Here is a 114,366-nt window from a genome sequence, read left to right as displayed (position 1 = left end):
GGCTACGAATGGTCGGCCAGCCGCTATGCCGGCGTGAGCCTGGCACCGCGCACGCTGGCAATGGGCGGTTTCACGGCCTTTGCCATTGGCAACGCCATCGGTCTTTCAATGTTGTCGGGCGGTTCGGTTCGCTATCGCCTCTATGCCCGTCATGGTGTGGGAGCGGCTGAAGTCGCCCGCATGACACTGTTCGCCAGCCTCTCGCTGGGCTGCGCCCTGCCGCCGCTGGCCGCCCTGGCGACGCTCAGCGACCTGCCGGCCGCGTCCACCGCCCTGGGGCTCTCCGAGACGCTGCTGGGCGTGATAGCAACCGCCGTGCTTATGCTGTTTTCGGTGCTGGCTATCGGCATCTACCGTCGGCGGCTGCCGGAACAGCCTTACCCGGACAACCTGCTGGTCATGATCGGGCGCCGCACCTTGCGCTTGCCCGGGAGCCGCCTGACGCTCCTGCAATTGGTCATCACCGCCCTGGACGTAGCCGCCGCCGCGACCGTGCTCTATCTGTTGCTGCCGGAAACGCCGCCCTTCGGTGCGTTCCTTCTGGTTTACCTGCTGGCCCTGGCCGCCGGCGTGCTCAGCCATGTGCCGGGCGGCGTCGGGGTGTTCGAGGCGATTTTGCTGGCGGCGTTTTCCGACACACTTGGTGCTGCGCCCCTGGCGGCCGCCCTGCTGCTTTATCGCTTGATCTACGTGGTCCTGCCATTGCTGGTGGCCTGCGTGCTGTTACTGATCAACGAAGGTCAGCGCCTGTTCCAGACACGCCAGACATTGCGCGCGGCCTCAGGCCTGGCGGCTCCGATCCTGGCGGTGCTGGTATTTCTGTCCGGTGTTGTCCTGCTGTTCTCCGGGGCCACCCCGGAAATCGATACCCGCCTGGAACATATCGGTTTTCTGATCCCCCATCGGCTGGTCGACGCTTCGCACTTTGGCGCCAGCCTGGTCGGCGTTCTTTGTCTGTTGCTGGCCCAGGGGCTGCGCCGCCGGCTGTCGGCGGCGTGGATGCTGACCACCATTCTGTTGCTGGTCGGCGCCCTGCTCTCACTGCTCAAAGGCTTCGACTGGGAAGAAGCCAGCCTGATGGTGCTGACGGCAAGCCTGCTCGGGGTATTCCGCCGCTCGTTCTATCGCCCCAGCCGCCTGACCGAAGTTCCGTTCTCGCCGCTGTACCTGGTGGCCAGCCTGTGCGTGCTCGGTGCGTCGATCTGGTTGCTGCTGTTCGCCTACCAGGACGTTCCGTACAGCCACCAGCTCTGGTGGCAGTTCACTCTGGACGCCGATGCCCCTCGCGGCCTGCGTTCGCTGCTCGGGGCTGCCGTACTGCTGGTGGTGGTGTCGCTGACCTGGCTGCTGCGCACCGCGCGTCCGGTCATTCACCTGCCGACGTCCGACGAACTGGAGCGCGCCAGCAAGATCCTCATGGCATCGGCCCAACCGGATGGCGGTCTGGCCCTGACCGGTGACAAGGCGCTGCTGTTCCACCCCAATGACGAAGCGTTCCTGATGTACGCCCGCCGTGGCCGCAGCCTGGTGGCGTTATATGACCCGATCGGCCCGGGCCAGCAACGGGCGGAAATGATCTGGCAGTTCCGCGACCTGTGCGACATCCACCACGCCCGCCCCGTGTTCTACCAAGTGCGCGCGGAGAACCTGCCCTACTACATGGACATCGGCCTGACCGCGATCAAGCTCGGCGAAGAAGCCCGGGTCGATCTCAAGCGGTTTGATCTCGAGGCCAAGGGCAAGGAGATGAAGGACCTGCGCTACACCTGGAACCGAGGCACCCGTGACGGCCTGTCGCTGGAAATCTTTGAGCCGGGCCACGCGCCGATGGAGGAGCTCAAGGTGATTTCCGATGCCTGGCTGACCGGCAAGAACGTCCGCGAGAAAGGTTTTTCGCTGGGTCGCTTCAGCGATGACTACCTCAAGTATTTCCGCATCGCGGTGATTCGTTTCGAAGGACGCCCGGTCGCGTTCGCCAACTTGCTCGAGACCTACGGCCACGACCTGGCCAGCCTCGACCTGATGCGCGCCCATCCGGACGCCCCGAAGCTGACCATGGAGTTCATGATGGTCGGCCTGATCCAGCATTATAAAAATCATGGATACGCGCGTTTCAGCCTGGGCATGGTGCCGTTGTCGGGGTTGCAACCCCGTCGCGGCGCACCATTGACCCAGCGCCTGGGCTCGATGGTATTCCGCCGTGGTGAGCAGCTGTACAACTTCCAAGGCTTGCGCCGCTTCAAAGACAAGTTCCAGCCTGATTGGGAACCCCGTTATATGGCCGTGCCCGCCGGACTCGATCCGCTGGTTGCGCTGGCCGACACTGCTGCCCTGATCGCGGGCGGCTTGACCGGATTGGTGAAACGCTGATGATTCAACGCTCCTTGCGGTATGTATTGGGCACGCTGGTGATAGTGGCCCTGATTCTCGGTGGCGGTTACTGGTACCTGAAACGCCCGGCACCGGAACCGACCCTCGAATTGCTGAACCCGGCCGATGGTGCGGCGATGACCCGTGTCATCCCCGGCACTACGCCTCGCGCCCAGGTGCTGGTGGCGGTCAACGAAGACCAGAAACTCAGCGACAAGCAGTTGCTGACCCTGAGCCGCAGTGGCTCGGCGCAAATCGTCCAGGTGATCCTGCCCAAGGACTGCCTGTTGCAAAGCCGCGCCCTGCAATCGGGCCTGAGAGAACTCAAAGGCCCGGCGACCCTGGTCAGCGGTATCGGCCCGGGTGCCGTGCTGGCCTGGCGCTGGCTGTCCGAGCAGAAGAATGACAAGGCCCAGGCGGTCTCGGTCGACCTGGCCCTGGAAAAGGGCGGCTGCACTCACCTGCTGCCAAAAAGCGCCGCCCACGGTCACTGGCTGGTCGCGTGGAACGACAACCCGGACGACACCAGTGCCGGCTTCGTGCGTGATCAACCGAACGCTGAAACCAGCATCAGCGACTACGACATCAACCTGCCGCAAGTGCTGAACAACGAACTGCGCAAGATCCTCGTCGGTGGCGACAAAGCTGCTGGCGGCCTGCAGATCCCGGTGGTCGAAGTGCCAGCCGGTCAGGCCAGGGACACCGTGACCCTGTTCCTGTCCGGTGACGGCGGCTGGCGCGACCTCGACCGCGATGTAGCGGGCGAAATGGCCAAGATCGGCTACCCGGTGGTCGGCATCGACACCCTGCGCTACTACTGGCAGCACAAGAGCCCGGAGCAAAGCGCGCTGGACCTGGCTGAACTGATGCAACACTACCGGCAAAAATGGGGCACCAAGCGCTTCATCCTGACCGGTTACTCGTTCGGCGCCGATGTCCTGCCGGCGATCTACAACCGCCTGGCCGAGTCCGAGCAGCAACGCGTCGACGCGATCATCCTGCTGGCCTTCGCCCGTACCGGCAGCTTCGAGATCGAAGTCGAAGGCTGGCTCGGCAACGCTGGCAAGGAAGCCGCCACCGGACCGGAAATGGCCAAGCTGCCAGCCGCCAAAGTGGTGTGCATCTACGGTGAAGAAGAAACCGACGAGAGCGGCTGCACCGACAAGACTGCGGTGGGCGAAGCCATCAAGCTGCCAGGCGGCCACCACTTCGACGAGAACTACCCGGCGCTGGCCAAGCGTTTGGTGGATGTGATCGAGAAGCGTCAGCCTAAGGAAACGGCTGCTACAGAGTGATCTGAGCCAGCCGAAAAAAGCCCTCGTTACCTCACGGTAGCGGGGGCTTTTACATTCCGACAGACACCACACATCCCCTGTGGGAGCGGGCTTGCTCGCGAAGGCGGTGTATCAAATTGCATTTATGTCGACTGACACGCCCCTTTCGCGAGCAAGCCCGCTCCCACACTGGATCTTCGTAGTCTTCCAGTTTATTGCTCAGGCACAAAAAAGCCCCCAATGCCGCAAGGCAACGGGGGCTTTTTGTGGGTCGCTTACATCTCCACCTGCGTCCCCAGCTCAATCACCCGGTTCAGCGGCAGATTGAAGAAGCGCAGGTTGCCGTTGGCGTTCTGCAACATGAACGCAAACAGCGCCTCGCGCCAGCGCGACATGCCTTCGAGCTTGGAGGCGATGACCGTTTCGCGGCTGAGGAAGTACGTGGTACGCATCGGGCTGAAGCTCAGTTCATCGAGATGACACAGCTTCAATGCCTGGGGCACGTCCGGCTCATCGATAAAGCCGAAATGCAGGATCACCCGGAAGAACCCCTCGCCGTAGGCATCGACCTCGAACCGTCGTGATGGCGGCACCCGCGGGATGTCTTCGTAGACCACCGTCAGCAGCACCACTTGCTCGTGCAACACCTGGTTATGCAGCAGGTTGTGCAACAGCGCGTGGGGCACAGCGTCCGGTCGCGCGGTCAGGAACACCGCCGTGCCCTGCACACGATGCGGCGGTTGCACGGCAATGCTGCTGATAAAGATCGGCAGCGGCAGCCCACCTTCATCGATACGCTCCACTAGCAGTTGCTTGCCGCGCTTCCAAGTGGTCATCAGCACAAACAAGGCGAAACCGGCGATCACCGGGAATGCACCGCCCTGAATGATTTTCGGCACGTTGGCGGCGAAGTACACACCATCTACCAACAGGAAACCCAACAGCATCGGGACCACAAGCACCGGTGGCCATTTCCACAGCAGCAGGATCACCGCGGACACCAGAATGCTGGTCATCAGCATGGTCCCGGTCACCGCCACACCATAGGCCGAGGCCAGGGCTCCGGAGGATTCGAAACCCAACACCAACAGCACCACACCGACCATCAGCGCCCAGTTCACCGCGGCGATGTAGATCTGGCCCTGTTCAGCGCTGGAGGTGTGCCGGATGTGCATGCGCGGAATGTAACCGAGCTGGATCGCCTGACGGGTCAGGGAGAACGCACCGGAAATCACCGCTTGCGAGGCAATCACCGTGGCCAGGGTCGACAGGCCGACCAGCGGGATCAATGCCCAGCTCGGTGCCAGCAGGTAGAACGGGTTACGGGCAGCTTCCGGGTCGCCCAGCAGCAAGGCGCCCTGGCCAAAATAATTGAGCACCAGCGCCGGCAGTACAAGGATGAACCAGGCACGTGCAATCGGCTTGCGACCGAAGTGGCCCATGTCCGCGTACAGCGCTTCGGCACCGGTCAATGCCAGCACCACGGCGCCGAGAATCGTCACGCCCATGCCCGGATGGACCATGAAGAAACGTACGCCCCACACCGGGTTCATCGCTTCGAGGACTTCCGGATGCTGGCTGATGCCATAGACGCCCAGTGCGCCCAGCACGAGGAACCAGGTGACCATGATCGGCCCGAACAGAATGCCGATCCGCGCGGTACCGTGACTCTGAATCAGAAACAGCGCGACCAGCACCACCAGCGACAGAGGCACGACCCAATGATCGATGCCCTCGAATGCCAGGCCCAGGCCTTCAATCGCCGACAGCACGGAGATCGCCGGGGTGATCATGCTGTCGCCATAGAACAGCGCCGCACCAATCAGCCCGCAGACCACCAGCAACGTGCGCAATCTGGCATGCCCTGCCGCCGCCCGCCTGGCCAGCGCGGTCAAGGCCATGATCCCGCCTTCGCCCTGGTTGTCGGCGCGCAGTACAAACATCATGTACTTGATCGACACGACCCAGATCAGCGACCAGAAAATGAGTGCCAGAATCCCCAGCACCCCGTCATGGTTGACCGGCACGCCATAGCCTCCGGAAAACACTTCTTTAAGGGTGTACAACGGACTGGTGCCGATATCGCCATAAACCACCCCGACTGCCGCGACCAGCATACCGATCGGCTTCACCGCCGTATGCTCGGCGCCCGCAGCCTGACTACTTGCCTGACCCATCCACCACTCCTACTACCCAGACTCGGGCTTCTTTGAAAGAAGCACTATGCTTTGTCGTGCAGCATGCGCTGTTTTACTTCACGTTACAGACGTTTTGTTGACTGTAAAAAAACAGTAAAGCGTAACGGCGCGAAGCATAGCGCAGCACTCGTCGTATTTCCCTGCATAAAGCTGGTCAAGTGCGCTTACCATCGCTAGAATTGCGCACTTTTTGATCAGAGGCGCCAAATGAGCGCCCGTTCGTCGTCTTGCCGCACTCGGCACGAGGCGTCACAAAATACCGAGGTTAGACATGTCCACCACTCCTGCGTCGGCCAATCCAAAGGTTGGCTTCGTATCCCTGGGCTGCCCCAAAGCACTGGTCGACTCCGAGCGCATCCTTACCCAGCTGCGCATGGAAGGCTATGACGTCGTGTCCACCTACCAGGACGCCGACGTCGTGGTGGTCAACACCTGCGGCTTCATCGATTCGGCCAAGGCCGAGTCCCTGGAAGTGATCGGCGAAGCCATCAAGGAAAACGGCAAGGTCATCGTGACCGGCTGCATGGGCGTCGAAGAAGGCAACATCCGCGACGTGCACCCGAGCGTGCTGGCCGTGACCGGTCCGCAGCAGTACGAGCAAGTGGTCAATGCCGTGCACGAAGTCGTGCCACCCCGCCAGGACCACAACCCGCTGATCGACCTGGTGCCGCCACAAGGCATCAAGCTGACCCCGCGCCACTACGCCTACCTGAAAATTTCCGAAGGCTGCAACCACAGCTGCAGCTTCTGCATCATCCCGTCGATGCGCGGCAAACTGGTCAGCCGTCCGGTGGGCGACGTGCTCGACGAGGCCCAGCGCCTGGTCAAGTCCGGCGTCAAAGAGCTGTTGGTGATCTCCCAGGACACCAGCGCCTATGGCGTCGACGTGAAATACCGCACCGGTTTCTGGAACGGCGCGCCGGTGAAAACCCGCATGACCGAACTCTGCGAAGCCCTGAGCACCCTTGGCGTCTGGGTTCGCCTGCACTACGTTTACCCGTATCCGCACGTTGACGAGCTGATCCCGCTGATGGCTGCCGGCAAGATCCTGCCGTACCTGGACATCCCGTTCCAGCACGCCAGCCCGAAAGTGCTGAAGTCGATGAAACGCCCGGCCTTCGAAGACAAGACCCTGGCGCGGATCAAGAACTGGCGCGAAATCTGCCCGGACCTGATCATCCGTTCGACCTTCATCGTCGGCTTCCCTGGCGAAACCGAAGAAGACTTCCAGTACCTGCTGAACTGGCTGACCGAAGCACAACTCGACCGCGTCGGCTGCTTCCAGTACTCGCCGGTAGAAGGTGCACCGGCCAATGACCTGGACCTGGAAGTCGTCCCGGACGACGTCAAGCAGGATCGTTGGGAGCGCTTCATGGCGCACCAGCAGGCCATCAGTTCGGCGCGCCTGCAAATGCGCATCGGCCGCGAGATCGAAGTGCTGGTCGATGAAGTTGACGAGCAAGGCGCGGTAGGCCGCTGCTTCTTCGACGCCCCGGAAATCGACGGCAACGTATTCATCGACAACGGCAGCAACCTCAAGCCGGGCGACAAGGTCTGGTGCAAAGTGACCGACGCCGACGAATACGACCTGTGGGCTGAACAGATCTAAACGCAAAAAATACGCAAAGCCCCGCTCTCTTGACGAGATGCGGGGCTTTTTTACGGCTATCGTTTGAGATTGAACGGATTCACACCAATCACGCATCAGGGGGGCAGACAGGCATGCGTCAGCATTCGGTCATCCAAACGCCGAAGTTCAGCGACTACGAAGAATTGACCCGGGTCTGGGAGGCCTCGGTACGCGCCACTCACGACTTTCTGCCCGACAGTTACATCGAACTGCTGAAAAACCTGGTGTTGACTCGCTACCTCGACGCGGTGATGTTGATCTGCACCAAGGATTCGAGCCAACGTATCACCGGGTTTGCCGGCGTCGCGGCCGGCAAGATCGAAATGCTCTTCATCGACCCTGACCATCGCGGCCAAGGCCTGGGCAAAAAATTGTTGCGCTATGCCCTGGAACACCTGAACGCCGACGAACTGGACGTCAACGAACAGAACCCGCAAGCCCTCGGCTTCTACTTCAAGCAGGGTTTCGAGGTCATCGGCCGCTCTGAAGTCGATGGCATGGGGCAGCCGTATCCGTTGCTGCACATGCGTTTGCGCCAAAACCAAAAGCTTTCACAACAGGGCTGACACAACACGTACAACTGTAGGAGCTGGCTTGCCAGCGAAGGATGAGAGAGCGCCGCGTTCTTTCAGGATAAACACGGTGCTCTTGAATCCATCGCTGGCAAGCCAGCTCCTACAAAAAGCACTGCGCGTAAATGGAATCGGGATTAACCGGCACCAGGCAGGTACAATGCCCACCCCCTTTTTGTTACGGCCCTGACATGACTGACCCGATTCGTCTCTCCAAACGCCTCATCGAACTCGTCGGCTGTTCCCGTCGGGAGGCTGAGCTGTTCATCGAGGGCGGCTGGGTCACCGTCGACGGTGAGGTCATCGACGAGCCGCAATTCAAGGTCGGCACCCAGAAAGTCGAACTTGATCCTGAAGCCAAGGCCACTGCGCCGGAACCGGTGACCCTGCTGCTCAATGTGCCTGCCGGCATGGACGCAGACACCGCCATGGCCACCCTCGGCGCCGAGACCCTGAGCGAAGAACACCGCTACGGCAAGCGCCCGTTGCGCGGGCACTTCCTGCGACTGACCGCCAGCACCGACCTGCAGGCCAACGCCAGCGGTCTGCTGGTGTTCACCCAGGACTGGAAAATCCTGCGCAAACTCACCGCCGACTCCAGCAAGATCGAGCAAGAGTATGTGGTCGAGGTTGAAGGCGAAATGGTGGCTCACGGCCTCAACCGCCTGAATCACGGCCTGACCCACAAGGGCAAGGAGTTGCCGGCAGTCAAGGCCAGCTGGCAGAACGAAAACCGGCTGCGCTTCGCCATGAAGAACCCGCAACCGGGCATCATCGCCCAGCTGTGCCAGGCCGTCGGCCTGAAGGTCGTCGCCATCCGCCGCATCCGCATCGGCGGCGTGTCCATCGGCAAAGTGCCCGTGGGGCAATGGCGCTACTTGTCCGGCAAAGAGAAGTTCTAAGGCTTGCGCCGCCGCCACATCTTTCGGCGCTGCTGCTTTCGGCGGCGCCCATAGCTGAATTATCAGGACTGCACACATGATTCATAACGACGTACTGCGCAGCGTGCGCTACATGCTCGACATCAGCGACAAGAAAGTCATCGAGATCATCAAGCTCGGCGGCCTGGACGTGGCCCTGCCTGACCTGGTGACCTACCTCGACAAGAAAGAGGAAGACGAGGAAGGTTTCGTACGCTGCCCGGACGAAGTCATGGCACATTTCCTCGACGGCCTGGTGATCTTCAAGCGTGGCAAGGACGAAAGCCGTCCGCCGCAGCCGATCGAAGTGCCCGTGACCAACAACATCATCCTGAAAAAGCTGCGGGTGGCGTTCGAGCTCAAAGAAGACGACATGCACGCGATCCTCAAGGCCGCCGAGTTCCCGGTGTCCAAGCCTGAGCTGAGCGCGCTGTTCCGCAAGTTCGGCCACACCAACTATCGCCCGTGCGGCGACCAGTTGCTGCGTAACTTCCTCAAGGGCCTGACCCTGCGCGTTCGCCCGCAATAAGCTCAAGACACATCTGTTTTCTGTAGGAGCTGGCTTGCCAGCGATGGTCGCAAACGATAACGCGTGCTGACTGGATGAACGCGGCGCTCTCTCATCCTTCGCTGGCAAGCCAGCTCCTACAAGGCGGAATGCCACCCTATTCCGCGCAAAAATAGTGGCTCCGCTTCTGGCGGCTGACAACTAGGGTGTTAAGACCTCAGTTTTCAGGATTCGCCATGCACCCCTACTTTTCCCTGCAAGGCCGCACCGCCCTGGTGACCGGCGGCACCCGTGGTATCGGCAAGATGATCGCCAAGGCCTACGTCGAGGCGGGCGCCACCGTGTACGTCTGTGCCCGTGACGCCGAAGCCTGCCAGCAAACCGCCGACGAACTCGGTGCGCTTGGACGCTGCCATGCCATGGCTGCCAACCTCGCCACCGAAGAGGGCGTCCTGCAACTGGCCACACGCCTGGGCGAGCAGATCAGCCATCTGGACATTCTGGTGAACAATGCCGGCACCACCTGGGGCGCATCGCTGGAGAGCTACCCGATCAAGGGTTGGGAAAAAGTCATGCAGCTCAACGTGACGTCGGTATTCAACTGCATCCAGCAATTCCTGCCCCTGCTGCGCAAGGCCGGCTCGGCGCAGAATCCCGCGCGGATCATCAACATTGGCTCAGTGGCTGGGATTTCATCCTTCGGCGAACAGGCATATGCCTACGGGCCGAGCAAGGCTGCGTTGCATCAACTGTCGAGGATTCTGGCGCGCGAACTGGTGAGCCAGCACATCAACGTCAATGTGATCGCCCCGGGGCGCTTTCCGAGCAAGATGACCCAGCACATCGGCAATGATGAACAGGCGCTGGCGCAGGATACTGCACTGATCCCGATGAAGCGGTGGGGCCGCGAGGAAGAGATGGCCGCGCTGGCGATCAGCCTGGCGAGTACTGCCGGGGCTTATATGACCGGGAATATCATTCCGCTGGATGGCGGGTTCAGCCTGTAGATCGGCGGTGTGGCTTTCGCGAGCAAGCCCGCTCCCACATTGGTCCTGAGTTGTTCACAAAAATGTGGCAGCGGGCTTGCTCGCGAAAGGGCCGGCACAGCCACCACTGAACACAGGTCGATCGGGTTATCATGCCCACCCTCTTCCCGCTTCGACCTCAAACCATGACCTACAGCGTTTCCCCCATCGGCTTCGTGCGCTCCTGCTTCAAGGAGAAGTTCGCCATTCCGCGCCAGCCGCAGCTGGCCCCGGCCGCCCGTGGGGTGCTGGAACTGGTGGCACCGTTCGATCAAGGGGACGCGGTACAGGGCCTGGAGCAGGTCAGCCACGTGTGGCTGCTGTTCCTGTTCCACCAGGCCCTGGAGGAAAAGCCACGCTTGAAGGTCCGCCCTCCTCGCCTCGGTGGCAATAAATCCATGGGCGTGTTTGCCACCCGCGCCACCCATCGCCCCAATGGCATCGGACAGTCAGTGGTGAAACTGGACAAGGTCGAAGCCAACCGTTTGTGGATATCGGGCATCGATCTGCTGGATGGCACGCCGATTCTCGATATCAAACCCTACGTGCCCTACGCCGACATCATCGCTACAGCCACCAACAGCATCGCCAGCGCCGCGCCGCAGCTGATTCCCGTGCAGTGGACGGACAGCGCCCTGGAACAGGCTCACGGGCACGCTCAGCGCCTTGAAGAACCCTTGGTGGAATTGATCGAGCAATGTTTGGCGCAGGATCCACGCCCGGCTTATCAAACACCTGCACCCGAGCGGGAATACGGTGCGCAGTTCTGGGATCTGGATGTGCGTTGGCACTACCCGAAAACAAACGTGATCCGGGTCCTGGAAGTTATCCCGGTTAAATAAACCCGGAAACGAAAAAGCCCGCATGACCTTCTCAGGCCATGCGGGCTTTTCTTTGCAATACACATCTACTGTAGGAGCTGGCTTGCCAGCGATGGACTCGAACTCACCGCGTTACACCAGGAAACACGCGTTATCGTTAACGACCATCGCTAGCAAGCTAGCTCCTACAAGGTGACCTGCGGTCACTTCTCGACGAAGGCACGCTCGATCAGGTAATCACCCGGCTCGCGCATCCGCGGCGAAACCTTCAGGCCGAAGCTGTTCAGCACTTCGCTGGTCTCGTCGAGCATGCTCGGGCTGCCGCACAACATGGCGCGGTCGTCCTGCGGGTTGATCGGTGGCAGACCGATGTCGCTGAACAGCTTGCCGCTGCGCATCAGGTCGGTCAGGCGACCTTCGTTCTCGAACGGCTCGCGGGTCACGGTCGGGTAGTAGATCAACTTGTCACGCAGCGCTTCGCCGAAGAATTCGTTCTGCGGCAGGTGCTCGGTAATGAATTCGCGGTAAGCGACTTCGTTGACGTAACGCACGCCGTGGCACAGGATCACTTTTTCGAAACGCTCGTAGGTTTCCGGATCCTGGATGACGCTCATGAACGGCGCCAGACCGGTACCGGTGCTGAGCAGGTACAAATGTTTGCCAGGCTTCAAGTCATCCAGCACCAGCGTGCCGGTAGGCTTCTTGCTGATGATGATCTCGTCGCCTTCCTTCAGATGCTGCAACTGCGAAGTCAGCGGACCATCAGGCACCTTGATGCTGAAGAACTCGAGATGCTCTTCCCAGTTCGGGCTGGCAATCGAGTAAGCGCGCATAAGCGGGCGGCCGTTGGGCTGTTGCAGGCCGATCATCACGAACTGACCGTTCTCGAAGCGCAGACCCGGATCACGGGTGCACTTGAAGCTGAACAGAGTGTCGTTCCAGTGGTGAACACTGAGGACACGCTCGTGGTTCATGTTGCTCATGTACGTGGGACTCCTGGAGATTGGTCTGCGCATGCGCTGCTAAAGATGCGGTGCGCAATTGCATCGCATTCTAATAGCAGTAACAATATCTGTTAAATGGATTATTAAGATAAGGGTTATCGGTTATATCGATATGCGATTTACTCTCCGTCAACTTCAAGTATTCGTCGCCGTCGCCCAGCAGGAAAGCGTATCCCGTGCTGCGGGCCTGCTCAACCTCTCGCAATCGGCGGCGAGCACCTCGATCACCGAACTGGAGCGCCAGTGCAGCTGCCAGCTGTTCGACCGCGCCGGCAAGCGCCTGAGCCTCAATGCGCTCGGCAAACAGCTGCTGCCCCAGGCGGTGGCCTTGCTGGACCAGGCCAAGGAAATCGAAGACCTGCTCAACGGCAAGTCCGGCTTCGGCTCGCTGGCCGTGGGCGCGACCCTGACCATCGGCAATTACCTGGCCACCCTGCTGATCGGCAGCTTCATGCAGCGCCATCCGGAAAGCCAGGTGAAGCTGCACGTGCAGAACACTGCCAACATAGTGCAACAAGTGGCCCACTACGAAATTGATCTGGGTCTGATCGAAGGTGACTGCAGTCACCCGGACATCGAAGTACAAAGCTGGGTCGAGGACGAACTGGTGGTGTTTTGCGCCCCTCAGCATCCGCTGGCCAAGCGCGGCACGGCCACCATGGAGGAGTTGAGTCACGAAGCGTGGATCTTGCGCGAACAAGGCTCCGGCACACGGTTGACCTTCGATCAAGCCATGCGCCATCACCGCACTTCCTTGAATATCCGCCTGGAGCTTGAGCACACCGAAGCGATCAAGCGCGCGGTGGAGTCAGGTCTGGGGATTGGTTGCATTTCCAGGCTGGCTTTGCGCGACGCATTCCGCCGCGGCAGCCTGGTGCCTGTCGAGACGCCGGATCTGGATCTGGCGCGACAGTTTTATTTCATCTGGCATAAACAGAAATATCAGACCTCGGCGATGCGCGAGTTCCTCGACCTGTGCCGCGCTTTCACCGCCGGGGTTCAGCGCAGCGACGAGATCGTGCTGCCAACGATCGCCTAGAGCAGAATCACCGCCCACACCAGGGCAATCATGCTCAATGCCACGAACTGGGCGGCACTGCCCATGTCCTTGGCATTCTTGGACAGCGGATGCCGCTCAAGGGAAATGCGGTCGATGGCTGCTTCCACTGCCGAGTTGAGCAACTCGACGATCAATGCCAACAGGCATACCGCGATCAACAATGCCCGTTCGACCCGGCTGACATTCAGGAAGAACGACAAGGGAATCAGGATGACGTTGAGCAAGACCAGTTGCCGAAAGGCGGCTTCACCGGTGAAGGCTGCGCGCAGGCCGTCCAGCGAATAACCGGAAGCATTGAGGATTCGTTTCAGGCCGGTCTGGCCTTTGAAAGGTGACATAGGGTGGGCAACTGACAAAAAGGAAGTGGGAAAGCTAGTTCAACCAAAGTCAAAAAAGCGTGAAGTTGCCAGCCTTTAATGGCTGGAAATTGACTCAAGTTGTTGCAAGAGCAGCGCGGCCTGGGTCCGGGTCCGTACATTCAGTTTACGGAAAATCGCGGTTACATGCGCCTTGATCGTCGCCTCGGAAACACTCAGCTCGTAGGCGATCTGCTTGTTCAGCAAGCCTTCGCAGACCATGGTCAGCACCCGGAATTGCTGCGGCGTCAGGCTGGCAAGACCTTCGCTGGCCGCTTTCGCCTCATCGGAAACGCTGACCGCTTCGAACGCCTGCGGTGGCCAGAACACGTCGCCATCGAGGACCGCCCGCACGGCTTTCTGGATCACACTCAAGTCGCTGGATTTGGGAATGAAGCCACTGGCGCCGAACTCACGGGACTTGACCATGATGGTTGGCTCCTCCTGAGCCGAGACCATGACCACCGGAATCTGCGGGTACTGACCGCGCAGTAGGACCAGCCCGGAAAAACCGTAGGCTCCCGGCATGTTCAGGTCCAGCAGTACCAGATCCCAGTCGGACTTCTCTGTCAGGCGGACTTCCAGTTCGGCGATGCTCGCCACTTCCACCAGGCGGACATCCGGGCCAAGGCCAAGGGTCAGCGCCTGATGCAAGGCGCTACGAAAAAGTGGGTGGTCATCGGCAATCAGGATTTCGTATGTGGCCATTTTTCAAATGATCCTGTTTTTCGTGGGACGCCCGATGCATTCGGGCCTCGCCAAAGCAACTCAAGGCACAGCCACGGAGCTGCACTTACAAGGCACGCTCAACGCAAAAAACCGCGTTGCAAACTTTGGCCGCACCCCAATCGGCGCCAAGCATGCCCAGCGAAGCCGGGGTGGTCAAGCCGCATGGCCGGTACACTTTATTGCAATATCCGCGACAATCAGTCCAGCAATGGCGTGACCGGCTGGACATAGGGCATCAACTCGGCGTGCGCCGGGGTCGAAACGTTCATGTCCAACTGATGTTTGGCGTCGAGGTAGTGCTGGCTGAACACATCGAAGTAGGCATCCAGCACCGAGGCCGCGGCTACATCGCCTGCAAGGTCGAGGCACAGCGCCGCCACTTCCGCCGTGCACAGATGCTCGCTGCGGGTCGAGCGGCGCAACCGGTAGCGGGAGAGTTTTTCCGGCAGCAGGCTGAGGATCGGCAATCGATCGAAATAGGGGCTCTTGCGAAAGATCTTCCGCGCCTCGGTCCAGGTCGCATCCAGCAGAATGAACAACGGGCGCTTCGTGCCATCGACATCCACGCTGTTTGTCACACGCTCAGGCGCGACGTACTCCCCCGGAAACACCAGGTAAGGCTGCCATTGCGGGTCGGACAACAGCGCCAGCAACTTCGGATCGACCTCCGTACGGGACCAGATGAAGGCATGGTTGTCCGGGACCACGTCGGCGATCAGCCAACCCGTGTTGCTCGGCTTGAACACTTCCTTGTTGGTCATGATCAGGCACACGCCGGAGCGGGTAGCGACCTGCGGACGCCATGCGCACAGGCAGTGACTCTCGATCACCCGGCAATCACGGCAACGCGGTGCGCGCCAGCCGCGGGCCTGAATCGGCTTGATGCCCTCCTCCTCGCGCTGATCGCGCAGGCGGGCTACGGCATTCAAGGCAAAGCGCGCGCGGGTATGACTCATAGCGGGCAACGCCCGCAGAGAAGGGAAATCGACACGAAAAACACTCGACAGGGTAAAAAGTGCCAGCAGTTTACCAGACCGCCCGGTGCAAGCCTGTACCGTCCAGCCTGCCTCCCCTATAATTCGCCGCCACTGAACGCACAGTCACGTGACGGGTCCAACCCCCATCACTGAACCAGGAGAGTTTCATGCTGCGCCTTATCGTTCCTACCGCGGCCATTTTGCTGGCGTCGTCCTTCAACGCCCAGGCTGCGTCCCTGAAAGACACGGAACTGAACAAAATGCTGCAAAACGTCGCCACCCAGAGCAGCGTCGGCACTCCACGAGCGATCAACGAAGACATACTCGATCAAGGCTACACCGTTGAAGGCAAGCAGCTGATCAACCATCTGAGCGTGCAGAGCAGCCACGCCGACAAGATGCGTGCAGACCCCAAAGCGGTGTACTTCCAGTTGGGAGCTTCTGTCTGCAGAAATGAAGGGTTTCGCAAGCTGATGGCCAAGGGCGCGATCATGCGTTACGACTTCACCGAGGTGAAGACCAACCGTCCAGTCGGCTCTGCAAGCTTCCAGGAATCGGATTGCCTGCAACCAGCGAAGAAGAAAAAGTAATCACCGGGAATTGGCGCGCCGCTGTTCATCTTCGGCGCGCAATTCCGCCAGCAGCGCCTGCAAGTAATGCGAACGGCGTTCGCCGCCACGCAAACGCCGGCAGCACTCCTCTTCGAGACTCAAATGATTGGTCTCGGCTGATGACTTCAGCAATCGATACAGTTGCGTATCGATCTCCAGAACGACTCTGGTCATGGTTTCCCGCCTCCCTGCACTTCACTCTTGTTTGAGCGATAAATCCTTGAACCGCTTGTACCGTGCGCCATGCCATTGACGCAAAGCTGTCGTGTGACACCTGTAACTTAGTAAATCAGAGTGCGGCACAGGCGACGTACGTTCGGACGAGCGGTGAAACCACCTTGCATATCGTCAATAAGCGGTTGCCAGGAAAGACTTTGTGGCGCAATGATCAAGACAGCGCAAATCACTGTAAAGGTCTAGATTTCAGATTATCCACGTTCATTTTTCAGGGCTGGAAAGGGGCTGCCCATCGCTTGCCGTATTGTGCGAATGTTTCTTTCATCCAAGGGAAAAACAGAGCCTGTTTGGATGACCCGGTGTTTTTCGGGTCAAGTAGATCGCCCAGGCATGGGCCGGGGCAGACAGCGACACATGAAGTGTCGTGGCACCGACGCACGTTGTCGGGCCGAGGGTTCTGTGCAGAAGGAGAAGTTGAATGCCTTACCAACCGAATGACCTCCTGAGCCGTCATTTCGAAGAAAGCGGCCACGACCTCATCAGCAAGGTCGAAGAACAGCTCAAGCTGATTTCACCCAACAGCCCGAACACCCCGATCTACCGCGACATGATCCTGACCGTGCTACGCATGGCCCAGGAAGACCACAACCGCTGGAATGCCAAAATCACCCTGCAAGCCCTGCGCGAACTGGAACAGGCTTTCCGCGTGCTCGAACAATTCAAGGGGCGGCGCAAGGTAACTGTCTTCGGCTCGGCCCGTACCCCCATGGAACATCCGCTCTACAGCATGGCCCGGGAACTCGGTGCCGCGCTGGCGCGCTCGGAGATGATGGTGATCACTGGCGCCGGTGGCGGCATCATGGCCGCCGCCCATGAGGGCGCCGGACTGGCAAACAGCCTGGGGTTCAACATCACCCTGCCCTTCGAACAGCATGCCAACCCCACCGTCGACGGCACGACCAGCCTGCTGCCCTTCCACTTCTTCTTCACCCGCAAGCTGTTCTTCGTCAAGGAAGCCGATGCCCTGGTGCTGTGCCCGGGTGGCTTCGGTACCCTGGATGAAGCGCTGGAGGTGCTGACACTGATCCAGACCGGCAAAAGCCCATTGGTGCCAGTGGTGCTGCTCGACACGCCGGGCGGAAAATTCTGGCAAGGCGCACTGGACTTCATTCACCAGCAACTGGAGGAAAACCACTACATCCTGCCCACTGACATGAAGCTGGTGAAACTGGTCTACAACGTCGAAGAAGCGGTAGAGCACATCAATCAGTTCTACGGCAACTTCCACTCCAGTCGCTGGCTCAAGCACCAGTTCCTGATTCGCATGAATCACGCACTCAGCGACAGCGCACTCGAACACATACAGGTGGCTTTCGGCGACCTGTGTCTGAACGACCATTTCCATCAGCACGTTTACAGTAGTGAAGAACATGACGAAGCCGAATTCAGCCATCTGGCGCGGCTGGTCTTCAACTTCAACGCCCGCAATCATGGCCGCCTGCGCGAGCTTGTGGACTACATCAACCTGCCGGAAAACTGGACACAATCAAAAGCCCAGATACAGCAGCGCACACGGGAGCCGTCAAAAGTTACGTGAGGCATAAAAAACGGCCCGCTATCGAAATAGCGGGCCGTTTCAGTTCAATCATCCATCCCTCGACCGCTGAACAGGCGGTTGATCATTTCCATGGAGTATCCCCGATACGCCAGGAACCGGCCTTGCCTGGCCCGCTCCCGGACGTCTGCCGGCAATTGCCCGGAGAACTTGCGTCGCCAGGTATCGGCCAGTTGCTCCTGCCAATCGATACCGCTCTCACGCAGGGCGAGTTCAATATCGGTGCGCTGCAGGCCGCGCTGGCTCAATTCTTCGCGAATGCGTAAAGGGCCATAACCGGAACGGGCGCGGTAGGAAACGAAACTTTCGAGATAACGGGTTTCGGACAACAACCCCTCTTCCGTCAACCGGTCGAGTGCTGTTTCGATCATTTCAGGGAGGGCGCCGCGCTGACGCAGTTTACGCGTCAGCTCGACACGACCGTGCTCGCGTCGTGCGAGCAGGTCCATTGCGGTTCGCCGCACCGCGACGAGTGTATCGAGTACGGCGGTCATCGCTTCGATCAGATATCAGCGTCAGCCAGGTCGTCTTCGGTCTCTTTGACCGCAGAAGCTTTGGCGTCCGCAACCGATGCAGGCGACAGCAGCTTGTCACGCAATTGCTTCTCCAGCTTTGCCGCGACTTCCGGGTTATCCGCCAGGAACTTGGCCGAGTTGGCCTTGCCCTGACCGATCTTGGTGCCTTCATAGGCATACCAGGCACCGGACTTCTCGACGAAACCGTGCAGAACACCCAGGTCGATCATCTCACCGTTGAGGTAGATGCCCTTGCCGTAAAGAATCTGGAACTCGGCCTGACGGAACGGCGAAGCCACCTTGTTCTTCACAACCTTGACTCGGGTTTCGCTACCGACGACTTCATCACCCTCTTTCACCGCGCCAGTACGACGGATGTCCAGACGAACCGATGCGTAGAACTTCAGTGCGTTACCACCGGTGGTGGTTTCCGGGCTACCAAACATCACGCCGATTTTCATACGGATCTGGTTGATGAAGATCACCAGGCAGTTGGCGTTCTTGATGTTACCGGTGATTTTACGCAGAGCCTGGGACATGAGACGGGCTTGCAGGCCCACGTGCATGTCACCCATTTCGCCTTCGATTTCAGCCTTTGGCACCAGGGCGGCCACGGAGTCGACGATGATCACGTCAACTGCGTTGGAGCGCACCAGCATGTCGGTGATTTCCAGGGCCTGCTCGCCGGTGTCCGGCTGGGAAACCAGCAGGTCGTCGACGTTGACGCCCAGCTTGCCGGCGTACTCAGGGTCGAGGGCGTGTTCAGCGTCGACGAATGCGCAGGTCGCGCCGGCTTTTTGAGCCTGGGCGATCACGGACAGGGTCAACGTGGTTTTACCGGAAGATTCAGGACCGTAGATTTCAACAATACGGCCTTTTGGCAGGCCGCCGATGCCGAGAGCGATGTCCAGCCCCAGAGAGCCAGTGGAGATGGCCGGGATCGCCTGACGGTCCTGATCGCCCATACGCATTACGGCACCCTTGCCGAATTGACGTTCGATCTGACCCAGGGCCGCAGCCAAGGCTTTCTTCTTGTTGTCGTCCATTAAAGTCCTCACGTAATCAATAAGGCCTGACGGCCAACACCTGTATAAGTAGCCAGTATTATTCCACAGCGTTTGAGGATCGCCTACCCCTGATTTGAGATTTCTGCCGCGGCATACCGCAGCAGCCCCTCTAGCGCGGCCTTCACCGTTTGTCGGCGCACCTCGTCGCGGTCACCGGGGAAGTGTTGCCGCTCGCTGAACACTCGCTCGCCAACGCCCCAGGCCAGCCATACCGTGCCCACAGGCTTGCTCGGCGAACCACCGTCCGGCCCGGCCACGCCACTGACCGCCACGGAAAAAAATGCGCGACTTTTCTCCTGCGCGCCCCTGGCCATCGCTTCGACCACCTCGCGACTGACCGCCCCCACCGTGGTGAACAACTCCACCGGGACACCCAGTTGCAGGTTCTTCTGCAGATTGGAGTAAGTGACATAACCGGCCTCGAACCACGCCGAGCTACCCGGAATACGGGTGATCGCCTCGGCGATCCCGCCTCCGGTACAGGACTCGGCCGTGGAAACATGGGCATTGAGAATCTGCAATTGCCTGCCAAGGTCAGCGGCGAGCTGGGTGATTACTTTCACGGTCATCTCCTGATGGGGCGGGATGGGTTAACCGTACACGAGCAGACCGCACTTGCAAGCTACAGGACCGATCAAAATGTAAAGAAGCAGAGGCTCTGGAAAAGGCCTGTCGGGGGAATCAATCTTCCACGTCACCGGGCGCAACAGGAGCGATACCGATGCGCTTGGCTGCCCAACGCTCATATAGCCCTAAAACTACGTCTGTCCCGGCCATCGCCGTTAAGCAGCCCCCCGCACAAGCAGCCCAAATGGAAACATTGGCGGCGTGCAGCAGCATGATGACCGAGGCGCCGCAAATCATGCTGGAGCCAGACCGCAGGATCAGGCGCCACACAAGGGGCCAGCCACGAACGCCGTCTTTATCGGCACGCCACATTTCACCGGTAACGCCACCGAGTATTGGCAGGATGATGAGCAGCCACAGAGGCATGTCCAGCAACGCATATTGCTCAGCGGTCATTTCATGCCTCCTTGAGTGAATGGTCACTCCGTGTTTTTTATAGATAGGCAATCAGATTATGCATCAACGCATAGTCAGTCAATGCATTTACGCATTGAAAAACAATCCAATGATTTGAGCACGCAAAAAAAAACCCGCTCGGGAAGCGGGTTTTATCTGAACGTACGGGCATTAACGGGCGTACATGCCCCACCAGAAGACATGTCCGAGGATAACAATCGGCTCCCCCTGAATTTCCTGAAAGGTGTAGTCTTCGTCCGGATGTTCATCGCGGTTGAAGCTGCGCAGGCGAATCCCGGTCGGCAGGCGATACAGCTGCTTCACCCGCAATTGGCCGTTGTGATTGATTGCATAAAGGTCGCCGTCAACGATATCGCCAATGCCGCACTTGCCGGCATTGACCCCGACCGTGGCACCGTCGCGCAGTACCGGCAACATGCTGTTGCCCCGCACCGTCACGCATTTGGCCTGGTCGAACTGCACGCCGTTATGACGCAGGCTTCGTTTGCCGAAGCGCAGGCTAGAGCGCTCGCTTTCCTCGATGACGAATCTTCCCGATCCTGCAGCCAATTCAACCTCGCGAAGAAAGGGGACCGACACCTCGTCGTCATCGACAGGGGTATCATCGTCCCACAGACTTATATCCTTGAGCTCCGAATGCACAGGAGAGCGCCCGGCATTAGCGGCAGGCACGACGTCCGCGCGGCCACGCAACTGGTCAGTGCTCACCGAGAAATACCCGGCGATCTTCGAAATATGCTTATCCGAAGGATCGACGATTTTCCCGCCGAGAATGCGCGAGAGTGTGGATTGAGGCACGCCGGTACGACGGTGAAGCTCCGTAGGGGAGATCCCGTGCTGATCGAGCAATGCTCTTAATACGGTAGATACGTTGCGTTTTTGCATAATGCGCATAGTGCTTGTTCTTTTCGAAGAAGACAAATGCCGATTTGCATAATCGATGCATAACATGTTTTTTGCATCGTAAAAGATGTCACCGGGCCGTGGCGCCTGCGTCGGGTAGACCGCCCATGGTAACCTTGCGCCCATCGCGGAAAAGCCCGGCCTTTGCCCCGCTTTTGCCCCACCTCTTTCAACGAGCTTCCTGACAATCCGATGAATAAAGCCGTCTCCGACCTGTCCTCCCACACCCCGATGATGCAGCAGTACTGGCGCCTGAAAAACCAGCACCCGGACCAGCTGATGTTTTACCGCATGGGCGACTTCTACGAGATCTTCTATGAAGACGCGAAGAAGGCCGCCAAGTTGCTGGACATCACCCTGACCGCCCGCGGGCAGTCGGCCGGGCAGGCGATTCCGATGTGCGGGATTCCTTACCATGCCGCCGAAGGTTACCTGGCAAAACTGGTGAAACTCGGCGAATCGGTGGTGATCTGCGAGCAGGTCGGCGACCCGGCCACCAGCAAAGGGCCAGTGGAGCGCCAGGTCGTGCGCATCATCACGCCGGGGACGGTGAGTGACGAGGCGCTGCTCGACGAGCGTCGGGACAACCTGATCGCCGCCGTTCTGGGTGATGAGCGCCTGTTCGGCCTGGCGGTGCTGGACATCACCAGTGGCAACTTCAGCGTGCTGGAAATCAAGGGTTGGGAAAACCTGCTGGCAGAACTGGAGCGGGTCAACCCGGTGGAACTGCTGATCCCGGATGACTGGCCCAAGGACTTGCCGGCAGAAAAACGCCGCGGTGTGCGTCGCCGCGCGCCGTGGGATTTCGAGCGCGATTCGGCGCTGAAAAGCCTGTGCCAGCAATTCTCGACCCAGGATCTCAAGGGCTTTGGCTGCGAAAACCTGACCCTGGCGATCGGCGCCGCCGGCTGCCTGCTGGCCTACGCCAAGGAAACCCAGCGCACCGCCCTGCCCCATTTACGCAGCCTGCGCCATGAGCGCCTGGACGACACCGTGGTGCTCGATGGCGCCAGCCGTCGCAACCTGGAACTCGACACCAACCTGGCCGGGGGCCGCGACAATACTCTGCAATCGGTGGTGGACCGTTGCCAGACCGCCATGGGCAGCCGTCTGCTGACCCGCTGGCTGAATCGCCCGTTACGCGATTTGACAGTGCTGCTGGCGCGCCAGACCTCGATCACTTGCCTGCTCGACGGTTACCGCTTCGAAAGACTGCAACCGCAGCTCAAGGAAATCGGTGACATCGAGCGGATTCTTGCGCGGATCGGCCTGCGCAATGCCCGCCCGCGGGACCTCGCCCGCTTGCGTGACGCCCTCGGCGCACTGCCCGAACTGCAAGTGGCAATGACGGAGCTCGAAGCGCCGCACCTCCAGCAACTCGCCACCATCACCAGCACCTACCCGGAACTGGCGGCCCTGCTGGAAAAAGCCATCATCGACAACCCGCCTGCAGTCATTCGTGACGGCGGCGTGCTGAAAACCGGCTACGACAGCGAACTCGACGAATTGCAGTCGCTCAGCGAAAACGCCGGACAGTTCCTGATCGACCTCGAGGCCCGGGAAAAAGCCCGCACCGGCCTGTCGCACCTGAAGGTCGGTTACAACCGCATCCACGGCTACTTCATCGAACTGCCAAGCAAGCAGGCGGAATCGGCACCTGCCGACTATATCCGTCGCCAGACGCTCAAAGGCGCCGAGCGTTTCATTACCCCGGAACTCAAGGCGTTCGAAGACAAGGCATTGTCAGCCAAAAGCCGCGCCCTGGCCCGCGAGAAGATGCTTTACGAAGCGCTGCTCGAAGACCTGATCGCCCAGTTGCCACCGTTGCAGGACACCGCTGGCGCCCTGGCTGAACTGGACGTCTTGAGCAACCTGGCCGAGCGTGCACTGAACCTTGACCTGAACTGCCCGCGCTTCGTCAGCGAACCGTGCATGCGCATCAGCCAGGGTCGTCACCCGGTGGTCGAGCAAGTGCTGACCACGCCGTTCGTGGCCAACGACCTGAGCCTGGACGACAACACACGCATGCTGGTGATCACCGGCCCGAACATGGGCGGTAAATCCACCTACATGCGCCAGACCGCGTTGATTGTGCTCCTGGCGCACATCGGCAGCTTCGTGCCAGCGGCCAGTTGCGAATTGTCCCTGGTCGACCGCATCTTCACCCGGATCGGCTCCAGCGATGACCTGGCCGGCGGGCGTTCGACCTTCATGGTGGAGATGAGCGAAACCGCGAACATTCTGCACAACGCCACTGAACGCAGCCTGGTACTGATGGACGAAGTCGGGCGCGGCACCAGCACCTTCGACGGCCTGTCCCTGGCATGGGCGGCGGCCGAACGCCTGGCGCACCTGCGTGCCTACACGCTGTTCGCCACCCACTACTTTGAACTGACCGTCCTGCCGGAAGCCCAGCCGCTGGTGGCCAACGTGCATCTCAATGCCACCGAGCACAATGAACGCATCGTGTTCCTGCACCATGTGCTGCCCGGGCCGGCCAGTCAGAGTTATGGCCTGGCCGTTGCGCAACTGGCGGGTGTGCCGAGTGAGGTCATCACCCGTGCTCGCGAGCATTTGAGCCGCCTGGAAGACACCGCCCTGCCCCATGAAGTGCCTGCACCAACCAAAGGCAAACCGGCTGCGCCGCTGCAGAGCGATCTGTTTGCCAGCCTGCCGCACCCGGTGCTGGAAGAACTGGCCAAGCTCGATCTGGACGACATGACACCACGTCGTGCACTCGAAATGCTCTATACACTAAAGACACGGATCTAACGCAGCGGCTTGCAAGCTGTTAGAATCTCGCGCGGTTTGGGATGCTGCTGGCTAATAGCCTGGCCAGCAGACTATCGCTCCCGAACCTGGCGACCCCTACGAGAAGGGGCGCAGCAAGCCGCGCCTGAGGAGAAAATTAGAAATGACCTTCGTCGTCACCGACAACTGCATCAAGTGCAAGTACACCGACTGCGTAGAAGTCTGTCCGGTGGACTGCTTTTACGAAGGCCCGAATTTCCTGGTGATCCACCCGGATGAGTGCATCGATTGCGCGCTGTGCGAACCTGAATGCCCTGCCGTGGCTATCTTCTCCGAAGATGAAGTTCCGGCCGGCATGGAAAACTTCATCGAGCTGAACGCTGAATTGGCTGATATCTGGCCGAACATTACCGAACGCAAAGATCCGCTGCCCGATTCCGCAGAATGGGATGGCAAGCCAGGCAAGATTGAACAACTGGAACGCTGATTACCCCCGCGCTCCCGAAAAAGGCCCCACAAGGGCCTTTTTGCTTTTTCTGCAGACAAAAAAAGGGGCGGTTTGACCCGCCCGCATTTTTTCCTCATCCCCTGTGTTCCTTTTCATCATCCTGATGAATCGCTTCCTGCGATGTCCTTCTCCCCCCATCCTTGAAGGGCGTGTCAGTCCGTCGACACAGCCTGAATATTAGAGCTTCCTCCTCCGGGATCAATCGCCCCCTGGTGCGAAACCTGGCTGCCACACATCACCAACAACAAAAAATAACCATAAAAATCATAAAGATAGATGTTAGAAGCGCTCAGCATAGACGAATGCCAGGGTGTAAAAATAACGAACACTTACGCAAGAGTACGCCAAGGCTTACAGCACGAAAGCACAATCCCGAGCGGATTCCGTCCCCGGTCCAGGCAAAAAAAAACCCCGAGTCGGCCGGGGTTTTTTATGCCATCGCAGTGAGTGCCTTACTGGAACAGCGATTCACTCGACAGACCATTTTTTTCCAGGATCTCGCGCAGCCGCTTCAAGCCTTCCACCTGAATCTGCCTGACCCGCTCCCGGGTCAGGCCAATTTCCAGGCCTACGTCTTCAAGGGTGCTGCTTTCATGACCGCGCAGACCGAAGCGGCGTACAACCACCTCGCGTTGCTTGTCGGTCAGTTCCGAGAGCCATTGATCGATGCTCTGGGACAGGTCGTCGTCCTGCAACAGCTCGCATGGATCGGTCGGACGGTCGTCAGTCAGGGTGTCCAGCAGGGTTTTATCCGAATCCGGACCCAGCGAGACGTCGACCGAAGAAACCCGTTCGTTAAGGCCGAGCATGCGCTTGACCTCTCCAACCGGTTTTTCCAGCAGGTTGGCGATTTCTTCGGGAGAGGGTTCATGGTCGAGTTTTTGCGTCAGCTCCCGCGCGGCCCGCAGGTACACATTCAGCTCCTTGACCACATGGATCGGCAACCGGATGGTCCGGGTCTGATTCATGATTGCGCGTTCGATGGTCTGGCGAATCCACCAGGTCGCGTAGGTCGAGAAGCGGAAGCCGCGTTCCGGATCGAACTTCTCCACCGCCCGGATCAAGCCGAGGTTGCCCTCTTCGATCAGGTCCAGCAGCGACAGCCCACGATTGACATAGCGTCGGGCGATTTTCACCACCAGCCGCAAGTTACTTTCAATCATGCGCTTGCGCCCGGCCGGATCGCCACTTTGCGACAGGCGCGCAAAATGAACTTCTTCTTCGGGTGACAGCAGGGGAGAGAAACCAATTTCATTGAGATACAGCTGCGTGGCATCAAGTGCCCGCGTGTAGTCAATGTACTTGTGTTGTTTCAACGATGCGGAGTGTTTGGATTTGGCACGAACGGAAGGTGGAGCCGCCCCTTCATCATTCGACATCGAATCCGTATCGATGCCGCTCTCCATCAGGAGAACCTCATCGTCGATGTCAAACTCCGGCACTTCTTTACTGAGAGCCATTGTTATAGTCCTTTGGTGAGTTCGACCTCAAGCTCAAGCGGCGCCTTTATCCCTGGCAACGCTGGAGCCTGTCCCCTCTACGCGACGGAACAGGCTGGTAAGCGATCAACGACGTGGCAGGAACTGCAGCGGATCTACAGGTTTACCTTGGCGGCGAATCTCAAAATGCAGTTTCACCCGGTCTGTACCCGTTGACCCCATTTCGGCAATTGTCTGCCCAACCTTGACCTGCTGCCCCTCCCGAACCAAAAGCCTGCGGTTATGTCCGTAGGCACTGACGTAGGTTTCACTGTGTTTGATGATTACTAATTCGCCGTAGCCCCTTAAGCCACTCCCGGCATAAACCACCGTCCCATCAGACGCAGCTAAAACAGGCTGTCCCAAATCTCCGGCGATATCAATTCCTTTATTCAAACTACCGTTTGAAGAGAATTTCCCAATCAGAATGCCATTAGATGGCCATCCCCAGCCGGTCGGGGCTGGCCCGGGAGGGGGCAGTGGAGCAGGTGCAGGCTTGTTCGCGACGGACGGCACAACTGTCGTTGTGCTGGTGGTCGAACCGTTTACCGGACGACGGATGACCGTGGTTTTACTCGACGACGAAGGTGTTGAACTGGACGAACTGACCACCGCCGTCGACGTTGAATCGCTTCGACCATCAAAGCGAATCGTCTGACCCGGATGGATGGTGTAAGGCGCTGCAATGTTGTTGCGTGCCGCAAGAGCCTTGTAGTCCCAGCCGTAACGGAAGGCGATGGAGAACAGGGTGTCCTTGGGCCGAACGACGTATTGTCCGGTGGTCACGGCCGGGCGCTGGGCCGCGGCATTGTTGCGGTCCAGCACACGAACATCGCTGGATTTGTTGCTGGAACAACCGACCAGCAAGGTGCTCAAGACAAGGCCAGTCACCAGGCGCTGAAAGCTCGTTTTACTCATACGCTGCGCAATGACTGTGAGACTCACCCGCCGCTCCCTCTGTGGTGGCTGAAAATGTGAAATACCGGAGTCCGGCATGAACTGTCGCAAGTATAACGGGCCGTGCACGCTTTACCTTTAATGTGGCGAATCGCTGTCGCGCACACGTTTGCTGCCTGACGATGAATCCCGTTCAACCAAACGATGCCGCTGTAAGACAAAGGCAATCGAAGAGAATTCAGCGCGCCAAAACAAATGCTCAGGCCAGTGGCCCATGGAGCAATGGCACGAAGCGCACAGCCCCCAGAACATGCCTGGAAAAACCCTGTTCCTCGCGAATGATCAGCATCAACTGCTGGACTTCACCGGACCCGACCGGGATCACCATTCGCCCTCCCGGTGCCAACTGATCAAGCAGTGCCTGGGGCACATCGGTCGCCACTGCCGTGACGATAATCCCGTTGTATGGCGCCAGTGCCGGCCAGCCTTCCCAGCCATCGCCCCAGCGGAACACCACGTTGCGCAGGTTCAGTTCGACCAGGCGTTCCTTTGCCCGATCCTGCAGAACCTTGATGCGCTCGACCGAGAACACACGCTCGACCAGTTGCGACAGTACCGCCGTCTGATAACCCGACCCGGTACCGATCTCCAGCACCTTGTCGAGGGGACCGGCCTCCAGCAGCAGCTCGCTCATGCGCGCCACCATATAAGGCTGGGAGATGGTCTGGTTATTGCCAATCGGCAGCGCCGTGTCTTCATAGGCACGGTGCGCCAGCGCTTCGTCGACGAACAGGTGACGCGGGGTCCGGCGAATGACCTCCAGCACCCTGGCGTTGGAAATGCCCTCCTCGTACAGGCGCTGGATGAGCCGCTCGCGGGTTCGCTGTGAGGTCATGCCGATGCCGCGACGCAGCATATCGTCTTGTTCGCGCCCCATCAGCGCAGCCCCTCCAGCCAGCCGTCCAGACTTCTGAAGGCATCATTGAACGTGCGATCCAGTTGCAGTGGCGTGATCGAAACATAACCCTGCATCACCGCATGGAAATCGGTACCCGGGCCACCGTCTTCGGCATCCCCGGCCGCCGCGATCCAATAACCGGACTTGCCCCGCGGATCGACCACTTTCATCGGTGCCGCGGCTCGGGCGCGATGGCCCAGGCGGGTCAACTGGATACCGCGGATACGGTCCAGCGGCAAATTGGGAATGTTCACGTTCAGTACCGTGCGCGGTGGCAGATCCAGGTCAGCATGGGCTTCGACCAGTTTGCGCGCGAAATAGGCAGCTGTGGGAAGGTTCTCTATCTGGCGTGAGACCAGTGAAAAGGCAAACGAAGGGTGTTTCAGGAAACGCCCCTCAAGGGCCGCCGCCACCGTACCGGAATACAGGACATCGTCCCCCAGGTTCGCACCCAGATTGATACCGGAAACCACCATGTCCGCTTCGCGCTCCAGCAGGCCGTTGAGGCCCAGGTGCACGCAATCGGTTGGCGTGCCGTTGACGCTGATAAAGCCGTTGGCCAGGGTTTGCGGGTGCAACGGACGGTCGAGCGTCAGCGAACTGCTGGCGCCGCTTTTGTCCTGGTCCGGGGCGATAACCACGCATTCGGTGTAATCCGCCAGCGCAGCATAAAGCGCGGCGAGACCGGGTGCGGTTACCCCATCATCGTTAGAAATCAGAATACGCATGGGCTGTCCGTCTGCCCCACCGGCACCAGATCAACAAGCTCGCGCACCAATACAGTGGCGAAGCATCCGGCCGGCAGGACGAATTCCAGTTGCAGAATGTCAGGCTCGGGATAATGCCACGTCAACCCGCCAATGGGCAGCCGCAGGATGCGACGTTCGTGGCTCATACCGGCGTTGATCAACCAGTCACGCAAATCCGCTTCGCGTGCGGCGATAGCCTGCTCCAATTCATGGACAGCGCCCGTGGCCGGCGAGTCACCTTCACCCCACTGCGGACCGGTCGGGTGCAGATCGAGAATCGCCAGGCGCGGGTCGCTGCACTCGGCTTCGCCTGCCGGGAAAAAGCTGCGGCTGTCGGTGAACGCCAGCAGATCGCCCACCTGGGCACGCTGCCAGCTGCCATCGGCGACACGTGCGGCCAGCACCTGATTGAACAGAAAACTGCGCGCCGTGGAGAGCAGCCGCGAGCGCACGTTGCGCTGCTCCGGCAAGGCCTTGCGCGCGGCCCAGGCGCGGGCATCGACAACGTTGCCGCCGTCATGGCCGAAGCGCTGAGCGCCGAAATAATTGGGGATGCCTTGTTTGGCGATCAGTTGCAGGCGCTCTTCAATCGCCGACTTGTCGCCGGCGAATTGCGTCAGGCGCAACGTGAAGCCGTTGGCCGAGTGCGCACCGCGTTGCAGTTTGCGCTTGTGGCGGGCGGTCTTGAGGATCTTCAGCGTATCGTTTTCCGCGGCCGACAGATCAGGGTCGGCCTTGCCCGGCAATTGCACGCTGAACCACTGGCGGGTCAACGCCTGACGGTCCTTGAGCCCTGCATAGCTGACAGTGCGCAATGGCACGCCAGCCGCCTTGGCAATCCGCCGCGCCGCCTCTTCCGTGTTCAGACCGCGTTTTTCCACCCAGATCCACAGGTGTTCGCCTTCGCCACTCAGGGGGATGTCGAGGACTTCGTCGACCTGGAAATCTTCCGCGATCGCTTTCAGTACCGCTGTGCCAAGGGGTTCACCGTAAGCCCTCGGGCCGAGCAATTGCTGTTCGTTCATGCGCGCAGCAACAAGGCAACGGAGTGCACGGCAATGCCCTCTTCGCGACCGACAAAGCCGAGCTTTTCGGTGGTGGTAGCTTTCACGTTCACTTGATCCAACTCTACTTGAAGATCCGCGGCAATCAGCGCGCGCATCGATTCTATATGCGGGGCCATTTTCGGCGCCTGGGCGACAATGGTGTTATCGACGTTGCCGACTTTCCAGCCTTTGGCATGGACCAGTGCGACGACATGACGCAACAGCGCACGGCTGTCGGCGCCCTTGAACTGCGGGTCGGTATCCGGGAAATGCTTGCCGATGTCTCCCAGCGCCGCGGCGCCGAGCAAGGCATCGCTCAAGGCGTGCAAGAGGACGTCACCGTCAGAGTGAGCGAGCAACCCGAAACTGTGTGCAATGCGCACACCGCCCAGAGTGATGAAATCGCCCTCAGCGAAACGGTGCACATCATAGCCGTGGCCAATACGCATAAAAAAACGCCCCGATTTTTGTCAGGGCGTGATTCTACCTGCTATTGGGCAGCTAGTGTCCTGTCTCACAAGTACGTTCCTCTTTTGACGAGTGGCTGTTGCCATCAGGCAAGGCGTCGCGACGAGTCATAGCTCGCTATGGCGAGGAGCGGCAACGCAGCATGATGGCAACAGACGCCGTCAAAAAGGAACAGTACTTGTGAGACTGGGCACTAAAGCATGCGCGTGATGCCGCAAGTGATCGTCGATGAAACTGGCGATAAAGAAATAGCTGTGGTCGTAGCCCGGTTGCAGGCGCAACGTCAGCGGATGATCGGCCAATTTTGCCGCCTGTTGCAGGGCCTCAGGCTTGAGCTGGGTGGCCAGAAAATCATCACGATCTCCCTGATCGACCAACAGCGGCAGCTTTTCGTCGGCCTCAGCGATCAGTGCACAGGCATCCCACTCGCGCCACTTCGAACGGTCTTCCCCCAGGTAACGGGAAAAGGCCTTCTGCCCCCATGGACAATCCATGGGATTGTTGATCGGCGAGAACGCCGACACCGACAGATAACGCCCCGGATTGCGCAACGCGCAAACCAGCGCACCATGGCCGCCCATGGAGTGGCCGCTGATGCCGCGCTTGTCCGACGCCGGGAAATGGGCTTCAACCAATGCTGGCAATTCCTGCACGACATAGTCATGCATCCGATAGTGGCGCGACCACGGTTCCTGGGTGGCATTCAGATAAAACCCGGCGCCGAGGCCGAAGTCCCAGGCACCGTCCGGATCACCCGGTACATCGGCGCCGCGAGGGCTGGTGTCCGGTGCGACGATGATCAGCCCCAACTCGGCGGCCATGCGCATGGCGCCAGCCTTTTGCATGAAGTTCTCGTCGGTGCAGGTCAGGCCGGACAACCAGTACAACACCGGCAGCTTGCCGCCCTGCTCCGCTTGCGGCGGCAGATACACGGCAAACACCATGTCGCAGCCGAGTACTTCTGAGCGATGGCGATAGCGTTTGTGCCAACCACCGAAGCTTTTCTGGCAGGAGATATTTTCCAAACTCATAGCAAACTCCTCAGTAGCAGCCCAAACCTCAAACGCCAAGCTGATGCGATCTGCTTGCCGCTTGAAGCTTGACGCTTGCAGCTGCTTCTCAGAAATGAATGACGCTACGGATGCTTTTGCCTTCATGCATCAGGTCAAACGCCTTGTTGATATCTTCCAGGCCCATGGTGTGGGTGATGAAGGTATCCAGCGGAATTTCACCGGTCTCGGCCATTTCCACATAGCTCGGCAACTCGGTACGGCCGCGCACGCCGCCGAACGCCGAACCGCGCCAGACGCGGCCGGTGACCAACTGGAACGGACGAGTTGAAATCTCCTGGCCGGCACCGGCCACACCGATGATCACCGACTCGCCCCAACCCTTGTGGCAGCACTCAAGCGCGGCACGCATCAACTGCACGTTGCCGATGCACTCGAAGGAGAAGTCGACGCCGCCATCGGTCATGTCGACGATGACCTCCTGGATCGGACGATCGAAGTCTTTCGGGTTCACGCAATCGGTTGCACCCAGCTGTTTGGCAATTTCGAATTTGGCCGGGTTGATGTCGATGGCAATGATGCGGGCAGCCTTGGCTTTGACCGCGCCGATGACAGCCGACAAACCGATGCCGCCGAGGCCGAAAATGGCCACGGTGTCACCTGGTTTCACCTTGGCGGTGTTGAGCACTGCACCGATACCGGTAGTGACACCGCAACCCAGCAGGCAGACTTTTTCCAGTGGTGCTTCCTTGGCGATCTTGGCGACGGAAATTTCCGGCAGGACGGTGTACTCGGAAAACGTAGACGTCCCCATGTAGTGGAAAATCGTTTCGCCCTTGTAGGAAAACCGCGATGTGCCGTCCGGCATCAAGCCTTTGCCCTGGGTTGCGCGAATCGCCTGGCAGAGGTTGGTTTTGCCCGACAGGCAGAATTTGCACTTTCGGCATTCCGGGGTGTACAGCGGGATCACATGGTCGCCGACGGCAACGGATGTCACGCCCTCGCCGATGGCTTCCACGATCGCCCCGCCTTCATGGCCGAGGATCGACGGGAAGATGCCTTCCGGATCGGCGCCGGACAAGGTGTAGGCATCGGTGTGGCAGACACCGGAGGCCACCACGCGCAGCAATACTTCGCCGGCCTTGGGCATGGCGACATCGACTTCAACGATTTCGAGGGGCTTTTTGGCCTCGAAGGCAACGGCGGCGCGCGACTTGATCATGATGACTCTCCAGTGAAGAAAACGAGACAGGGAGTGTAATACAGCGCCTTACAGTGAATAATCCGGACAAAAGCAAAACATTATTGCTGTACAGGGATAATCATCCATGTCCGAAAACCGCTGGGAAGGAATCGACGAATTTGTCGCCGTGGCCGAATGCAGCCAGTTCACCGCTGCCGCGGAACGCCTCGGGGTTTCTTCCTCTCACATCAGTCGACAAATTGTACGCCTCGAAGAACGCCTGCAAACCCGTTTGCTCTACCGCAGCACCCGCCGGGTCACGCTGACCGAGGCAGGGCAAACCTTCCTGCAACACTGCCAGCGCTTGCAGGATGGACGCGAAGAAGCGTTGCGCGCGGTCGGCGACTTGACCAGCGAGCCCAAAGGCATGCTGCGCATGACGTGCGCCGTGGCTTACGGCGAACGCTTCATCGTGCCACTGGTGACGCGTTTCATGGGGCTGTATCCGCAACTGCGGATTGATATCGAACTGACCAATCGGCAACTCGACCTGGTACATGAGGGCCTCGACCTGGCGATCCGCCTGGGGCGTTTGCAGGATTCACGACTGGTCGCCACCCGCCTCGCGCCACGGCGGATGCATCTCTGTGCATCGCCCTCCTACCTCGAACGCTACGGGCGTCCGCACAGCCTTTCGGAACTGAGCCGCCACAACTGCCTCATCGGCAGCTCGGACCTCTGGCAACTGGAACAGAACGGGCGGGAATTTTCGCAAAGGGTGCAGGGAAACTGGCGCTGCAACAGTGGGCAAGCAGTGCTGGATGCCGCGCTACAGGGCGTAGGGCTGTGTCAGCTGCCGGATTACTACGTGCTGGAGCATCTGAAAAGCGGTGCTTTGATTTCATTGCTGGAGGCGCATCAACCACCGAACACGGCGGTGTGGGCGCTTTATCCACAGCAACGGCATTTGTCGCCGAAGGTGCGCAAGTTGGTGGATTATTTGAAGGAAGGGTTGGCCGTACGGCCGGAGTACCGGTGCTAGTGTTTTGTTGGTGTGTCAGCGAGATGTCAGCTGCCTGGACCATCGCTTTCGTCGGAACGCCGCCCGGAGCAAGCCCGCTCCCACAGGGGATTAAGGTTGTTCACAAGAATTGCGGGCAACGCCGATCAAATGTGGGAGCGGGCTTGCTCGCGAAAGACGCGACGCGGTCCAGAAGCTGCCCCCAAACCTTCTAGCGGCGGTTAGCCCAACGCTGCCTCAACCATTCCAGATCCTCCGGCCGAGTGACCTTGAGGTTGTCAGCTCGACCTTCAATCAGCCGTGGCGCAAGCCCTGCCCACTCCATGGCCGACGCTTCGTCGGTGATCACCGCGTCAGCCACCAGACTGTCCGCCAATGCCCGATGCAACGCCCCAAGGCGGAACATCTGCGGTGTGTAGGCCTGCCAGATCACGCTGCGATCAACGGTTTCGAGCACACGACCGTGCTGGTCGACGCGCTTGAGCGTATCCCGTGCCGGGACCGCCAGCAGTCCGCCGACAGGATCGTCAGCCAGTTCCGCCAGCAGCTTGTCCAGGTCGTCACGACTGAGGTTCGGCCGTGCGGCATCGTGAACCAAAACCCAATCCTCATCATCAGCGCCCTGTGCGTGCAGATGCAGCAACGCATTGAGCACCGACCCTGAACGTTCGGAACCGCCCTCGACCCGGGCAATCCGCGGATCACTGGCACACGCCAGGTTCGGCCAATAAGGATCGTCAACAGCAAGACTGACCACCAAACCTTTCAGGCCTGGATGACCAAGGAAACAGCCGAGGCTGTGTTCGAGAATAGTGCGCCCGCCCAGTTGCAAGTATTGCTTGGGACGGTCCGCGGCCATACGGGCACCGACGCCCGCGGCAGGAATCACGGCCCAGAAGGCCGGTAACGACTTGATCATTGGGCCAACTGGTAAAGGGTTTCACCGTCCTTGACCATGCCCAACTCATGGCGAGCCCGTTCTTCAACGGTCTCCATGCCCTTTTTCAACTCACTGACTTCGGCGTCCATCACCCGGTTGCGCTCCAGCAATGTCTGGTTCTCGGCCTGCTGATCCGCGATCTGCTGAGTCAGGTCGGCCACTTGCGCCAGGCTGCCATTACCCACCCACAGGCGGTATTGCAGGCCAGCCAGCAGCAGGAGCAAGACGAGGAACAACCAATTGGGACTGCGCATCGAATATCAGGTATCCAGTGAAAAAAGACAGCCATACCAAAACATGAAGCTACTGATAGCACGAAGCCTGGAAGAACCAGGCTTGTGCTTATAAGGCATCAGATTAGTGGCAAAAACGTCGCTGTAGCGATTTTTTTCGACACAATCCGCTGACTTTTTACCTTATCAACCGCGGAATTCGCCGCGACCGTTGTACTTGGCTTTGCCGTTCAACTGCTCTTCGATACGCAGCAGTTGGTTGTACTTGGAAACGCGGTCGGAACGGCACAGGGAACCGGTCTTGATCTGGCCAGCCGAGGTGCCCACGGCCAGGTCGGCAATGGTCGAATCTTCGGTTTCGCCGGAGCGGTGCGAGATCACGGCAGTGTAACCGGCAGCCTTGGCCATCTGGATGGCTTCCAGGGTTTCGGTCAGGGTGCCGATCTGGTTGAACTTGATCAGGATCGAGTTGGCGATCTTTTTATCGATGCCTTCTTTCAGGATCTTGGTGTTGGTTACGAACAGGTCGTCGCCTACCAGTTGGGTCTTCTCGCCGATTTTGTCGGTGAGGATTTTCCAGCCAGCCCAGTCGGACTCGTCCAGGCCATCTTCGATGGAGATGATCGGGTAACGCTCGGTCAGGCCTTTGAGGTAGTCAGCGAAACCTTCGGCGGTGAACACCTGGCCTTCGCCGGACAGGTTGTACTTGCCGTCTTCGTAGAATTCGCTGGCCGCGCAGTCCAGGGCCAGGGTCACGTCGGTGCCCAGCTTGTAACCGGCGTTGGCCACGGCTTCGGAGATCACTTTCAAAGCGTCTTCGTTGGAAGCCAGGTTTGGCGCGAAACCACCTTCGTCACCGACGGCAGTGCTCAGGCCACGGGCCTTCAGCACGGCTTTGAGGTGGTGGAAAATCTCGGTGCCCATGCGCAGGCCTTCCGAGAAGGACTTGGCGCCAACCGGCTGAACCATGAATTCCTGGATGTCGACGTTGTTGTCGGCGTGCTCGCCGCCGTTGATGATGTTCATCATCGGAACCGGCATCGAGTAGACACCCGGGGTACCGTTCAGGTTGGCGATGTGAGCGTACAGCGGCAGGTCCTGGTCCTGTGCTGCCGCCTTGGCCGCGGCCAGGGAAACGGCGAGGATCGCGTTGGCGCCCAGGGAACCTTTGTTTTCAGTACCGTCGAGCTTGATCATTGCCAGATCGAGCGCTTTCTGGTCGCTTGGGTCCATGCCTTTCAACAGGTCGCGGATCGGACCGTTGATGTTGGCTACGGCCTTCAGAACGCCCTTGCCCAGGTAACGGCTCTTGTCGCCATCACGCAGCTCGAGCGCTTCACGCGAGCCAGTGGAAGCACCGGACGGCGCGCAGGCACTGCCGATGATGCCGTTGTCGAGAAGCACGTCCGCTTCCACGGTGGGATTGCCACGGGAGTCGAGAACTTCACGACCTTTGATGTCGACGATTTTAGCCATTGTTGTAAACACTCCAAAGTTGACGAAAACGCTTTGTACCGCTCGATTTATAACTTGTGGGTCATATTACTTTTTGTAGGAGCTGGCTTGCCAGCGAAGGCGCCCTTGAAATCGCTGAAAGATTCCAGGCCTTTTCGCTGGCAAGCCAGCTCCTACAGGGAGAATTGAGGATTACGCGGTTTCTACCGTCGGAAAACTCTTCACCAGCTCGTCCAAAGCCTTGAGCTGGGCCAGGAATGGCTCCAGTTTGTCCAGACGCAAGGCGCAAGGACCGTCGCATTTGGCGTTGTCCGGATCCGGGTGGGCTTCCAGGAACAGGCCGGCCAGCGACTGGCTCATGCCGGCCTTCGCCAGGTCGGTGACCTGGGCGCGACGGCCGCCGGCGGAATCGGAGCGACCGCCGGGCATTTGCAGCGCGTGGGTCACGTCGAAGAATACCGGATATTCGAACTGCTTCATGATGCCGAAGCCGAGCATGTCGACGACCAGGTTGTTGTAGCCGAAGCTCGAACCACGCTCGCAGAGGATCAACTGATCGTTACCTGCTTCCACGCACTTGTTCAGGATGTGTTTCATTTCCTGGGGGGCGAGGAACTGGGCTTTCTTGATGTTGATCACCGCACCGGTCTTGGCCATCGCGACCACGAGGTCGGTCTGGCGCGACAGGAATGCTGGTAACTGGATGATGTCACAGACTTCAGCGACGACCGCGGCCTGGTCAGGCTCGTGGACGTCGGTGATGATCGGCACGCCGAAGGCTTGCTTGATGTCCTGGAAGATGCGCATGCCCTCTTCCAGGCCAGGACCACGATAGGAGGTCACAGAAGACCGGTTGGCCTTGTCGAAACTGGCCTTGAACACGTAAGGGATGCCGAGCTTCTCGGTGACCTTCACATACTCTTCGCAAACCTGCATGGCCATGTCACGGCTTTCCAGCACGTTCATGCCGCCGAACAGCACCATGGGTTTGTCGTTGGCAATCTCGATGTCGCCGACGCGGATGATCTTCTGTGCCATCGGGGTTACGCCTTCTTCTGGTGTTGAGCCAACGCTGCCTTGACGAAACCGCTGAACAGCGGGTGACCGTCGCGTGGCGTCGAGGTGAACTCAGGGTGGAACTGGCAAGCGACGAACCATGGATGATCCGGAGCTTCAACCACTTCAACCAGTGCGCCATCACCGGAACGACCGGAGATTTTCAAACCGGCTTCCATGATTTGCGGCAGCAGGTTGTTGTTCACTTCGTAGCGATGACGATGACGCTCGACAATCACGTCCTTGCCGTAGCAACCGTGAACCAGCGAGCCCGGCTCAAGCAGGCAATCCTGTGCGCCAAGGCGCATGGTGCCGCCCAGGTCGGAGGCTTCGGTACGGGTTTCGACAGCGCCGGTGGCATCTTCCCACTCGGTGATCAGACCCACGACCGGGTGACCGCTCGCACGATCGAACTCGGTGGAGTTGGCGTCTTTCCAGCCCATCACGTTACGGGCGAACTCGATAACGGCCACTTGCATGCCCAGGCAGATACCCAGGTACGGAACCTTGTTTTCGCGAGCGTATTGAACGGCGGTGATCTTGCCTTCAACGCCACGCAGACCGAAGCCGCCCGGTACCAGGATGGCATCGACGCCTTCGAGCAGAGCGGTGCCCTGGTTCTCGATGTCTTCGGAATCGATGTAGCGCAGGTTGACCTTGGTACGGTTGCTGATGCCGGCGTGACTCATCGCTTCGATCAGCGACTTGTAGGCGTCCAGCAGTTCCATGTACTTGCCGACCATGGCGATGGTGACTTCGTGCTCAGGGTTGAGCTTGGCGTCGACCACGGCTTCCCACTCGGACAGATCGGCACCGCCGCATTGCAGGCCGAAGCGCTCGACGACGAAATCGTCCAGGCCCTGGGAATGCAGGATGCCCGGGATCTTGTAGATGGTGTCAGCGTCTTCCAGGCCGATCACCGCACGCTCTTCAACGTTGGTGAACTGCGCGATCTTGCGGCGCGACGAGATGTCGATCGGGTGATCCGAGCGGCACACCAGCACGTCAGGCTGCAGGCCGATGGAACGCAGTTCCTTCACCGAGTGCTGGGTTGGCTTGGTTTTGGTCTCGCCGGCAGTGGCGATGTACGGCACCAGAGTCAGGTGCATCAGCATCGCGCGCTTGGCGCCGACTTCGAAACGCAGTTGACGGATCGCTTCGAGGAACGGTTGCGACTCGATGTCACCCACGGTGCCACCGATCTCGACCATTGCCACGTCGGCATCGCCAGCACCCTTGATGATGCGGCGCTTGATTTCGTCGGTGATGTGCGGGATCACCTGGATGGTTGCACCCAGGTAGTCACCACGGCGCTCTTTGCGCAGAACGTGCTCGTAGACACGGCCGGTGGTGAAGTTGTTGTTCTGGGTCATGGTCGTGCGGATGAACCGCTCGTAGTGGCCCAGGTCCAGGTCGGTCTCGGCGCCGTCGTGGGTGACGAACACTTCACCGTGCTGGAACGGGCTCATGGTGCCCGGGTCGACGTTGATGTACGGGTCCAGCTTCAGCATGGTGACCTTAAGTCCCCGCGCCTCCAGGATGGCCGCCAATGATGCCGATGCAATGCCTTTCCCCAATGAAGAAACAACACCGCCCGTGACGAATATGTAGCGCGTCATGAAAAACCCTAGAAGTCTGCGTTAAAGCGGTCCGAGCCGCCGGGGAAAGCGAAGGAAGGCCGAAGCCCCCGATCACCTGCATTAATCACAGTGCACCTTTCAAAAAAACCGCCGCGTTGGGACAGACCGGAAAATGAATCACCGGTTCGTTGCTCGCTACACATTTTTTGGAATCGCCCAGCAAAGACTGCTTGGTAATCGGCAACTCCTGCAATTCAGGCGAATCCACAGAAGTTGTATCAAGAAGGGAGCGTAGTCTACCGGAAAGCCCCTTTCAGCTCAAACCTTGATCTTCGTTCAGTGGGTGCCAATGCAAATGCCAGTCGCCGATCACACCACCATCAAGCCCCTTGAGGTTCGCTACCGCGAGCAATTGCCCCTGTTTGTAGAGCAGCGGCAATCTGCCGCGCACGAAGGACGGTACACCCCTTTCATTGAGCAAACGTTTCAGGTCCCGATGGCCGCGACCCGGCAAAGCCATGATCTCTCCCCCTACACGATAGCGGATCTGTAACGGGCCATCGGGGATTTGCCCGGTGAGCGAAACCACGCCGTTGTCCGCAATTGCCAGTGGTGACGCCGGGGCCTGCCACGCGCAGGCGGCGGGCAGAGGACGCAACCAGCGGCCGGACAACCACCAGACCCGCCCGCCCGCCCGATGCAGTTCGCCCTCGGCCAGCCGCCACACCGGGCAGGCATCGCCGGTGGCGTCGCGCAAATCCTCCCAACCCGACCAATGGTCGGTGTCCGGCAGGCGAGTCAGCGGTTCGAGCCAATGACTGAGCGCATTGCGCTGACGCGCGGCGGAGAGTTTCTCCAGTGAAGCCAGTTCCAGCGACGGCAGCCCCAGCCAATCGAATTCATTGGCGGTGCGCGCCTGGTTCAAGTCAATCTGTGCCAGCTCATCAAGCAGCCCTTGGGCTTCACTCAAATGCGCAGCACTGCGAGCCATGGTCGCCATCGCCTGTGGCCAGCGCGTGGTCAACACCGGGAACACCTGATGACGCAGGAAATTGCGCGAGAATTGTCGATCCTGATTGGAAGGGTCCTCAATCCAGCCCAATTGATGCGCCGCCGCATAGGCTTCCAGTTCGGCGCGGGTCGCATCGAGCAAAGGCCGCAGCAGGTGCCCTTTACCCAGTGGGCGCTGCCGTGGCATGCCCGACAGACCTCTCACTCCGGCTCCACGCAGCAAGCGGAACAGCAAGGTTTCCGCCTGATCGTCACGGTGTTGGGCTGTCAGCAGCACTTCACCAGGCCGAATCACTTCGCTGAACGCGTGATAACGCGCGTCCCGGGCCGCTCGCTCCAGACTGGCGCCGGGCTGCACCTGTACACGAACAATCTGCAACGGGACGCCCAGCGCAGCGCACACCGAACTACAATGCTCCGGCCACGCATCGGCCACAGCTTGAAGGCCGTGATGAACATGGATGGCGCTCAGCGCCGGCAGGGATTCGGTTTTTGCAAGGTGTACAAGGAGGTGCAGCAGGACGGTGGAGTCCAGGCCTCCCGAGTAGGCGATGTGCCAGGTCGCAGCATTGCGCCAAGGTTTCAGGTTCAGTAAAAGCTTGGCAGGCAAATTCATATCGATCACTTCACGCAAATCAAATGTGGGAGCGGGCTTGCTCGCGAAAGCGGTTCAACATTCAACACATAGGTCGACTGTTATACCGCTTTCGCGAGCAAGCCCGCTCCCACATTCAAGCCGAGGTCAGATCAGAGACCGTAGCTCATCAGACGCTCGTAGCGACGGGCCAGCAGCGCGTCGTTGTCGAACTTCTTCAGCATCGCCAGTTGCGAGCTCAGCTCGGCGCGGATCGATGCGGCTGCAGCGGCCGGGTCACGGTGCGCGCCACCCAATGGCTCGCCAATCACCTTGTCGACGATACCCAGGCCTTTGAGGCGCTCGGCGGTGATGCCCATCGCTTCTGCGGCATCCGGTGCTTTCTCGGCGGTTTTCCACAGAATCGAAGCGCAACCTTCCGGCGAAATCACCGCGTAGGTCGAGTATTGCAGCATGTTCAACTGGTCGCAGACACCGATCGCCAGTGCACCACCGGAACCACCCTCACCGATCACGGTGGCGATGATTGGGGTTTTCAGGCGCGCCATCACCCGCAGGTTCCAGGCAATCGCTTCGCTCTGGTTGCGCTCTTCAGCGTCGATGCCAGGGTAAGCGCCCGGGGTATCGATGAAGGTCAGGATCGGCATTTTGAAACGTTCGGCCATTTCCATCAGGCGGCAAGCCTTGCGGTAGCCTTCCGGACGCGGCATGCCGAAGTTGCGGCGAACCTTCTCGCGCACTTCACGGCCTTTCTGGTGACCGATAACCATCACCGGCTTGTCATCCAGACGGGCAATACCGCCAACGATCGCAGCGTCGTCGGAGAAGTGACGGTCACCGTGCAGTTCGTCGAATTCGGTGAAGATGTGTTCGATGTAGTCCAGGGTATACGGACGTTTCGGGTGACGCGCCAGACGTGCGATCTGCCAGCTGGTCAGCTTGCCGAAGATGTCTTCGGTCAGCGTTTTGCTCTTGTCCTGCAGGCGGGAGATCTCATCGCCGATATTCAGCGAATTGTCATTACCGACCAAGCGCAACTCTTCGATCTTGGCTTGCAGGTCGGCGATCGGCTGTTCGAAATCTAGAAAATTCGGGTTCATAGGCGTCCGTCTTGGGTCGAGTCCCAAGTGATCTTGGGCCGGCCGGTTGTCTATTCGCGCCCTACCTTAAGGGACAGGCGCGCTGAGGTCGAGATTAAAAATTCAGGTCAAGGTCAGGGCAATCTGATAGCACTGACCGTCAACGGTATTGGAGGAAGACGTTGTCTCGCCCGAACTGGTCACGCAGGGCTTGAATCAACGCATCCGCCGGATCGATCCGCCAGCCTTCGCCGAACTGCAACAACGCCTTCGCATCAGGGCTGGTGTAGTCCATGGTGATCGGGCATGCACCGCGGTGACGCTTCAACAGTTCGCCCAACCAGCGTAGCTGATCGCCCTTGAGGTCCCTGGCATGCAGCTTCAGGCGCAAGCTTTCGGCCAGATTGGTGCGCGCATCTTCCATGCTCATCACCCGCTTGACCCGCAACTTCAGGCCACCGGAGAAGTCGTCGTTGCTGACCTCACCTTCGACCACCACCATCGCGTCGGTCTGCAACAGTGATTGCGCAGCATGGAACGCTTCGGAAAACAGCGAGGCCTCGATCCGCCCGGAGCGGTCGTCGAGGGTGATGAACCCCATCTTGTCGCCCTTTTTGTTCTTCATCACCCGCAAGGCGATGATCATCCCGGCGACTGTCTGGGTATCACGTGCAGGTTTCAGATCGATGATGCGTTGACGGGCGAAGCGACGGATTTCACCTTCGTATTCGTCGATCGGGTGACCGGTCAGGTACAGGCCGAGGGTATCTTTCTCCCCTTTCAGGCGTTCCTTGAGGGTCAGTTCCTTGGCCTTGCGGTGATTGGCATAGACGTCGGCGTCTTCTTCGACAAACAGGCCGCCAAACAGGTCGGAGTGACCACTGTCCTGGGTGCGCGCGGTCTGTTCGGCCGCCTTGATCGCTTCTTCCATGGCCGTCAGCAGCACCGCGCGATTGCGGTCGATGTTGGCCTGGTAGGCTTTCTGCTCATCGTGGAAATACGGCCCGAGGCGATCCAGGGCACCGCTGCGGATCAATCCGTCGAGGGTGCGCTTGTTGATGCGTTTGAGGTCGACCCGCGCGCAGAAATCGAACAGATCCTTGAACGGACCGGCCAGACGCGCTTCGGTAATCGCCTCGACCGGCCCCTCACCCACGCCCTTGATTGCACCCAGGCCGTAGATGATCCGGCCTTCGTCGTTCACCGTGAACTTGAATTCGGAAGTGTTCACGTCCGGCGCGTCGAGACGCAGCTTCATGGTCCGCACTTCTTCGATCAAGGTCACGACCTTGTCGGTGTTGTGCATATCCGCCGACAGTACCGCGGCCATGAACGGCGCCGGGTAGTGGGCCTTCAGCCACGCGGTCTGGTACGACACCAGGCCATAGGCAGCGGAGTGGGATTTGTTGAAGCCGTAACCGGCGAATTTTTCTACCAGGTCGAAAATGTTACCGGCAAGGTCCGCGTCGATATTGTTGGTGGCGCAACCTTCAATGAAGCCACCGCGCTGCTTGGCCATTTCCTCGGGCTTTTTCTTGCCCATGGCTCGACGCAGCATGTCTGCACCACCGAGGGTGTAACCGGCCATGACCTGGGCAATCTGCATCACCTGTTCCTGATACAGGATGATGCCGTAAGTCGGTGCCAGTACTGGCTTGAGGCCTTCGTACTGGTAATCCGAGTGCGGGTACGCGAGTTCCGCGCGACCGTGCTTACGGTTGATGAAGTCGTCCACCATGCCCGATTGCAGCGGGCCCGGACGGAACAGCGCCACCAGTGCGATCAAGTCTTCCAGGCAGTCGGGCTTGAGCTTTTTGATCAGCTCTTTCATGCCCCGGGATTCAAGCTGGAACACGGCCGTGGTTTCGGCCTTTTGCAGCAAGGTGTAGGTCGGCTTGTCGTCCAGCGGGATGAACGCGATGTCCAGCGGCGGCTCGTTGACCTTGGCGCGGTCGCGGTTGATGGTTTTCAGCGCCCAGTCGATGATCGTCAGGGTCCGCAGGCCGAGGAAGTCGAACTTCACCAGGCCGGCCGCCTCGACGTCGTCCTTGTCGAACTGGGTTACCAGACCGTCGCCGGCCTCGTCGCAATAAATCGGCGAGAAGTCGGTCAGCTTGGTTGGCGCGATAACCACACCACCGGCGTGCTTGCCGACGTTACGTACAACGCCTTCGAGCTTGCGGGCCATTTCCCAGATTTCCGCGGCTTCTTCATCGACCTTGATGAAGTCGCGCAGGATCTCTTCCTGCTCGTAGGCCTTTTCCAGGGTCATGCCGACTTCGAACGGAATCATCTTCGACAGACGGTCCGCCAGGCCATAGGACTTGCCCTGCACCCGCGCCACGTCGCGGACCACAGCCTTGGCGGCCATGGAACCGAAGGTGATGATCTGGCTTACCGCGTTGCGGCCGTACTTCTCGGCCACATAGTCGATCACCCGGTCACGACCGTCCATGCAGAAGTCGACGTCGAAGTCGGGCATCGATACCCGTTCCGGGTTGAGGAAACGTTCGAACAGCAGGTCGTATTCCAGCGGGTCAAGGTCGGTGATCTTCTGCACATAGGCCACCAGCGATCCCGCACCCGATCCACGGCCAGGACCTACCGGCACGCCGTTGTTCTTGGCCCACTGGATAAAGTCCATCACGATCAGGAAGTAACCGGGGAAGCCCATCTGGATGATGATATCCAGCTCGAAATTCAGCCGGTCGACATAGACCTGACGCTTGGCCTCGTAGTCTTCGGTGGTGTCTTTGGGCAGCAGTACCGACAGCCGCTCCTCCAGACCTTCGAACGAGACCTTGCGGAAGTATTCGTCGATGGTCATGCCATCGGGGATCGGGAAGTTGGGCAGGAAGTGCGTACCCAGCTTCACTTCGATGTTGCAGCGCTTGGCGATCTCGACGGTGTTTTCCAGCGCCTCGGGAATGTCGCTGAACAGCTCGGCCATTTCCCCGGCGCTTTTGAGGTACTGCTGATCGCTGTAATTCTTCGAACGCCGCGGATCGTCGAGGGCACGGCCCTCACCGATGCAAACGCGGGTTTCGTGGGCGGCGAAGTCTTCCTGCTTGATGAAGCGCACGTCATTGGTCGCCACCAGCGGCGCGCCGAGCTTCTCGGCCAGGGCCACGGCGCCGTGCAGTTGCTCTTCATCGTTGGGGCGGTTGGTGCGCTGGATTTCCAGGTAGAAACGATCCGGAAACACTTCCATCCATTCGCGGGCCAGGGTTTCGGCCTCGGCGGGGTTGCCGCTGAGCATGGCCTGGCCAATCTCGCCTTCCTTGGCCGCCGACAACATGATCAAGCCAGCGTTGGCTTCGGCGACCCATTCGCGCTCGATGATGATCGCGCCATTGCGCTGACCATCGATAAAGCCGCGGGAAATCAGCTCGGTGAGGTTGCGATAACCTTCGGCGTTCATCACCAGCAGGCTGATCCGGCTCAGCGGGTTGTCCGGATCCTTGTTCGACAGCCACAGGTCGGCACCGCAGATCGGCTTGATCCCGGCACCCATGGCGTTTTTATAGAATTTGACCAGGGAACACATGTTGTTCTGGTCGGTGACCGCTACGGCAGGCATGTTCATGCCGACCAGGGTCTTGACCAGCGGCTTGATCCGCACCAGACCGTCGACCAGGGAGTATTCAGTGTGCAGGCGTAGGTGAACGAATGAAGCCGGCATAGTGATCCTGTCTGTGAACTTGAAAACAACAAGGCCCGGATTGTACCGGGCCCTGCTAAAAAAAATCAGCCTCGCGACTAACTCTCGATGAGACCTTCCCGCGCCTCATACGCCAGCCGCACCGGGGCAAACGAACGCCGGTGAATCGGGGTCGGGCCAAGACGGGTGAGCGCTTCCAGATGAACGGGTGTCGGGTAGCCTTTATGCCCGCCGATGCCGTAACCCGGATAAATCAGTTCGAACGCGGCCATTTCCCGATCACGGCTGACTTTGGCCAGAATCGAAGCCGCCGCGATGGCCGGCACCTTGCTGTCGCCCTTGACCACCGCCTCGGAACGCATCGGCAGCTTAGGGCAACGGTTGCCGTCGATCATCGCCAGTTTCGGTTGAATGTGCAGCCCCGCGACCGCACGCTGCATGGCCAACATGGTGGCGTGCAGGATATTCAGTTCGTCGATTTCTTCGACTTCGGCACGAGCGATGCACCAGCTCAGGGCTTTTTCGCAGATTTCGTCGTAGAGCTTTTCGCGGCGGGCCTCAGTGAGTTTCTTCGAGTCGTTCAGGCCGAGGATCGGGCGGTTCGGATCAAGAATCACCGCCGCCGTCACTACTGCACCACAGAGTGGGCCGCGACCGACTTCATCGACTCCGGCAACCAGTTCTTCGACTTCCGCCACCAAGGTGAAATCCAGCCCCATCTGCATGTTCGTTTTACTCATTTCACTTGGCCGATCAGGTTCAGCACTGCATCAGCAGCCTGGTTGGAGGCATCCAGACGCAGGGTCCGGTGAATCTCATCGAAACCGCGGGTCTGCTCTTCCCCACCCTCGATCAATGGTGACAACGTCTTGGCCAGCGCTTCGACCGTGGCATCGTCCTGCAACAACTCGGGCACCAACAGACGCTGGGCCAACAAATTCGGCAACGAAATGTAAGGGCTTTTCACCATGCGCTTGAGAATCCAGAACGTCAGCGGCGCCAGGCGATAGGCGACCACCATCGGCCGCTTGTACAGCAATGCTTCAAGCGTTGCTGTGCCGGAAGCAATCAACACCGCATCGCACGCTGCCAGGGCGAGATGAGACTGTCCATCGAGCAGGGTCAGCGGCAAATCTCGACCGGCCAAAAGCTCTTCGAGCTGTGCCCGACGCTGTGGGCTGGCGCATGGCATGACAAACCGCACCCCCGGGCGCAACGCCCGCAGGCGCTGCGCGGTATCGAGAAACAACGCACCGAGCCGGCCAACTTCACCACCCCGGCTGCCGGGCATCAACGCCACCAGCGGCCCGTCGGGCAAACCGAGTTCGGCCCGTGCAGCAGCGCGATCGGCTTCGAGTGGAATGGCATCGGCCAGGGTATGGCCGACGAACCGCACCGGCACGCCTTTCTCTTCGTAGAATCTGGCTTCGAACGGGAACAGCGTGAGCATCAGGTCGCAGCCTTCGCGAATCTTCAGCACGCGTTTCTGCCGCCAGGCCCAGACCGACGGGCTGACGTAGTGCACGGTCTTGATCCCGGCCTGGCGCAGCTTGAGTTCGATATTGAGGTTGAAGTCGGGTGCATCGATACCGATGAACACGTCCGGCTTCGCGGCGATCAGGTCGGCGACCAGCTTTTTGCGCCGCGCCAGCAACTCGCGCAGGCGACCCAGGACTTCCACCAGCCCCATCACCGACAGACGCTCCATCGGGAAGTACGTGGTCAGGCCCTCGGCCTGCATCAGCGGACCGCCAACACCGATGAATTCGACGGCTGGGTGACGAGCCTTGAGCGCGCGCATGAGGCCTGCACCCAGAATGTCACCGGAAGCCTCACCCGCTACCAGCGCAATACACAGATTGGCCATGATTAGCGGGTAATGCCGCGAGTCGAAGACTGGATGGAGTCACGGAACACCGCCACTTCCGGATACTGGGCCGACGGCTCTGCCAGCTCGGCGAGCGCCTGCTCCACGGTCAGGCCCTGGCGGTACACCACCTTGTAGGCACGACGCAGTGCGTGGATTGCATCTTCGCTGAAACCCCGACGGCGCATGCCCTCGAAGTTCATGCTGCGGGCTTCGGCCGGGTTGCCGAACACCGTGACATACGCAGGAACATCCTTGCCGATCGCCGTCCCCATGCCTGAGAAGCTGTGGGCGCCAATGTGGCAATACTGATGAACCAGGGTGAAGCCGGAGAGGATCGCCCAGTCTTCCACGTGCACATGGCCCGCCAATGCGGTGTTGTTCACCAGGATGCAGTGGTTGCCGATTACGCTGTCGTGGCCGATGTGGGCATACGCCATGATCAGGTTGTGGTCGCCCAGGGTCGTTTCCGAACGGTCCTGGATGGTGCCACGGTGAATCGTCACGCCTTCACGGATGACGTTGTGATCACCAATCACCAGGCGGGTTTCCTCGCCCTTGTACTTCAGGTCAGGTGTGTCTTCACCCACCGAGGAAAACTGGTAGATGCGATTGTGCTTACCGATTCGGGTCGGGCCCTTGAGGATTACGTGTGGCCCGATGACTGTCCCCTCGCCGATTTCCACACCTGCGCCGACGATCGACCACGGGCCGACCTCGACGCCCTCAGCCAGAACGGCTGTCGGATCGATGATTGCACGAGGGTCAATCAAACTCATAGCTTGCGTTCCGCACAGATGATTTCAGCGGAGCAGACAGGCTTGCCATCGACCGAAGCCTGGCATTCGAACTTCCAGATCTGACGCTTGCAGCTGATGAACTTGGCTTCAAGGATCAGTTGATCGCCTGGCAGAACCGGCTGGCGGAAGCGCAGCTTGTCGGAGCCGACGAAGTAATAAAGAGTGCCGTCGGCCGGTTTCACGTCGAGCATTTTGAAACCAAGGATCCCGGCAGCCTGAGCCATGGCCTCGATGATCAATACGCCCGGCATGATTGGATGCGCAGGGAAGTGACCATTGAAGAACGGCTCGTTGATGCTGACATTCTTGTAGGCGCGAATGCGCTTGCCTTCAACATCCAGCTCCACTACCCGGTCCACCAGCAGGAACGGGTAACGGTGAGGCAGGTATTCGCGAATCTCGTTGATGTCCATCATTTCGGGGGGAAGCCTATGTAAAGATTGGGAGCGCGCGACTGACGCACGTTCCGCTAGCAAATCAAGGAGGCAGTCTAGCGGCTGTGCACACTTGATATGGAAATGGTATCAGCCATCTGATGAAGCATTACCGTCAGGGGTCACTTCCCCTACTTGCTTTTCCAGCTGACGCAGACGCCGCGCGATGTCATCTAGCTGACGAATGCGTGCCGCGCTTTTGCGCCACTCGGCTGCCGGCTGCATGGCCGTACCGGAAGAATAGGCGCCTGGCTCGGTAATCGAGTGGGTCACCATGGTCATCCCGGTGAGGAAAACGTTGTCGCAAATTTCAATATGGCCCACCAGGCCTACACCACCGGCGAGCATGCAATGCTTGCCGATTTTGGTGCTGCCGGAGATCCCGACGCACGCCGCCATGGCGGTGTGATCACCGACCTGAACGTTGTGGGCAATCTGAATCTGGTTATCGAGTTTCACGCCATTGCCAATGATGGTATCGGCCAACGCGCCGCGGTCTATAGCGGTGTTCACGCCAATTTCCACATCATCGCCGATCAGCACACCACCAATCTGGGCAATTTTCTGCCAGATGCCTTTTTCATTGGCAAAACCGAAGCCTTCGCCGCCGAGCACTGCACCGGACTGAATGACAACCCGCTTGCCGACGCGAACGTCGTGATACAAGGTCACACGCGGCGCGAGCCAGCCACCCTCACCCACCACGCTGCGAGCGCCGATGAAGCAATGCGCGCCGACAGTCGTACCGGCTGCAACCTGCGCACCACTTTCGATCACCACAAACGCACCGATACTCGCCGCAGGATCGACCACTGCATCCGCGGCGATCACCGCCGTTGGATGTATGCCGGCGGCGGCCTTGGGCTTTGGATCGAACAGGTGGGAAACACGTGCGTAGGCCGCGTAAGGATCCGGCACCACCAGCACATCCCCGGAATGACCTTCGGCGTCAGCGGCTTTCAGCAACAGGGCTGCCGCCTGACTGCCTGCCAGGTATTTACGGTATTGGGGGTTTGCAAGAAAGCTCAACTGAGCTGGGCCAGCCTCCTGCAAGGTGGCTAGCCCAGTAATTGCTTTCTCGGGGTCGCCACGTAGCGTGGCGCCGAGGAACTCGGCCAGCTGGCCGAGCTTAATGGTCACGGTCATGGATTACTTCAGCTGATTCATGCGCTCGATAACCTGGCGAGTGATGTCGTACTGAGGCTTGACATCAATCACTGCGCCACGCTCGAAGACCAGGTCATAAGCACCTTTCTTGATGACTTCTTCCACAGCGCTGTCCAGTTTCGGCTTGAGCTGCTTCAGCATTTCACGGTCGGCAACGGCTTTGGCTTCGTTCAGTTCCTTGGACTGGAACTGGAAGTCACGGGCCTTTTGCTTGAATTCAAGCTCCAGACGCTCGCGCTCGCCTTGCTGCATTTTGTCGCCACCGGCCATCAGGCGGTCCTGAATACCCTTGGCGCTGCTTTCCAGCGTCTTGAGCTTGGTCAGCTGAGGGCCGAACTTCTTCTCGGCATCCACGGCGTACTTCTTGGCCGCGTCAGACTCCAACAGAGCCATCTGATAGTTCAGAACGGCAATTTTCATGTCGGCAAATGCCGGACCAGCGACCAGTACGCTGGCCAGGAGAACCAATTGAGTCAACTTACGCACGATGCACTCCTACAAAATTCATTGTCGTTATCTTGGGTCAGACGCTTAGAACGTCTGGCCGAGGGAAAATTGGAACACTTGAGTCTCAGCGTTATCCGGTTTCTTGACCGGCATGGCCAACGCGAAGCTCAGAGGACCCAGCGCAGTTACCCACGTCACACCTACCCCCACGGAACTGGCCAGGTTGCTGAGGCTGACATCGTTACACTGCGTATTGGACTTCGACGCAGGGTTGGTGTTGGTCGTCTGCTGGCACTTGGAGTCGAATACGTTACCCACATCCCAGAAAACCGAGGTACGCAGGGATCGCTGATCCTTGACGAACGGCATCGGGAACAGAACCTCTGCACCACCTTGAATCAGGACGTTACCACCGAACGGCAGTGGATCCTGATCCGGGTCAGCAAGAGTGCCCGGGTTGCCAGTACTGCCTGCGCCACGGCTCGGAGTACTGCGCGGCCCCAATGTACTGTCCTTGAAGCCACGAACCGAGTTGAAACCACCAGCATAGTAGTTTTCATAGAATGGCAAGCCGTCGGTCGAACCATAACCGTCGCCATAACCCAATTCAGTGTGCAGGCGCATGGTGTAGTTTTCAGACAGTGGCTGGAACAACTGGCCACGGTAATCGAGTTTGAAGAACGACAGGTCGCTACCCGGTACGGTGGCTTCCGCCGTCAAGCTTTGAGAATGGCCACGGGTCGCCAATACGCCTTTGTTCAGGGTGGATTCGGACCAGCCGGCCGAAGCCTTGAAGTTCAGGTACTGATCGCCTTCACGGTTAACGAAGTCGAAAATCTCGTCGACGGTGTATTGACCGGTCTTGATCTTGTCCTGTTGCGCAGTCAGGCCGAAGGTCAGGCGTGAAGTCTCGCTGATCGGGTAACCGACGCTCACGCCAGCACCCATGCTGTCAACGGCATAGCTCGCCACATCGACGTCGAGGTCGTTGTAGTCGGTGGTGCGGTAGAAGGCGTTGTAACCCAGGCTCACGCCATCGGCGGTCCAGTAGGGGTCGACAAAACCGAAGTTGTAACGCGTCTGGTATTGGCTTTTGGTCAAGCCGATGCTGACCTTGTTACCGGTACCCAGGAAGTTGTTCTGGGTGATCGAACCACCGAGGATCAGGCCGGCGCTCTGGGCGAAACCGACGCTGGCGGTGATCGAACCGGAGGCTTGTTCTTCAACGCTGTAGTTGACATCGACCTGGTCATCGACACCCGGCACCGCCGGTGTCTCGACGTTGACTTCCTTGAAGAAGCCCAGACGCTCCAGACGGGTCTTGGATTGGTCGATCAGGTAGGTCGAAGCCCAGCCGCCTTCCATCTGACGCATCTCACGGCGCAGCACTTCGTCCTCGGACTTGGTGTTGCCACGGAAGTTGATGCGGTTCACGTAAGCACGCTTGCCCGGATCGACCGCGAACAGGATGTCTACGGTGTGATCTTCATCGTGCGGTTGAGGCACGCCGTTGACGTTGGCGAAGGTATAACCTTCGTTACCCAGACGACGGGTGATCAGTTCGGAGGTGGTGGTCATCAGCTTGCGCGAGAACACCTGGCCTTTTTGCACCAGCAGCAGGGACTTGACCTGGTCTTCAGGGACTTTCAGGTCGCCGCTGAGCTTGACGTCACGAACGGTGTATTTCTCGCCCTCGTTGACGTTGACGGTGATGTAGACGTGTTTCTTGTCCGGCGTAATGGAAACCTGGGTCGAAGCGATATCCATGTTGATATAGCCACGGTCCAGGTAGTAGGAACGCAGGCGCTCCAGGTCACCGGAGAGTTTTTCACGGGCGTACTTGTCGTCGTTCTTGAAGAACGACAACCAGTTGGTGGTCTTGAGTTCGAACAGGTCGATCAGGTCTTCATCGGGGAAAACCGTGTTGCCCACCACGTTGATGTGCTGGATGGCTGCAACGGTACCTTCGTTGATATTGACCTTCAGGCCAACCCGGTTACGCGGCTGCGGCACCACTTCGGTATCGACGGTGGCCGAGTAGCGACCCTGGGCGACGTACTGGCGCTGCAGTTCGTTACGTACACCTTCAAGGGTGGCACGCTGGAAGATCTCGCCTTCGGCCAGACCGGATTGCTTGAGGCCTTTCATCAGGTCTTCGGTAGAGATCGCCTTGTTGCCTTCGATCTCGATACTGGCGACAGACGGACGTTCGACTACAGTGATGACCAGGACGTTGCCATCGCGGCCCAGCTGGATATCTTGAAAGAAACCGGTTTTGAACAACGCACGAGTGGATTCCACCAGGCGTCGATCATCCGCCTGTTCACCGACGTTCAACGGCAAAGCACCAAAGACGCTACCCGCGGAGACCCGCTGGAGGCCATTGACGCGAATATCAGAGATAGTGAAGGACTCGGCGTGAACTTCGGCGATCATCAATACGGTGAGAACCGCAGTTAGCAGCAGACGTTTCATGAAGTCCTTTCTTATTCCAACTGGCAATAAACAAACTGCCGCAAAATGCGGCAGATTCGCAATTCAGCGACGTTACAGACGACCCAGATCATTGACCAGAGCAAGCAACATCACTCCGATCACCAAACTGATACCGATCTGTATCCCCCAACCTTGCACCCGATCCGACAAGGGGCGACCACGCGCCCACTCGATCAGATAAAACAACAAATGCCCCCCATCCAGCACAGGAATGGGCAGCAAATTCAGAACCCCCAGGCTAATACTCAGATAAGCAAGGAAATTCAGGAAATCAGCAACACCCGACTGGGCCGAAGCGCCCGCCACTTTAGCAATGGTTATCGGTCCACTCAAGTTTTTTACCGAGAGCTCACCGAACAACATTTTCTTCAGTGAATCGAGGGTCAGCACGCTCATGGTCCAGGTGCGTCGGGCACCCTCGCCAATCGCTGCCAATGGCCCATAACTGACCTCGCGGATCATTTCCGGTGGCCAATCGACAGCCTTCACCCCTGCCCCCAGGTAACCGCTGGGTGACTTGCTCTCGCCGCGAGCGGCCAGCGTCACCGGGACGTCGATTTGAGCACCGTCACGCTCGACCCGCAGCATGATTTTGGTATCAGGATGCATACGCACGGTATCGACGACCTGCTGCCAGTCATCCAGCGTATGACCATCGAGCGCCAGTAACCGGTCGCCGGTCTTCAGGCCGGCAGCCTGAGCTGGCCCCTTTGGATCGATTTCGGCCAGCACAGGCGGCAACGCCGGACGCCACGGGCGAATCCCCAACGAACGGATAGGGTCAGGCTCGTTAGCCCCTTTGAGCCATTTGTCCAGCGCAAGTTCTCGAGGAGAATCGGTCGTGGAGCCTTGTTCGCGAACCATTACCTGCAACGAGCCGCTTTCGCCCAGACGACGAACCAGTTGCAGATTCACCTCCGCCCAGCCGGAAGTCGCTTCGCCATCAATGGCCACGATCTCCTCACCCGGGTTCAAACCCGCCTTGGCCGCAATACTGCCAGACTCCACAGCCCCGATGACCGGACGCACCTGCTCGCTGCCGAGCATTGCCAATCCCCAGAAAAAAAACAGTGCCAGCAGGAAGTTGGCAATCGGCCCCGCCGCTACGATGGCAATGCGCTGACGAACGGATTTGCGATTGAAGGCTTGATCAAGCTTATCGAGCGGCACTTCACCTTCGCGCTCGTCGAGCATTTTCACGTAGCCACCCAACGGGATGGCAGCAACGACAAATTCGGTGCCTTGCCTGTCGTGCCAGCGCAGCAACGGCATGCCGAAGCCAACGGAGAAGCGCAGTACCTTGACCCCACAGCGACGTGCGACCCAAAAATGGCCGAACTCGTGGAAGGTAACCAGCACACCCAGTGCGACCAGGGTGCCGACAATCATATAGAGCGCGCTCATCTACTTTCTCCGCAAACCTGTCCGCTGCTGCCTGGGTCAACTATCCGCAGCATTTACCGCCCGTGCCGGCTCAACCATTGTCCGGCCAGCAATCGCGCCTTTGCGTCTGCCGTGAACACTGCATCGAGATCGTCCACTGCCACTACGGGCTCAAGATTCAGTACTTCCTCGATGATACTCGCGATTTCCGGATATCGAACCCGCTCGTCGAGAAATGCCGCCACTGCCACTTCATTCGCCGCATTAAGCATCGCCGGTGCGCTGTTACCCGCCTCGGCCGCCTGACGGGCCAGGCGCAGGCAAGGGAAACGCTCTTCATCGGGCGCCTCGAAGTCCAGCCGTGCAATGGCAAACAGATCCAGAGGCGCCACACCCGAGTCGATCCGCTCCGGCCAGGCCAGGGCATTGGCGATGGGCGTGCGCATGTCCGGATTACCCAGCTGCGCGAGGACAGAACCATCGACATAGTCGACCAACGAATGGATCACACTTTGCGGGTGAATCACCACCTCGACCTGCGCCGGCCTGGCATCGAACAGCCAGCAGGCTTCGATCAACTCAAGCCCCTTGTTCATCATGCTGGCCGAGTCAACGGAGATTTTTCGCCCCATGGACCAGTTCGGATGCGCGCACGCCTGATCAGGTGAAACATGCGCCAGTTCAGCCATTGGCGTCTGCCGGAACGGACCTCCGGAAGCCGTGAGCAAGATCCGACGCACACCGACCGCCTCAAGGCCACGGGCATAATCGAGCGGCATGCACTGGAAAATCGCGTTGTGCTCGCTATCGATCGGCAGCAACACCGACCCACTTTTGCGCACCGCCTGCATGAACAGTGCGCCGGACATGACCAACGCTTCCTTGTTGGCCAGGAGGATCTTTTTGCCAGCCTCGACTGCCGCCAGTGTCGGGCGCAACCCCGCTGCACCGACGATGGCCGCCATGACCGTATCGACTTCCGGATCGGAAGCGACCTGACACAAACCCTCCTCACCCACCAGAACACGGGTCGAAAGACCCGCCGCGCGCAAATCATCCTGCAAGGTGCGGGCAGCAGCGACCTCAGGCACGACAGCGAACCGCGGGACATGGCGCACGCAGAGCGCCAGCAACTCACTCAAGCGAGTGAAGCCACTCAATGCAAAGACCTGATAACGATCAGGATGGCGAGCGATGACGTCGAGCGTACTCAAGCCAATCGAGCCGGTCGCACCCAGAACGGTAATCTGTTGCGGGCGGCTCATGGTGCCGCCATCCACAACAGTACGGCGAACACCGGAATCGCTGCCGTCAGGCTGTCGATACGATCCAGCACGCCACCGTGACCCGGAAGCAGGCTGCTGCTGTCCTTGATCCCGGACTGGCGCTTGAACATGCTTTCAGTGAGATCGCCCACCACCGAAATGAACACGATCAGCGCGGCACCGATCAGCCCTTTGAACAGTTCGGCCACCGTCCAGTCGCGCACCAGGCCAACGAATGTGGTAATGACCAGACTCAGCGCCAGCCCACCGTACACGCCTTCCCAGCTTTTGCCCGGACTGACCTGCGGTGCGAGCTTGCGCTTGCCGAAAGCACGACCGGAGAAGTAGGCACCAATATCGGCACCCCAGACCAACACCATCACCGCCAGGATCAGCAAGTTACCCAGCGGGTATTGCTTGATCTGCACCAGACCTTGCCACGCAGGCAGGAGAATCAACAGGCCGATCACCAGCCTGGTCGCCGCGTTGGACCAATGCTCGCTCGAACGCGGATAGGTCAGCACCAGATACGTCGCCACCGCCCACCACAATACCGAAGCACCCAACACCCAAGGCGCGAGGCCGGGCAGGATGTACATGAGGAACAGCATCAAAGCGACCACGGCGGCATAGCCAACGCGGAACGCTTGACCGGCGAAACCCGCCAGTCGAGCCCATTCCCAGGCACCAAGGGTTACGACCAGCCCGATGAACAGTGCAAAACCGGAACCTTCAAGCAGGAAAAACCCGCACAGGGCAATCGGCAGCAGGATCAGCGCGGTGATGATTCGTTGTTTAAGCATTAAACCCGGGCTCCAGCCTCGACCTGCTCGCTCGTTTTACCGAAGCGGCGCTGGCGGGAAGCGAAATCAGCCAGCGCATTGCGCATGGCATCGTGTTTGAAGTCCGGCCAGAACAGGTCGGAGAAATACAACTCGGCATAGGCCAGCTGCCAGAGCAGGAAGTTGCTGATGCGGTGCTCGCCACCGGTACGGATACACAGGTCCGGCAGCGGCAGGTCACCCGTGACCAGGCAGGTCTGCAGCAGATCAGGCGTGATGTCTTCCGGACGCAAGTGTCCGGCCTGAACCTCTCGCGCCAGTCGTTGCGCAGCTTGTGCGATATCCCACTGACCGCCGTAATTGGCGGCGATCTGCAGGATAAAACGATTGGCGCCAACGGTCATGGCTTCAGCTTCGCGCATGGCAGCCTGCAGCTCGGGATGAAAGCGCGAGCGGTCACCAATGATGCGCAGGCTGATGTTGTTGTCGTTGAGGCGCTTGGCCTCACGACGTAGCGCCTTGAAGAACAGATCCATCAAGGCGCTGACCTCATCGGCCGGACGCTGCCAGTTCTCGCTGGAAAAGGCGAACAGGGTCAGCACTTCGACCTTGGCCTCGGCGCAGACTTCAATGACCGCACGTACCGCATCCACACCCGCTTTATGCCCGGCGACACCCGGCATAAAGCGCTTTTTCGCCCAGCGATTGTTACCATCCATGATGATCGCGACATGGCGCGGCACCGCGGACGGTGCAGTCTGCTTAGTCTTTTCCATGAAAACGCGACCCTTATACGGCCATCAGGTCTTTTTCTTTCTCTGCCAGCTTCGCGTCGATTTCAGCCACGAACTTCTTGGTCAGATCGTCGATCTCGCCAGTGGCGCGACGCTCTTCGTCTTCACTGATCTCTTTTTCCTTGACCAGATCTTTCAACGAGCTGTTGGCATCGCGACGGATGTTGCGCACGGCAACACGAGCGTCTTCTGCCACGTCACGGGCCTGCTTGGTGAAACCACGGCGGGTTTCTTCGGTCAGGGCCGGCATGCTGATCAACAGCAGCTCGCCGAGGTTGGTCGGGTTCAAGTTCAGACCCGCACTGCCGATAGCCTTGTCGACTGCGCCGAGCATGTTGCGCTCGAAGGCAACGACTTGCAGGGTACGGGCGTCCTTGACGGTGATGTTGGCCACTTGCTTGATCGGGGTGTCAGCGCCGTAGTACGGCACCATCACGCCTTCCAGGATGCTCGGGTGCGCCTGGCCGGTACGAATGCGGCCGAAGTTGTGCGACAGGGACTCCACAGACTTCTGCATGCGCTCTTTAGCGTCTTTCTTGATTTCGTTGATCATTGTTCGCCTTCCTCGATCAGGGTTCCTTCAGCGCCGCCATGCACGATGTTCAGCAGGGCGCCGGGCTTGTTCATGTTAAATACGCGTAGCGGCATTTTATGGTCGCGGCACAGGCAAATGGCCGTCAGATCCATCACACCCAGCTTGCGATCCAGCACTTCATCGTAGGTCAGATGATCGAACTTCTCGGCATGCGGGTCTTTGAACGGGTCAGCGGTGTAGACGCCATCGACCTTGGTCGCCTTGAGCACGACATCGGCATCGATTTCGATTGCACGCAGGCAGGCAGCCGAATCCGTCGTAAAGAACGGGTTGCCGGTACCGGCCGCGAAAATCACCACGTCCTTGGAGTTCAAGTGGCGCATGGCCTTGCGGCGATCATAGTGATCGGTCACGCCAACCATGGAAATAGCGGACATCACGATGGCCGAGATGTTGGCGCGCTCAAGGGCGTCGCGCATGGCCAGGGCATTCATCACAGTGGCCAGCATGCCCATGTGGTCGCCCGTGACCCGGTCCATGCCAGCCTTGCTCAGCGCTTCACCGCGGAACAGGTTGCCACCACCGATAACCAGACCGACCTGAACACCGATGCCGACCAGCTGGCCAACTTCCAATGCCATGCGATCCAGAACTTTCGGGTCGATCCCGAACTCCTCCGAGCCCATCAGGGCCTCGCCGCTAAGCTTGAGTAGAATGCGTTTATAGCGAGCCTGATAACCACTGCCCTGCTGAGCCATTGCGAATCTCTCCTGCGGCGTATTTTAAAAATTCTTTGCGAGCTGTTTACAGCTGGCTGTTCAATCTAGCTTGGCGCTGCTTCAGCGCCATCGGAACATGGCTTTGTAAGCCAGTTCCAAAAGGAAACCAATTAAAAATTGGTGCCCCATCTGAAAAGAGGCTGCGCGCGTGAGCGGGCAGCCTCTTCTGGGCGACAGTTAAAAACCGTCTTATTGCTTGGCGGCAGCCAGCTGGGCAGCAACTTCTTCTGCGAAGTTGTCCACTGGCTTCTCGATGCCTTCGCCGACTTTGAAGTAGGTGAAGGAAACGATTTCAGCGCCGGCTTTCTTGGCCAGGGCACCCACGGTGAGTTCCGGGTTCATCACGAAAGCTTGCTCAACCAGGCTGGCTTCAGCCAGGAACTTGGTGATACGGCCGGCAATCATCTTCTCGACGATTTCAGCAGGCTTGCCTTTCATCTTGTCTTCGTTCAGCTGCAGGAATACAGCTTTCTCGCGCTCGATGGCTTCGGCAGAAACCTGCGATGGCAGCAGGAACTCAGGGTTGCTGGCTGCTACGTGCATGGCGATTTCTTTGGCCAGTTGGACGTCGCCGCCCTTCAGGACAACAGCAACGCCGATCTTGTTACCGTGCAGGTAGGTACCAACGACGTCACCTTCAACGCGAACCAGGCGACGGATGTTGACGTTTTCGCCAACTTTGGCCACCAGGGCTTCACGAGCCGATTCACGAGAAGCGATCAGCGGAGCTGCGTCAGTCAGCTTCTCGGCGAAGGCTTGCTCAACGCTTTCAGCTACGAAGTTTTTGAAGTCGTCTTGCAGGGCCAGGAAGTCGGTCTGCGAGTTCACTTCCAGCAGTACGGCGGACTTGTCGTCGGCCTTGATGGCGATTGCGCCTTCAGCGGCAACGTTGCCGGCTTTCTTGGCAGCCTTGATGGCGCCCGAAGCACGCATGTCATCAATGGCTTTCTCGATGTCGCCGCCAGCCTTGGTCAAGGCCTTTTTGCAGTCCATCATGCCTTCGCCGGTACGCTCGCGCAGTTCTTTGACCAACGCTGCAGTAATCTCTGCCATTTCAAAATCCTCTTGGATAGGTTTTCAACCATTCCACCCGATCGAACGGGCGATCAATTCTTCCCGAACCACCCTTGTTAGCTGCCGCACGTTACAGATAGAGCAGTGGGCGCCGACAAATGGTTTTCGAGGTGGCAAAAAGGGGGCCAAGCCCCCTTTTTGCTTACTGAGTCAACGCCAAGGCGTCAATTACTCAGCTGCTGCTACCGGAGCTTCGTCAACGAATACTTCGGTGCCGCCGGCAACGTTGTTGCGACCGCGGATTACAGCGTCAGCCATCGAACCCATGTACAGCTGGATAGCGCGGATTGCGTCATCGTTGCCTGGGATGATGTAGTCAACGCCTTCCGGGCTGCTGTTGGTATCGACTACGCCGATAACCGGGATGCCCAGCTTGTTGGCTTCGGTGATCGCGATGCGCTCGTGATCAACGTCGATAACGAACAGAGCGTCTGGCAGACCGCCCATGTCCTTGATACCACCCAGGGAACGATCCAGCTTTTCCAGGTCACGAGTGCGCATCAGCGCTTCTTTCTTGGTCAGCTTGGCGAAAGTACCGTCTTCGGCTTGAACTTCAAGGTCACGCAGACGCTTGATGGAAGCACGGATGGTTTTGAAGTTGGTCAGCATGCCGCCCAACCAGCGGTGATCGACGTACGGCGAACCGCAACGTGCTGCTTCTTCAGCAACGATCTTGCCAGCGGAACGCTTGGTGCCGACGAACAGAATCTTGTTTTTGCCCTGGGCCAGACGCTCTACGAAAGTCAGAGCTTCGTTGAACATTGGCAGGGTTTTTTCAAGGTTGATGATGTGGATCTTGTTACGCGCGCCGAAAATGTACTTGCCCATTTTCGGGTTCCAGTAACGGGTCTGGTGACCGAAGTGCACACCGGCCTTCAGCATATCGCGCATGTTGACTTGGGACATGATAGTTCCTTAATAAGTCGGGTTTGGCCTCCACGTATCCCAATGACCAACCAGCAGCATCAGCTGAAGGCACCCAGGTCATCGTGTCGACACGTGTGTGGATTTAGGCTTTTCGGGACATCCCCGGAAAGCGGCGCATTTTATACCACAAGGCAGGGCAAAACGGAACCCGGATTCTGAAATCCTGGCGGGCACTTTGCTCCACCCCTTGGAATCCGCCAAGAATGCACCATTCTATAAAGAGAAGCGATGCACACAGGCGCAGATTTGCGCTGATCGTCTGGTAGAATCGCATTTTTCAGGGCTGCGAAGATCGATCGCGCAATGCCCTTTTCGTTTGGAAAGCGCCATCGAGCGCAGAGAGAGCCTGTATGACCGTCACCCTCAAAACCCCCGAGGATATCGCCAAGATGCGTATCGCCGGCAAACTGGCCGCCGATGTGCTGGAAATGATTGCCGAATATGTCAAGCCGGGCGTTACCACCGATCAACTGAACCAGATCTGTCACGACTATATCGTCAATGAGCAGAAAGCCATCCCTGCCCCGCTCAACTACAAGGGCTATCCAAAGTCGATCTGCACGTCGATCAACCATGTGGTCTGCCACGGCATCCCGAACGACAAGCCGTTGAAGGATGGCGACACCCTGAACATCGACGTCACCGTCATCAAGGACGGCTACCACGGCGATACCAGCCGCATGTTCCATGTCGGCAACGTGCCGGTCTGGGCCGAGCGCCTGTCCCAGGTGACCCAGGAATGCATGTACAAGGCGATTGAAATCGTCAAGCCTGGCTGCCGCCTGGGCGACATCGGCGAAATCATCCAGAAGCACGCTGAAAAGAACGGTTTCTCGGTGGTTCGCGAATTCTGCGGTCACGGCATCGGCAAGGTGTTCCACGAAGAGCCGCAGATCCTGCACTACGGCCGCGCTGGCACCGGCATGGAACTCAAGGCCGGCATGACCTTCACCATCGAGCCGATGATCAACCAGGGCAAGGCCGACACCAAGGTACTGGGCGACGGCTGGACCGCGATCACCAAGGACCGCAAGCTCTCGGCACAGTGGGAACACACCCTGCTGGTGACCGAAACCGGTTACGAGATCTTCACCCTGCGCAGCGATGACACCATCCCTCGCGTTTCGGCCTGATCCCGTTACCGTACATCGCCTATAGAAAGGAAAGCCAATCGATGCCGCAGGTGGATCCCGAACTCTTCGATCGCGGCCAGTTCCAAGCTGAACTGGCCCTGAAGGCAAGCCCGATCGCGGCCTTCAAGAAGGCGATCCGCCAGGCCCGCGAGGTGCTCGACGAGCGTTTTCGCAGCGGCCGGGACATTCGCCGGCTGATTGAGGATCGCGCCTGGTTTGTCGATAACATCCTGCAAAAGGCGTGGAACCAGTTCAGCTTGAGTTCCGAAGCCGGCATTGCACTGGTCGCGGTCGGTGGCTACGGCCGCGGCGAATTGCACCCTTATTCCGATATCGACTTGCTGATCCTGCTGGACAGCGCCGACCACGAAGTTTTCCGCGATTCCATAGAGCGTTTTCTGACGCTGTTGTGGGACATCGGCCTGGAGGTCGGCCAGAGCGTTCGCTCGGTCGACGAGTGCGCCGTCGAGGCCCGCGCCGACCTGACGGTCGTCACCAACCTGATGGAAAGCCGCACCATCGCCGGCCCCGAGCATTTGCGCCAGCGCATGCTGGACGTCACCAGCACCGCGCACATGTGGCCGAGCAAGGACTTCTTCCTGGCCAAGCGTGCCGAACAAAAGGCCCGCCACCACAAGTACAACGACACCGAATACAACCTGGAACCCAACGTCAAAGGCTCTCCCGGCGGCTTGCGGGATATCCAGACGATTCTCTGGGTGGCCCGTCGCGAGTACGGCACCCTGAACCTGCGGGCACTGGCTGGTGAAGGATTCCTGGTCGAGAGTGAAAACGCCCTGCTCGCCTCTTCCCAGGAGTTCCTGTGGAAGGTTCGTTATGCCCTGCACATGCTCGCCGGTCGTGCCGAAGACCGCCTGCTGTTCGATCACCAGCGCACCATTGCCGGGCTGCTGGGCTTCAAGGGCGACGACGCCAAGCAAGCCGTCGAAAACTTCATGCAGCAGTATTACCGGGTGGTGATGAGCATCGCCCAGCTCAGCGACCTGATCATCCAGCACTTCGAGGAAGTCATCCTCGCACCGGAAGACGAAGCGCCACCACAACCGATCAACTCGCGCTTCCAGTTGCATGACGGCTACATCGAAGCACGCAACGACAACGTCTTCCGCCGCACGCCGTTCGCCATGCTCGAAATATTCGTGCTGATGGCCCAGCAGCCGGAAATCAAGGGCGTGCGCGCCGACACCATTCGTCTGCTGCGGGAAAACCGCCACCTGATCGACGACGACTTCCGCAACGATATTCGCAACACCAGCCTGTTCATCGAGCTGTTCAAGTGCAAGATCGGCATCCACCGCAATCTGCGGCGGATGAACCGTTACGGCATCCTTGGGCGTTACCTGCCCGAATTCGGCTTTATCGTCGGACAAATGCAACATGACCTGTTCCACATCTATACGGTCGATGCCCACACCCTGAACCTGATCAAGCACCTGCGTAAGTTGCAGTACACCAAGGTGTCGGAAAAATTCCCGCTGGCCAGCAAGCTCATGGGCAAGCTGCCCAAGCCAGAGCTGATTTACATGGCCGGCCTGTACCACGACATCGGCAAGGGCCGGCATGGCGATCACTCGGACATCGGCGCCGTGGATGCCGAGGCCTTTTGCCAGCGCCATCAACTGCCCACATGGGACAGCCGCCTGATCGTGTGGCTGGTGCAAAACCACCTTGTGATGTCGACAACTGCCCAGCGCAAGGACCTGTCCGACCCGCAGGTGATCCACGATTTCGCACAGATCGTCGGCGACGAAACCCGCCTCGACTACCTGTATGTGCTGACCGTCGCCGACATCAACGCCACCAACCCGACGCTGTGGAACTCCTGGCGCGCCAGCCTGCTGCGCCAGCTCTACACCGAGACCAAGCGCGCGCTGCGTCGTGGCCTGGAGAACCCGGTGGATCGCGAAGAGCAGATCCGCCAGACCCAAAGCGCGGCCCTGGATATCCTGGTGCGCGGCGGCACCGACCCGGACGATGTCGAGCAACTGTGGGCGCAATTGGGTGACGACTATTTCCTGCGTCACACCGCCGGCGATGTGGCCTGGCACAGCGACGCGATCCTCCAGCAACCGGCCGACGGCGGGCCACTGGTACTGATCAAGGAAACCACCCAGCGCGAGTTCGAAGGCGGAACACAGATCTTCATCTACGCCCCCGACCAGCACGACTTCTTTGCCGTGACCGTGGCTGCGATGGACCAGCTCAACCTGAACATTCACGACGCCCGGGTCATCACCTCCAGCAGCCAGTTCACCCTCGACACCTATATCGTGCTCGACACCGACGGCGACTCGATTGGCGATAACCCGGCACGGATCAAGCAAATCCGCGACGGCCTGACCGAAGCCCTGCGCAACCCGGACGACTACCCGACCATCATCCAGCGCCGGGTGCCCCGTCAGCTCAAGCATTTCGCCTTTGCGCCACAAGTGACGATCCACAACGACGCCCAGCGCCAGGTGACGGTGCTGGAACTCACGGCGCCTGACCGCCCGGGCCTGCTGGCGCGGATTGGGACGATTTTCCTGGAGTTCGATCTGTCACTGCAAAATGCCAAGATCGCCACCCTCGGCGAGCGCGTGGAAGACGTGTTCTTCATCACCGACGCCAACAATCTGCCGTTGTCCGACCCGCTGCTGTGTAGCCGCCTGCAGGATGCGATCGTCGAACAACTGAGCGTCAACCAGGAACCGGATATCAAACTGTCGCGCATCAGCATCTGAATCAACAACGGCCCGCCCTTATGTAGGGGCGAGCCTGCTCGCGATGAACTCAAATACACCGCGTTATCCTGGCAAGAACGCGTTATCGTTGACGACCATCGCGAGCAAGCTCGCTCCTACAGGGACCAGCGCCGCTCCAACACCGAACGAGATTTATCGATGAACAACGCTCTGACCCAGCTGCAGCCCTACCCGTTCGAGAAACTCCGCGCCCTGCTCGGCAGTGTCACGCCCAATCCGGACAAACGCCCTATCGCCCTGTCCATCGGCGAGCCGAAACACCGTTCGCCAAGCTTCGTCGCCGAAGCCCTGGCCAGCAACCTGGATCAGATGGCGGTGTACCCGACCACCCTCGGCATTCCGGCCCTGCGTGAAGCCATCGCGGCATGGTGCGAGCGGCGCTTCGATGTCCCCAAAGGCTGGATCGACCCGGCGCGCAACGTGCTGCCGGTCAACGGCACCCGCGAAGCGCTGTTCGCCTTTACCCAGACCGTGGTCAACCGTGGCGATGACGCTCTGGTGGTCAGCCCGAACCCGTTCTACCAGATCTACGAAGGCGCGGCGTTCCTCGCCGGCGCCAAGCCGCACTATCTGCCGTGCCTGGACGAAAACGGTTTCAACCCGGATTTCGATGCCGTGTCGCCGGACATCTGGAAACGCTGCCAGATCCTGTTCCTGTGCTCGCCAGGCAACCCAACCGGTGCATTGATTCCGGTGGAAACCCTGAAAAAGCTGATCGCACTGGCCGACGAGTACGACTTCGTGATCGCCGCCGATGAGTGCTATAGCGAACTCTACTTCGACGAGCAAACCCCGCCACCAGGCCTGCTCAGCGCCTGCGCGGAGCTGGGCCGCAAGGACTTCAAGCGCTGCGTGGTGTTCCACAGCCTGTCCAAGCGTTCGAACCTGCCAGGCCTGCGTTCGGGTTTTGTCGCCGGTGACGCCGACATCCTCAAGGGCTTCCTGCTCTATCGCACCTACCACGGCTGCGCGATGCCGGTTCAGACGCAACTGGCCAGTGTTGCCGCGTGGAACGACGAAGTGCATGTGCGCGCCAACCGTGCGTTGTACCGAGAGAAGTTCGATGCAGTACTGGAGATCCTCAGCCCGGTGCTGGACGTGCAGCGTCCGGATGGCAGCTTCTACCTGTGGCCGAATGTGGCCGGTGACGACGCAGCGTTCTGCCGCGATCTGTTCGAACAGGAGCATGTGACCGTGGTGCCGGGCTCTTACCTCTCGCGTGATGTCGATGGCGTCAATCCGGGGGCCGGGCGTGTGCGGATGGCATTGGTTGCGCCGTTGGCGGAGTGCGTTGAAGCCGCCGAGCGGATTCGCGATTTCATCCAGCGCCGCAAATAACCCCCCGTCCGGTGACGGCCAGGTTTACTTCACCTGGCCCAGCTTGGCCTCACTCAAATCAAGCTCACCCAGCACTTCACGCAACACGTCATCACCTATCTGGTGCTGACGACTGAGGCTATACAACTCCAGGCGCTGCGCCCGCAGCGCCTTCAAGCGCAAACGCCGCTCCAGCAAGTCCATCTTAAAGGCCAGGGCCTGGGCTTCAGCGGAATCGTTGAACACCTCCAGCTGATGCCTGTACTCCGACATGATCCGCGCCTTGAGTTCGGCGGCCAGCGCGGATTGGGCGGCGTCCTGTGGGTTGGCCTCTTCTGCCTCGAGCGCATGAATGGCCGCTTCGGCGGTCTTGCGCCAGGCGTCGCGCACTTCATTGCGGCGTTTGTCGTCCGGGCTTTTCTCGATACCACGCAGCAGCAACGGCAAGGCAATGCACGCGGCAATCAACGACAACAAAATCACCCCGGCGGCAATGAATATCAGCAGGTCGCGTTCGGGAAAGGCGCTGCCCCCCATGAGCATCGGTACCGACATCACACCGGCCAAGGTCACGGCGCCACGCACGCCTGCGACAGTCAGCAGCCAGCATGAACGCGCGCTCGGCACCCGTGTTATTTCATCCTTGCCGCGCCAGCGCCGCACAAAAATGGACAGACGCCAGATGCTTTGTACCCAGACAAACCGCAACACCAGCAGCACCAGAAAAATCGCCAGAACGTCGAAGCAGCGATAGAGCAGTGTCGGCCACAACGAAGGTTCGTGACTGGCCACAGCCTTGATGATATCCGGCAACTGCAGGCCCAACAGCAGAAAAATCAAGCCATTAAAGGCAAACTCCAGCAATGACCAGACGCTGCGATTGAGCAAGCGGGTGTTGGTCTGGCGCGGCAGCAGATCGAGCCAGCTCTGCATCATCCCCGCCGCCACCGCCGACAGGATGCCCGACACTTCCATGCGCTCGGCCAGCACGTAGGCCGCAAACGGCAGCAGCAACATGAACACCACGTGCGTCGCCGGATCATCCCAGCCGCGCGCGATCATCCACGCCCGCAGGCGGCCGACCAGCCAGCTCAAGGCCACCCCGACGGCCAGACCACCGACGGCGACCAGCATGAATGTCAGGCTGGCATTGGCCAGCGAGAACACACCGGTCACCGCTGCCACCAGCGCAAACTTGAACGTCACCAGGCCCGAGGCATCGTTCATCAGCGCCTCACCCTGCAAGATGTGCATCAAGGGTGTGGGCAGTCTGTTGCGGGAGATGGCCGACACCGCCACCGCATCTGTCGGCGACAGCACGGCCGCCAGGGCAAACGCCACCGGCAACGGCACACCGGGCAGCAGCCAGTGAATGAAATACCCGGCGCCGACCACGGTAAACAGCACCAGCCCCACCGCCAGGGTCAGGATCGGTCCGCGCAGACGCCAGAATTCGCGCTTGGGCATGCGCCAGCCGTCGGAGAACAACAGCGGCGGCAGGAACAGGAACAGGAACAGTTCGGGGTCCAGCACCACATGCAGCCCGAGCGTTGGCCAGGCAAGCAAGGCCCCCGCGGCAATTTGCACCAAAGGCAATGGCAGCGGAATCACCCGTCCAATCAGGCGCGAAACGCCGACCAGCATCAACAGGATCAGGACGGTGTAAGCGGTTTGCATAAAGCGTGGTTCCCGGACAGTCGACAGCATTGAAGTGCCATATTAGACGCTTAGACTGTCTGCTGACCCTTGCACCAATGTCGCACGCCTGAACATCCAGAAACACCACAATCCCTGTAGGAGCGAGCTTGCTCGCGATGAACCCGAGAGCAACGCGGGGTGACAGGTACTTAGCGATATCGTTAACGACCATCGCGAGCGAGCTCGCTCCTACAAAGGTTTAATGGCATGACACAAATACAAACCCGACCACAGCCGCCGCGAAACCGTCCGGCCATGGCATAATCCGTCACCTTTTATTTACGGCACCTGCAAAGGGGGCAATTCCTTGACCGTTTCAAGCAAAACGTTGCACCTTTTCGGCATCAAAGCCTGCGACACCATGAAAAAGGCGCGCACCTGGCTCGATGAACACGCTGTCAGTTATGACTTTCATGATTACAAAGCGGTCGGTATCGACCGTGAACACCTGACCCAATGGTGCAACGAGCACGGCTGGGAAGTGGTGTTGAACCGTGCAGGCACGACCTTTCGCAAGCTCGACGACGAACGCAAAGCCGATCTCGACCAGACGAAAGCCATCGAACTGATGCTCGCACAACCCTCGATGATCAAGCGCCCGGTGCTTGATCTCGGTGAACGAACCCTGATTGGCTTCAAGCCAGATATCTACGCGGCCGCGCTCAAGTAAGCAGCCCGTTTCAATTTGCTAGAGGTATCAACATGTCCACTACCCTGTTCAGCCTGGCCTTTGGTGTCGGCACTCAAAACCGTCAAGGCGCATGGCTGGAAGTGTTCTACGCCCAGCCGCTGCTCAACCCGTCCGCCGAACTGGTCGCTGCCATTGCGCCGATCCTCGGTTACAGCGAAGGCAACCAGGCCATCACCTTCACCACCGCGCAGGCCGCGCAACTGGCTGAAGCCGTGAAAGGCATCGACGCGGTACAAGGCAAGCTGCTGACCCGCCTGGCCGAGAGCCACAAGCCGCTGGTTGCCACCTTGCTGGCTGAAGACGCCCAGTTGTCGTCCACCCCTGAGGCCTACCTCAAGCTGCACCTGCTGAGCCATCGCCTGGTCAAGCCACATGGCCTGAACCTGGCCGGGATCTTCCCGCTGCTGCCGAACGTGGCCTGGACCAGCCAGGGCGCGGTCGACCTGAGCGAACTGGCCGAGCTGCAACTCGAAGCCCGCCTGCGCGGCGAGCTGCTGGAAGTGTTCTCGGTGGACAAGTTCCCGAAAATGACCGACTACGTGGTTCCGGCCGGCGTGCGTATCGCTGACGCCGCGCGTCTGCGCCTGGGCGCTTACGTGGGTGAAGGCACCACCGTGATGCACGAAGGTTTCATCAACTTCAACGCTGGCACCGAAGGCCCTGGCATGATCGAAGGCCGCGTATCCGCCGGCGTATTCGTCGGCAAGGGTTCGGACCTGGGCGGCGGCTGCTCGACCATGGGCACCCTGTCGGGTGGCGGCAACATCGTGATCAAGGTCGGCGAAGGCTGCCTGATCGGCGCCAACGCCGGTATCGGTATCCCGTTGGGCGACCGCAACACCGTCGAGTCGGGCCTGTACGTGACCGCCGGCACCAAAGTGGCGCTGCTGGACGAAAACAATCAGCTGGTCAAAGTGGTCAAGGCCCGTGAACTGGCCGGCCAGCCAGACCTGCTGTTCCGTCGCAATTCGGAGACCGGCGCCGTGGAATGCAAAACCCACAAATCGGCCATCGAACTGAACGAAGCGCTGCACGCTCACAACTAAGCCACACGACCACCCGCACCTCTGTAGGAGCGAGCTTGCTCGCGATGGACGTCAACGATAACGCGCGGCATCAGACAGCCCGTGTCGTCCAGGCGTCCATCGCGAGCAAGCTCGCTCCTACAGGGGTCAGGCGTACAGGCGAACAACATGATGATTCTCTCTCCCTGGCGTGCCGATTTTCCGGCCATCGCCGCCCTGCAACGGCAAGGCCAGACCTATCTGGACAACGCCGCCACCACGCAAAAACCCCAAGCCCTGCTGGATGCCCTGGCGCATTACTACGCCAACGGCGCGGCCAACGTGCATCGGGCGCAGCACTTGCCCGGCGCTCACGCCACCCAGGCCTTCGAGGACAGCCGCCGCAAAGTCGCGCAATGGCTCAATACGGGCGATTGCGGTCAGATCATCTTTACCCACGGTGCGACGTCCGCGCTGAATCTCCTGGCCTACGGCCTGGAACATCTTTTCAATCCGGGCGACGAGATTGTCGTCAGCGCCCTGGAGCATCACGCCAACCTCTTGCCCTGGCAGCAACTGGCGCACCGCCGCGACCTGAAACTGGTGATCCTGCCGCTGGATGTCGACGGTGTGATCGACCTTGAAGCCGCTGCTGGCCTGATCGGCTCGCGCACACGGCTGTTGGCGGTCAGTCAACTGTCCAACGTGATTGGCGCGTGGCAGCCGCTGCCGCAATTGCTGGCGCTGGCCAAGGCGCACAACGCACTGACCGTGATCGACGGCGCCCAGGGCGTGGTCCATGGCCGCCACGACGTACAAGCGCTGGGCTGCGATTTTTATGTGTTCTCCAGCCACAAGCTCTACGGCCCCGATGGCCTGGGCGTGCTGTTCGGGCGTCATACAGCGCTGCAACAGCTGCGCCCCTGGCAGTTCGGCGGCGAAATGGTGCTGGATGCCAATTATCACGACGCTCGTTTTCGCCCGGCACCGCTGGGTTTCGAGGCCGGGACGCCACCGATCGCCAGTGTGATCGGCCTCGGAGCGACCCTGGATTACCTCGCCGGGCTCGATCAGGACGCCGTGTCCGCCCATGAAGCGGCGCTGCATGCCTGCCTGCTCAAGGGCCTTGAGGCGCGCAATGGCATTCGCCTGTTGGCCAGGCCGCAAGTGGCACTGGCCAGTTTTACCGTCGAGGGTGTGCATAACTCCGATCTCGCGCATTTGCTGACCGAACAAGGGATCGCGGTGCGCGCCGGCCATCACTGCGCGATGCCGCTGCTCAAACGCTTCGAACTGGCCGGGGCGATTCGGGTGTCGTTAGCGCTGTACAACGATTCCGAAGACATTGAGCGGTTCTTTGAAGCCCTGGATCAGACACTGGAGTTGCTGCGATGAACCTGCCTGCCGATGCCGTGACGGCACTCGACACCTTTCAGAAAGCCGCCGGCTGGGAACAACGCGCACGCCTGCTGATGCAATGGGGCGAGCGTCTGCCAGCGTTGAGTGACGCGCAGATGTGCGACGCCAACCGGGTGCACGGCTGTGAAAGCCAGGTGTGGCTGGTGGGCGAATTGCGTGATGGCCATTGGCAATTCAGCGCCAACAGCGATGCACGCCTGATTCGCGGGTTGGTGGCGTTGCTGCTGGCGCGGGTCAACGGGCTGTCGGCGGCTGAGTTGCAGCAGGTGGATCTGGCGGACTGGTTCAATCAGTTGGGGTTGGGGCGCCAGTTGTCCGAATCCCGCAGCAATGGCTTGAATGCGGTGCTTCAGCGGATGAATGAGCTGGCAGGTTGATCGCCTTCGCGAGCAAGCCCGCTCCCACATTTGATCTTCAGTGAATACAGTTTTTGTGTACGACCGAAATCCAATGTGGGAGCGGGCTTGCTCGCGAAGGGGCCATCAACAGCAACACTCAAACCTGAGGCTTGACCCGATCCGCTGGCCGCCGCACGCCGGCCACGATCTTGTCCACCGCCTTGGTTGCCGCGACCATGCCGAAGGTCGCCGTCACCATCATCACTGCGCCAAACCCGCCCGCGCAGTCGAGTTTCACGCCATCGCCGACAAAACTCTTCTGCAGGCAAATGCTGCCGTCCGGTTTCGGGTAGCGCAGTTGCTCGGTGGAAAACACGCACGGCACGCTGTAGTGGCGGGTCACGGTGCGGGAGAAGCCGTAATCACGGCGTAGCGTGGAGCGCACTTTCGACGCCAGCGGGTCGTTGAACGTGCGGTTCAGGTCGCAGACCTGGATCAACGTCGGGTCGATCTGCCCGCCCGCGCCGCCAGTGGTGATGATCTGGATCTTGCGACGTTTGCACCAGGCGATCAGCGCAGCCTTGGCGTTGACGCTATCGATGCAGTCGATCACGCAGTCGATGTTCGGCGTGATGTACTCGGCCATGGTGTCGCGGGTAACGAAGTCAGGCACCGCGTGCACCGTACAGTCCGGGTTGATCCCACGCAGACGCTCGGCCATCACCTCGACCTTGGGCTTGCCCACCGTGCTGTCCAGCGCATGCAGTTGACGGTTGGCGTTGCTGACGCAGACGTCGTCCAGGTCGAACAGCGAAATCTCGCCCACGCCACAGCGCGCCATGGCTTCCGCCGCCCAGGAACCGACACCACCGACGCCAACGATCGCCACATGGGCCGCACGCAGGCGCTCAAGGCCTTCGATGCCATACAAACGGGCGATGCCTGCAAACCGCGGATCTTCTGTACTCATGACCATTACCCCAAAAACCGGCGCGCAGTATAGGGCTTCGCAGCACTAAGTTTTAAGCTTCAAGCTACAAGTGTAAGAACTTATGTGAAAGTTAACTGCCCAACGTCAGGCATTTCCCTGTCCGATATACGTTCAGTGAACTGCCGGTGTAGGATGCGCGCCCCTTTACGGCCGCCGACCGTCCCCTCGTTCCACAGCCTTTGGAACCCGAAATAACCATGTCATCGCGTAAATTTGGACTCAACCTGGTCGTGGTGCTCGCCATCGCAGCCTTGTTTACCGGCTTCTGGGCGCTGATCAATCGCCCGGTCACCGCCCCCAACTGGCCGGAGCAGATCTCCGGTTTCTCCTACTCACCGTTCCAGCAAGGACAATTCCCACAGAAGGAACAGTATCCGACCGACGATGAGATGCGTCGCGACCTGGAAATCATGAGCAAGCTGACGGACAACATCCGCATCTACTCGGTCGATGGCACCCTGCAAGACATCCCGAAACTGGCGGAAGAATTCGGCTTGCGGGTGACCCTGGGGATCTGGATCAGCCCGGACCAGGAACGCAACGAACGGGAAATTACCCGTGCCATCGAAATCGCCAACTCCTCACGCAGCGTGGTTCGTGTGGTGGTCGGCAACGAAGCGATCTTCCGCAAGGAAATTACCGCCAAGGAACTCAGCGTCATGCTGGATCGCGTGCGCGCCGCCGTGAAAGTGCCAGTGACGACGTCCGAGCAGTGGCACGTCTGGGAAGAACACCCGGAACTGGCCAAACACGTCGACCTGATCGCCGCGCACATCCTGCCTTACTGGGAATTCATCCCGATGGACAAGGCCGGACAGTTCGTCCTCGACCGCGCCCGCGATCTGAAAAAGATGTTCCCGAAAAAGCCGCTGCTGCTGTCCGAAGTGGGCTGGCCGAGCAACGGCCGCATGCGCGGTGGCGCCGATGCCTCACCGGCGGACCAGGCGATTTACCTGCGAACCCTGGTCAACAAGCTCAACCGCCAGGGCTTCAACTACTTCGTGATCGAAGCGTTCGACCAGCCGTGGAAAGCCAGTGACGAAGGTTCCGTCGGCGCCTACTGGGGTGTGTTCAACGCCGCACGCCAGCAGAAGTTCAACTTCGAAGGCCCGGTAGTGGCGATTCCGCAGTGGCGCGTATTGGCCATTGGTTCGGTGGTATTGGCGCTGTTGTCGCTGACCCTGCTGATGATCGACGGCTCGGCCCTGCGTCAGCGTGGCCGTACCTTCCTGACCTTCATCGCGTTCCTGTGCGGTTCGGTGCTGGTGTGGATCGGTTACGACTACAGCCAGCAATACAGCACCTGGTTCAGCTTGACGGTGGGCTTCTTGCTCGCCCTCGGTGCGCTCGGGGTGTTTATCGTGCTGCTGACCGAAGCCCACGAACTGGCTGAAGCCGTGTGGGTGCACAAGCGTCGTCGTGAATTCCTGCCGGTGGTGGGCGATTCCAGCTATCGCCCGAAAGTGTCGATTCACGTTCCCTGCTACAACGAGCCGCCGGAGATGGTCAAACAGACCCTCAACGCCCTGGCCAACCTCGACTATCCGGACTTCGAAGTCCTGATCATCGACAACAACACCAAGGACCCGGCGGTGTGGGAACCGGTGCGTGACTACTGCGCAACCCTCGGCCCGCGTTTCAAGTTCTTCCACGTGGCACCGCTGGCCGGCTTCAAGGGCGGCGCGCTGAACTACCTGATTCCGCACACCGCCAAGGATGCCGAAGTCATTGCCGTGATCGACTCGGACTACTGCGTCGACCGCAACTGGCTCAAGCACATGGTGCCGCACTTCGCCGACCCGAAAATCGCCGTGGTGCAGTCGCCGCAGGATTACCGCGACCAGAACGAAAGCACCTTCAAGAAGCTCTGCTACGCAGAATACAAAGGCTTCTTCCATATCGGCATGGTCACCCGCAACGACCGCGACGCGATCATCCAGCACGGCACCATGACCATGACCCGCCGCTCGGTGCTCGAGGAACTGGGCTGGGCCGACTGGTGCATCTGTGAAGACGCCGAACTGGGACTGCGGGTATTCGAGAAAGGCCTGTCGGCGGCGTATTACCACTCCAGCTACGGCAAGGGCCTGATGCCCGATACCTTTATCGACTTCAAGAAACAGCGTTTCCGCTGGGCCTACGGAGCGATTCAGATCATCAAGCGCCATACCGCCGCCCTGCTGCGCGGCAAGGACACCGAGCTGACCCGTGGCCAGCGTTATCACTTCCTCGCGGGCTGGTTGCCGTGGGTGGCGGACGGCATGAACATCTTCTTCACCGTCGGCGCACTGTTGTGGTCGGCGGCCATGATCATCGTGCCGCACCGGGTCGATCCACCGCTGCTGATTTTCGCGATCCCGCCGTTGGCACTGTTTGTGTTCAAGGTCGCCAAAATCATCTTCCTCTACCGTCGTGCGGTCGGGGTCAACCTGAAGGATGCCTTCTGCGCGGCACTGGCCGGTCTGGCGTTGTCCCATACCATCGCCAAAGCGGTGCTGTACGGTTTCTTCACCAGCAGCATTCCGTTCTTCCGCACGCCGAAAAACGCCGATAACCACGGTTTCTGGGTAGCGATTTCGGAAGCTCGGGAAGAGATGTTCATCATGCTGCTGTTGTGGGGCGCGGCGCTGGGGATCTTCCTGGTGCAGGGCCTGCCGAGCAACGACATGCGCTTCTGGGTCACCATGTTGCTGGTACAGTCGCTGCCGTACGTCGCGGCACTGATCATGGCGTTCCTGTCGTCGCTGCCGAAACCGATCGCCGAACCTGAAACGGCACCTGTCGTCTAAATCTCTGCGGATGCACTAAACGGCGGCCAATGGTCGCCGTTTTGCTTTAAGATAACCGCCATTTTGCGGGGCTTGGCGTGATGTACGGTCTTATTGACGGTCAATCTCCTGTGGGAGCGGGCTTGCTCGCGAATGCGTTGTAACAATCAACATTTATGTTTGCTGACACACCGCATTCGCGAGCAAGCCCGCTCCCACAGTTAGTCCGCGCCCACATTCATGATTTCCGGAGTTTTCCATGACGGCCCACGCCGACCTTTCGCCGACCCTTCAACTCGCCATCGACCTGATCCGCCGTCCGTCCGTGACGCCGATCGACGCCGATTGCCAGAAGCAGATGATGCAACGCCTGGGCGATGCCGGTTTCACTCTGGAACCGATGCGCATCGAAGATGTGGATAACTTCTGGGCCACCCACGGCCAGGACGACGGTCCGGTGCTGTGCTTCGCCGGCCACACCGACGTGGTTCCGACCGGCCCGGTGTCGGCCTGGCAGATCGAACCGTTCAACGCGCTGATCGACGAACACGGCATGCTCTGCGGCCGTGGCGCCGCCGACATGAAAGGCAGCCTCGCCGCCATGACCGTCGCCTCCGAGCGTTTTGTCGCCGACTACCCAAATCACAAGGGCAAAGTCGCGTTCCTGATCACCAGCGACGAAGAAGGCCCGGCGCATCACGGCACCAAGGCAGTGGTCGAACGCCTCGCCGCGCGCAAGGAACGCCTGGACTGGTGCATCGTCGGCGAACCGTCGAGCACCACCCTGGTGGGTGACGTGGTCAAGAACGGCCGTCGCGGCTCCCTCGGCGCCAAGCTGACCGTGCGCGGCGTGCAAGGCCACGTGGCCTACCCGCACCTGGCGAAGAACCCGATCCACCTCGCGGCCCCGGCCCTGGCCGAACTGGCTGCCGAGCACTGGGACCACGGTAACGACTTCTTCCCGCCGACCAGTTTCCAGATCTCCAACGTCAACTCCGGCACCGGGGCGACCAACGTGATCCCGGGCGACCTGGTGGCGGTGTTCAACTTCCGCTTCTCCACCGAGTCCACCGTTGAAGGCCTGCAAAAGCGCGTGGCCGACATCCTCGACAAGCATGACCTGGACTGGCACATCGACTGGGCCCTGTCCGGCCTGCCGTTCCTCACCGAACCGGGCGCACTGCTGGACGCGGTGTCGTCGAGCATCAAGGACATCACCGGTCGTGAAACCAAGGCGTCCACCAGCGGTGGCACCTCCGACGGCCGCTTCATCGCAACCATGGGCACCCAGGTTGTTGAACTGGGCCCGGTCAACGCGACCATCCACCAGGTCAACGAACGTGTGCTGGCGGCCGATCTCGACGTGTTGACCGAGATCTACTACCAGACCCTGATCAAGTTGCTCGCCTGATGCTGGCGTGTCCGATCTGCAGTGAACCGCTGAACGCGGTGGACAACGGCGTGGTCTGCCCCGCCGGGCATCGCTTCGACCGTGCGCGCCAGGGTTACTTGAACCTGTTGCCGGTGCAACACAAGAACAGCCGCGACCCTGGGGATAACCAGGCGATGGTCGAAGCCCGCCGCGACTTCCTCAACGCCGGGCACTATGCCCCGGTGGCCAGGCGCCTGGCGGAGCTGGCGGCAGGTTATGCGCCGCAACGTTGGGTCGATATCGGTTGTGGCGAGGGTTACTACACCGCGCAGATCGCCGAGGCCTTGCCGGATGCTGACGGCTACGCGCTGGACATTTCCCGCGAAGCGGTCAAGCGCGCCTGCAAACGCAACCCAAAGCTCACCTGGTTGATCGCCAGCATGGCGCGGGTGCCGTTGGCTTCCGGCAGCTGCCAATTCCTGGCGAGCGTCTTCAGCCCGCTGGATTGGGAAGAGGCCAAACGCCTGCTCAGCGTCGGCGGCGGCCTGATGAAAGTCGGGCCGACCAGCGGCCACCTGATGGAACTGCGTGAACGGCTGTACGACGAAGTTCGCGAATACACCGACGACAAGCATCTGGCCCTGGTGCCCGAAGGCATGGTGCTTGAGCACAGCGAAACCCTGGAATACAAACTGACGCTGGCAAGCGGTCAGGACCGGGCGAATCTGCTGGCCATGACGCCTCACGGCTGGCGCGCCAGTGCCGAGCGCCGTGCAGCTGTGATCGAGCAGGCTGAGCCGTTCGAGGTCACCGTGTCGATGCGCTACGATTATTTCGTTCTGCAGTAGTCATCAGAGAGCAACTTTAATTTTTGGTCTTGGGTAACGGCTCAAGACCGGCTAAATCCGCGAATGGATTTTTCAGACCCGCAGTGAGGACATCCATGCGCCAGCCCGATATCGAGATTTACCTGAAAGACGCCGACGTCGACCACAAGGCCATCTCGGCCTGGCTCGGCACGGCATTGGGCCCCTGCACCGACTGGGTGCAGAAAGGCCAGACCTACAAGTGCAAGGCCGGCAACGTGCCCGTGACCTGGCTGCCAAAAGCGGTCGGCAAGTGGAACAGCCTGTACCTGGAAAGCGACCAGACCCCATGGGACGACGACATCGCCTGCGCCCGCGCGGCCTTTGCCGCGCTCAACGTCGAAGTGCGCTGCGCACCGGGTAGCTGGGTCGAGGAGGAAGGTGAAGAGACGGCTGATCGCTGGATTCGCATCAGCGCCGACGGTGAAGAAGAAATCACCTGGAAGACGGCCTGAAGCCTGAACACCGCCCCCTGTAGGAGCGAGCTTGCTCGCGATGGTTGTCAACGATAACGCGCCAACTCCGGGAAAGCGCGGCGTCCTTGAGTTCTTCGCGAGCAAGCTCGCTCCTACAGTGGTTTTTGGGTGAACCGAGGAGTGGGTTTACAGCCCCACCACATCCTCAGCCTGCAAGCCCTTCTCCCCTTGCACCACCGCGTACTCGACCTGCTGGCCTTCAGTCAGCGAACGGTGGCCTTCGCCACGAATCGTGCGGTAATGCACGAACACGTCCACCCCGTCTTCGCGCTGAATGAAACCGTAGCCCTTGGCGTCGTTGAACCACTTCACGTTGCCGGTTTCGCGTGTTGCCATTTGTTCATACTCCCTTTTTATTATTGATCGGGCTTTTCGCAGGAAAGCCTCGGGAACGTCAGCCTGCGCATACCGGTCCCATGAGGGCAACGGCGACAGTGCGCCGAGTATATGACAGACGCTAAAACTCTCAACAAGAGTTTACTTACGCGCTTTTTTGCCGATTTTCGACGAATCCGGCACACTATCGGCCTCCCGAGCAAACGCTTGGTTCTATTCACTCACGCAGAAGCCGTATGACCCGTTCCCCGTTCCGCCGTCTTGTGTTTGGCACCCTGCGCCGACTGTTGTACCTCTGGGTTCGCTCGGAGACGATCAACCAGTCGTCGTTCACCCTTAACCTCGACCGCAGTCGTCCGGTGTTCTACGTCCTGCAAAACCCTTCGCTGACCGACCTCGCCGTGGTCGACACCGAGTGCAGCAAGGCCGGTCTGCCACGCCCGGTGCTGCCGGTATCGGCGGGCAACCTGCTGGAACCTGCCGCGTTCTTCTACCTGACGCCGGACCCGGACTGGCTCGGCCGCCAGGACAAGCGCGGCGCGCCGCCGACGTTGACCCGCCTGGTCAGCGCCCTGAGCCAGAACGCCGCCGAAGATGCGCAGATCATTCCGGTCAGCGTGTTCTGGGGCCAGTCGCCGGACAGCGAAAACAGCCCATGGAAACTCCTGTTCGCCGATAGCTGGGCGGTGACCGGGCGCCTGCGTCGCCTGCTGAGCATCATCGTGCTGGGACGCAAGACCCGCGTGCAGTTCTCCGCGCCGATCCACCTGCGCGAACTGATCGAGCACGACAAGGGCCACGAGCGCACCGTGCGCATGGCCCAACGCATCCTGCGGGTGCACTTTCGCAACCTGAAGGCCGCGGTGATCGGCCCGGACATTTCCCACCGGCGCAACCTGGTCAAGGGCCTGCTCAACCAGCCGCTGGTCAAGCAAGCGATCCTCGACGAAGCCGAGCGCGAAAACATCTCCCCGGAAAAAGCCAAGGCCCAGGCCCTGCGCTACGGCAACGAGATCGCCTCGGACTACACCTACACCGCGATCCGCTTCATGGAAGTGGTGCTGAGCTGGTTCTGGAACAAGATCTACGACGGTATCAAGGTCAACAACATCGAAGGCGTGCAGAAGGTCGCCCCGGGTTACGAAGTGATCTACGTGCCCTGCCACCGCAGCCACATCGACTACCTGCTGCTGTCCTACCTGCTGTTCCGCAATGGCCTGACCCCGCCGCACATCGCCGCCGGGATCAACCTCAACATGCCGGGGATCGGCGGCCTGCTGCGTCGCGGCGGTGCGTTCTTCATGCGTCGCACGTTCAAGGGCAACCCGCTGTACACCTCGGTGTTCAACGAATACCTGCACACGCTGTTCACCAAAGGCTTCCCGGTGGAGTACTTCGTCGAAGGCGGCCGTTCGCGCACCGGGCGCATGCTGCAACCGAAGACCGGAATGCTGGCGATCACCCTGCGCAGCTTCCTGCGTTCGTCGCGCATGCCCATCGTCTTCGTGCCGGTGTACATCGGTTACGAGCGCGTGCTGGAAGGCCGCACCTACCTCGGCGAACTGCGCGGCGCGAGCAAGAAGAAAGAGTCGATCTTCGACATCTTCAAAGTCATCGGCGCCCTCAAGCAGCGCTTCGGCCAGGTGGCGGTGAACTTCGGCGAGCCGATCAAACTGGCGGAATTCCTCGACAGCGAACAGCCCGACTGGCGCAAACAGGAACTCGGCCCGCAATTCAGACCTGCCTGGCTCAACGAAACCACCAACCGTCTCGGCGAGAAAGTCGCGCAGCATCTGAACGAGGCAGCAGCGATCAACCCGGTCAACCTGGTGGCGCTGGCGCTGCTGTCCACCAGCCGTCTGGCACTGGACGATCGCGCCATGGCGCGGGTCCTCGACTTGTATCTGGCGCTGTTGCGCAAGGTTCCGTACTCGCCGCACACCACCCTGCCGGACGGTGATGGCCGAGCGTTGATCAAGCACGTGAAGGACATGGACCTGCTGTCCGAGCAGAGCGACGCCCTTGGCAAGATTCTGTATCTGGACGAGCAGAACGCGGTCCTGATGACCTACTACCGCAACAACGTGCTGCACATCTTCGCGCTGCCGGCGTTGCTGGCGAGCTTCTTCCAGAGCGCCTCGCGCATGAACCGCGAACAGATCCTGCGCTACACCCATGCGTTGTATCCGTACCTGCAAGCGGAGCTGTTCATCCGCTGGACGCTCGACGAACTGGATGCGGTGATCGGCCAGTGGCTGGAAGCGTTCGTCGAACAAGGCCTGCTGCGTTTCGAGAACGCCGTGTACCTGCGCCCGGCGCCAAGCTCACGGCATTTCGTGCTGCTGACGCTGCTGTCGAAAAGCATCGCCCAGACCCTGCAGCGCTTCTACATGACCGTGTCCCTGCTGCTCAACAGCGGCCAGAACAGCATCAGCGCCGAAGAGCTGGAAGACCTGTGCACGGTCATGGCCCAGCGCCTGTCGATCCTGCATGGCCTGAACGCCCCGGAATTCTTCGACAAGAGCCTGTTCCGCCACTTCATCCAGACCCTGCTCGACCTCGAGGTGCTCAAGCGCGACGAGGCCGGCAAGCTGGGCTATCACGAACTGCTCGGCGAACTGGCCGAAGGCGCGGCCAAGCGGGTGTTGCCGGCGGAGATTCGATTGTCGATCCGCCAGGTGGCGTTGCATCGCAGTGAGGATGCGGCCGACCTTGTCGAGCGGGCATGACCCATTGAAATGTCAGAAGCAAGGACGCTTGCTGACCCTTCCCGTCATCAATTCGCTTTCGTCTAGCGAACGCCTCCTACATAACGCTCGAATACTCGGGAGATAAGCTCAGCGCTCGTCATTTCCAACGAGTCCATTGATAAGGAAATCATCATGCCCCAACATACAATCAATACCTTCCTGCGCTTTCCTCCAGACTTTGAACTACCGGAGGCCTGCGAAATAAGCATTCGAGTACAAGACATTACCAACAGGGATGCGCCCAGACTTCACAGCCGGTGGGGGAGCAACCAACTTCCATCGACGCGTCCGATCAGCTTCCCGGTTATGGTCGATTCTGAGTTGAACAAAATCGGAAGCCGCTTCTCCATCAATGTAAAAATCTCCCATCAAGGGACCGCACTGCTCCTGGATCTGGAGCAAAATTTCTGGTGGGCGGGAGGCGATCACGATACGGACATTCACTTGAGCCCTGTGGGCTACATCGCTGTGGAAAAGTCCTGGATGCCCCGAATTGGTTACCCTGCTGACTCAAAGCTGTTAGTTAAGTTGATTGAAATGACTACTGATGACCAGGCTGAGATCACTATTAGTGAGGGTGTAGGCCTGACCGCGCAAATCACCCCCATCTACGTGAAATATGACCCGTCCATGATCAAGCCTGGCCAACTTTACGCACTGACCGGCTCATTCGAGAGCCATGGTCAGCACCGACTGTCGCTGGGTCTTAAACCGGCGAAATTGATACTAATGCCTGAAATTGTTCAGCCCCCGGTTTTCGGTGGCTGAATTCAACGTACAGATCGACGCTAAGCGTAAACGCCGCTTACGTCGTCGCACAGGCGCCAGTACTCTACTGGCGCTTTCTACACGGAAATACTTTTGAAAAAATTGACTCTGCTCGCCTCGCTTGCCTTGCTGACAGCCTGCCAAACGCCTTCGCCCGCGCCTGAAATATCACTCGATGGTGAAGTTTTTTACTTGCAACGCATTGCGCTGCCACCCACTGCCACGCTGAGTGTCAGCTTGCAGGATGTATCGGTGGCCGACGCGCCAGCCTTGATCCTTGACGAACAGAAGGGCCAGATCACAGGACAGGTGCCTCTGCCATTCCATCTGAGTTACGATCCCGCCCAGGTCAAGCCGGGTCATCGCTACTCGGTGAGCGCGCGCATCGAAGTTGACGGCAAGTTGCTGTTCATCACCACCGAACACCACGCTGTACAGCTTGATGGCAGCGATCCGCAGCCACTGAAAATCCGCGTCGACGCCGTTCGCTAATTCATTTTCTAACAAGGAAGCTGCCATGTTCCGCCCTACCCTTCGCTTTGCCGGCCTGTGCGCAGGCCTGATGATTTCCGCGAGTGCACTCGCACTGTCCCTCAGCGACCTGTCGCAGACAGACGCCACCGGCGGCCTCAAGGACGCCCTGACCCAAGGTGCGCAACTGGCCGTAAAACAACTCGGCACCCCGGGCGGCTTCAGCAACAACCCGGACGTGAAAATCGAACTGCCGGGCAAACTGGGCAAAGTCGCGAGCAAGATGAAACAGTTCGGCATGGGCGATCAGGTCGACGAGCTGGAAGCCAGCATGAACAAAGCGGCGGAAACCGCCGTCACCCAGGCCCAGCCGATCCTCGTCGATGCCGTGAAGAAAATGACCGTGGAAGATGCCAAGGGCATCCTCAGCGGCGGCAACGACTCGGCCACGCAATACCTGAACAAGACCAGCCGCGAACAGATCCGCGCCAAGTTCCTGCCCATCGTCAAGAAAGCCACCGACCAGGTTGGCCTGGCCCAGCAATACAACTCGTTCGCCGGGCAAGCGGCGACCATGGGCGTAGTGGATGCGAAAAACGCCAACGTCGAAAACTACGTCACCGAGCAGGCGTTGAACGGCTTGTTCGAAATGATCGGCAAACAGGAAGAAACCATCCGCCAGAACCCGGCAGCTGCGGCGACCAGTTTGGCGAAGAAGGTGTTTGGTACGCTCTGAGCCGCGATACAAAACCTGTGGGAGCAGGCTTGCTCCCACAGAAGTTCAGGCCGCTGATACGGGTCTTAGAAAGAACACCCACTGGCGCCCCATCTTGCGTTTCTCGAACAACTTCAACGCGACCAGCCCATTTAGCGTGGCTGACGCTGTGTTGTAGGAACAACCCAGATTCGCCTTCACGTTGACCGCCGTGAACTCCTTGGCCATTCCGCTCCTGGCCACTTGAAACAACGCCCGCTGTTTCTCCGTGAGCTGGTCGAGAAAACCACTTTCACGCAACCAGCAATCAAATTGCTGCACATCGTCCAGACTTTTCCGATACGCCTCGGTAAAACTGCCCACAGCCCGCAACACCACCGAACACTGGAAATCGATGAAGTACGTCAGATCCAGGTCGTCCGCCTCGGTATTCAAATACGACCGCCCGTACTTCAACGGCGCATTGCGCAACAAAACACTGATGGCGATGTAGCGAAACGCCGAGAAGTCATTTTTGAACATGAACCAGTAAAACAACGCGCGCGCTACCCGACCGTTGCCGTCGCGAAAAGGATGCTCGTAACCCAGGACAAAATGCAGCGCGATGGCTTTGATCAATGGATGAAGGTAGTTCGCTTGATGAGGGTTGTTTTGGGGTTGGTTGATCCACTTGGCCAGCAACTGCAAGCGGGACACAAGCCCTGTTGCAGGCGGTGGCGAATGCACGGTGTTGCCCTCGCCATCCTGGACTACGACGTCATCGTTGATCCTGAAGACCCCGGGCGAATACTGCAAATCGTCAATACCCTCGACGCCAACCCGATGCATGGCTGCAATCAGCTCGACGCTCAGTGGCTCGTAACGCTGCTCCCAGGCGAAGTTCATCATCTTGAAGTTACCGATGACCATTCGCTCATCCGGCGTGCGCGGCGTGCGATGGCGCTTGAGCATGTCCTTGGCCACCCGCGTCGTGGTGGCCGCACCTTCAAGCTGACTGCTGCTGATGGCTTCGTCTTCGATCAGATCATTGAGCAAAAAGCTGAAATGAGCGCGCTCGCCAATCTGGCCGGTCATGTATTCCAGCACTGCGGTCGTCGCCTGACGATCCACTACGGAAATGGCTTTTTGCGCCTGCGGCGTCAGCATGAATTTCAGCCAGCACGCGGGTTCACCCAATGGCAAAAGGCTCGAATACTGTGCAGTCCGCGCTTTCTTGACCAAGGCCCAGCACAGGTTCGAATCCAGCCCGGGTGCCCAGCGGTAGCGCAATGAATCGAACGGCAGGTAACGCCCCTGATCGTCCAGAGGCTTGAGCAAGGCGAGGTATTGCGAAAGGCGTTCCTTGTGGGGCGATCGCAACAGCCGATCAAACACCGGATCGGACCGCCCCCTCAACGTAGGTGGATTTTTCATGGCGCTGTCTCAAACATGCGTAAAACCGGACTCCGAGTACAACACCTGAGTTTTTCAGCCTCAATATCAGACGGGTCCGAGATAGATGTAGGAACAATGAAAGCCCGCTGGTTGGCAAAGGTTCAGCCGGCTTCTTCCTTTGGCTATTGCTGCGGATCCAGCTGGTCGAGGACGCGATTCACTGATAACTGCGCCAGGACGATCATCTGCTGAATACCGAGTGCCAGATTGCAGGTCGGGCCGGTCAGGATGGACGACAGTTCGGTTGCCATTACATTCGCTGAGGCGAGGGTTTCGTAGGCGTGGACCAGCAAGGTTTCGGAATCGACGTCTGGGCGGATGGTGAAAATTGGGCAGGGGCGACTTGAAGCGCCGATATGTTCTGCAGTTTCTAAAGCCGGGGGGTTTGGGCTGGGTTTGATCATTGTGAAGCTCCTAACGAAAGTTGGAGCAGCCAGCATCACTTGCAGATGATGGGTGGCAGCTGTGTGCAGGTCTGCAAGACCGAGTCGTTAGGCAACCTCGGCAGATCCGAAGATCTCCCGCACACAGCCACCATAAATCGGTGGTCGCTAAAAAAGCGCCACGATTATAGGTGCGCCAGTGGGCGCCTAACAAACTATTGGCGGGCTTGCAGTCCCGGTCGCTGAATTGACAGCGACGAGCAAAGGCTAGAGATCGGGCTTCCGACGAGCAAGCTGAAAATCTTGTGGGAATAGTCTGAATGAATGGCTTGGGCGATAAACAATGTTGACTGTAAGTCCGTCATCGCGAGCAGGCTCGCTCCCACAATTGGGCTGGGTACATCTGTGAGGAATGGGTTGGCTGACAGGCCGCCATCGCTGGCAAGCCAGCTCCTACAGGGGTTTGGGTACATCTGTGAGGGATTGGTTGGCTGTCAGGCCGCCTTCGCGGGCAAGCCCGCTCCCACAGTTGATCCGGGTATGCCTGCAAGAGATTGGTCGGCTGGCAGGCCGCCTTCGCTGGCAAGCCAGCTCCTACAGTTGATCGGCGTACACCCATGCTCTTCACCACTCATCAGGCCGAGCGTTAGCTCGCCTGCAGCTCTTGATCTTGATCCACCCGCCCCCTCGGGAGGCTGAGTGGAGGTGTTCATCCGGGGACTGGCGCGCAGCGCCGTTCGACGCAGTCGAACACATTGCATGTAGGTGCAGCGAAGCCAACCGGAGGGCAATGCCCCCGGATGAATACCGGAGCGAAGGAACCCCGAGCCTTAGCGAGGGGCCGTACGCAAGGGGCGAGCGCTTTTGGTTACTTTTAAGGCGCTTGTTAAAAGTGACTCGCCGTAAGGGCGAAACCGCCAGCCGCCGTTACCGCAGGAACGGATATGTACACCATCAAAAAACAGCCTGGTCGGCCCGAAGGCCGCCAAGGTCAACCCCTCAAACCGACTCTTTGCGAACCCGAAACCAAGCGGCATAAAGGGCGGGCAAAAACAAAAGCGTCAACGCCGTGGCAACAATCAACCCCCCCATGATCGCCACCGCCATCGGCCCAAAGAACACACTGCGCGACAGCGGAATCATCGCCAACACCGCCGCGAGCGCCGTCAACACAATCGGCCGGAACCGCCGCACCGTCGCCTCGATGATCGCCTGCCAAGGCTTGAGCCCCGCCGCGATATCCTGCTCGATCTGATCCACCAGAATCACCGAGTTGCGCATGATCATCCCGGACAAGGCGATGGTCCCCAGCATGGCCACGAAACCGAACGGCTGACGGAATACCAACAGGAACAGCGTCACCCCGATCAACCCCAGCGGCGCCGTCAGAAACACCATCGCCGTGCGCGAGAAACTTCGCAGTTGCAGCATCAGCAAGGTCAGCACCACCACGATGAACAGAGGCACGCCAGCCTTCACCGAATTCTGTCCGCGCGCGGAGTCTTCCACCGTGCCGCCGACATCCAGCAAGTAGCCATCGGGCAGTTCGGCGCGGATCGGATCGAGGGTCGGCATGATCTGCTGCACCAGCGTCGCAGGTTGCTCCTTGCCATAGATGTCGGCACGAACCGTCACATTGGGCAGACGGTTGCGGTGCCAGATGATGCCTTCTTCGAAACCGTACTCCAGGGTCGCGATCTGCGACAGCGCGACGCTGCGACCGTTATCGGTCGGCACCGCCAGGCTCGGCAGCAATGACAACTCGGTGCGCTCATGCACGGTGCCGCGCAACAGGATCTCGATCAACTCGTTGTCTTCACGGTACTGGCTCACGCTGGAACCGGTCAGGGAGCTTTGCAGGAACCTCGACAGGTTCGCCGTGCTCACGCCCAGCGCCCGCGCGCGGTCCTGATCGATGTTCAGGTACACCACCTTGCTCGGCTCTTCCCAATCCAGGTGGACGTTGACCACATGCGGGTTCTCGCGAACCTTGGCCGCGACTTTACGCGCCAGCGCCCGCACCTCTTCGATGTGCTCCCCGGTCACGCGGAACTGTACCGGGTAGCCAACCGGCGGACCGTTTTCCAGACGCGTGACCCGCGAACGCAAGGCCGGGAATTGCTCATTGAGCGTTGCGATCAACCAGGTGCGCAGGGCTTCGCGTTCCTCGATGGTTTTCGCCAGGACGACAAACTGGGCGAAGCTCGCCGCCGGTAGTTGCTGATCCAGCGGCAGGTAAAAACGCGGCGAACCGGTGCCGACGTAGGCCACGTAATTGTCGATCCCCGCCTTGTCCTTGAGCAGCGCTTCGAGGCGTTTGACCTCGTCCGCGGTGTTGCTCAGCGAAGCGCCTTCGGCCAGTTTCAGATCGACCATCAACTCCAGACGACCCGATGCCGGGAAGAATTGCTGCGGTACAAAACGGAACAGCACGATGGAGGCGATGAACAACAGCACGGTCGCCACGATCACGGTTTTACGCCAGCGCACACACCACTCCACCAGCCGCCGGACGCGCTGATAAAACGGCGTGCCATACGGATCGGGCTGGCCGGCACCGTGCTTGGCTGCATGAATTTTCGCCAGGTCCGGCAGGAGTTTTTCCCCGAGGTACGGCACGAAGACCACGGCGGCGACCCACGACGCCAGCAGCGCGATGGTGACCACCTCGAAGATCGAACGGGTGTATTCGCCAGTGCCCGATTGCGCCGTGGCAATCGGCAGGAAGCCGGCCGCGGTGATCAGCGTACCGGTGAGCATTGGGAACGCAGTACTGGTCCAGGCATAACTCGCCGCTTTGACCCGGTCGAAGCCCTGCTCCATTTTGATCGCCATCATTTCCACGGCGATGATCGCGTCGTCCACCAGCAAGCCCAACGCCAGTACCAGCGCGCCGAGGGAGATCTTGTGCAGGCCGATGCCCAGGTAATACATGCAGGCGAAGGTCATCGCCAACACCAGCGGAATCGCCAGGGCCACCACCATGCCGGTACGCACGCCGAGGGAGAAGAAGCTCACCAGCAACACAATGGCAAGCGCCTCGACCAGCACTTGCACAAACTCGCCAACACCGGTTTTTACCGCAGCCGGTTGGTCGGAGACCTTGCGCAGCTGCATGCCGGCCGGGAGGTTTTTCTGAATGCGGGCGAATTCGATTTCCAGCGCCTTGCCCAGCACCAGGATGTCACCGCCGTCCTTCATCGCCACCGCCAGGCCGATGGCGTCCTGCGCCATGAAGCGCATGCGCGGCGCCGGTGGGTCATTGAAACCACGCCGCACGTCGGCCACATCGGAAATGCGGAAGGTACGATCAGCGACGCGGATCGGGAAGTTCTTGATCTCGTCGACCGTCTGAAAATTCCCTGTCACCCGTAGCTGCAATCGTTCGCTGCTGGTTTCGAAGAAGCCTGCCGTGGACACCGCGTTCTGTTCTTCAAGGGCTTGCTGGACGGCAGCCAGCGGCAAACCGAGCGTGGCGAGCTTGACGTTGGAGAGCTCGATCCAGATTTTCTCGTCCTGCAATCCCAGCAGCTCGACCTTGCCCACATCCTTGACCCGTTGCAGCTGGATCTGGATGCGGTCCGCGTAATCCTTGAGCACCGCGTAGTCGAAACCCTCGCCGGTCAGGGCGTAGATATTGCCGAACGTGGTGCCGAATTCATCGTTGAAGAACGGCCCCTGAATTCCCGGCGGCAGGGTATGACGGATATCACTGATCTTCTTGCGTACCTGATACCAGAGCTCCGGGATCTCCACCGAGTGCATGGAGTCGCGGGCGATGAAGGTCACCTGGGATTCGCCTGGTCGGGAGAACGACACGATGCGCTCGTACTCGCCGGTTTCCATCAGTTTCTTTTCGATGCGTTCGGTGACCTGGCGCGAGACTTCCTGAGCGGTCGCTCCCGGCCAGTTGGTGCGAATCACCATGGCCTTGAAGGTGAACGGCGGGTCTTCGCTCTGGCCGAGCTTGGTGTAGGAAAGTGCGCCGACAATGGCCAGCAACAGCATCAGGAACAGGACGATCTGGCGATTACGCAGCGCCCATTCGGAAACGTTGAAGCGCATCGGGGCTTACTCCTTGTTTGCCAGATTGACCACGCGGTTCGAACGATCCACCGGGCGTACCTGCTGCCCTTCGAGAAGCACATGAACACCAGCAGCCACCACCCAGTCGCTGGCGTTGAGCCCTTCAAGCACCGGTACGCTTTTCTCGCCGAAGGCACCAACGCGCACCGGAGTCTTCTTCAAGGTGTTGTTGGCGCTGACGACCCAGACATAGGTCACGCCGTTTTCGGCCGTCAGCGCTGAGAGCGGAACGGACAGAGGGATCGCGTCGGCAGCCTGCACGAACACTCGGGCACTCTGGCCAAGCTCGACAGGAACCTTGCCGGCGTTGAACGCGATGCGCGCCGCAAAGGTGCGCGACTTGGGGTCAGCCGCCGGCGACAGTTCACGGATACGCCCTTCGAAGCGCTGATCGGGTTGAGTCCAGAGCTCCACCGACACCGGCTCACCGACCTTGAAACGGCCGAAATTCTGCTCCGGCAGGCTGATCGACACTTCACGCTCACCATCGGTGGCCAGGGTGAACACGGTTTGCCCGGCGGCCACGACTTGCCCGACTTCCACCAGACGCTTGGCCACGACACCGTCCTGCGGCGCACGCAACACGGCGTAGCTGGCCTGGTTATTGGAAACGTTGAATTCGGCTTTGATTTGCTTGAGGCGGGCTTCACCGGAGCGGTAGAGGTTTTCGGCGTTGTCGTACTGCGAGCGACTGACCAGTTGACGCTCCATCAGGGTCTTGTAGCGATCACGCTCGGAGCGCACCAGGTTCAGATTCGCTTCAGCGGCGGCAACCTGGGCCCGGGTGGCCTCCAGCTGCAGACGCACGTCCTGGGGGTCGAGCTCCGCCAAGGGTTGATCGGCCTTGACCCGCTGCCCTTCCTCGACCAGTCGTCGGCTGACTTTGCCGCCGATACGGAACGCCAGATCCGGCTCGTAACGCGCGCGAACTTCACCAGGATAGCTTTCCATGGACTGCCCCGAGGGCTCTGGCTGGACCACCATGGCCGGGCGCACGCTGACTTGCGGTGCCTCTTCGTGACCACACGCAGACAATAAAAAAGCCAGGGTGACTGGCAACGCGAGGGGCAAGGCATAGCGGAACATGGTGAAGGACCTTTCGCTAATGGTGCTTTGAATAATTATACTGAGCAGTATGTTATTAATAGCAAACTCACCAGTCCAGTAATAAAAACGAATATGCCAAACAATCTTTCAGCACCCAATGGCCCAGGCAGACCCAAGGACTTGGTCAAGTGCCAGGCAATTCTCGATGCAGCGAAAGTGCTGTTTCTGAGTAAGGGGTATGCCAATACCAGCATGGATGCTGTCGCAGCCGAGGCCGGAGTGTCGAAGCTGACGGTCTATAGCCACTTCAACGACAAGGAGACACTGTTCTCCGCCGCCGTGATGGCCAAGTGCGAGGAGCAGTTGCCCCCGCTGTTCTTCGAATTGCCGGAAGGCGTGGCAGTGGAAACCGTGCTGCTGAATATCGCGCGCGGTTTTCATCAACTGATCAACAGTGATGAATCGGTGAACCTGCACCGGTTGATGATGACCCTGGGCAGCCAGGACCCGAAACTCGCGCAAATATTCTTCGAGGCCGGGCCGCAGCGCATGCTGCAAGGCATGGAACGCTTGCTGAGCAAGATCGATGAAAGTGGTGTGCTGCGCATCGACAAGCCGCACAACGCCGCCGAGCACTTCTTCTGCCTGCTCAAGGGCGCCGGGAATTTCCGCTTGCTGTATGGCTGCGGCGAGCCACCGGTTGGCGAGGCGGCGGAGGGCCATGTACGGGAAGTGGTGGGGTTGTTTATGCGGGCTTATCGGCCTGACTGAGGCAGATGAAGTTGCAGTGATTGTACTGACGCTTTCGCGAGCAAGCCCGCTTCCACATTGGATCTATGGTGATCACAAGACCCCTTGTGGGAGCGGGCTTGCTCGCGAAGCAGGCGCTGCGGTCTTAGGGCTTTAATGCCTTCTTCGGATAAATGTCATACCGACTGGACTTGCCATCCAGCGCATGGCTCGGCTTCGGCCCGTCGATGCACGGCGCCTTGCGCGGACGCTTGACCACCACCCGGTGGCTGGCCAGGGCCAACGCGGCTTCGAGCAATGCCGGTGCATCCGGGTCATCGCCGACCAGCGGCCGGAACAGACGCATTTCCTTCTTCACCAGCGCGGTTTTCTCACGGTGCGGGAACATCGGATCAAGGTAGATCACCTGCGGTGGTTCACCCTCCCAGTTGCGCATCACCTCGATCGAATTGCCCTTGAGCAAGCGCATGCGCGCCACGATCGGCGCCACGTCGAAATCTTCCGCACCACGGGCCAGGCCATCCTCCAGCAAGGCGCCAATCAGCGGCTGACGCTCGATCAGGCTCATCTCGCAACCGAGGCTGGCCAGCACGAACGCGTCCTTGCCCAGCCCCGCCGTGGCATCCAGCACCCGCGGGCGCACGCCTTGGGCGACGCCGACGGCCTTGGCGATCATCTGCCCGCTGCCACCCCCGTACAACCGGCGATGGGCCGCACCGCCTTCGACGAAGTCCACCCGCACCGGCCCCGGCGCATCCGGCCCCAGCTGTTGCAGCTGCAAACCCTGGTCACCCACCTGCAAGGCAAATTCGCCGTCCGCCACTTGCATCGGCAAGCCCAGGCGCTCGGCCCATTGCTCGGCTTGTGGCTCGAAAGCCGCGTCCAGGGCCTGGACATGGATGCGGCAGGCCGCAGGTTGATCAATCATCGGAAAACACGCTCAAAAAATTAATGATCGGCAAAAACGGCCGATAACAAAACTATCGAGCATTTTGCCAGAGCTGAGCGTCGACCGAGAGAAATGTCAGACATTCAACCCACAATCACAGGTTTTATCTCGCCCTACGGCGACTACAACCTGCGAAACACCCAGGCACTGAGCGGCGTCAGCCACATCTGGCAGGATTTCTTTGCCCGGGCGCTGGCCGAACAGTCGGGTGAAGTGCTGCCGCAATCGCTGAACTTTCCACCGGTCGATCTCGAAAGCCCGGTTGAACCCACCGTTGGCAGCGACCTGCTGGCACACATCGTGTCCCAGCGCGAATGCGACGTGCAGGACACCCCGATCCGCCCGCCCGAGCCGCTGTTCCTGCCGATTGCCGAATTCGAAATGGACCTGGCCGACAAACCACGCCCACCGTTCCCGGTGGATGAAATCGTCGCCCAGCAAAAACAACAGGACTTCGAAAGCGGCTGGGTGCGCCCGATCGTGCTGAACGCCGGTCAGCCGCTGCCAGAAGCCAGCCCTGCCCCGCAACCACGTCCGCTGCACCTGCCGATCGCCGAATTCGAACTCGACCTGCTCGACAAGCCGTTCCCGCCATTCTCGCCAGAAGAACGGGTGGAACAGCAGAAACAACTCGATTTCGACAATGGCTGGGCCCGCCCGATCATCCTGCAGAACCTGCGCATCGCCGCCTGATCCTCAGCACCCTGCCACACTCAATGTTCAGCCTTTGAAGAACTGATTGGCCTTCTGGTACGGCATCGACCGCGAAGTGAAACCGAACGTTCCTGAGGACCGGATTTCTTCGGCTGCGCGGAAGAATTCGCCATACGCCGCCAGTGCCAGCGCCGAACCGACGCTTATGCGTTTGACGCCCATTTCACCCAACTGCTCGACAGTCAGCTTCAAGCCGCCCGACATCAACACATTCACCGGTTTTGGCGCCACGGCACGCACCACTGCCAACACCTCCTCGGCGCTGCGCAGACCAGGTGCGTAAAGCACGTCGGCACCGGCCTCGGCGAATGCCTGCAAGCGGCGGATGGTGTCGTTCAGATCGGGATTGCCGTGCAGGAAGTTTTCGGCCCGGGCGGTCAATGTGAAGGGGAACGGCAAACTGCGAGCGGCCGCGACAGAGGCCTCGATTCGCGCCACGGCGTGTTCGAAACAATAGATCGGGCCTTCTTCGCGGCCGGTGGCATCTTCAATCGAACCACCGACGGCTCCGGCCTCTGCTGCGCGCAGGATACTTTTCGCGCAATCAGCGGGGTTGTCGGCAAAGCCGTTTTCCAGGTCGACAGCAACCGGCAAGTCGCTGGCGGCGACAATCGCCCGAACGTTCAACAGGGTATCGTCCAGGGTCAATCCGCCATCGGCACGGCCCTGAGAAAAGGCATAGCCGGCACTGGTGGTCGCCAGCGCCTCGAAGCCGAGGCTGGCAAGCATTTTCGCCGAACCGGCATCCCACGGATTGGGAATCACAAAAACGCCGGGGCGCTCATGAAGGGCTTTGAACGCCTGGGCTCGAAGGGTTTGCGCATCCATTGGGCAGGCTCCTGAAGAGGGGAAGGAATCCGCCTCAGAGCAGGCCAAGTTGCTCGGCGACGGGTTCTCTGTATAGCTCAGGCAGCGCCGGCAAGCCAGGCAAACGCAGCATCAGTCGGGCATGAAAACGCTGCGCCAGTTTCGCCGCCAGCAGGTTGTCGGCCGTGTGCAGGAAGATGTACGGCGTACGGCCTTCTTCGATCCATAGCGCGATTTTCTCGACCCATGGCTCGAGAAACGTATCGTTGGCCTCAAGCGTCGGGTGGCCGATAAAACGCACCTGCGGGAACTGCGTGAATGCCGCCGGGCGCGGTGGCACACGGGGCTTCTTCGATTGGGCGTGCAGTACCGAAGCCTCGGTAGACGTGCAACTGAACAGCGCACGGGGATCGAGACAGATACGTTCGACACCGCGATCCAGCAGCAGGCGATTGAGCATTCGCTCGCTGTCACCCCTGGCGAAAAAGTCATCATGTCGCACTTCAACGGCCAGCGGCCGCTGCAGGGCATCGATAAATCCGGCCAGTTCGGGCAAACGTTGGGGTGTGAAGCTTTTCGACAACTGCAACCACAGCGGCGACACCCGTTCACCGAGGGGGCTGAGCAATTGCAGGAAGGTGTCGGCGGCGGTCAACTGCTCGCGCAGGTCGCCCCCGTGGCTGATCTCGCCGGGAAACTTGGCGGTGAAACGAAAATGTTCGGGCATGGTGTCGGCCCAACGCTGCACGGTGCCGGCAGCCGGGCTGGCGTAGAAGGTCGTGTTGCCTTCCACGGCATTGAATACCTGGCAATAGAGATCAAGAAAATCAGCGGTTTTGGCGTCGGGCGGATACAGGTAATCGCGCCAGGCGTTCTCGCTCCAGGACGGACAACCGAGGTAATAAGGCAGCACCATCAGATGTACAGGTCGAGCCTCAGCACATCCGCTTCCCAATCGACGAAACCGGCAGTGCTCAGATAGCTGGCCAGGGCTGTCGCCACACTTTTGCTCATGGCACGGTGGTAAATCATGTCTTGCTGACGGGCGGGAAGATTGCTCAGTTTTTGCGCAGAGGCTTTGGCGGCGCGGGCAGCCAGTTGCTCTTCAGTCGGGAATTCCAGCTCGCCTTCGATATCGATGGCGTCGTCTTCCACCACGCGGCCTTTGCGAGGTTTGCGCTTGATGGGGTAGGACTGAGAGGAAACGCCGTCTATACGCATACGTGCATACTCGGAATCAGTGATGGCAGTTTAGTGGCGCAAAACCCGCTTCGCAAACCGCCGAGTGATAACTAGAACACATAAAAGGCAAAAGGTTTAAAAGCCGGGTTAGAAAATGATGCTTGGCAGAGTTAGCGCAGACCCCTAACCCTGTGGGAGCGGGCTTGCTCGCGGAAGCGGTGGGCCAGCCACGTCAAATGCTGGATGTGACTACGCCTTCGCGAGCAAGCCCGCTCCCACAGGTACTGCGTGAATCAACGCGCCTTGGGCGTCGCCACTTTATCCCGCAGATAAACCGGCTGCGCCTCGTCGGCCACGATCGCCTCGCCGCGTTCCCAGGCAAATCGCGCCAGGGTCAGCAGGTCTTCGGCGTGGGGCAACATACCCGCGTCCTGCCCGCTCAGGCTGACGGCGATACGCTCGCCATAGCCCCAACCAGTGCCTGCGCCAAACCACTCGCCACTGGCATCGGCCGGCAATGCAGCGGACTCCGGCGGCAGTACCGCTTCCGCACCCACCAGGCGCATCTCCCCGGCCGTTTCGCGGTAGCAACCCCAATACACTTCATCCATGCGCGCATCGATCGCGGCGGCGACCTGGGTGGCGCCGTGTTCGCGCAACGCACGTTGCGCCAGGACCGCCAGGTTCGACACCGGCAGAACGGGGCGATCCAGGGCAAACGCCAGCCCTTGCACCACGCCGATGGCGATGCGCACGCCCGTGAAGGCACCCGGGCCACGGCCAAACGCGATGGCATCGACCGCTTGCAAGGTGGTGCCAGCATCTGCCAGCAATTGCTGGATCATTGGCAACAGCTTCTGCGCATGCAGGCGCGGGATCACCTCGTAATGGCTCGTGACCTTGCCGTCATGCAGCAAGGCAACGGAGCAAGCTTCAGTCGCGGTGTCCAGGGCCAGCAAGGTGCTCATCGATGTTTCCGTAAAAGAGGTCAGAAAAAGTGCGCCAGTATAAACAACTACGGCCCGCAAGCGGGCCGTGGATGATGCAGCGGATCAGGTTTTTCAGCTCAGCGCTTCAAGTACCTTGGCGGTGATCGCTTCAACCGAGCCGACGCCTTCGATATGGCTGTACTGCGGCTTGCCATTGGCAGCCGACAGCTTCTGGTAGAAGTCCACCAGCGGCTTGGTTTGCGAATGGTAGACCGACAGGCGATGACGCACGGTTTCTTCGGTGTCGTCCTTGCGCTGTACCAGCTCTTCACCGGTGATGTCGTCTTTGCCTGCGGTTTTCGGCGGGTTGTAGACGATGTGGTACACGCGGCCGCTGGCCTCGTGAACACGACGACCGGCGATACGCTGGACGATTTCTTCGTCTTCGACGGCGATTTCAACCACTGCATCCAGCTCGACGCCGGCCGTCACCAGGGCTTCAGCCTGGGGAATGGTGCGCGGGAAGCCGTCGAACAGGAAACCGTTGGCGCAGTCGGACTGGGCGATGCGGTCCTTGACCAGTGCGATGATCAGGTCATCGGACACCAGGCCGCCGGCATCCATGATGCTCTTGGCCTTGATGCCCAGCTCGGTGCCGGCCTTGACCGCAGCACGCAGCATGTCGCCGGTGGAGATTTGCGGAATGCCGAATTTTTCGGTGATGAACTTAGCCTGAGTACCTTTACCGGCCCCGGGAGCTCCCAGCAGAATGACGCGCATCGATGTGCTCCTCAATTTTTTATATGGATAACGTCAGATTCGCCTCGTGGGGCCAATCTCAAAAATAGGGTCGTGACCGCCCAAACGGTCAAAGGCTGCTCAAGATACACAGCAGGCTGCGCCCACACAAGACGCCAAAAGTCGGAGAAACCGCTGCCTGTTGCGACCATTGCGCACAGTTCCCCAAGTCGCAACCCCATCATTAACTGTCGCCTGACAGCACTTTTCAACCCGTCATACAGCGGCATCCGACTCACCTGCCGGATGCCTGACCCCACGGCAAAAACCTTAGCCGGTGTTACGCAAACCGGCGGCAATCCCCGCGACAGACACCAGCAAGGCCTGTTCTACCGGGCTGCCCTGCGCCACGTCCTGCAATCGCGAACGGGCCAGCAACTCGGCCTGCAATAGATGAAGCGGGTCGAGGTAGGTGTTGCGCAAGCGGATGAACTCAAGGGTCGCGGGGCTATGTGCCAGTAGCTGCGACTGCCCGGTCAGACCGAGAACGATGGTGCACGCCTGCGACAATAGGTCGCGTAAGTGCGCACCCAATGGCAACAGATTCGGCTCGACCAGACGCTCATCGTAGGACTGCGCAATGTCGGCATCGGCCTTGGCCAGGACCATTTCCAGCATGTCGATGCGGGTGCGGAAGAACGGCCACTGCTCACGCATCTGCCCCAGCAGTTCGCCTTCGCCACGCTCCAGTGCCTTGCTCAGTGCTGCTTCCCAACCCAGCCACGCCGGCAGCATCAGGCGCGTCTGGGTCCAGCCGAAGATCCACGGAATCGCCCGCAGGCTTTCGATGCCCCCGGCCCGACGCTTGGCCGGACGACTGCCCAGCGGCAAACGACCGAGTTCCTGTTCCGGCGTGGACTGGCGGAAATACTCCACGAACTGCGGATTTTCCCGGACCACGGCGCGGTAAGCACTGACACCGTCTGCGGCCAGTTCGTCCATCAAATGGCGCCACTCAGGCGTCGGTGGCGGTGGAGGCAGCAAGGTTGCTTCAAGCACGGCGGCCAGGTACAGGTTGAGGTTCTGTTCGGCGATGTCTGGCAGGCCGAATTTGAATCGAATCATTTCACCCTGTTCGGTGGTGCGGAAACGCCCCGCCACAGAACCCGGCGGCTGCGACAGGATCGCCGCGTGGGCCGGGCCGCCGCCACGCCCCACGGTGCCACCGCGACCGTGGAACAACAGCAGTTCAACGGCGTTCGAGCGACAGATATCCACCAGTTGCTCCTGCGCCCGGTACTGCGCCCAGGCCGCCGCGGTGGTGCCAGCGTCCTTGGCCGAGTCGGAATAGCCGATCATCACTTCCTGCGGCCCTTGCAGGCGCGCGCGATAGCCCGGCAACAGCAGCAGCTTCTCGATCACCGGACCTGCGTTGTCGAGGTCGGCCAGGGTTTCGAACAGCGGCACCACGCGCATCGGCCGCAACACACCGGACTCTTTGAGCAATAACTGCACAGCCAGGACATCGGAAGCCGCACCGGCCATGGAAATCACATAGGAACCGAGGGATGCCTGCGGCGCAGCTGCGATTTCCCGGCAGGTCGCCAGCACTTCGGCGGTGTCGGCGGAGGGTTTGAAGTACGCCGGCAGCAAGGGACGACGATTGCTCAGTTCACGCGTCAGGAAGGCGATGCGCTCTTCTTCGCTCCAGTCCTCATAGCGGCCCAGGCCGAGGTAGTCGGTGATTTCAGTCATGGCGGCGGTGTGCCGCGAGGAGTCCTGGCGCACATCCAGACGGACAAGGAACAGACCGAAGGTCACTGCCCGGCGCAGACAATCGAGCAACGGCCCGTCGGCGATCACGCCCATGCCGCACTCGTGCAAAGAGTGGTAGCAAAGCTCCAGTGGATCGAGCAGTTCTCGATTGTCCTGCAGCACATCGGCGCCGGCGGGTGTGGCGCCGGTCAACGCACTGTGCGCCCAGTTGCGCGTGGCCCGCAGGCGTTCGCGCAGCTGTTTGAGCACGGCCCGGTAAGGTTCGGCGCTGTCTCCCGCCTTGGCTTTCAATTCATCGCTGGCCTGCTGCATCGACAGTTCAGCCGCCAGATGATCGACATCGCGCAGGTACAGATCAGCCGCCATCCAGCGCGCCAACAACAAGACTTCCCGGGTAACCGCCGCCGTCACGTTCGGATTGCCGTCGCGATCACCGCCCATCCACGAGGCAAAGCGAATCGGTGCCGCCTCCAGTGGCAAGCGCAGGCCGGTAGCGGCATGCAGGGCCTGATCGGCCTTGCGCAGATAATTGGGAATGGCCTGCCACAGCGAATGTTCGATCACCGCGAAACCCCACTTGGCTTCGTCCACCGGCGTCGGACGCGTGCGGCGAATTTCTTCGGTGTGCCAGGCTTCGGCGATCAGGCGCTGCAAGGTGGTCTTGATCTGCCCGCGCTCGGCACTGGTCAGGTCACGGTGATCCTGGGCCGCCAGTTGCGCGGCGATGGCATCGTATTTCTGGATCAGCGTGCGGCGCGCGACTTCGGTGGGATGCGCGGTCAGTACAAGCTCGATTTCCAGTCGCCCCAATTGCCGGGCCAGCGTTTCGGCGCCATGCCCCTCGGCGCGCAGGCGGGCGAGCAATTCCGGCAGCACCCGGGCTTCGAACGGCGCCTGTTGGGTTTCCTCGCGGCGGTGAATCAACTGGTACTGCTCGGCGATGTTGGCCAGGTTGAGAAACTGGTTGAACGCCCGCGCTACCGGCAGCAATTCGTCTTCGGTCAACTGGTTCAGGCTGGCACTGAGTTCGGCGTCCACGGAGCCGCGCCGGTCAGCCTTGGCGCCCTTGCGGATCTGCTCGATCTTGTCGAGAAAACCGTCGCCATATTGTTCACGAATGGTGTTGCCCAACAGCTCACCCAACAGGTGAACGTCCTCGCGCAAGCGTGCATCAATATCGGTCATCAGCAGGTCTCCAGCAAAAATCCGGGCGGCTAGTACCCTAGAGAGTGCCGCCCCAGACCGGTTCTTACAAGCAAGACGACGAAGGACCTTTAAACCTTGCCTGTTGAAGCTAGTCTGAAGATAAACCGTACAACGGCCATCGCCGGCCAAAGCCGGACACTCACCCTGCCTGCCACGAGCGGGAGCGCCATGAGGTCAATATGAAAATCCGCGAACTTGCCCACCACTGGGAAGAAAACGCCAAGGGTCGCCTGACCGACACCGGCTACTCGATTCATCTGGACGTCGAGTCGGCCGCACGGCTGGCCGCGATCATCGAGATGTACCCCAAGCGGCATCCCGAAGAACTGCTCGGCGATCTGATCGGCGCCGCGCTGGAGGAGCTGGAAAGAAGCTTCCCGTACGTCAAAGGCTCGACCGTGGTCGCCACCGACGAAGAAGGCGATCCGCTGTACGAAGACATCGGGCCGACCCCGCGCTTCCTGGCCCTGTCCCGTCGGCATCTGCACGATTTGTCGCTGCCTGACGACAAACAGAAGCATTGAACCCTGTGGGAGCGGGCTTGCTCGCGAAGGCGGTGTATCAGTCAACCTGGATGTTGAATGTTAAACCGCCTTCGCGAGCAAGCCCGCTCCCACAAGGGAACTTTGATAGCCACAGTTTTCTTTACTGCTCCAGCTTCTGCGGCGTTTCCTGCCCCATGCAACGCACGGCTTTTTTCTTGCTGTCGACCAGCACACCGGTCAGGCCTTTTTGTTCCATGTCGAACAGCACCAGCACGCCATCGATGCACTGTGCCACCTGGGCCGCCGGTTCCAGGGAGACCTTGTAGTCTTCGCCCGGAATGGTCTTGAGCATGGTGAACTCGTTGAGCAGCAACGCATCCTCAGGCTTGGCGAAGTGCAGGTAGCCGTACCACCACAGGGCACCGACCGTGCCGAGGATGCTGCAGATACCGGTGATGATCAGCGGGATGGCGTTACGTTCTTCACTCATTGCGGACTCTCTGGTGGTTCATCTTCAGAATTCGGGGGTGCCGGGTAATTGGGGATTTCACCCAGGCGGCGCAGGCCGTTGAAATGCTGCGGGTCATCGAGATAGCGCAGCATGACTTTACGCCAGACCGGATTGGCGAACGTCTGCACGTGACCGCCACGGGTCAGCTGCAGCACTCGCGGCGGCGGCGCAGCTTGATACAGTCGGATGCCGTTGGAAAGAGGCACGATCGGATCGTCGATGCTGTGGTAGAGCAGTTTCGGCACATCCTTGAGTTGCGCCATGGAGTTGATCGCGCTGTCGCCGTCCGGCACCAGCCATGACAACGGCACCTGAAACGGCCAGGTCAACCATGAGTTGCTCAGGGCAAACCGGCCCACGCTGCGGTAACTGGCGGGTGCGCCATCGAGGACGATGGCCTTGAGTTGCTTCTGGCGTTGCGGGTGCCGGACCAGGTAATGCACGGCCATCGAGCCACCGAGACTCTGGCCGAGCAGGATCAGCGGCTTGCCTTGAACCTCGGGTGCCTTGTCCAGCCAGGCGAACGCTGCATCGATGTCCTGATAGATTGCCGGCAGGCTCGGCTTGCCTTCGGACAAGCCATAACCGCGATAGTCCACGAGCAACACCTGGTAACCATTTTTCGGCAACCAAAAGCTCCCGCCGAGGTGCATGGGCAGGTTTCCGCCGTTGCCGTGCAGGTGCAGCACCGTGCCCTTGACCTCGACCCCTTGCTTCACCGGCAGCCACCACGCATTCAGCTTGAGGCCATCGGCGGTGTTCAAGGTGACGGTGCGGTATTCGAGCCCGGCCTTTTCCGGGGTGAACAACTGCCCGGGCTCGGGGTAGAACAACAGTGAGCTACAGCCATTCAATGCCAGGAGAAGGCAGACGATGCCGAGGATTCTCATCCGTTGAAACCTCGCTTTGACGATTGAAATACATGCCCCTGTGGGAGCGGGCTTGCTCGCGAAAGCGGTTTGACATTCAACATTTCAGTTGGCTGAAACACCGCCTTCGCGAGCAAGCCCGCTCCCACATTTGGATCTCACCTGCCTTAAAGGATATTGGAGTAATCCGCCTCGATGCGGTCCAGGCTCAGGTGGTTGAGGAAGTTGGAGAAACACATCCACGCCGACAACGCGTTCATGTCACGGAACTGTTCCGGCAAATACTTCGGTGGTACCACCAGGCCTTCATCCACCAACTGGCGCAAGGTGCGCATGTCTTCCAGGGTGGTCTTGCCGCAGAATAGCAGCGGTATCTGCTCCAGCTTGCCTTTACGCACCGCCAGTTGAATGTAGTTGTAAATCATGATGAAGCCCTTGAGGTAGGACAAGTCTTTGGTAAATGGCAGACCTGTCGGCACCGAGCCGCGGAACACGCGGCTGGCGTTGCTGTAGCTCTCGGGCATCTCGAAGCCTTGTTCGCGGAAGAACTCGAACACCTGCAGGAAATCCGCGCCCTCCTCCACCATGTGAATGGCCCGCGTGCGGTTGGTCAGCTTGCGCAGGCGGCTCGGGTAGGAAGCAAAGGTGATGATTTCCATCAGGATCGCCAGGCCTTCCTGGGTCACCGTCGACGAGGGTGGCCCCTTGGACAGAAAGGTGCAGATCGGCTGATTCAGACCATTGAGCGTCGTGCCTACATGCACCAGCCCTTCGTGGACTTCCAGGGCCCGCACGTCACGCTCGTTGAACATCGCGTCGGTGCGGATCTTGATGTAGTCGGCACCGGCCGCCGCATCGGCGACGATGCCGTCGGACTCGAACACCCGAATGGTTTCCTCGGCTTCGCCAAACACCTTGTTCAAGCGATGCTGCAACATGTCGACCGCATCCTTGGCAGTCAGCGTTTTCGGTTCATCTTTCAGATCGCCACGGCCGTCGATGTTGTTCAGGTATTCAGACAGCATCATGCCGAGGTCCGACAGGGTCGGGTCGCCAGCATGGAATGCGTCGGACGCGGCGCCGTACAGCTCCTGGGAAATCAGGCCGAAATCCTCGGTGCCACGTGCTTCGAGCATGCGCACCACCATGCGGTATTCCTTGCACATGCGTCGCATGATCTGCCCGACCGGGTTGAACTGGCCAAGCTGGCGGGTGATGTCGCGCTCGATGTTCTGGAACTCCAGCTTCACTTTGCTGGAATCGAACGCCAATGGCCGGTTGAGGTAGTAGTCGCGGTCCACTGCCGGCATTTCCTTGCCCTTGGCCTTGAGGAAACCCTTGCGAATGTTGTCGTCCCATTTGACCGCATCGAGAACACGGATCGGTGTCTGCGCCAGCACGATGCGATCGGACAAAATGCGTATCGACTGTTGGTAATCGTCCACCCGAAACTCCTGTAGAAACCTGTTGTTGCCGGTTATTTGGCTTTGGCCTGACGCTGGTAGCGCACCGCTTCGACGAACACATCGGAATTGGCCGGGTCGTCGAGGTAGGCGGCGACTTGATCCATGTTGCTGTCGACCAATACGCCATCGCCGTCGCTGGTCTGGAAGCTCTCACCGCTCAGGGCTTTTTGCTGCATGGCCTGGTTGATCTGGTCGAGGTCGAGGTTGTAGACCACCAGCTCATGCTTGTCGGTCAGCTCAAAACCGCCAATGGTGAAATGCCCGCCGAACTGTGCCGGTACCTTCGCCGACAGATACCAGCGGTTGCCATGGCGCGACACCGTGAAGGAATAAGCCTCCCGCTCCCCGGGCTTGGCCCGGTAATAGCTGACGGCCTGATAGCGGTTGTCGCCGACGCGGGTCAGTTCGAGGTTGAGCGGCTCGCCCCAGCCATTGGTGCTGGTCCATTTGCCGAGCAATCCCTTGGGCGCGGGTTCGCTTGTGGGCAGCGGCTCCTTGAAGGTTACCAGACAGCCACTGAGCAGCAGGAACGACAAGGCGATCACAACGACACGCCAGGCTTTCATTCAACACTCCCTTGATCACACGGCTTCACCCTGTGGGAGCGGGCTTGCTCGCGAAGGCGGTTCAATATTCAGCATTTAAGTCGACTGATACACCGCTTTCGCGAGCAAGCCCGCTCCCACAGGGGAAAGCACCAGCCGGGACTACTCCGACGCCAGCACCAGGTGCATGTAGCGCGTCAGGATGCCGAGCATTTCCTCCTCGGCGGCAGGCTCGCCTGCATTGAGCAGCCCCTGATACTCCATCCGGCCGATAATCGCCGTCAACACCTTGGCATCCTGATGCGGTTCGCGCGAGCCCAGCACCTGGAAAAGCTGGCAGGAGCCCTGCAACAGGATTTGCTGATGCGAGCGCACCAGTTCGGCCAGGCGCGGGTTCAGCAACGCTTCCTGGCGGAACGCCTGCTCGGCCATCAAATGTTCACGGCGATTGACCAGTTGCCGGTGAACGTAATCGGTCATCAGCCGTGCAATGTCGTCCGCCAGTTTCGAGCGCGCCTGCGGGCTGCCATCGCCACTGGCGATCATGTCGCGCAACAGCCCCTCGTTGTTCACCCACAGCTTGCCCATGTACGCCGCACTGCGCTCCACGTATTGGGCGAAGGTATCGGTGAGCAAGTCATCGATATCCTTGAAATAGTAGGTGGTCGCGGACAACGGCACTTGCGCCTCGGCGGCCACCGCACGGTGCCGGACGGCACGCACGCCATCGCGCACGACAATGCGCATCGCGGCGTCGAGAATGTCCTGTCGCCGCTGTTCACTGCCCTGTCGGCTGGCCTTGCGACCCTGGTACTGAACGCTTTCAGCGACCGCAGTGGCGATACCCGCTGCACCTTCTTGAGCCATTGCACGAATCACGACAGGTATTTCCTCTCAGATGAAAGTAACAAGTTGATACGTTTGTACCAGACAGGCAATAAAAAACCGCCTGAAAAGGCGGTTTTTTAATTGAAACACTTACGCTTGCGGCCGCATGTGCGGGAACAGGATCACGTCGCGGATCGACGGGGAGTTGGTCAGCAGCATCACCAGGCGGTCGATACCGATGCCTTCACCCGCCGTTGGCGGCATGCCGTACTCCAGCGCACGAACGAAGTCGGCGTCGTAGTGCATGGCTTCGTCATCGCCGGCGTCCTTGTCGGCCACCTGGGCCATGAAGCGCTCGGCCTGGTCTTCCGCGTCGTTCAACTCGGAATAGGCGTTGGCGATTTCACGACCGCCGATGAACAGCTCGAAACGGTCGGTGACGTTCGGGTTCTCGTCGTTACGACGGGCCAGCGGCGACACTTCGAACGGGTACTGGGTAATGAAGTGCGGCTGTTCCAGCTTGTGCTCGACCAGCTCTTCGAAAATCATCACCTGCAGCTTGCCCAGGCCTTCGAAGCCCAGCACCTTGGCGCCGGCCTTCTTCGCGATAGCCCGCGCCTTGTCGATGTCGTTCAGGTCGTCAGCGGTCAGCTCGGGGTTGTACTTGAGGATCGAGTCGAACACCGACAGACGCACGAACGGCTCACCGAAGTGGAACACCTTGTCGCCATACGGCACGTCGGTGCTGCCCAGAACCAGCTGAGCCAGTTCGCGGAACAGTTCTTCGGTCAGGTCCATGTTGTCTTCGTAGTCGGCGTAAGCCTGGTAGAACTCCAACATGGTGAATTCAGGGTTGTGACGAGTCGATACACCTTCGTTACGGAAGTTGCGGTTGATCTCGAACACTTTCTCAAACCCGCCAACAACCAGCCGCTTGAGGTACAGCTCCGGCGCGATACGCAGGAACATGCCCATGTCCAGCGCATTGTGGTGGGTTTCAAACGGCTTGGCTGCCGCGCCGCCAGGAATGGTCTGCAGCATCGGCGTTTCCACTTCCAGGAAGTCACGCTTCATCAGGAAGCTGCGGATGTGGGCGATGACTTGCGAACGCACGCGGAAAGTCTGGCGCACGTCTTCGTTGACGATCAGGTCAACGTAGCGCTGACGATAGCGCTGTTCGGTGTCGGTCAGGCCGTGGTGCTTGTCCGGCAGCGGGCGCAGGGATTTGGTCAGCAGGCGCACGCTGGTCATTTCAACGTACAGGTCGCCTTTGCCGGAACGGGCCAGGGTGCCCTCGGCGGCGATGATGTCGCCCATGTCCCAGGTTTTCACCGCGGCCAGGGTTTCTTCGGACAGGGTCTTGCGGTTGACGTAGACCTGGATTCGCCCGGTCATGTCCTGGATCACCATGAACGAGCCACGGTTGAGCATGATACGACCGGCAACCTTGACCGGGATCGCAGCCTCTGCCAGCTCTTCCTTGGTCTTGTCCGCGTACTGTTTCTGCAGTTGCTCGCAGTAGTTTTCGCGGCGGAAGTCGTTCGGGAAGGCATTGCCCTTGGCGCGCTCGGCAGCAAGCTTTTCCTTGCGCAGGGCGATCAGGGAGTTTTCTTCCTGTTGCAGGGCTTGCGGATCGAGTTCTAGGTCGCTCATGTCTTTAGATATTCCATCTGGTTCGTTGTCCCCGGCCTGCGGCCGGGGATCGCCAGCAAGCTGGCTCCTACAAGGGATCGGGGGGTGTCAGCCGATCCCGTATTGCATTGCTTACAGCCCGGACTTCAGGCTCGCTTCCAGGTATTCGTCGATATCACCGTCGAGTACCTTGTCGCAGTCACTGCGCTCGATGTTAGTGCGCAGATCCTTGATGCGCGAGGCATCGAGTACATAAGAACGGATCTGATGACCCCAGCCGATATCGGACTTGGTGTCTTCCAGCGCCTGGGACGCCGCGTTGCGCTTCTGCATTTCCTGCTCGTACAACTTGGCCCGCAGCATTTTCATGGCGGTGTCCTTGTTGGCGTGCTGGGAACGTTCGTTCTGGCAGCTGACCACGGTGTTGGTCGGTACGTGGGTGATACGTACGGCCGAGTCGGTGGTGTTTACGTGCTGACCACCGGCACCGGAGGAGCGATAGGTGTCGATCCGCAAGTCTGCCGGGTTGATTTCGATTTCCACCTTGTCATCGATCTCTGGCGAGACGAACACCGCGGAGAACGAGGTGTGGCGACGGTTGCCGGAGTCGAACGGGCTCTTGCGCACCAGACGGTGTACGCCGATCTCGGTCCGCAACCAGCCAAACGCGTATTCGCCCTTGATGTGCACGGTCGCGCCCTTGATCCCGGCGACTTCACCGGCGGACAGTTCCATGATGGTCGCGTCGAAACCGCGTTTGTCGGCCCAGCGCAGGTACATGCGCAGCAGGATGTTGGCCCAGTCCTGGGCTTCGGTGCCGCCGGAACCGGCCTGGATGTCCAGATAGGCGTTGTTCGGGTCCATTTCGTGGCTGAACATGCGGCGGAATTCCAGCTTGGCCAGACTTTCCTCGAGACGGGCCAGCTCGGCGACGACATCGCCCACTGCGCCTTCGTCGTTTTCTTCGACGGCCATGTCCAGCAGGTCGCGGCAATCGGCCAGACCGGTGTTCAGCTCGTCCAGGGTATCGACGATCTGTGCCAGCGCAGAGCGCTCGCGGCCCAACTCCTGGGCATATTCAGGTTTGTTCCAGACGCTCGGATCTTCAAGCTCGCGATTGACTTCGGTCAGACGCTCGTGCTTTTGATCGTAGTCAAAGATACCCCCGAATAGTTTCGGAGCGCTCGGACAGGTCCTTGATGGTGTTCAGGATCGGGTTGATTTCCATGACGGGCAGCACTCGTAGGCGAACTTTTGAAAGCCGACGAGTATAACGGCAAACGGCCGCCAACGGCAGTCCGCCTGGCCGAAAAGCCAAGCCCTTGTAGGAGCGAGCTCGCTCGCGAAAAACGCTCAGGCACCGCGTTTATTCAGATAGCCATCGTCATCGTTAACGACCATCGCGAGCGAGCTCGCTCCTACAAAGGAAGGTTGTTCAGCCGATACCTACCTGGTTGCGCCCATTGTTCTTCGCCAGATACAGCCCCTTGTCCGCCGCCAGGATCAGGTCACGGCAATTGCTGCCGGTTTTCGGGGTGATGGTCGCCAGACCGATGCTGATGGTCAGGCTCGACCCTTCGCTCGGAGAGCTGTGGGGGATCTTCAAGGCCTCCACGGTCATGCGTAGTTTTTCCGCCACCAGGCGCGCACCGCCCTGGGAGGTATTGGGCAGCACCAGGGCGAATTCTTCACCGCCATAGCGGGCCGGCAGGTCGGACGGCCGGGCACTGGCGTCGCGGATCGCCGTGGCGACCTTGCGCAAGGCCTCGTCGCCTTCCAGGTGGCCGAAAGTGTCGTTGTAGGTCTTGAAGTAATCCACATCGATCATCAGCAACGACAACTGGCTCTGCTCACGCAGCGAACGGCGCCATTCCAGCTCCATGTATTCATCGAAGTGCCGACGGTTCGACAACCCGGTCAGGCCATCGGAGTTCATCAGGCGTTGCAGCACCAGGTTGGTGTCGAGCAACTGCTGCTGACTGACCCGCAACGCCCGGTACGCCGCGTCCCGCTGCAGCAAGGTCATGTAGGACCGCGAGTGATAGCGGATGCGCGCGACCAGTTCGATGGTATCCGGTAGCTTGACCAGATAATCATTGGCCCCGGCCGCGAAAGCCGCGCTCTTGATCAGCGGGTCTTCCTTGGTCGACAGGACGATGATCGGAATGTCCTTGGTCGCCGGGTGATTGCGGTATTCGCGCACCAGGCTCAGACCGTCAAGGCCGGGCATGACCAGATCCTGCAGGATCACTGTCGGTTTGATGCGGACTGCATGGGCGATGGCCTGGTGTGGATCGGCGCAAAAGTGGAAGTCGATGTTTTCCTCGTTCGACAACCCGCGCCGTACTGCCTCGCCGATCATCGCCTGATCGTCCACCAACAACACCATGGCAGCATTTTCGTCAGTCTTGAAGTCGTCGAGCTGTAATTCATTCATGTGCGTTCACCTGAGAACTGCCTGTGCCAGGATTGCTGCTAATGATAGTCATTTTGGAAAAATCTCCAGCAATCGTGGCGCTATCTTTTCCAGCGGGCGAATCTCTACGGCAGCATCGATAGCCGCGGCCGCCTTAGGCATGCCGTATACCGCGCTGCTGCTTTGGTCTTGTGCGATGGTCAGGTAGCCCTGTTGGCGCATGAGTTTAAGCCCCTGGGCGCCATCACGCCCCATACCGGTGAGCAAAACCCCCACGGCGTCACCGTTCCAGTGACTGGCCACGCTCTCGAAGAACACATCGATGGAGGGCCGGTAGATTTCGTTGACCGGCTCGGCGGTGTAGGCCAGCGTGCCGTTTTTCAGCAAGCGAATATGGTGATTGGTGCCGGCCAGCAATACCGTGCCGCTTTGCGGCGGCTCGCCTTCCTCGGCCAGGCGCACGTCGAGGCCGCTGGCGCTGCCGAGCCACTCGGCCATACCAGCGGCAAACACCTGGTCAACGTGTTGCACCAGCACGATGGCCGCAGAGAAATCACGCGGCAGTCCCTTGAGCAAGACTTCCAGCGCTGCCGGTCCGCCCGCGGAGGAGCCGATGGCAATCAGGCGCTTGCGCGAGGCCGAACCGCGTGGCGGGCCAGGCATTGATCGCGGCTGATTACTTTTGTCACCGATCAGCCAGCCGATGTTCGCGATCTTGCGCAGCAACGGTTCTGCCGCCTCCCGGGCATTGCCGGCACCGAGGGCCGGGGTGTCGACCACATCCAGCGCGCCGTGGCCCATGGCTTCAAACACCCGGTGCACGTTCTGTTGCCGATCCACAGTGACAATGACGATGGCGCAGGGCGTTTCGGCCATGATCCGCCGGGTGGCTTCCACCCCGTCCATCACCGGCATGATCAGGTCCATGAGGATCAGGTCCGGCGTCTGTTCGGCACACTTTTGCACCGCCTCCTTGCCATTGCCCGCGACCCAGACCACTTCGTGCGCCGGCTCGAATGCCAGGGCGCGGCGCAGGGCCTCCACCGCCATGGCCATGTCGTTGACGATTGCGATCCTCATGCACGCGCTCCTCCGATGAGCTCGACCACTGCATCGAGCAAGGCGTCGTCATGAAAACTGGCCTTGGCTAGATAATAGTCGGCCCCGGCATCCAGTCCACGGCGCCGGTCCTCTTCACGATCCTTGTAGGACACCACCATCACCGGCAGCGACTGCAGGCGATTGTCCCGACGCAGCAGCGTGACCAGTTCGATGCCGTCCATGCGCGGCATGTCTATGTCGGTGATCAGCAGATCGAAATCCTCCGAACGCAACGCGTTCCAGCCATCCATGCCGTCCACCGCAACCGCCACGTCGTATCCGCGATTGAGCAACAGCTTGCGCTGCAACTCTCGCACGGTCAGGGAATCATCCACCACCAGAATTCGTTTGCGGGCCGCCTCGACCACCTGATTGCCGTGACGGGCAATGCGCTCCAGACGCCCGGTATTGAGCAGTTTTTCCACCGAACGCAACATGTCTTCGACATCGACGATCAGCACCACCGAACCGTCGTCGAGCAAGGCCCCGGCGGAAATGTCCTGCACCTTGCCCAGACGCTCGTCCAGCGGTAGCACCACCAACGTCCGCTCACCGATAAACCGTTCCACCGCCACGCCGTAGATCGCATCGCGCTCGCGAATCACCACGACTTTCAGGGTTTGCCCGCTGTTCTGGCTGGCCGGGCGTTGCAGCAATTGGCTGGCCGCCACCAGGCCGACATGCCGGCCTTCGTGCCAGAAGTGTTGACGACCTTCGACCTGCACGATATCCGCCGGCTCCAGATCGCACATGCGCTCGATGTGCGCCAGCGGGAAGGCATAGGCTTCGTCGCCGACTTCCACGACCAGGCTGCGCACCACCGACAGGGTCAGTGGCACTTCAAGGTGGAAACGACTGCCCTCGCCCGCCTTTTGCTCCAGCACCACCGCGCCGCGCAACTGCCGCACCATATGCTGCACCGCATCCAGGCCGACGCCGCGACCGGACACCTCGGTGACCGTGTCGCGCAGACTGAAACCGGGCAGGAACAGGAACGTCAGCAACTCCTCTTCGCTCAACTGCGCGGCGGTTTGCGCGGGCGATAAATTTCGCTCAACGATGCTGCGACGAACCTTCTCCAGGTCCACGCCGTTGCCGTCATCGCTCAATTCCAGCACCAGCAGACCGGCCTGATGCGAAGCTCGCAGGCGAATCAGACCTTCAGCCGGCTTACCTGCCAGCAGGCGTTGCTCCGGGGTTTCGATGCCATGGTCTACCGCATTGCGCAACAGGTGAGTCAGTGGCGCTTCAAGCTTTTCCAGTACGTCGCGATCAACCTGAGTCTTCTCGCCTTCAATCACCAACTGCACCTGTTTGCCCAGGTCGCGCCCCAGATCGCGGACCATCCGCACCTGCCCGGTCAGCACGTCGGCAAACGGCCGCATGCGACAGGCCAGCGCCGTGTCGTACAACACCTGCGCCCGCTGGCTGGCATGCCAGGCGAACTCATCGAGTTCGGCGTTCTTTTCCATGAGCAACTGCTGGGATTGCGCGAGCAAACGACGCGCGTCCTCAAGGGTTTCCTGCACTTCCAGGCTCAAGGCGTGATCCTTGAGGTGAACATTGAGACTCTCCAACGCTCGCAGGCTGTTGCTCTGCATGCGCTTGAGTCGCTGCATGGTCGCCAGGTGCGGTTTGAGCCGCTGGGTTTCCACCAGGGATTTGCTCGACAGATCGAGCAGGCTGTTCAGGCGCTCGGCGGTGACACGCAACACTCGCTCGCCATTTTCGGTGGTGCGTGCGCTGCGCGAGGCTGGTGGCGGTTCGGCGGCAGGCGCCACCGGCTCAACCTCGGGCACAGATACTTCGAGCTGAAGTTCGGACATCACCGGCGCAGCAGGCGCACCCGGCGCACCCGCAGAGTTCGGCAACAGCGTCATCAACGCCACATAGGCCTCGATGTCCGCAACCTCCGGGTTGCTGCCCGGCGTGGCGATGCGCATCAGCAAATCGGTGCCATGCAGCAACGCATCGATGTGCTCGGGGCGCAGCGACAGGCGCCCTTCCTGGGCACTGACCAGGCAATCTTCCATCACGTGGGCAACGCTGACCCCGGCATCGACGCCGACGATCCGCGCCGCGCCCTTGAGCGAGTGCGCGGCACGCATGCACGACTCAAGCTGATCGGCCTGGGTCGGGTCACGCTCAAGCGCCAGCAGGCCGGCACTCAAGACCTGGGTCTGGGCTTCGGCCTCCAGGCTGAACAGCTCCAGCAAAGAGGTGTCGCGCATTTGCTCGGGGGTCATGTGAGGCTCCGGGTCACGGCGGACAGCAGCTGTTCTTCATCCAGCCAGCGCAGGCTGCGACCTTTGAATGGCAGCACGCCACGGGTGTATTTGGCGCTGGCCTGAGCACCCGAGCGCGATGCGGTATCGAGGATGCGCTCGTCGATGGCGTGAATCCCGTCGACTTCGTCTACCGGCACCACCACCGGCCCACCATGGGCCGCGATGATCAGCATGCGCGGCATGACCCGCGTACCGGGTGCCACGTTGCTGGTGCCGTCGAGGCCAAGCAGCTCCACCAGTGACAGACAGGCGACCAGCGCGCCGCGCACATTCGCCACGCCGAGCAAGGCGCGGGAACGCTGGTGCGGCAAGGAGTGAATCGCTTGCAGCGGCGCCACCTCGACCAGACTACGCGTAGCCAGGCCCAGCCACTCTTCCCCCAGACGGAACATCAACAGCGAACGGGTTTTTACCTCGTTCTCGACCGCGACGGACACTGGCCCGCGATCTTCCTGCTGCAATGCATAGCGATCGAGCAAGCGTGTGGCGGCCGCCGAATACACCGCACAATTGCGGCAATGAACATGTTCGGCCAGCAACGGGCAGGACTTGTCGCCGTGGATACCGATACGGTTCCAGCAGTCGTCGATGGCCTGGGCATCCCGGGTGACGCTAAAGGTGTCGGAGGCGATCATCGTTTACGCTCACTGTCGGCGGCGCGCGCGCTGCGCACGGCTCGCGCCTGCAATCGTCTGGCCCCCGCCGCGTCGCCCTGGGCCTGCAGCAACGCGGCCAGGTGCATCAACGCGTCGGGATATTGCGGTTCGAGGTACAACGCCTTGCGATAAAAGCCCTGGGCTTCCAGGACGTTCCCGGCGACATCGCTGAGCAGCCCCAGCCAATAGAACACCTGGGCTACCGGTTCATGACTGCGCAAATAGCTTTCACACGCAGCCCTCGCCTCGGCGCTTTTGCCTTCGTTGGCCAGCGCGGCGATGTTCGCCAGCAGCACGGCCGTATCGGTACCAGACGCTTTCGGCGCAGCAGCCAGCGGCACGACACTGGCGAATGGACGACTGCGCACTGGCGCAGGCGGTGGAGTACGCAGCGGTTGCGGCACGGGCAATGGTGCCGGAACGTATGCCGGAAAGGGTTCAGGGTCCGAAGTCCCCTGTCGACTGAACGCAAAGGACTGCGCGATACCGATCGAGCGCATCCCCAGACGCCCCAGCAGACCGCCCTCGGCCGGGCCGATAAACAGCACGCCGTCAACGTGGGTCAGGCTCTTGAGCACTTCGAAGACTTGCTTCTGGGTCGCCTGGTCGAAATAGATCAGCAGGTTGCGACAAAACACGAAGTCGAATGGCGGCTCACCGGCCAGCAACGCCGGATCCAGCAGATTGCCGACCTGCAAGCGCACCTGCTCCTGCACACGCGGGTTCAGACGATAGCCATCGCCCTCGGCCATGAAGTGGCGGTCACGAAACGCAATGTCGTCACCGCGAAAGGAATTCTTGCCGTACAAGGCTCGTCTGGCTTTTTCCACCGACAACGGGCTGACGTCCATGCCGTCGACCTTGAACTGGTGTGGCTGGAGCCCGGCATCGAGCAACGCCATGGCGATCGAGTACGGTTCTTCGCCTGTGGAGCACGGCAAACTGAGAATCCGCAGTGCGCGCAGGTTGTTGATCTCGACCAGGCGCTTGCTCGCCAGTTTCGCCAACGTGGCGAATGATTCCGGATACCGGAAGAACCAGGTTTCCGGAACGATCACCGCTTCGATCAATGCCTGCTGCTCGTCCCGCGAGCCCTGCAAGGTTCGCCAATACTCATCGGCCGAGGGTGCTTGCGAAGCGATGCTGCGCTGGCGCACCGCTCGCTCGATGATCGCCGGCCCCACCGAGGTCACGTCGAGCCCGATACGTTCCTTGAGGAAGTCGAAAAAACGCTGATCGCTGTTCATGGCCGTTCCTCCAGCAGCGCCGGATCCATTGGCGGCGAGGGAAACAACAATGCGCGCACTTGATCCTCCAGCAGATCGCTGACCCGTACCCATTGCAGCAAGCCCTGCTCGTCCTTGCGGACCGGCCCGAGGTAAGGCGTCTGGCGATTGTCCAGGCCGTAGGGCTGAAAATCCGCCGGATCGCAGCGCAAGGTGTCGGTCGCCTGCTCCAGAATCAGCCCGAGCAGCTGTGTCTCGCAGGTTTCATCCGGGCGATAGTTGACCAGCACCAATCGAGTGCTGGTACGGGCCTGTGCAGGCGTACCAAACGCCAGTGCGCTCAAGTCGATCACCGGCACCACGGCACCCCGATAGGCGAACACCCCGGCGACCCAGGCGGGGGCATGGGGAATGGGCTTCAATGGCAGGCGCGGCAGCACCTCGGCCACTTCGATAGCCTTCAAGGCATAGCGTTCGCTGCCGATGCGAAACACCAGAAACAATGCATGCGGCGCCTGCTTCACGACAGAGCGTTTGGCCGTGATTTCGCTCATCAGACTTTGAATCGCGAAACGCCGCTGCGCAGCCCTACGGCGACCTGGCTCAGCTCATCGATGGCGAAACTGGCCTGGCGCAGAGACTCGACCGTCTGGCTGCTGGCATCGCCCAACTGCACCAGTGCATGGTTGATCTGCTCGGCACCGGTAGCCTGGGCCTGCATGCCTTCGTTGACCATCAGCACCCGCGGCGCCAACGCCTGAACCTGATGGATGATCTGCGACAACTGCTCGCCGACCTGCTGTACCTCGGACATCCCGCGACGCACCTCTTCGGAGAACTTGTCCATGCCCATGACCCCGGCCGATACCGCCGACTGGATCTCGCGCACCATTTGCTCGATGTCGTAGGTGGCCACCGCCGTCTGGTCCGCCAGGCGCCGCACTTCGGTGGCGACCACGGCAAAACCGCGTCCGTATTCCCCGGCCTTCTCGGCCTCGATGGCAGCGTTGAGCGACAACAGGTTGGTCTGGTCAGCGACCTTGACGATGGTCACGACCACCTGATTGATGTTGCCGGCCTTCTCGTTGAGGATCGCCAGCTTGGCGTTGACCAGATCGGCCGCGCCCATCACCGAGTGCATGGTTTCCTCCATGCGCGCCAGGCCCTGTTGCCCGGAACCGGCGGCCACGGAAGCCTGATCGGCGGCGGTGGAGACCTCGGTCATGGTGCGTACCAGGTCCCGGGAAGTGGCGGCGATCTCACGGGAGGTCGCGCCGATTTCCGTGGTGGTGGCGGCGGTTTCCGTGGCGGTGGCCTGTTGCTGCTTGGATGTCGCGGCGATCTCGGTCACCGACGTGGTCACCTGCACCGACGAGCGCTGGGCCTGAGACACCAGAGAAGTGAGCTCGGTCATCATGTCGTTGAAACCGGTCTCCACCGCGCCGAATTCGTCCTTGCGCTCCAGGTTCAGGCGGCTGCTGAGGTCACCGGTGCGCATGATCTCGAGGATTTTCACGATGCGGTTCATCGGCGCCATGATGGCGCGCATCAACAACAGGCCGCAGAGGGCGGCGGCCAGTACCGCAATCGCCAGGGAAATGCCCATGATGACTTTGGCGGTGAGCACCGCATCATCAATGGCCGCGATTTCTGTGTCCGCCACAGTCTTGTTATGACGCAGGATGTCATTGACCTTCATTCGACCCGCTGTCCAGGTCGGGGTCAGTTCACCTTTGAACATGTTAACGGCCTCGGCGTTCTGGTTGCGTTTATACAACTCGATCACCTCGGCCAGAATCCGGTGGTAGTCCTCATGAAGTTTTTCGAAGGCTGCGTAATCGACCCTGTCTTCTTCGTCGGTAATCGTTGTACGGTAGAGGTCCATCTGCTCTTTCAACCGCTCAGCGAAGCCCTTGAAGTTCGCGGCATCCTCGGCAGAGAAGCCCTGCCCTTCCTCCAGGCCGAGCATGGCCTGAATGCGTACATAACTGTCGGACCACGCGCCACGAATCATCGAACTGTAATACAACCCTGGCAGAGCGTCCTCACGCACGCTGGCCTCGCTGTTTTCGATCTTCAACAGTCGGGAATACGAGACGACCACCATCAGCAACATGATGGTGATAATGACCGCAAAACTCGCCAAAATGCGTTGGCGCAACGTCCAGTTCTTCACAGTCAATCCTCGGGTCCGATTCGAAATGCGGGGAGTATAGCCGAGGGCGGTGTTTCAGTTATAAGACGGATGCGTACCACTTCTCATCCCATTGAAAAGTCTGGTCTGCGTCGTACGCAATTCTTGAGTCCGGCGAAGAACCCTGTAGGAGCCGGCTTGCCAGCGAAAGCGTAGTGTCAGACAGCCATTCACTGACTGAATGACCACCATCGCGGGCAAGCCCGCTCCTACAGGTTTACAGGGAAGCCTGGCGAACCTGCTTCTCAAGCTCGACCTTCAACCCCGGTTCCAGATTGAGCTGCCGCGCCAGCTCGTCGAGGTAGGCCTTCTCCATGAAGTTTTCCTCGTCCACCATCATCACACTGGCGATGTACATCTCGGCGGCGATTTCCGGGGAGCGGGCGGCGCGGGCGACATCGCTCGGGTCCAGCGGCTTGTTGAGCTCGGCGTGCAGCCAGTGTTGCAGTTCCTGATCGCTGTCGA

104 protein-coding genes (2 of these 104 cut by a window edge) are annotated in these 114,366 nt (G+C 60.0%); 33 read left to right on the top strand and 71 right to left on the bottom strand.

Annotation, left to right across the window (positions count from 1 at the left end; all coding sequences use genetic code 11):
* Both mprF and AC06G5_RS05795 read left to right on the top strand, forming a co-directional pair.
* Positions 1-2,370: the 3' portion of a bifunctional lysylphosphatidylglycerol flippase/synthetase MprF gene (mprF, locus tag AC06G5_RS05800; protein ID WP_480459067.1), read on the top strand. Its footprint begins 273 nt before the window's first position; 2,370 of the gene's 2,643 nt are visible here — the last part of the coding sequence; its start codon lies off the left edge, out of view; the stop codon is at positions 2,368-2,370.
* The gene (locus AC06G5_RS05795; RefSeq protein WP_413427209.1) at positions 2,370-3,665 is read left to right on the top strand and encodes a virulence factor family protein; all 1,296 of its coding nucleotides are present in this window, start codon (positions 2,370-2,372) and stop codon (positions 3,663-3,665) included. The genes mprF and AC06G5_RS05795 overlap by 1 nt, the downstream gene beginning before the upstream one ends.
* A gap of 254 nt (positions 3,666-3,919) precedes the next feature.
* Here the strand turns inward: AC06G5_RS05795 and AC06G5_RS05790 are convergent, their stop codons facing one another.
* Positions 3,920-5,821, bottom strand: coding sequence for a potassium transporter Kup (locus AC06G5_RS05790; RefSeq protein WP_413427211.1), 1,902 nt, complete (start codon positions 5,819-5,821; stop codon positions 3,920-3,922).
* A 292-nt stretch (positions 5,822-6,113) separates the two neighbouring features.
* Here AC06G5_RS05790 and rimO point away from each other — a divergent pair, with 292 nt between their 5' ends.
* The 6 genes from rimO (at position 6,114) to tsaA (ending at position 11,339) form a co-directional block, all read left to right on the top strand.
* Positions 6,114-7,451 (top strand): 30S ribosomal protein S12 methylthiotransferase RimO, encoded by a 1,338-nt coding sequence (gene rimO, locus AC06G5_RS05785; protein ID WP_007971167.1) that lies wholly within the window; start codon positions 6,114-6,116, stop codon positions 7,449-7,451.
* A 113-nt stretch (positions 7,452-7,564) separates the two neighbouring features.
* Positions 7,565-8,038 carry a GNAT family N-acetyltransferase gene (locus tag AC06G5_RS05780; protein WP_413427214.1) on the top strand — a complete coding sequence of 158 codons (474 nt, stop codon included), beginning with the start codon at positions 7,565-7,567 and terminating at the stop codon, positions 8,036-8,038.
* A gap of 197 nt (positions 8,039-8,235) precedes the next feature.
* Positions 8,236-8,946, top strand: a complete 711-nt coding sequence (locus AC06G5_RS05775; RefSeq protein WP_413427216.1) for an rRNA pseudouridine synthase — start codon at positions 8,236-8,238, stop codon at positions 8,944-8,946.
* A gap of 76 nt (positions 8,947-9,022) precedes the next feature.
* Positions 9,023-9,493, top strand: coding sequence for a YehS family protein (locus tag AC06G5_RS05770; protein WP_111281414.1), 471 nt, complete (start codon positions 9,023-9,025; stop codon positions 9,491-9,493).
* 215 nt (positions 9,494-9,708) lie between these two features.
* Positions 9,709-10,479 (top strand): SDR family oxidoreductase, encoded by a 771-nt coding sequence (locus tag AC06G5_RS05765; RefSeq protein WP_413703482.1) that lies wholly within the window; start codon positions 9,709-9,711, stop codon positions 10,477-10,479.
* A gap of 164 nt (positions 10,480-10,643) precedes the next feature.
* Entirely contained in the window at positions 10,644-11,339 is a 696-nt protein-coding gene (gene tsaA, locus AC06G5_RS05760; RefSeq protein WP_480459855.1) for a tRNA (N6-threonylcarbamoyladenosine(37)-N6)-methyltransferase TrmO, read from the top strand.
* A gap of 182 nt (positions 11,340-11,521) precedes the next feature.
* On the opposite strand, the gene fpr is transcribed toward tsaA, so the two are convergent.
* Positions 11,522-12,301 (bottom strand): ferredoxin-NADP reductase, encoded by a 780-nt coding sequence (fpr, locus tag AC06G5_RS05755; protein ID WP_003443014.1) that lies wholly within the window; start codon positions 12,299-12,301, stop codon positions 11,522-11,524.
* 133 nt (positions 12,302-12,434) lie between these two features.
* Between fpr and AC06G5_RS05750 the strand changes: the two genes are divergently transcribed.
* Positions 12,435-13,361, top strand: a complete 927-nt coding sequence (locus tag AC06G5_RS05750; RefSeq protein ID WP_043302480.1) for a LysR family transcriptional regulator — start codon at positions 12,435-12,437, stop codon at positions 13,359-13,361.
* Here the strand turns inward: AC06G5_RS05750 and AC06G5_RS05745 are convergent.
* On the bottom strand, positions 13,358-13,720 hold the full coding sequence (locus AC06G5_RS05745) for a diacylglycerol kinase (RefSeq protein WP_007996906.1): 363 nt from the start codon (positions 13,718-13,720) through the stop codon (positions 13,358-13,360). The genes AC06G5_RS05750 and AC06G5_RS05745 overlap by 4 nt on opposite strands.
* Positions 13,721-13,795: 75 nt before the next feature.
* Positions 13,796-14,446 carry a response regulator transcription factor ErdR gene (gene erdR / locus AC06G5_RS05740; protein WP_008054094.1) on the bottom strand — a complete coding sequence of 217 codons (651 nt, stop codon included), beginning with the start codon at positions 14,444-14,446 and terminating at the stop codon, positions 13,796-13,798.
* On the opposite strand from erdR, the gene AC06G5_RS05735 reads away from it, so the two are divergent.
* Positions 14,439-14,684 (top strand): hypothetical protein, encoded by a 246-nt coding sequence (locus AC06G5_RS05735; protein WP_413427225.1) that lies wholly within the window; start codon positions 14,439-14,441, stop codon positions 14,682-14,684. The genes erdR and AC06G5_RS05735 overlap by 8 nt on opposite strands.
* On the opposite strand, the gene AC06G5_RS05730 is transcribed toward AC06G5_RS05735, so the two are convergent.
* On the bottom strand, positions 14,665-15,423 hold the full coding sequence (locus tag AC06G5_RS05730; protein WP_413427227.1) for a tRNA-uridine aminocarboxypropyltransferase: 759 nt from the start codon (positions 15,421-15,423) through the stop codon (positions 14,665-14,667). The two genes, AC06G5_RS05735 and AC06G5_RS05730, sit on opposite strands and share 20 nt — an antisense overlap.
* 188 nt (positions 15,424-15,611) lie before the next feature.
* On the opposite strand from AC06G5_RS05730, the gene AC06G5_RS05725 reads away from it, so the two are divergent.
* Positions 15,612-16,034: a quorum-sensing-regulated virulence factor family protein gene (locus AC06G5_RS05725; protein WP_007990204.1), complete on the top strand. Its 423-nt coding sequence runs from the start codon at positions 15,612-15,614 to the stop codon at positions 16,032-16,034.
* Here AC06G5_RS05725 and AC06G5_RS05720 read toward each other — a convergent pair whose 3' ends face one another.
* Entirely contained in the window at positions 16,035-16,229 is a 195-nt protein-coding gene (locus AC06G5_RS05720; protein WP_413427229.1) for a hypothetical protein, read from the bottom strand.
* A gap of 481 nt (positions 16,230-16,710) precedes the next feature.
* On the opposite strand from AC06G5_RS05720, the gene AC06G5_RS05715 reads away from it, so the two are divergent.
* Positions 16,711-17,829 carry an LOG family protein gene (locus tag AC06G5_RS05715; protein WP_413427231.1) on the top strand — a complete coding sequence of 373 codons (1,119 nt, stop codon included), beginning with the start codon at positions 16,711-16,713 and terminating at the stop codon, positions 17,827-17,829.
* A 44-nt stretch (positions 17,830-17,873) separates the two neighbouring features.
* On the opposite strand, the gene recX is transcribed toward AC06G5_RS05715, so the two are convergent.
* The 5 genes from recX to AC06G5_RS05690 form a co-directional block, all read right to left on the bottom strand.
* Positions 17,874-18,341, bottom strand: a complete 468-nt coding sequence (gene recX / locus AC06G5_RS05710) for a recombination regulator RecX (RefSeq protein ID WP_413427233.1) — start codon at positions 18,339-18,341, stop codon at positions 17,874-17,876.
* An 8-nt stretch (positions 18,342-18,349) separates the two neighbouring features.
* Positions 18,350-19,408 (bottom strand): recombinase RecA, encoded by a 1,059-nt coding sequence (gene recA, locus AC06G5_RS05705; RefSeq protein WP_007996915.1) that lies wholly within the window; start codon positions 19,406-19,408, stop codon positions 18,350-18,352.
* An 83-nt stretch (positions 19,409-19,491) separates the two neighbouring features.
* Positions 19,492-19,992, bottom strand: a complete 501-nt coding sequence (locus AC06G5_RS05700; RefSeq protein ID WP_413427235.1) for a CinA family protein — start codon at positions 19,990-19,992, stop codon at positions 19,492-19,494.
* 118 nt (positions 19,993-20,110) lie between these two features.
* The gene (locus AC06G5_RS05695; RefSeq protein ID WP_413427237.1) at positions 20,111-20,452 is read right to left on the bottom strand and encodes a phage holin family protein; all 342 of its coding nucleotides are present in this window, start codon (positions 20,450-20,452) and stop codon (positions 20,111-20,113) included.
* A gap of 171 nt (positions 20,453-20,623) precedes the next feature.
* The gene (locus AC06G5_RS05690) at positions 20,624-21,358 is read right to left on the bottom strand and encodes an XRE family transcriptional regulator (protein WP_413427254.1); all 735 of its coding nucleotides are present in this window, start codon (positions 21,356-21,358) and stop codon (positions 20,624-20,626) included.
* 210 nt (positions 21,359-21,568) lie between these two features.
* On the opposite strand from AC06G5_RS05690, the gene mutS reads away from it, so the two are divergent.
* A complete protein-coding gene (gene mutS / locus AC06G5_RS05685; protein ID WP_480459066.1) occupies positions 21,569-24,148 on the top strand; it encodes a DNA mismatch repair protein MutS in 2,580 nt (859 codons plus the stop codon).
* Positions 24,149-24,290: 142 nt separating this feature from the next.
* Positions 24,291-24,614, top strand: coding sequence for a ferredoxin FdxA (gene fdxA, locus AC06G5_RS05680; RefSeq protein ID WP_413427241.1), 324 nt, complete (start codon positions 24,291-24,293; stop codon positions 24,612-24,614).
* 473 nt (positions 24,615-25,087) lie between these two features.
* On the opposite strand, the gene rpoS is transcribed toward fdxA, so the two are convergent.
* From rpoS to AC06G5_RS05640, 8 genes are all read right to left on the bottom strand, one after another.
* A complete protein-coding gene (gene rpoS, locus AC06G5_RS05675; protein WP_007970728.1) occupies positions 25,088-26,095 on the bottom strand; it encodes an RNA polymerase sigma factor RpoS in 1,008 nt (335 codons plus the stop codon).
* Between the two features lie 105 nt (positions 26,096-26,200).
* Positions 26,201-27,058: a peptidoglycan DD-metalloendopeptidase family protein gene (locus AC06G5_RS05670; protein ID WP_413427244.1), complete on the bottom strand. Its 858-nt coding sequence runs from the start codon at positions 27,056-27,058 to the stop codon at positions 26,201-26,203.
* 211 nt (positions 27,059-27,269) lie between these two features.
* Positions 27,270-27,905: a protein-L-isoaspartate(D-aspartate) O-methyltransferase gene (locus tag AC06G5_RS05665; protein ID WP_196373746.1), complete on the bottom strand. Its 636-nt coding sequence runs from the start codon at positions 27,903-27,905 to the stop codon at positions 27,270-27,272.
* A 41-nt stretch (positions 27,906-27,946) separates the two neighbouring features.
* Positions 27,947-28,696, bottom strand: coding sequence for a 5'/3'-nucleotidase SurE (gene surE / locus AC06G5_RS05660; protein ID WP_413427246.1), 750 nt, complete (start codon positions 28,694-28,696; stop codon positions 27,947-27,949).
* Entirely contained in the window at positions 28,684-29,742 is a 1,059-nt protein-coding gene (truD, locus tag AC06G5_RS05655; protein WP_413427248.1) for a tRNA pseudouridine(13) synthase TruD, read from the bottom strand. Before truD ends, surE begins: the two co-directional genes overlap by 13 nt.
* The gene (gene ispF, locus AC06G5_RS05650) at positions 29,739-30,212 is read right to left on the bottom strand and encodes a 2-C-methyl-D-erythritol 2,4-cyclodiphosphate synthase (protein WP_007970721.1); all 474 of its coding nucleotides are present in this window, start codon (positions 30,210-30,212) and stop codon (positions 29,739-29,741) included. Before ispF ends, truD begins: the two co-directional genes overlap by 4 nt.
* Positions 30,213-30,392: 180 nt before the next feature.
* Positions 30,393-31,262, bottom strand: coding sequence for an S-formylglutathione hydrolase (gene fghA / locus AC06G5_RS05645; protein ID WP_413427250.1), 870 nt, complete (start codon positions 31,260-31,262; stop codon positions 30,393-30,395).
* Positions 31,263-31,350: 88 nt separating this feature from the next.
* Positions 31,351-32,463, bottom strand: coding sequence for an S-(hydroxymethyl)glutathione dehydrogenase/class III alcohol dehydrogenase (locus AC06G5_RS05640; RefSeq protein WP_008019788.1), 1,113 nt, complete (start codon positions 32,461-32,463; stop codon positions 31,351-31,353).
* Between the two features lie 106 nt (positions 32,464-32,569).
* Between AC06G5_RS05640 and AC06G5_RS05635 the strand changes: the two genes are divergently transcribed.
* Positions 32,570-33,466, top strand: a complete 897-nt coding sequence (locus tag AC06G5_RS05635) for a LysR family transcriptional regulator (protein WP_480459065.1) — start codon at positions 32,570-32,572, stop codon at positions 33,464-33,466.
* A gap of 190 nt (positions 33,467-33,656) precedes the next feature.
* Here the strand turns inward: AC06G5_RS05635 and ispD are convergent, their stop codons facing one another.
* From ispD to rpsB, 23 genes are all read right to left on the bottom strand, one after another.
* Positions 33,657-34,364 carry a 2-C-methyl-D-erythritol 4-phosphate cytidylyltransferase gene (ispD, locus tag AC06G5_RS05630; protein WP_413427252.1) on the bottom strand — a complete coding sequence of 236 codons (708 nt, stop codon included), beginning with the start codon at positions 34,362-34,364 and terminating at the stop codon, positions 33,657-33,659.
* Positions 34,361-34,639: a cell division protein FtsB gene (gene ftsB, locus AC06G5_RS05625; RefSeq protein WP_008019784.1), complete on the bottom strand. Its 279-nt coding sequence runs from the start codon at positions 34,637-34,639 to the stop codon at positions 34,361-34,363. Before ftsB ends, ispD begins: the two co-directional genes overlap by 4 nt.
* A gap of 165 nt (positions 34,640-34,804) precedes the next feature.
* Complete coding sequence (gene eno / locus AC06G5_RS05620; protein WP_008019783.1) at positions 34,805-36,094, bottom strand: phosphopyruvate hydratase; 1,290 nt, start codon at positions 36,092-36,094, stop codon at positions 34,805-34,807.
* Between the two features lie 171 nt (positions 36,095-36,265).
* Entirely contained in the window at positions 36,266-37,111 is an 846-nt protein-coding gene (gene kdsA / locus AC06G5_RS05615; protein WP_015093773.1) for a 3-deoxy-8-phosphooctulonate synthase, read from the bottom strand.
* Positions 37,112-37,116: 5 nt separating this feature from the next.
* Positions 37,117-38,748, bottom strand: a complete 1,632-nt coding sequence (locus AC06G5_RS05610) for a CTP synthase (protein ID WP_093214930.1) — start codon at positions 38,746-38,748, stop codon at positions 37,117-37,119.
* 274 nt (positions 38,749-39,022) lie between these two features.
* Positions 39,023-40,336 carry a tRNA lysidine(34) synthetase TilS gene (tilS, locus tag AC06G5_RS05605; RefSeq protein ID WP_480459064.1) on the bottom strand — a complete coding sequence of 438 codons (1,314 nt, stop codon included), beginning with the start codon at positions 40,334-40,336 and terminating at the stop codon, positions 39,023-39,025.
* Between the two features lie 131 nt (positions 40,337-40,467).
* The gene (locus AC06G5_RS05600; protein ID WP_057400875.1) at positions 40,468-41,415 is read right to left on the bottom strand and encodes an acetyl-CoA carboxylase carboxyltransferase subunit alpha; all 948 of its coding nucleotides are present in this window, start codon (positions 41,413-41,415) and stop codon (positions 40,468-40,470) included.
* Between the two features lie 139 nt (positions 41,416-41,554).
* Positions 41,555-45,076 carry a DNA polymerase III subunit alpha gene (gene dnaE / locus AC06G5_RS05595; protein WP_413426582.1) on the bottom strand — a complete coding sequence of 1,174 codons (3,522 nt, stop codon included), beginning with the start codon at positions 45,074-45,076 and terminating at the stop codon, positions 41,555-41,557.
* 77 nt (positions 45,077-45,153) lie between these two features.
* Positions 45,154-45,780 carry a ribonuclease HII gene (gene rnhB, locus AC06G5_RS05590; RefSeq protein ID WP_057400877.1) on the bottom strand — a complete coding sequence of 209 codons (627 nt, stop codon included), beginning with the start codon at positions 45,778-45,780 and terminating at the stop codon, positions 45,154-45,156.
* A gap of 11 nt (positions 45,781-45,791) precedes the next feature.
* Complete coding sequence (lpxB, locus tag AC06G5_RS05585) at positions 45,792-46,922, bottom strand: lipid-A-disaccharide synthase (protein WP_413703490.1); 1,131 nt, start codon at positions 46,920-46,922, stop codon at positions 45,792-45,794.
* Positions 46,923-46,924: 2 nt separating this feature from the next.
* Positions 46,925-47,701, bottom strand: coding sequence for an acyl-ACP--UDP-N-acetylglucosamine O-acyltransferase (lpxA, locus tag AC06G5_RS05580; RefSeq protein WP_008019545.1), 777 nt, complete (start codon positions 47,699-47,701; stop codon positions 46,925-46,927).
* Positions 47,698-48,138, bottom strand: coding sequence for a 3-hydroxyacyl-ACP dehydratase FabZ (gene fabZ / locus AC06G5_RS05575; protein ID WP_007978374.1), 441 nt, complete (start codon positions 48,136-48,138; stop codon positions 47,698-47,700). Before fabZ ends, lpxA begins: the two co-directional genes overlap by 4 nt.
* A gap of 108 nt (positions 48,139-48,246) precedes the next feature.
* The gene (gene lpxD / locus AC06G5_RS05570; RefSeq protein WP_413426577.1) at positions 48,247-49,302 is read right to left on the bottom strand and encodes a UDP-3-O-(3-hydroxymyristoyl)glucosamine N-acyltransferase; all 1,056 of its coding nucleotides are present in this window, start codon (positions 49,300-49,302) and stop codon (positions 48,247-48,249) included.
* Positions 49,303-49,305: 3 nt separating this feature from the next.
* Entirely contained in the window at positions 49,306-49,809 is a 504-nt protein-coding gene (locus AC06G5_RS05565) for an OmpH/Skp family outer membrane protein (RefSeq protein WP_008000031.1), read from the bottom strand.
* Positions 49,810-49,854: 45 nt separating this feature from the next.
* Positions 49,855-52,245, bottom strand: coding sequence for an outer membrane protein assembly factor BamA (gene bamA, locus AC06G5_RS05560; RefSeq protein WP_413426575.1), 2,391 nt, complete (start codon positions 52,243-52,245; stop codon positions 49,855-49,857).
* 72 nt (positions 52,246-52,317) lie between these two features.
* A complete protein-coding gene (gene rseP, locus AC06G5_RS05555; RefSeq protein WP_413426573.1) occupies positions 52,318-53,670 on the bottom strand; it encodes a sigma E protease regulator RseP in 1,353 nt (450 codons plus the stop codon).
* Positions 53,671-53,723: 53 nt separating this feature from the next.
* Positions 53,724-54,914: a 1-deoxy-D-xylulose-5-phosphate reductoisomerase gene (gene ispC, locus AC06G5_RS05550; protein ID WP_413426571.1), complete on the bottom strand. Its 1,191-nt coding sequence runs from the start codon at positions 54,912-54,914 to the stop codon at positions 53,724-53,726.
* Positions 54,911-55,717, bottom strand: coding sequence for a phosphatidate cytidylyltransferase (locus tag AC06G5_RS05545; RefSeq protein WP_413426569.1), 807 nt, complete (start codon positions 55,715-55,717; stop codon positions 54,911-54,913). Before AC06G5_RS05545 ends, ispC begins: the two co-directional genes overlap by 4 nt.
* Positions 55,717-56,472 carry a polyprenyl diphosphate synthase gene (gene uppS, locus AC06G5_RS05540; protein WP_413426567.1) on the bottom strand — a complete coding sequence of 252 codons (756 nt, stop codon included), beginning with the start codon at positions 56,470-56,472 and terminating at the stop codon, positions 55,717-55,719. The genes AC06G5_RS05545 and uppS overlap by 1 nt, the downstream gene beginning before the upstream one ends.
* Positions 56,473-56,485: 13 nt before the next feature.
* Positions 56,486-57,043, bottom strand: a complete 558-nt coding sequence (gene frr / locus AC06G5_RS05535; RefSeq protein WP_008019552.1) for a ribosome recycling factor — start codon at positions 57,041-57,043, stop codon at positions 56,486-56,488.
* Entirely contained in the window at positions 57,040-57,783 is a 744-nt protein-coding gene (gene pyrH / locus AC06G5_RS05530) for a UMP kinase (protein ID WP_008000043.1), read from the bottom strand. Before pyrH ends, frr begins: the two co-directional genes overlap by 4 nt.
* Before the next feature lie 210 nt (positions 57,784-57,993).
* Positions 57,994-58,857: a translation elongation factor Ts gene (tsf, locus tag AC06G5_RS05525; RefSeq protein ID WP_413426564.1), complete on the bottom strand. Its 864-nt coding sequence runs from the start codon at positions 58,855-58,857 to the stop codon at positions 57,994-57,996.
* A gap of 189 nt (positions 58,858-59,046) precedes the next feature.
* The gene (rpsB, locus tag AC06G5_RS05520) at positions 59,047-59,784 is read right to left on the bottom strand and encodes a 30S ribosomal protein S2 (RefSeq protein WP_008019554.1); all 738 of its coding nucleotides are present in this window, start codon (positions 59,782-59,784) and stop codon (positions 59,047-59,049) included.
* Positions 59,785-60,155: 371 nt separating this feature from the next.
* Between rpsB and map the strand changes: the two genes are divergently transcribed.
* From map to dapC, 3 genes are all read left to right on the top strand, one after another.
* Positions 60,156-60,938 carry a type I methionyl aminopeptidase gene (gene map, locus AC06G5_RS05515; RefSeq protein ID WP_008000050.1) on the top strand — a complete coding sequence of 261 codons (783 nt, stop codon included), beginning with the start codon at positions 60,156-60,158 and terminating at the stop codon, positions 60,936-60,938.
* Between the two features lie 41 nt (positions 60,939-60,979).
* Entirely contained in the window at positions 60,980-63,682 is a 2,703-nt protein-coding gene (locus AC06G5_RS05510) for a [protein-PII] uridylyltransferase (protein WP_413426562.1), read from the top strand.
* Between the two features lie 159 nt (positions 63,683-63,841).
* Complete coding sequence (gene dapC, locus AC06G5_RS05505; protein ID WP_413426560.1) at positions 63,842-65,041, top strand: succinyldiaminopimelate transaminase; 1,200 nt, start codon at positions 63,842-63,844, stop codon at positions 65,039-65,041.
* Between the two features lie 24 nt (positions 65,042-65,065).
* Here the strand turns inward: dapC and AC06G5_RS05500 are convergent, their stop codons facing one another.
* A complete protein-coding gene (locus AC06G5_RS05500) occupies positions 65,066-66,697 on the bottom strand; it encodes a Na+/H+ antiporter (RefSeq protein ID WP_480459063.1) in 1,632 nt (543 codons plus the stop codon).
* 328 nt (positions 66,698-67,025) lie between these two features.
* Between AC06G5_RS05500 and AC06G5_RS05495 the strand changes: the two genes are divergently transcribed.
* From AC06G5_RS05495 to AC06G5_RS05480, 4 genes are all read left to right on the top strand, one after another.
* Positions 67,026-67,388 (top strand): ArsC family reductase, encoded by a 363-nt coding sequence (locus AC06G5_RS05495; RefSeq protein ID WP_413426556.1) that lies wholly within the window; start codon positions 67,026-67,028, stop codon positions 67,386-67,388.
* 32 nt (positions 67,389-67,420) lie between these two features.
* Positions 67,421-68,455, top strand: coding sequence for a 2,3,4,5-tetrahydropyridine-2,6-dicarboxylate N-succinyltransferase (dapD, locus tag AC06G5_RS05490; protein ID WP_008019559.1), 1,035 nt, complete (start codon positions 67,421-67,423; stop codon positions 68,453-68,455).
* 147 nt (positions 68,456-68,602) lie between these two features.
* Positions 68,603-69,808 carry an aminotransferase class V-fold PLP-dependent enzyme gene (locus AC06G5_RS05485; protein WP_480459062.1) on the top strand — a complete coding sequence of 402 codons (1,206 nt, stop codon included), beginning with the start codon at positions 68,603-68,605 and terminating at the stop codon, positions 69,806-69,808.
* Positions 69,805-70,209, top strand: coding sequence for a SufE family protein (locus AC06G5_RS05480; protein ID WP_413426552.1), 405 nt, complete (start codon positions 69,805-69,807; stop codon positions 70,207-70,209). The genes AC06G5_RS05485 and AC06G5_RS05480 overlap by 4 nt, the downstream gene beginning before the upstream one ends.
* A 118-nt stretch (positions 70,210-70,327) precedes the next feature.
* Here AC06G5_RS05480 and tcdA read toward each other — a convergent pair whose 3' ends face one another.
* Positions 70,328-71,146, bottom strand: a complete 819-nt coding sequence (gene tcdA, locus AC06G5_RS05475; protein ID WP_413426550.1) for a tRNA cyclic N6-threonylcarbamoyladenosine(37) synthase TcdA — start codon at positions 71,144-71,146, stop codon at positions 70,328-70,330.
* A gap of 212 nt (positions 71,147-71,358) precedes the next feature.
* On the opposite strand from tcdA, the gene AC06G5_RS05470 reads away from it, so the two are divergent.
* From AC06G5_RS05470 to AC06G5_RS05455, 4 genes are all read left to right on the top strand, one after another.
* Positions 71,359-73,950, top strand: coding sequence for a glycosyltransferase (locus AC06G5_RS05470; RefSeq protein WP_413426548.1), 2,592 nt, complete (start codon positions 71,359-71,361; stop codon positions 73,948-73,950).
* 238 nt (positions 73,951-74,188) lie between these two features.
* Positions 74,189-75,340 (top strand): succinyl-diaminopimelate desuccinylase, encoded by a 1,152-nt coding sequence (gene dapE, locus AC06G5_RS05465; protein WP_413426546.1) that lies wholly within the window; start codon positions 74,189-74,191, stop codon positions 75,338-75,340.
* Positions 75,340-76,149: a putative RNA methyltransferase gene (locus AC06G5_RS05460; RefSeq protein WP_413426544.1), complete on the top strand. Its 810-nt coding sequence runs from the start codon at positions 75,340-75,342 to the stop codon at positions 76,147-76,149. The genes dapE and AC06G5_RS05460 overlap by 1 nt, the downstream gene beginning before the upstream one ends.
* A 95-nt stretch (positions 76,150-76,244) precedes the next feature.
* On the top strand, positions 76,245-76,622 hold the full coding sequence (locus AC06G5_RS05455; protein WP_046816499.1) for a hypothetical protein: 378 nt from the start codon (positions 76,245-76,247) through the stop codon (positions 76,620-76,622).
* Positions 76,623-76,769: 147 nt separating this feature from the next.
* Here the strand turns inward: AC06G5_RS05455 and AC06G5_RS05450 are convergent, their stop codons facing one another.
* A complete protein-coding gene (locus AC06G5_RS05450; RefSeq protein ID WP_413426542.1) occupies positions 76,770-76,979 on the bottom strand; it encodes a cold-shock protein in 210 nt (69 codons plus the stop codon).
* A 236-nt stretch (positions 76,980-77,215) separates the two neighbouring features.
* On the opposite strand from AC06G5_RS05450, the gene plsB reads away from it, so the two are divergent.
* The 4 genes from plsB (at position 77,216) to AC06G5_RS05430 (ending at position 81,704) form a co-directional block, all read left to right on the top strand.
* A complete protein-coding gene (plsB, locus tag AC06G5_RS05445) occupies positions 77,216-79,708 on the top strand; it encodes a glycerol-3-phosphate 1-O-acyltransferase PlsB (RefSeq protein ID WP_413703492.1) in 2,493 nt (830 codons plus the stop codon).
* Positions 79,709-79,861: 153 nt separating this feature from the next.
* A complete protein-coding gene (locus AC06G5_RS05440) occupies positions 79,862-80,497 on the top strand; it encodes a hypothetical protein (protein WP_413703493.1) in 636 nt (211 codons plus the stop codon).
* A gap of 93 nt (positions 80,498-80,590) precedes the next feature.
* On the top strand, positions 80,591-80,989 hold the full coding sequence (locus AC06G5_RS05435) for a YbaY family lipoprotein (protein ID WP_413703494.1): 399 nt from the start codon (positions 80,591-80,593) through the stop codon (positions 80,987-80,989).
* Positions 80,990-81,014: 25 nt separating this feature from the next.
* Positions 81,015-81,704 carry a DUF4197 domain-containing protein gene (locus AC06G5_RS05430; RefSeq protein ID WP_413703495.1) on the top strand — a complete coding sequence of 230 codons (690 nt, stop codon included), beginning with the start codon at positions 81,015-81,017 and terminating at the stop codon, positions 81,702-81,704.
* A 45-nt stretch (positions 81,705-81,749) separates the two neighbouring features.
* On the opposite strand, the gene AC06G5_RS05425 is transcribed toward AC06G5_RS05430, so the two are convergent.
* The 4 genes from AC06G5_RS05425 to AC06G5_RS05410 form a co-directional block, all read right to left on the bottom strand.
* Positions 81,750-83,096: a Fic family protein gene (locus AC06G5_RS05425; protein WP_413703496.1), complete on the bottom strand. Its 1,347-nt coding sequence runs from the start codon at positions 83,094-83,096 to the stop codon at positions 81,750-81,752.
* A gap of 143 nt (positions 83,097-83,239) precedes the next feature.
* Positions 83,240-83,521: a DUF6124 family protein gene (locus tag AC06G5_RS05420; protein WP_413703497.1), complete on the bottom strand. Its 282-nt coding sequence runs from the start codon at positions 83,519-83,521 to the stop codon at positions 83,240-83,242.
* Positions 83,522-84,499: 978 nt separating this feature from the next.
* Positions 84,500-87,565 carry an efflux RND transporter permease subunit gene (locus AC06G5_RS05415; RefSeq protein ID WP_111281321.1) on the bottom strand — a complete coding sequence of 1,022 codons (3,066 nt, stop codon included), beginning with the start codon at positions 87,563-87,565 and terminating at the stop codon, positions 84,500-84,502.
* 6 nt (positions 87,566-87,571) lie between these two features.
* Complete coding sequence (locus AC06G5_RS05410) at positions 87,572-88,672, bottom strand: efflux RND transporter periplasmic adaptor subunit (protein WP_413426533.1); 1,101 nt, start codon at positions 88,670-88,672, stop codon at positions 87,572-87,574.
* A 93-nt stretch (positions 88,673-88,765) separates the two neighbouring features.
* Here AC06G5_RS05410 and AC06G5_RS05405 point away from each other — a divergent pair, with 93 nt between their 5' ends.
* Positions 88,766-89,404, top strand: a complete 639-nt coding sequence (locus AC06G5_RS05405) for a TetR/AcrR family transcriptional regulator (RefSeq protein ID WP_480459061.1) — start codon at positions 88,766-88,768, stop codon at positions 89,402-89,404.
* Positions 89,405-89,528: 124 nt separating this feature from the next.
* Here the strand turns inward: AC06G5_RS05405 and AC06G5_RS05400 are convergent, their stop codons facing one another.
* On the bottom strand, positions 89,529-90,311 hold the full coding sequence (locus AC06G5_RS05400) for a class I SAM-dependent methyltransferase (RefSeq protein WP_007995774.1): 783 nt from the start codon (positions 90,309-90,311) through the stop codon (positions 89,529-89,531).
* A 93-nt stretch (positions 90,312-90,404) separates the two neighbouring features.
* Between AC06G5_RS05400 and AC06G5_RS05395 the strand changes: the two genes are divergently transcribed.
* Positions 90,405-91,025, top strand: coding sequence for an energy transducer TonB (locus tag AC06G5_RS05395; RefSeq protein WP_413428706.1), 621 nt, complete (start codon positions 90,405-90,407; stop codon positions 91,023-91,025).
* A gap of 27 nt (positions 91,026-91,052) precedes the next feature.
* On the opposite strand, the gene AC06G5_RS05390 is transcribed toward AC06G5_RS05395, so the two are convergent.
* The 6 genes from AC06G5_RS05390 to ppc form a co-directional block, all read right to left on the bottom strand.
* Positions 91,053-91,874, bottom strand: a complete 822-nt coding sequence (locus tag AC06G5_RS05390; RefSeq protein WP_413428707.1) for an isocitrate lyase/PEP mutase family protein — start codon at positions 91,872-91,874, stop codon at positions 91,053-91,055.
* Between the two features lie 34 nt (positions 91,875-91,908).
* A complete protein-coding gene (locus AC06G5_RS05385; RefSeq protein WP_413428708.1) occupies positions 91,909-92,769 on the bottom strand; it encodes a DUF72 domain-containing protein in 861 nt (286 codons plus the stop codon).
* Entirely contained in the window at positions 92,769-93,074 is a 306-nt protein-coding gene (locus AC06G5_RS05380; RefSeq protein ID WP_413428709.1) for a hypothetical protein, read from the bottom strand. The genes AC06G5_RS05385 and AC06G5_RS05380 overlap by 1 nt, the downstream gene beginning before the upstream one ends.
* A gap of 254 nt (positions 93,075-93,328) precedes the next feature.
* On the bottom strand, positions 93,329-94,003 hold the full coding sequence (tsaB, locus tag AC06G5_RS05375) for a tRNA (adenosine(37)-N6)-threonylcarbamoyltransferase complex dimerization subunit type 1 TsaB (protein ID WP_008019587.1): 675 nt from the start codon (positions 94,001-94,003) through the stop codon (positions 93,329-93,331).
* Positions 94,004-94,096: 93 nt separating this feature from the next.
* Entirely contained in the window at positions 94,097-94,744 is a 648-nt protein-coding gene (gene adk / locus AC06G5_RS05370) for an adenylate kinase (protein WP_413428710.1), read from the bottom strand.
* A gap of 288 nt (positions 94,745-95,032) precedes the next feature.
* Entirely contained in the window at positions 95,033-97,663 is a 2,631-nt protein-coding gene (gene ppc, locus AC06G5_RS05365; protein ID WP_413428711.1) for a phosphoenolpyruvate carboxylase, read from the bottom strand.
* 200 nt (positions 97,664-97,863) lie between these two features.
* On the opposite strand from ppc, the gene AC06G5_RS05360 reads away from it, so the two are divergent.
* Positions 97,864-98,208 (top strand): pilin assembly protein, encoded by a 345-nt coding sequence (locus AC06G5_RS05360; RefSeq protein WP_413428712.1) that lies wholly within the window; start codon positions 97,864-97,866, stop codon positions 98,206-98,208.
* Between the two features lie 121 nt (positions 98,209-98,329).
* Here the strand turns inward: AC06G5_RS05360 and AC06G5_RS05355 are convergent, their stop codons facing one another.
* The 15 genes from AC06G5_RS05355 to AC06G5_RS05285 all read right to left on the bottom strand — a co-directional run.
* Positions 98,330-98,659: a PA3694 family proteiin gene (locus AC06G5_RS05355; protein ID WP_008051386.1), complete on the bottom strand. Its 330-nt coding sequence runs from the start codon at positions 98,657-98,659 to the stop codon at positions 98,330-98,332.
* Entirely contained in the window at positions 98,656-99,570 is a 915-nt protein-coding gene (locus tag AC06G5_RS05350; RefSeq protein ID WP_413425705.1) for an alpha/beta hydrolase, read from the bottom strand. Before AC06G5_RS05350 ends, AC06G5_RS05355 begins: the two co-directional genes overlap by 4 nt.
* A gap of 146 nt (positions 99,571-99,716) precedes the next feature.
* Complete coding sequence (locus AC06G5_RS05345; protein ID WP_008019601.1) at positions 99,717-100,994, bottom strand: flavohemoglobin expression-modulating QEGLA motif protein; 1,278 nt, start codon at positions 100,992-100,994, stop codon at positions 99,717-99,719.
* Positions 100,995-101,026: 32 nt separating this feature from the next.
* Positions 101,027-101,581, bottom strand: a complete 555-nt coding sequence (locus AC06G5_RS05340; protein ID WP_480459060.1) for a hypothetical protein — start codon at positions 101,579-101,581, stop codon at positions 101,027-101,029.
* 141 nt (positions 101,582-101,722) lie between these two features.
* Entirely contained in the window at positions 101,723-102,427 is a 705-nt protein-coding gene (locus AC06G5_RS05335; RefSeq protein ID WP_413425779.1) for a TetR/AcrR family transcriptional regulator, read from the bottom strand.
* 111 nt (positions 102,428-102,538) lie between these two features.
* Positions 102,539-104,041, bottom strand: a complete 1,503-nt coding sequence (gene lysS / locus AC06G5_RS05330) for a lysine--tRNA ligase (RefSeq protein ID WP_008019605.1) — start codon at positions 104,039-104,041, stop codon at positions 102,539-102,541.
* 111 nt (positions 104,042-104,152) lie between these two features.
* A protein-coding gene (gene prfB, locus AC06G5_RS05325; protein ID WP_143512432.1) for a peptide chain release factor 2 occupies positions 104,153-105,248 on the bottom strand; the annotation gives its coding sequence in 2 pieces (ribosomal slippage) (positions 104,153-105,175 and positions 105,177-105,248; 1,095 coding nt in all).
* A gap of 207 nt (positions 105,249-105,455) precedes the next feature.
* Positions 105,456-106,457 carry a diguanylate cyclase domain-containing protein gene (locus AC06G5_RS05320; protein ID WP_413425710.1) on the bottom strand — a complete coding sequence of 334 codons (1,002 nt, stop codon included), beginning with the start codon at positions 106,455-106,457 and terminating at the stop codon, positions 105,456-105,458.
* A 48-nt stretch (positions 106,458-106,505) separates the two neighbouring features.
* Positions 106,506-107,516 carry a chemotaxis response regulator protein-glutamate methylesterase gene (cheB, locus tag AC06G5_RS05315; RefSeq protein ID WP_413425712.1) on the bottom strand — a complete coding sequence of 337 codons (1,011 nt, stop codon included), beginning with the start codon at positions 107,514-107,516 and terminating at the stop codon, positions 106,506-106,508.
* On the bottom strand, positions 107,513-109,783 hold the full coding sequence (locus tag AC06G5_RS05310) for a hybrid sensor histidine kinase/response regulator (RefSeq protein WP_413425714.1): 2,271 nt from the start codon (positions 109,781-109,783) through the stop codon (positions 107,513-107,515). The genes cheB and AC06G5_RS05310 overlap by 4 nt, the downstream gene beginning before the upstream one ends.
* Positions 109,780-110,460 (bottom strand): chemotaxis protein CheW, encoded by a 681-nt coding sequence (locus AC06G5_RS05305; RefSeq protein WP_413425716.1) that lies wholly within the window; start codon positions 110,458-110,460, stop codon positions 109,780-109,782. The genes AC06G5_RS05310 and AC06G5_RS05305 overlap by 4 nt, the downstream gene beginning before the upstream one ends.
* Positions 110,457-111,728: a CheR family methyltransferase gene (locus AC06G5_RS05300; protein ID WP_413425718.1), complete on the bottom strand. Its 1,272-nt coding sequence runs from the start codon at positions 111,726-111,728 to the stop codon at positions 110,457-110,459. The genes AC06G5_RS05305 and AC06G5_RS05300 overlap by 4 nt, the downstream gene beginning before the upstream one ends.
* The gene (locus AC06G5_RS05295) at positions 111,725-112,261 is read right to left on the bottom strand and encodes a chemotaxis protein CheW (RefSeq protein ID WP_413425720.1); all 537 of its coding nucleotides are present in this window, start codon (positions 112,259-112,261) and stop codon (positions 111,725-111,727) included. Before AC06G5_RS05295 ends, AC06G5_RS05300 begins: the two co-directional genes overlap by 4 nt.
* On the bottom strand, positions 112,261-113,883 hold the full coding sequence (locus AC06G5_RS05290) for a methyl-accepting chemotaxis protein (RefSeq protein WP_413425722.1): 1,623 nt from the start codon (positions 113,881-113,883) through the stop codon (positions 112,261-112,263). The genes AC06G5_RS05295 and AC06G5_RS05290 overlap by 1 nt, the downstream gene beginning before the upstream one ends.
* A gap of 235 nt (positions 113,884-114,118) precedes the next feature.
* A protein-coding gene (locus tag AC06G5_RS05285) for a tellurite resistance TerB family protein (RefSeq protein WP_413425724.1) crosses the window boundary here: on the bottom strand, positions 114,119-114,366 show its final stretch. The gene runs 445 nt beyond the window's last position; the window shows 248 of its 693 coding nt (coding positions 446-693); the start codon falls outside the window, past its right edge; it ends in the stop codon at positions 114,119-114,121.

The organism is Pseudomonas sp. WT-JTC (genome assembly GCF_056711565.1).
Note: the sequence above shows the minus strand (reverse complement) of the source record. Positions and strands in the feature narration are given on the sequence as shown.

What these genes read in the sequence shown, in the direction of transcription:
- AC06G5_RS05400 (WP_007995774.1), bottom strand. Translation starts at nt 90,311, where the DNA reads ATGATTGATCAACCTGCGGCCTGCCGCATCCATGTCCAGGCCCTGGAC.
- tcdA (WP_413426550.1), bottom strand. Translation starts at nt 71,146, where the DNA reads ATGGTCATGAGTACAGAAGATCCGCGGTTTGCAGGCATCGCCCGTTTG.
- frr (WP_008019552.1), bottom strand. Translation starts at nt 57,043, where the DNA reads ATGATCAACGAAATCAAGAAAGACGCTAAAGAGCGCATGCAGAAGTCT.
- AC06G5_RS05300 (WP_413425718.1), bottom strand. Translation starts at nt 111,728, where the DNA reads ATGAACAGCGATCAGCGTTTTTTCGACTTCCTCAAGGAACGTATCGGG.
- AC06G5_RS05355 (WP_008051386.1), bottom strand. Translation starts at nt 98,659, where the DNA reads ATGAGTGAAGAACGTAACGCCATCCCGCTGATCATCACCGGTATCTGC.
- dapD (WP_008019559.1), top strand. Translation starts at nt 67,421, where the DNA reads ATGTCCACTACCCTGTTCAGCCTGGCCTTTGGTGTCGGCACTCAAAAC.
- AC06G5_RS05470 (WP_413426548.1), top strand. Translation starts at nt 71,359, where the DNA reads ATGTCATCGCGTAAATTTGGACTCAACCTGGTCGTGGTGCTCGCCATC.
- AC06G5_RS05725 (WP_007990204.1), top strand. Translation starts at nt 15,612, where the DNA reads ATGCTGCGCCTTATCGTTCCTACCGCGGCCATTTTGCTGGCGTCGTCC.
- AC06G5_RS05310 (WP_413425714.1), bottom strand. Translation starts at nt 109,783, where the DNA reads ATGACCCCCGAGCAAATGCGCGACACCTCTTTGCTGGAGCTGTTCAGC.
- AC06G5_RS05665 (WP_196373746.1), bottom strand. Translation starts at nt 27,905, where the DNA reads ATGACCTCACAGCGAACCCGCGAGCGGCTCATCCAGCGCCTGTACGAG.
- ppc (WP_413428711.1), bottom strand. Translation starts at nt 97,663, where the DNA reads ATGACCGATATTGATGCACGCTTGCGCGAGGACGTTCACCTGTTGGGT.
- AC06G5_RS05405 (WP_480459061.1), top strand. Translation starts at nt 88,766, where the DNA reads ATGCCAAACAATCTTTCAGCACCCAATGGCCCAGGCAGACCCAAGGAC.
- dapC (WP_413426560.1), top strand. Translation starts at nt 63,842, where the DNA reads ATGAACAACGCTCTGACCCAGCTGCAGCCCTACCCGTTCGAGAAACTC.
- AC06G5_RS05790 (WP_413427211.1), bottom strand. Translation starts at nt 5,821, where the DNA reads ATGGGTCAGGCAAGTAGTCAGGCTGCGGGCGCCGAGCATACGGCGGTG.
- AC06G5_RS05500 (WP_480459063.1), bottom strand. Translation starts at nt 66,697, where the DNA reads ATGCAAACCGCTTACACCGTCCTGATCCTGTTGATGCTGGTCGGCGTT.
- AC06G5_RS05415 (WP_111281321.1), bottom strand. Translation starts at nt 87,565, where the DNA reads ATGCGCTTCAACGTTTCCGAATGGGCGCTGCGTAATCGCCAGATCGTC.
- AC06G5_RS05730 (WP_413427227.1), bottom strand. Translation starts at nt 15,423, where the DNA reads ATGAGTCATACCCGCGCGCGCTTTGCCTTGAATGCCGTAGCCCGCCTG.
- AC06G5_RS05385 (WP_413428708.1), bottom strand. Translation starts at nt 92,769, where the DNA reads ATGGTGCTGCCTTATTACCTCGGTTGTCCGTCCTGGAGCGAGAACGCC.
- ispD (WP_413427252.1), bottom strand. Translation starts at nt 34,364, where the DNA reads ATGATCAAGTCGTTACCGGCCTTCTGGGCCGTGATTCCTGCCGCGGGC.
- AC06G5_RS05610 (WP_093214930.1), bottom strand. Translation starts at nt 38,748, where the DNA reads ATGACGCGCTACATATTCGTCACGGGCGGTGTTGTTTCTTCATTGGGG.
- lysS (WP_008019605.1), bottom strand. Translation starts at nt 104,041, where the DNA reads ATGAGCGACCTAGAACTCGATCCGCAAGCCCTGCAACAGGAAGAAAAC.
- AC06G5_RS05715 (WP_413427231.1), top strand. Translation starts at nt 16,711, where the DNA reads ATGCCTTACCAACCGAATGACCTCCTGAGCCGTCATTTCGAAGAAAGC.
- plsB (WP_413703492.1), top strand. Translation starts at nt 77,216, where the DNA reads ATGACCCGTTCCCCGTTCCGCCGTCTTGTGTTTGGCACCCTGCGCCGA.
- AC06G5_RS05295 (WP_413425720.1), bottom strand. Translation starts at nt 112,261, where the DNA reads ATGAGCGAAATCACGGCCAAACGCTCTGTCGTGAAGCAGGCGCCGCAT.
- cheB (WP_413425712.1), bottom strand. Translation starts at nt 107,516, where the DNA reads ATGAGGATCGCAATCGTCAACGACATGGCCATGGCGGTGGAGGCCCTG.
- AC06G5_RS05765 (WP_413703482.1), top strand. Translation starts at nt 9,709, where the DNA reads ATGCACCCCTACTTTTCCCTGCAAGGCCGCACCGCCCTGGTGACCGGC.
- truD (WP_413427248.1), bottom strand. Translation starts at nt 29,742, where the DNA reads ATGAACGAACAGCAATTGCTCGGCCCGAGGGCTTACGGTGAACCCCTT.
- rpoS (WP_007970728.1), bottom strand. Translation starts at nt 26,095, where the DNA reads ATGGCTCTCAGTAAAGAAGTGCCGGAGTTTGACATCGACGATGAGGTT.
- mutS (WP_480459066.1), top strand. Translation starts at nt 21,569, where the DNA reads ATGAATAAAGCCGTCTCCGACCTGTCCTCCCACACCCCGATGATGCAG.
- fdxA (WP_413427241.1), top strand. Translation starts at nt 24,291, where the DNA reads ATGACCTTCGTCGTCACCGACAACTGCATCAAGTGCAAGTACACCGAC.
- map (WP_008000050.1), top strand. Translation starts at nt 60,156, where the DNA reads ATGACCGTCACCCTCAAAACCCCCGAGGATATCGCCAAGATGCGTATC.
- tsf (WP_413426564.1), bottom strand. Translation starts at nt 58,857, where the DNA reads ATGGCAGAGATTACTGCAGCGTTGGTCAAAGAACTGCGCGAGCGTACC.
- AC06G5_RS05390 (WP_413428707.1), bottom strand. Translation starts at nt 91,874, where the DNA reads ATGGATGCGCAAACCCTTCGAGCCCAGGCGTTCAAAGCCCTTCATGAG.
- AC06G5_RS05395 (WP_413428706.1), top strand. Translation starts at nt 90,405, where the DNA reads ATGTCAGACATTCAACCCACAATCACAGGTTTTATCTCGCCCTACGGC.
- rseP (WP_413426573.1), bottom strand. Translation starts at nt 53,670, where the DNA reads ATGAGCGCGCTCTATATGATTGTCGGCACCCTGGTCGCACTGGGTGTG.
- AC06G5_RS05440 (WP_413703493.1), top strand. Translation starts at nt 79,862, where the DNA reads ATGCCCCAACATACAATCAATACCTTCCTGCGCTTTCCTCCAGACTTT.
- AC06G5_RS05335 (WP_413425779.1), bottom strand. Translation starts at nt 102,427, where the DNA reads ATGGCTCAAGAAGGTGCAGCGGGTATCGCCACTGCGGTCGCTGAAAGC.
- AC06G5_RS05545 (WP_413426569.1), bottom strand. Translation starts at nt 55,717, where the DNA reads ATGCTTAAACAACGAATCATCACCGCGCTGATCCTGCTGCCGATTGCC.
- rimO (WP_007971167.1), top strand. Translation starts at nt 6,114, where the DNA reads ATGTCCACCACTCCTGCGTCGGCCAATCCAAAGGTTGGCTTCGTATCC.
- AC06G5_RS05480 (WP_413426552.1), top strand. Translation starts at nt 69,805, where the DNA reads ATGAACCTGCCTGCCGATGCCGTGACGGCACTCGACACCTTTCAGAAA.
- eno (WP_008019783.1), bottom strand. Translation starts at nt 36,094, where the DNA reads ATGGCTAAAATCGTCGACATCAAAGGTCGTGAAGTTCTCGACTCCCGT.
- fghA (WP_413427250.1), bottom strand. Translation starts at nt 31,262, where the DNA reads ATGAGTTTGGAAAATATCTCCTGCCAGAAAAGCTTCGGTGGTTGGCAC.
- AC06G5_RS05360 (WP_413428712.1), top strand. Translation starts at nt 97,864, where the DNA reads ATGAAAATCCGCGAACTTGCCCACCACTGGGAAGAAAACGCCAAGGGT.
- rpsB (WP_008019554.1), bottom strand. Translation starts at nt 59,784, where the DNA reads ATGTCCCAAGTCAACATGCGCGATATGCTGAAGGCCGGTGTGCACTTC.
- dnaE (WP_413426582.1), bottom strand. Translation starts at nt 45,076, where the DNA reads ATGCCGGCTTCATTCGTTCACCTACGCCTGCACACTGAATACTCCCTG.
- AC06G5_RS05340 (WP_480459060.1), bottom strand. Translation starts at nt 101,581, where the DNA reads ATGAAAGCCTGGCGTGTCGTTGTGATCGCCTTGTCGTTCCTGCTGCTC.
- AC06G5_RS05305 (WP_413425716.1), bottom strand. Translation starts at nt 110,460, where the DNA reads ATGATCGCCTCCGACACCTTTAGCGTCACCCGGGATGCCCAGGCCATC.
- tsaB (WP_008019587.1), bottom strand. Translation starts at nt 94,003, where the DNA reads ATGAGCACCTTGCTGGCCCTGGACACCGCGACTGAAGCTTGCTCCGTT.
- uppS (WP_413426567.1), bottom strand. Translation starts at nt 56,472, where the DNA reads ATGGAAAAGACTAAGCAGACTGCACCGTCCGCGGTGCCGCGCCATGTC.
- AC06G5_RS05450 (WP_413426542.1), bottom strand. Translation starts at nt 76,979, where the DNA reads ATGGCAACACGCGAAACCGGCAACGTGAAGTGGTTCAACGACGCCAAG.
- AC06G5_RS05455 (WP_046816499.1), top strand. Translation starts at nt 76,245, where the DNA reads ATGCGCCAGCCCGATATCGAGATTTACCTGAAAGACGCCGACGTCGAC.
- kdsA (WP_015093773.1), bottom strand. Translation starts at nt 37,111, where the DNA reads ATGGCACAGAAGATCATCCGCGTCGGCGACATCGAGATTGCCAACGAC.
- AC06G5_RS05425 (WP_413703496.1), bottom strand. Translation starts at nt 83,096, where the DNA reads ATGAAAAATCCACCTACGTTGAGGGGGCGGTCCGATCCGGTGTTTGAT.
- AC06G5_RS05600 (WP_057400875.1), bottom strand. Translation starts at nt 41,415, where the DNA reads ATGAACCCGAATTTTCTAGATTTCGAACAGCCGATCGCCGACCTGCAA.
- AC06G5_RS05750 (WP_043302480.1), top strand. Translation starts at nt 12,435, where the DNA reads ATGCGATTTACTCTCCGTCAACTTCAAGTATTCGTCGCCGTCGCCCAG.
- AC06G5_RS05640 (WP_008019788.1), bottom strand. Translation starts at nt 32,463, where the DNA reads ATGATCAAGTCGCGCGCCGCCGTTGCCTTCGAGGCCAAAAAGCCCCTC.
- erdR (WP_008054094.1), bottom strand. Translation starts at nt 14,446, where the DNA reads ATGGCCACATACGAAATCCTGATTGCCGATGACCACCCACTTTTTCGT.
- tsaA (WP_480459855.1), top strand. Translation starts at nt 10,644, where the DNA reads ATGACCTACAGCGTTTCCCCCATCGGCTTCGTGCGCTCCTGCTTCAAG.
- fpr (WP_003443014.1), bottom strand. Translation starts at nt 12,301, where the DNA reads ATGAGCAACATGAACCACGAGCGTGTCCTCAGTGTTCACCACTGGAAC.
- AC06G5_RS05380 (WP_413428709.1), bottom strand. Translation starts at nt 93,074, where the DNA reads ATGCGTATAGACGGCGTTTCCTCTCAGTCCTACCCCATCAAGCGCAAA.
- dapE (WP_413426546.1), top strand. Translation starts at nt 74,189, where the DNA reads ATGACGGCCCACGCCGACCTTTCGCCGACCCTTCAACTCGCCATCGAC.
- AC06G5_RS05320 (WP_413425710.1), bottom strand. Translation starts at nt 106,457, where the DNA reads ATGAATGAATTACAGCTCGACGACTTCAAGACTGACGAAAATGCTGCC.
- lpxB (WP_413703490.1), bottom strand. Translation starts at nt 46,922, where the DNA reads ATGGCCAATCTGTGTATTGCGCTGGTAGCGGGTGAGGCTTCCGGTGAC.
- AC06G5_RS05635 (WP_480459065.1), top strand. Translation starts at nt 32,570, where the DNA reads ATGTCCGAAAACCGCTGGGAAGGAATCGACGAATTTGTCGCCGTGGCC.
- fabZ (WP_007978374.1), bottom strand. Translation starts at nt 48,138, where the DNA reads ATGATGGACATCAACGAGATTCGCGAATACCTGCCTCACCGTTACCCG.
- ispC (WP_413426571.1), bottom strand. Translation starts at nt 54,914, where the DNA reads ATGAGCCGCCCGCAACAGATTACCGTTCTGGGTGCGACCGGCTCGATT.
- AC06G5_RS05350 (WP_413425705.1), bottom strand. Translation starts at nt 99,570, where the DNA reads ATGAGAATCCTCGGCATCGTCTGCCTTCTCCTGGCATTGAATGGCTGT.
- rnhB (WP_057400877.1), bottom strand. Translation starts at nt 45,780, where the DNA reads ATGCAGATGGGGCTGGATTTCACCTTGGTGGCGGAAGTCGAAGAACTG.
- pyrH (WP_008000043.1), bottom strand. Translation starts at nt 57,783, where the DNA reads ATGGCTCAGCAGGGCAGTGGTTATCAGGCTCGCTATAAACGCATTCTA.
- bamA (WP_413426575.1), bottom strand. Translation starts at nt 52,245, where the DNA reads ATGAAACGTCTGCTGCTAACTGCGGTTCTCACCGTATTGATGATCGCC.
- lpxD (WP_413426577.1), bottom strand. Translation starts at nt 49,302, where the DNA reads ATGACCGTGACCATTAAGCTCGGCCAGCTGGCCGAGTTCCTCGGCGCC.
- ispF (WP_007970721.1), bottom strand. Translation starts at nt 30,212, where the DNA reads ATGCGTATTGGCCACGGCTATGATGTGCACCGTTTCGCTGAGGGCGAT.
- AC06G5_RS05695 (WP_413427237.1), bottom strand. Translation starts at nt 20,452, where the DNA reads ATGACCGCTGAGCAATATGCGTTGCTGGACATGCCTCTGTGGCTGCTC.
- tilS (WP_480459064.1), bottom strand. Translation starts at nt 40,336, where the DNA reads ATGAATTTGCCTGCCAAGCTTTTACTGAACCTGAAACCTTGGCGCAAT.
- AC06G5_RS05420 (WP_413703497.1), bottom strand. Translation starts at nt 83,521, where the DNA reads ATGATCAAACCCAGCCCAAACCCCCCGGCTTTAGAAACTGCAGAACAT.
- AC06G5_RS05510 (WP_413426562.1), top strand. Translation starts at nt 60,980, where the DNA reads ATGCCGCAGGTGGATCCCGAACTCTTCGATCGCGGCCAGTTCCAAGCT.
- AC06G5_RS05485 (WP_480459062.1), top strand. Translation starts at nt 68,603, where the DNA reads ATGATGATTCTCTCTCCCTGGCGTGCCGATTTTCCGGCCATCGCCGCC.
- AC06G5_RS05775 (WP_413427216.1), top strand. Translation starts at nt 8,236, where the DNA reads ATGACTGACCCGATTCGTCTCTCCAAACGCCTCATCGAACTCGTCGGC.
- lpxA (WP_008019545.1), bottom strand. Translation starts at nt 47,701, where the DNA reads ATGAGTTTGATTGACCCTCGTGCAATCATCGATCCGACAGCCGTTCTG.
- recX (WP_413427233.1), bottom strand. Translation starts at nt 18,341, where the DNA reads ATGACCGCCGTACTCGATACACTCGTCGCGGTGCGGCGAACCGCAATG.
- ftsB (WP_008019784.1), bottom strand. Translation starts at nt 34,639, where the DNA reads ATGCGCAGTCCCAATTGGTTGTTCCTCGTCTTGCTCCTGCTGCTGGCT.
- AC06G5_RS05770 (WP_111281414.1), top strand. Translation starts at nt 9,023, where the DNA reads ATGATTCATAACGACGTACTGCGCAGCGTGCGCTACATGCTCGACATC.
- AC06G5_RS05430 (WP_413703495.1), top strand. Translation starts at nt 81,015, where the DNA reads ATGTTCCGCCCTACCCTTCGCTTTGCCGGCCTGTGCGCAGGCCTGATG.
- AC06G5_RS05780 (WP_413427214.1), top strand. Translation starts at nt 7,565, where the DNA reads ATGCGTCAGCATTCGGTCATCCAAACGCCGAAGTTCAGCGACTACGAA.
- AC06G5_RS05745 (WP_007996906.1), bottom strand. Translation starts at nt 13,720, where the DNA reads ATGTCACCTTTCAAAGGCCAGACCGGCCTGAAACGAATCCTCAATGCT.
- recA (WP_007996915.1), bottom strand. Translation starts at nt 19,408, where the DNA reads ATGGACGACAACAAGAAGAAAGCCTTGGCTGCGGCCCTGGGTCAGATC.
- adk (WP_413428710.1), bottom strand. Translation starts at nt 94,744, where the DNA reads ATGCGCGTCATTCTGCTGGGAGCTCCCGGGGCCGGTAAAGGTACTCAG.
- AC06G5_RS05720 (WP_413427229.1), bottom strand. Translation starts at nt 16,229, where the DNA reads ATGACCAGAGTCGTTCTGGAGATCGATACGCAACTGTATCGATTGCTG.
- AC06G5_RS05460 (WP_413426544.1), top strand. Translation starts at nt 75,340, where the DNA reads ATGCTGGCGTGTCCGATCTGCAGTGAACCGCTGAACGCGGTGGACAAC.
- AC06G5_RS05795 (WP_413427209.1), top strand. Translation starts at nt 2,370, where the DNA reads ATGATTCAACGCTCCTTGCGGTATGTATTGGGCACGCTGGTGATAGTG.
- AC06G5_RS05410 (WP_413426533.1), bottom strand. Translation starts at nt 88,672, where the DNA reads ATGTTCCGCTATGCCTTGCCCCTCGCGTTGCCAGTCACCCTGGCTTTT.
- AC06G5_RS05690 (WP_413427254.1), bottom strand. Translation starts at nt 21,358, where the DNA reads ATGCAAAAACGCAACGTATCTACCGTATTAAGAGCATTGCTCGATCAG.
- surE (WP_413427246.1), bottom strand. Translation starts at nt 28,696, where the DNA reads ATGCGTATTCTGATTTCTAACGATGATGGGGTAACCGCACCCGGTCTC.